The organism is Pseudomonas putida (genome assembly GCF_028682475.1).
GTDB classification, from domain to species: domain Bacteria; phylum Pseudomonadota; class Gammaproteobacteria; order Pseudomonadales; family Pseudomonadaceae; genus Aquipseudomonas; species Aquipseudomonas putida_AG.
Genome location: NZ_JANHLE010000025.1, coordinates 1 through 82,535, shown reverse-complemented (window position 1 = coordinate 82,535; position 82,535 = coordinate 1). Strand labels below are relative to the sequence as shown.

Below are 82,535 nucleotides of genomic sequence, written 5' to 3'. Positions count from 1 at the left end.
CGGCGGGGTAATATCCCGCTCCTGCGGTTCTTCAGCGACAAATCCCACTGGTACTTTCCCCTTGAGCTGCCAGGCAAAGGCGATGATTTCGGCAAGGGTCAGGTACAGTGCCTCGGGAATCTGCTCGCCCAGCTCCATGCGTGCCAGCAGGCGCACCAGCTCGGCATTCTCGTAGATCGGTACTTCGTGTTCGCGGGCGATGGCCAGGATGGCCTCGGCCAGCTCGTCGTCACCTTTGGCGCTGAGGGTCGGTGCCTGTTGGCCGTCGTAGGTCAAGGCAATGGCCTGGCGTGGATTCTTATTGATCATACGGTTTCACCTACCCTGTGGGAGCGGGCTTGCCCCGCGATGCGATGGGGTTGACTGGACGCAATCGCGGGGCAAGCCCGCTCCCACCGACGTCATGCGGTTTCATCCACCCAGCGTTGCTCCAGTCGGGTACGCGGCCCTTGCGGGGGAGTACCGTGATGGCAATGCAGTTCAGTCACGTTAAGGCCACGGGCCAGCAGGCGTTCGCGCAAGTTACCCAGCTGACCTTCGATCAGTTGCGCGGTACGCGGCAGTTCAGCCCACAGCTGGCTGGACAGGGCGCCTTGGCTGATCTGTGCCTGCACCTGTAGCGGCCCCAGTGGATCCAGGTCGAAGGACAGCTCGACACGCCAGAGCATTTCCAGCGGATCGCGACGCTCGCGCTCCGGATCGGCTTGCTGTTCCGGGGTTTCTTCACGCTGCAGCTTGATTTGCAACGGCACGAATTCCTGGCCGTTACGCAGGGGGATTTCCAGTTGCCAGGTGGTCTGCAGGTTGCCGTCAGCGCTGGTGCCGGTTTGCTCCAGGCTGGCCAGTTGATGGCTTTGCAGCCGGGAAATTGCTGCGGCGGCCAGGCGCAGCAGATGTTCCAGGTCGCCTTCACCGTCCTGGCTCTGTAGCAATCGCGAGGGCAGGGGAAAGCCGCCGGGCTGCGGGCGTGGGCTGACCTGGCCAAGCATGCCGAGGGCGTTGCGGACCATGCCGGGCATTACCTGGGCCAGGGTGCTGGCAGCGACGCTTGGATTGAACTGAGCGTTGCCAGGCAACCCCGGCAACAACTGCGCCACCAGTCGCACCACCTGCGCCTTGAGGTCGGGGGCGAGGTTAGCGGGCAGGCCGGCAACCAGCTTGGCCTCCAGGAACACGCCACTGTTGTTCAAGGCCTGGGCCAGACCTTTGGGGTCGCTGAGCTGGCGCACGTCCGGCAGGCTGGCCAGCAGCTTGTCCACCGTGGTGCGCACTTCACTGGACGAGGTGTTGTTGTCGCGCACCTGCTGCAGTGCATTGAGCAAGCCTTGCAGCGACGCCTGGCGACTTTGCTGGGTGCTCAAGTGCTGGGTAATAGCCAACTGCTCCTGACGCCCGCTCAACGGTACGAAGGTCAACGACTGATCGCCCTGTACCCGGGCGCTGAGCAGGCTGCCCACCGGTAGCGGGCGAGGGCTGTCGATGGTCAGGGTGGCGCCTGTCTGTGGACTGAGCAGGCTCACCAGCGAGCGGAACTGGGCGAGCTGGCCGACCACCTGCGGCAGTGCCTGACTGGTCAGGACCTTGCCTTGCAGCAGGCTGCCGACCGGCATCTCGCGGGTATCGATACGGGTCAGGCTGGCAACGTTGCTGGCGATCGCCTGTTGCACGCTGATGGTCAGGTTCGCGCTGCTGCTCTGGCTCACCGCCAGCTGGCTGCCTTGCGCCAGGGGCTGGTTGCTGCTGGCCTGGACGTTGGTCTGCTTGCCATTGTCCTGGGTCAGTTTGAGCAGCATCTGGAAATCCTGGCCAACCTGACGCAGCGCCAGCACTTCGGCCTTGGCGGTTTCGCCGGGGGCCAGCAAGGCTGGTTGCGGTTGCAGCAGGCGCAACAGTTCGCCGGTCATCGCCGAACGCAACTGAGGGGCGGCCGGAATCTGTGCGCCAAGGTTGTTAATTTCGCCTGTCATCAGCTGGCAACCTGTTGAAATAGCCCTCTTTGCAGTAGGACATCACATGTATAATGCCGCCCGATCTTTCGCGATCAGAGCGGCCGGGCTGTATCTGCACTGCCAGTATAACGGCAGGGCCGGGGCCGACTTGAGACAGGCATCCCAAGCATAAGGCGAAACTGTGACCCCTCATCTCGAAGCCGTGGGCCTGGCCTGCGAGCGCGACTGGCGAATGCTGTTCGAAAACCTCGAATTGCACCTGGCTGCAGGCGACATGCTGCAGATCAGCGGCCCCAATGGCAGCGGCAAAACCAGCCTGTTACGCCTGCTGGCCGGGCTCATGAGCCCGACCGCCGGGCAGATTCGCCTCGACGGTAAACCCCTGGTTGAACAGCGCCACGAGCTGGCCAAAATCCTCCTGTGGATCGGCCATGCCGCCGGTATCAAAGACCTGCTCAGCCCCGAAGAGAACCTCGCCTGGCTCTGCGCCCTGCATCGCCCGGCCGAACCTGAAGCCATTTGGAAAGCCCTCGAGGCGGTCGGCCTGCGCGGTTTCGAGGATGTCCCCTGTCATACCCTGTCGGCCGGCCAGCAGCGCCGGGTGGCGCTGGCTCGCCTGTATCTGGACAGTCCACCGTTGTGGATCCTCGACGAACCCTTTACCGCCCTCGACAAACAGGGCGTGGCCCAGCTTGAGGCGCACCTGACGGCCCATTGCGAGCAGGGCGGGATGGTCGTGCTGACCACCCACCACACGCTGGAACGCAAGCCGTCCGGTTACCGTGAACTGAACCTGGGGCAGTGGGCCGCATGAGTGTCTTTGTCCTGTTGTTGCGTCGTGAAGCGCGTCTGTTGTGCCGCCGTCCAGCGGAGCTGGCCAACCCGCTGGTGTTCTTCGCCATCGTCATTGCCCTGTTCCCGTTGGCGGTCGGTCCCGAGACTCAATTGTTGCAAACCTTGTCTCCGGGACTGGTCTGGGTAGCGGCGCTTTTATCGGTTCTGCTCTCGCTGGACGGGCTTTTCCGCAGTGATTTCGAGGATGGATCGCTGGAGCAGTGGGTCCTTTCGTCGCACCCCCTGCCTCTTCTGGTACTGGCAAAAGTACTGGCACACTGGGCCTTTTCCGGCCTGGCACTGGTATTGTTGGCACCCTTGCTGGCACTGATGCTAGGTTTGCCTTCGGCCTGCCTGCCGGTGCTGCTGGCATCGTTGTTGCTCGGTACCCCGGTATTGAGCCTGCTGGGCGCTGTGGGTGCAGCCCTGACAGTCGGTCTGAAACGTGGCGGCCTGCTGCTGGCGCTACTGATTCTGCCGTTATATATCCCGGTGTTGATCCTGGGCAGTGGCGCCTTGCAGGCGGCATTGCAAGCTATGCCGGCGACCGGTTATCTGCTTTGGCTGGGTAGCCTGACCGCCCTGGCAGTAACTCTGGCACCCTTTGCAATAGCGGCTGGCCTGAAGATCAGCGTCGGCGAATAATGAGGTCTGGGCCCTGCCCAGCAAAGACCCTGGATGTACCGTGATGAAAAGCAGCGTTATCAGCTGGACGTGGTTTCATAAACTGGGTTCGCCCAAGTGGTTCTATGCCATCAGCGGGCGCATGCTGCCGTGGCTGACGGTGGCCGCGATCCTGTTGATCGGCATCGGCGTGGTCTGGGGCCTGGCCTTTGCGCCCCAGGATTACCAACAGGGCAACAGCTTTCGGATTATCTACATTCACGTACCGGCCGCCATGCTGGCGCAGTCCTGCTACGTGATGCTGGCCGTGGCCGGGGTGGTCGGGCTGGTGTGGAAGATGAAGATTGCCGACGTCGCCCTGCAGTGTGCCGCGCCCATCGGTGCCTGGATGACCGCAGTAGCGCTGGTCACCGGCGCCATCTGGGGCAAGCCGACCTGGGGCAGCTGGTGGGTCTGGGATGCGCGACTGACGTCGATGCTGATCCTGCTGTTCCTGTATTTCGGCCTCATCGCCCTGGGCCATGCCATCACTAACCGTGAAAGTGCGGCCAAGGCCTGTGCCGTGCTGGCGATTGTCGGCGTGATCAATATCCCGATCATCAAATACTCGGTGGAATGGTGGAACACACTGCACCAGGGCGCCACCTTCACCCTGACCGAAAAACCGGCCATGCCAGCCGAGATGTGGCTGCCGCTATTGCTGACGGTATTGGGTTTCTACTGCTTCTTCGGTGCCGTGCTGTTGCTGCGCATGCGCCTTGAAGTGCTCAAGCGCGAAGCGCGCACCAGTTGGGTCAGGGAGGAGGTCATGAACAGCCTGGGACGGGAGATGGCGCGATGAGTTTCGCCTCTTTCAGTGATTTTCTCGCCATGGGCCATCACGGCCTGTACGTCTGGTCGGCCTACGGCATCTGCCTGCTGGTGCTGGCTGTCAACGTTGCCACGCCGTTACGGGCGCGGCGTCGTTACCTGCAAGAAGAGGCGCGTCGTCTGCGCCGGGAGAACAACCAGTGAATCCGCTACGCAAGAAGCGCCTGTTCATCATCCTCGGCCTGCTGGCCGGGGTTGGCATCGCCGTAGGCCTGGCCTTGAGTGCCCTGCAGCAGAACATCAACCTGTTCTACACCCCGACCCAGATCGCCAACGGCGAAGCACCGCTCGATACCCGTATTCGTGCCGGCGGCATGGTCGAGAAGGGCTCGCTGCAGCGTTCGGGCGACTCGCTCGACGTTCGCTTTGTGGTCACCGACTTCAACAAGTCGGTACCGATCACCTACCGTGGCATCCTTCCCGACCTGTTCCGTGAAGGGCAGGGCATCGTTGCCCTGGGCAAGCTCAATGCCGAGGGCGTGGTGGTGGCCGATGAAGTGCTGGCCAAGCACGACGAGAAGTACATGCCGCCAGAGGTGACCAAAGCCCTCAAGGAAAGCGGCCAGGCGGCCACCGATGCGGGAGTCAAGCCATGAACGCGGCGCTGATCATTCCTGAACTCGGCCAGTTGGCGATGATCCTGGCGATCTGCTTTGCCGCCGTGCAGGCCACCGTGCCACTGCTCGGCGCCTGGCGCGGCGACAGCCTGTGGATGAGCCTGGCGCGGCCTGCGGCCTGGGGCCAGTTTGCCTTCCTGGCGTTTGCCTTTGCCTGCCTGACCCATGCCTTCATGACCGACAACTTCTCGGTCGCCTATGTCGCCAACAACTCCAACAGCGCCTTGCCCTGGTACTTCAAGTTCAGCGCGGTGTGGGGTGCCCACGAGGGCTCGCTGCTGCTTTGGGCGATGATCCTCGGCGGCTGGACCTTCGCCGTATCGGTGTTTTCCCGACAGCTGCCGCAGGTCATGCTGGCCCGCGTGCTGGCGGTGATGGGCATGATCAGCGTCGGCTTCCTGTCGTTCCTGATCGTCACCTCCAACCCGTTCACGCGCCTGTTGCCGCAGGTGCCGACCGACGGCGCCGACCTCAATCCACTGCTGCAAGACATCGGCCTGATCGTTCACCCGCCGATGCTGTACATGGGTTATGTGGGTTTCTCGGTGGCCTTTGCCTTCGCCATCGCCGCCTTGCTCGGCGGTCGTCTGGACGCCGCCTGGGCGCGTTGGTCGCGGCCCTGGACCCTGGTGGCCTGGGCGTTCCTCGGTATCGGTATCACCCTCGGCTCGTGGTGGGCTTACTACGAACTGGGCTGGGGTGGCTGGTGGTTCTGGGACCCGGTGGAAAACGCCTCGTTCATGCCCTGGCTGGTGGGCACCGCACTGATTCACTCGCTGGCGGTCACGGAAAAGCGTGGCGTGTTCAAGAGCTGGACCGTGCTGCTGGCGATCGCGGCGTTCTCGCTGAGCCTGCTCGGTACCTTCCTGGTCCGTTCCGGGGTGCTGACTTCGGTGCACGCCTTCGCTTCCGATCCCGAGCGCGGTGTGTTCATCCTGATCTTCCTGTTGTTTGTCGTCGGTGGCTCGCTGACCCTGTTCGCCCTGCGCGCGCCGGTGGTCAAGAGCCAGGTCGGCTTTGCCCTGTGGTCGCGTGAAACGCTGCTGCTGGCCAACAACATCGTGCTGGTGGTCGCCGCCTCGATGATCCTCCTCGGCACTCTCTATCCGCTGATCCTCGACGCCCTGACCGGGGCCAAGCTGTCGGTCGGTCCGCCGTACTTCAATGCGCTGTTCATTCCGCTGATAGCCTTGCTGATGCTGGTCATGGCCGTTGGAGTGATCGTGCGCTGGAAAGACACGCCGACCCGCTGGCTGCTGAGCATGCTGACCCCGGTGCTGATCGCCAGTGCCGTGCTGGCGCCGATTGGCGGGCTTTTGGTCGAAGACTTCGACTGGCAAGTGCTGACCACCTTCGCCCTGGCTGCGTGGATAGTGTTGGCCGGCGCTCGCGACATCCTCGACAAGACCCGTCACAAAGGTCTGTTCAAGGGGTTGCGCGGCCTGAACCGCAGCTACTGGGGCATGCACCTGGCCCACCTGGGCCTGGCCGTGTGCGCCCTGGGTGTGGTGCTGTCGAGCAACAACAGTGCCGAGCGTGACTTGCGCCTGGAGCCGGGCGAGTCGGTGGAGCTGGGCGGCTATCACTTCATTTTCGAAGGTGCCAAGCACTTCGAGGGGCCTAACTTCACCTCCGACAAGGGCACGGTGCGGGTCGTCGAGAACGGCCGCGAGATCAGCGTGCTGCACCCGGAGAAGCGCCTGTACACCGTGCAGCAATCGATGATGACCGAAGCCGGCATCGATGCCGGTTTCACCCGCGATCTCTACGTCGCTCTCGGCGAGCCGCTGGACAACGGCGCCTGGGCGGTGCGTGTACACGTCAAACCCTTTGTGCGCTGGATCTGGCTGGGCGGTCTGCTGACCGGCCTGGGTGGCCTGCTGGCGGCCATGGACGGGCGTTATCGAGTCAAGGTCAAAGCCCGCGTGCGTGAAGTACTGGGCATGTCTGGAGCAACTGCATGAAGCGTTGGATCATGGTGCTGCCGCTGGCGGTGTTTCTGCTGGTGGCGGTGTTTCTCTACCGCGGTCTGTTCCTCGACCCCACCGAGCTGCCCTCTGCAATGATCGGCAAGACGTTCCCGGCCTTTGCGCTGAAAACGGTGCAGGACGGCAAGCCTTTGACCGAAGCCGACCTGATCGGCAAGCCGGCGCTGGTCAACGTCTGGGCCACTTGGTGCCCGTCGTGCAAGGTCGAGCATCCGTACCTGAACAAGCTGGCCGAGCAGGGCGTGGTCATCCATGGGGTCAACTACAAGGATGACAACGCCGCAGCGATCAAGTGGCTGGCCGAATTCCATAACCCTTACCAGCTCAATATCAGCGACGAGCAAGGCAGCCTGGGCTTGAACCTGGGGGTGTACGGCGCGCCGGAAACCTTCCTGGTCGATGCCAAGGGCATCATCCGTTACAAGCACGTCGGTGTGGTCGATGCCACGGTCTGGCGTGAACAGCTGGCGCCGCTGTATCAGGGCCTGGTCGATGAGGCCAAGCCATGAAGCGCTGGTTTGCAGCCGCTGTGCTCGGCCTGAGCCTGGCCGGGGTGACCCAGGCGGCGATCGATACCTATCAGTTCGCCGATGACGCCGAACGCGCGCGTTACCACGACCTGACCAAGGAACTGCGCTGCCCCAAGTGCCAGAACCAGGACATCGCCGACTCCAACGCGCCGATTGCCGCCGACCTGCGCCGGGAGATCTTCCGCATGCTCGGCGAGGGCAAGAGCAATCAGCAGATCATCGACTTCATGGTCGATCGTTACGGTGATTTCGTGCGCTACAAGCCCGAGCTGACCGCCCGCACCTGGTTGCTGTGGTTCGGCCCCGGCGTGTTGCTGGTGGGCGGCTTCGGCCTGCTCGCGCTGATCGTGCGCAAGCGTCGGGCGCAGAGCACTGGTGGCCCTGTCGACCTTTCCCCCGAGGAGCGTGAGCGCCTCGCCAAATTGCTGGACAAAGAACAGACCCATGACTGATTTCTGGCTTGCTGCAGGCCTGCTGTTGCTGGTGGCCCTGAGCTTTTTGCTGATCCCGGTGTTGCGCGGCCGTCGTGCGCAACTGGAAGAAGACCGCACCGCTCTGAACGTCGCCCTGTACCAGGAGCGCGTTGCCGAGCTGACTGCCCAGCAGGCGGCCGGCGTGCTCGATGAGGCGCAACTGGCCAATGGCCGGGATGAAGCCGCGCGCGAGCTGTTGGCCGACACCGAGAACGCTGAACCCCAGCGCCTGGGCCGTCTGGGCAAGCCGCTGCCGTTGCTGGCAGCGGTGCTGGTGCCGTTGATGGGCCTGGGTCTGTACCTGCATTTCGGTGCCAGCGAGCAGGTTGAACTGACTCAGCAGTTCGCCAAGGCGCCGCAGTCCATGGAAGAGATGACCACGCGCCTTGAGCGTGCCGTCGAGGCGCAACCGGATTCGGCCGAAGGCCTGTACTTCCTTGGCCGTGCCTATATGGCCCAGGAGCGGCCAGCCGATGCCGCCAAGGTCTTCGAGCGTGCTGCCGGCCTGGCTAATCGGCAGCCGGAGCTGCTCGGGCAATGGGCCCAGGCGCTGTACTTCGCCAACGACAAGCAGTGGACTGCGCAATTGCAGGCGCTCACCGACGAAGCGCTCAAGGCTGACCCTAACGAAGTCACCAGCCTGGGCCTGCTCGGTATCGCCGCCTTCGAGAGCGAGCATTACCAGCAAGCCATCGACTACTGGAACCGGCTGTTGGTGCAGTTGCCGGAAGGCGACGCTTCACGGGCTGCCTTGCAGGGCGGTATCGATCGCGCCCAGGACAAGCTCAAGGCGGGCGCAGGCAAAGTCGCTTCTGCACCGGCAGTGGCTGCAGCGGGTGCCCGCCTGAAGGTGCGGGTCGAGCTGGCGCCAGCGCTGAAAGACAAGGTCAAGGCTGACGACACGGTATTCATCTTCGCCCGCGCCAGCTCCGGCCCGCCCATGCCGCTGGCGGCCAAGCGCGTGACCGTGGCGCAGTTGCCGATTGAAGTGGAACTCAGCGACAGCGATGCCATGCTGCCGAACATGAAACTGTCGAGCTTTCCTGAAGTCCAACTGGTTGCGCGCGTCTCGCGCGCTGGCCAGCCGACCCAGGGTGAGTGGATCGGTCACAGCAGCCCGCTGGCCAGCAGCACCACCGCTGCACAGCACCTGACCATCGACAGCCCGGACCAGTAGAGAGTCGCTATGAACAGCATTGCCCGCCTTGCCCTTCTTTCCCTGGCCGTGGGCCTTAGCGCGTGTACTGTTCATCAGCCCTCTGAACCGACCGTGCCACCGATTGAAAGCTTGCCGCCGGGGCCGAGCACCAAACCGGCACCGCGCCCGAGCACGGTGCCGAGCAAGCCACCGGTCGTCACCCCGGCGCCCAAGCCGATGCCGCGTACCTCGGCGAGCTTCGCACCACCGCCCGGCGGTGCCAGCCACTGGGATCCGCGCCTGGGCGTGTATGTGCTCGAAGGCCAGACCAACACCTTCTACCGCCAGCGTACCTACTACCGCTGGAACAACGGCTGGAGCTGGTCGACCAACCTCAACGGCCCGTGGCAGGAAACCGACAGCAGTGGCGTGCCAGGCGGTCTGGGCCGGGCTTTCGCGCAATAGCCCAAGCTGCGCATAATGCCCCCTCGCATTGAGCCGGAGGGTGGCATGAGCAAGACAGTCCTGGTACTGGTGGAAACCGTTGACGATTACCTGCCGCTGCTGGAACAGGCGGGTTATCGCCTGATCCGCGCGCAGACGCCACAACGGCGCGCCGAGGCCATCGCCCACCGCGCCAATGAGATCGACGCGGTGCTGACCCGCGGCCCATTGGGCCTTAGCGCCGATGAAATCGCGGCCTTGCCGAGCTTGCAAATCACCTGTGTGATCGGTGCTGGCTACGAGCAGGTAGACCTGGCGGCCGCGGCAGCGCGCGGCATCACTGTCACCAATGGCGCCGGTGCCAATGCCAATGCGGTGGCTGACCATGCCATGGCGCTGCTGCTGGCGGTGGTCCGTGACATTCCGCGTGCCGATGCCTCGACCCGCCGAGGTGAATGGAACCGGGTTATCAGCCCGTCGGTGAGTGGCAAGCGCCTGGGCATCCTCGGCCTCGGGGCTGTCGGCCTGGCCATCGCTAAACGCGCAGCGCAAGGCTTCGACATGCAGGTTAACTACCACAACCGAAACCCGCGCGAGGATGTGCCCTACCGTTATTGCGACAGTCCGTTGGCGCTGGCACAGGCCTCGGACTTTCTCATCGTCGCTACGCCCGGTGGCGCAAACACCCGTCAATTGATCGACGCGCCGGTGCTTGAAGCGCTGGGCGCGGAAGGCTTTCTGGTCAACATTGCCCGTGCCAGTGTGGTCAGTACTGCTGATATGGTGCAGGCGCTGCGCAGTGGTGTGATTGCCGGGGCAGGGCTGGATGTGTTCGATGACGAGCCGGCCGTGGCGGATGACCTCAAGGCGCTGGGCAATGTGGTTCTGACCCCGCATGTAGCAGGGCAGTCACCGGATGCGGCACAGGATACCGTGCAACTGGTACTGAAGAACCTGCAGGCGTTTTTTTCCGGAGAGCCAGTGTTGACGCCGGTGCGGGCTTAATCGGAAGCAGCATCGCGGGGCTGCTAGACTGATTCCCTCCCTTCCCAGCAAGGAGCCTTGACCATGTCCCTGGAAAAACACGGCAGTTGCCTGTGTGGCGCTGTCCAACTCAGTGTCAGCCTCGAGAAAGCCAGCGTCGATGCCTGTCATTGCAGCATGTGCCGCAAATGGGGCGGAGGGCCTTTGTTATCGGTGATCTGCGCCGAGCCGGTAACGTTCACTGCCGGGCAGCCGGTGTTCTATGAATCATCCGCGTGGGCCGAGCGCGGCTTTTGTGGCAAGTGCGGCACGCATCTGCTGTATCGCCTGAAAAGCGGCAAATTCGACTCGCTATCGGTCGGTGTACTGGAAGGTGACACCGACTGGGTCTTCGACCTGCAGGTGTACATCGACGAGAAACCGACGTACTACTGCTTTGCCAACGAGACGAAAACCATGACCGGTGCCGAAGTCGAAGCGTTGTTCAACTGAACGCCAGCAGATGGGTGGCGACCAACGCCGACACTCTGTAGCGGTTGGCCATGGACAGGCCAACTAGCATTTTTACCAGTTACGCGATAGCCGAACGCCCTGCAGAATACCCAGCAACCTACAAATGCTGCGCTGTTCTTCTGCAGGAGTCATTCATGTCGACGTCCAGTGAATCCCACCCAGACAGCCTCGTCACTCACGCCATCGCCGGCCTCAGCAACCTGATCCTTGATCCGGACGAGGTGCGCAACGGGACCCATGCCAATATCCCTCAATACGCGAACAAGGTCGAAGGCGACGTGATCACCCTCACCTGGCAGGGTGGTTCCGGCTCCACGTTTACCACCAGCGTCAGCGTGAATGCGGGCAACGCCAACGTGCCGATTCCGCTCAGGATCGCTTACCAGCCGTACATCATCGACAACCTCGATAGCACTGTGTCGGTGATCTACGAGGTCAAACGCAACAACGGCCGGACTGCTACGGCAAAGGCGCTGTCGTTCCTGATCAAACGGCAACTGGCGGAAAACCTGGTGGCGCCGACGGTGAGAGAGGCATCAGGCAATACGCTGGAGCCGATCAAGGCGGTTAATGGCGCCACCGTGCGGGTGGCCTACGTCGGTATGTTGAGCACCGATATTCTGACCGTAGCCTGGATCGGTGAGGGCGGAGCGGATTCGCACGAAACGGCACAAAAGAATGGCAGCGCCTTCGGTCAAGTCGATTTCGACATCCCGATCTCGGTGGTGGCGGCCAGTCAGGGCAAAACCATCGAAGTGCGCTATGCCGTCGTCCGCGGCGTTAATCCGGGGGTGCTGTCCAAGCCCCTTGCGCTCGTGGTCGGTGAACTTTCCCTGGGCGATTTACCCACCCCGACGGTGCCCGAAGCCAATGGCAGCACGCTGGATCTGAACACCTTCCAAGGCAACGCCACGGCCGAGGTCACGAGCTGGCCACTGATGGCCAAAGGGCAGCGGTACTGGATCGTGGTGCGCGGCATCTTGGGCAATGGCGGCCCCTACAGCTTTTATGTAGCACAGAGCCAGTTGGTTGATGAAAACCAAGCCGGAAATGGTCTGAGCACGGCCATGCTACGCAGCGAACTTGAAAAGCTGCGATCTGCCAGTTCGCTCAGCCTGGAAGTCAAGGTGGCGTTCGCGGGTGGCGTGAGCGAGGCTGCGGCGCGTGTCTTCCCGATTTTGCCGCTGACGCTGCTGAACATACCTCGAATATTGCCGGCGCCGAGCGTTCCAGAGGCGCAAAACGGTGTGATCTATAGCCCGAATGCCGGCGCCAACATCCGCGTACCGGCCACGGCGCACCTGCGCGCCGGTGAACAGGTGCGCGGGGTGACGGGGGGGCTGTATACCGGTGCTGTCACCGTGACCCAGCCAGGCGCGGCGCTGGACGTCGTTGTGCCAGTAGCACAGCTGAATAGTCTGGTCGACCAAGGGCAGAAAGTCTGGAGCTATGAGGTATTGATCAATGGTCAATGGACGCCATCCGTATCGATCTCTGTCGCTGTCAAGAACAAGCCTTTTGTCAGCGGCAAAGAGGTTTGGAGTGCGCGGGGCGAATTCAATCTTGTCTTGAATGCCCGGTATCCATACCCTTCTGGAGTAGCACTGGAGCTTTTGCAATCAGACCAGGTAGGTGGAGTTGTAACGAAAGTTACAGCACCTGTAGCGCCAAAAACCAGCTGGGCCGTTGATGTAATTAGAGCATCTACCCTCAAGCTCAGTTTCAATGGAAGAATCAAACATATCACTTACAGATATGGCTCAATTGCTAAGAGTCCAGCTCCAACCGTGAGCTATTATGATGAAAATGGCCTAATTCTACAGGAGACGTTACCGGTCACAGGGGATTCGTTTCCTATCCGTACTTTCAATGCCATAGACAGATTCCCTGAATGGATAGTCTTTACGGGATTTAACCAGCCGGGTAACTGGCATGAGGCTAGTTTTCTAATCACTGAAATGGAATGGGGTGATATACCTTAATACAGCTTGCCCACAACGCTAGGCCAACGCCGGGTAAGTCGCTAGTTCGCCCGCTATTCAGACCTGCTTCTTTAGCTCGGTATCTCTGGGCTGATATGTGCTTGGGCGATATCACGTAGCGGCTGGCCTGGGACAGGCCAACTAGCATTTTTACCAGTTACGCGATACCCGAACGCCCTGCAGAATATCCAGCAACCTACTAACGCTGCGCTGTTCTTCTGCAGGAGTCATTCATGTCGACGCCCAGTGAATCCCACCCAGACAGCCTCGTCACTCAAACCATCGCCGGCCTCAGCAATCTGATCCTCGATCCGGACGAGGTGCGTAACGGGACCCATGCCAATATCCCCCAATACGCGGGCAAGGCCGAAGGCGACGTGATCACCCTCACCTGGCAGGGGGGATCCGGCGCCACGTTCAGCACCAGCGTCACGGTTGATGAAGGCAACGCCAAGGTTCCGATTCCGCTCAGGATCGCTTACCAGCCATACATCATCGACAACCTCGATAACACTGTGTCGGTGATCTACGAGGTCAAACGCAACAACGGCCGGACCGCCACGGCAAAGGCGCTGTCGTTTCTGATCAAGCGGCAACTGGTGGAAAACCTGCTGGCGCCGACGGTTCTGGAGGCGTCGGGCAACGTGCTTGAGCCGGTCAATGCGTTAAACGGCGCCACTGTGCTGGTTATCTATCAAGGCATGCGCAAAGGCGATCATGTGACCGTGTACTGCAACGGTGAAAAAGTTCAGCCTGGTAAGCCGGTGGGCGCCGGTGAGCATTTCGTTGCTTTCACTATTCCGGTCTCCGTGGTGGCGGCCAATCTGGGCAAGACCATCAGCGTGGATTATGAGGTTGTCCGTGGAAGCAATCCGGGTGTGCAGTCCAGATCGCGCTCACTGGTTGTCGGAGAACTGCCCGCAGGCGCTTTGCAACCCCCGGTCGTGCCCCAGGCCAGCGGTGAAAGGCTTGATCTCGGTAAATTCCAAGGTGATGCCACTGTCACGGTCAAGCCCTGGCTGTTGATTGCCGAAGGGCAGCGCTATTGGATCGAGGTCAGTGGCACATTGCACAGTGGTGCGCCGTACAGTTTCTACGCCGCGCAGAACCAGAGCGTCAGCGCCAGCGAAGTGGGCACGGGACTCAGCAGAAACGTGCTGCGCTCAGAACTGCAGCAGTTAGCGCATAACTCAGCCTTGACCGTGCAGGTGCAGGTGGCTTTCGCCGGGGCTGTGGACAGGCTGCAGAGTTCGCAAAGCACGTTCGTCTTGCTGGCAAAGCCGTTGGACATCGGAGCGGCGCATGCACAAACCGTGAACGCCTCCTACATCATCGCGGTTGATCGTCCCCCTCTACGTCCGGCCGCTAGTTCGGGCGGGAGTTATCAGCGGCAGGCCACGGGTGGTGTTCCACCTTACGCCTATCAGTCAAGCAACCTGCAAGTAGCCACTGTCGATCAGACTGGTTTTGTGGTCGCAGGCGCCAATGGCGCGTCAGTGATCACGGTGTTCGATGCTAACGGTGATCAGGCGAGTTACACCGTCACGTTTAGCGGGGTGCGCCTGGTTCAGAAGAAAGATGACCGTTGGTGGACCGTGCCGGACAGCGAGGTGCGCCCGGAAGGCAGAGCTTTAAGCCGGGTACAGATGGGTCAGTTCTGGGAACAATACAAGAATGAGGACCAGAGCAAGAGTGTGCCAGCGATACTGAACTGGCCACTGACGTACTACTGGTCGGGGGACAACATTACCAGCAATGATCATGCAAGAGCGGTTGACCTGCAAAACCTTGCGCCCAACTTCGAAGGAATCTCATTCCAGGGCGGCAACCGTTTCCCCGCGTTGTACCGGATAGGCTGGTGACATGACCGGCGCCGAAGCCGAAGCGCTGTTCAACTGAGCGCCAGCAACCAGTCTGCAAACACCTGCGCCGCCGGTGAGCAGGGCGCCTGTTTGTCGTGCACCAGATAGTCGGCTTGCCCAGTGTGCACAACATACGCCGAGACCTGGCGGATCGCCCCCTGCTCGATGCGCTCGCGGGCCATGAATTCCCAGCCAAGTCCGACTCCCATGCCTTGCAAAACTGCCTCGAACACCAGGTTGACCTGGTTGAAGGTCACCGCATCGGCCGGCGCCTGGTAGCGCAGCCCCTGGTGACTGAACCAGTCCTGCCAGTCCAGGCAGTTCCAGGCCGAGGCGTCCAGTTGGATCAGCGGTAAGGTCTGCAGCGCTTCCAGCGAGTCGATCACGGGCAGGGCACGCTTGGCGCTGGCAATCGGGTAGATGGTTTCGTCGAACAGCTTGTCGGCCTTGAGTGAACTCCAGTGGCCATGGCCGTAGAGAATACCGAAATCGTAGTGGGCAATATCGCTTTCACTGATCTCGTTACTGGCGTGGATGTTCACGGTCAGTTCAGGGTGTTGTTCGTTGAAGCGCAGCAGGCGCGGGAACAGCCAGTACTGGGCGACGGCGTGGGTGCAGATGACGCTGACATTGCGACTGCTATGGCCGGCTTTCAAGCGCAGCACATTGGCCAGCAGGCTCTCCAGCATCGGTTCGACAATGGTGTTGAAGCCTTCTCCGGCCGAGGTCAGGGCGATGCCGCGGGCCCGGCGCTCGAACAGCACGGCGCCGAGGTGGTGTTCCAACAGCTTGATTTGTTTGCTCACCGCGCTCTGGGTCAGGTACAGCTCGCTGGCGGCACGGGTGAAACTGCCGGTGCGCACCACCGCTTCAAAAGCGATCAGGGTATCCAGCGGGGGCAGGTGGCGGCTGAAGCGACTCATGCTGGCAATCCGTTCTGGGGAATGGCTACATCATAAAGTCGATGCTTTCAGGTCGAAAGACATTCCCTGCAGGAATGCCTGCATGCCTAATGATCTTTTGTCCGGGCGACGGCCAAACGGTAGCCTGCGCACTTCTTTGAACAGGAGCAGGCAAGTGAAACAGGGTGTGGCCTACGCCGGGGTAGCCGGGGCGATGTGGGGGCTGGTGCTGATGGTGCCGCAGTTGTTGCCAGAGTTCAGTCCGGTGCTGCTCAGTTGCGCGCGCTTTGTGCTGTTCGGGGGGGTGACCCTGGTGCTGGCGCTACCGATGCGCAAGGCCCTGGGTCGTTTGACCCTGGCAGATTTCTGGATGCTCGGACGCCTGGCGTTGATCGGCAACCTGCTGTACTTCATTTGCCTGGTGGCGGCCATCCAGCGCCTTGGGGTGGCGCCGGCTTCGCTGATCGTCGGTGTGTTGCCGCTGACCATCACTCTCTATGGTCGCCACGACAGCGGCGGGGTAGCGCTCAGGCAGCTGTTTGCGCCGCTGTTGCTGATTCTCGCCGGCATGCTGTGTATCAACCTGCAGACCTTTGCCGTTGAACCGGGGGCGGTGGGCGACAAAGTCGCGGGCGTGCTCTACGCCCTGGCAGCCCTGGCCTGCTGGACCTGGTACGCGGTTAACAACAGCCGTTATCTCAAGCAGTGCGGGCATTTTGACAGCCACCAGTGGTCGGTGTTGTGTGGCGTGATGACCGGGGTGTTCAGCCTGGTGTTGGTGGTGGTTATTGCCCTGTGGCAGCCAGCGCAGTTGCAGGTCGAGGCGTCGGCTGAACGCTGGGGGCTGTTCTGGCTCTACAGCCTGGGCTGTGCAATTTTTGGTTCGTGGCTGGCGGCGCTGCTGTGGAATGCCGCGTCCAAACGCATGCCATTGACCTTGAGCGGCCAACTGATCGTCTTCGAAACCCTGTTTGCCTTGCTCTACGCCTTCATCTGGCGGCAAAGCGGGCCGAGCCTGCTGGAGGCGGCGGCAATCCTCCTGGTGATCGGCGGCGTTTGCTGGTCGATGCGTCAGCATGGCACCCCGACAAACCTTGCCAAACCTGTGCATTCCTGAGAAAAGGCTGCCTCGGAACATGCATCAACGAGGTCACGCATGAGCAGCGAACTGCAAATCATCGATATCCAGCTGGGCGAAGGCAAGGAGGCGGTCAAGGGCGCGCTGATCACCACCCAGTACACCGGCTGGCTGGAAGACGGCACGAAATTCGACTCGTCCTACGATCGCGGCAAGCCATTCCAGTGTGTGATCGGCACCGGTCGGGTGATCAAGGGCTGGGATCAGGGCCTGATGGGCATGAAGGTCGGCGGCAAGCGCAAGCTGGTCGTGCCGTCGCACCTGGCTTATGGCGAGCGCAGCATGGGGGCGATCACGCCACATTCGAACCTGACGTTCGAGATCGAGTTGCTGGAAGTCCTGACCCGCGATGAGTGACAAGCACCTGACTTAATTCGGCAACATCAGCGCATTAAAGTCAATCGTGCTCAGGGTTGAGCAATCAGGGATCGAACCAAACGGGATTATCGCACTCTCAGTTAGCCCGCTTCACGGATGGAACAACAGACAGGGATCACCCGCGGCCTCGGCCGCGGCGTGTCACACGCGGGCCAGCGTTATCCCTTTTTGCCGTGAAGAGCCCGCTCGATGAAGCTGTTGACCCTGTTCAAACGCCACCGCCATGCCTTGTGTTCGCTGGCCCTGCTCGGTGGTGTCACGCTACTGGCCGTGGAGGCCGTCGAAAGCCGTGCCGAGCCAGTGGATGGTATCCAGACCCTGGTGTTCCTGCGCCATGCGGAAAAGCCGGGTGAAGGTCTGGGGCAGCTTAATTGCCAAGGCCTGAATCGCGCCCTGGATCTGGCCACCTTGCTGCCGGAGAAATTCGGCAAGGCCGACTACGTGTTTGCCGCCAACCCGTCCCGCCACGTTGAAGAGGGCAGCAAGGACGACGCCTACAGTTACATCCGTCCGTTGATGACCATCAGCCCGAGCGCTATCAAGCTTGGCCTGCCGGTCAACATTGACTTTGGCGCCAACGATACCGATGCACTGGCTGACGAGCTGCTGCAGGATAAGTACCGCAATGCCACCGTCTATACCGCCTGGTCGCATGGTTACCTGCCCGAGCTGATCAATACCGTGGCCGGCAAGGCCCTCGGAGAGAAGCGGGTGATCACCGAGGACTGGGATGGCGGCGATTTTGATTCGCTGTATGTCCTGACCCTGACCTGGCACGACGGCAAGGCCAGTCTGCTTAGCCGCAATTACAAGCAGGGCCTGGACAACGGCGCGCACACCTGCCCAAGCTGACGCTGGTGCCCTCAGCGGGTTTTACGCCATCGGTGGCAAGCGGCGCTTGACCGGGGTCTTTTTGACGATTGCGGTGTTGGTCTCGGCATGGCTGTTGAGTTTGTCCAGCACGGTATCGAGCTCTTCCATCGAGCGCACATGCAAGCGGGCGATAAAGCAGTCGTCACCGGTGACCTTGTCGCACTCGGTGAATTCGGGGATCGCCATGATCTGCCGTTCCACTTCCTGCAACTGCCCCGGCAATGGCCGTACCCGCACGATCGCCTGCAGCTGATAACCAAAGCAGCGCGGGTCAATTTCAACCGTGTAGCCTTTGAGCACACCGCGTTCTTCCAGGCGGCGCAGGCGTTCGCTGACGCTGGGCGCAGACAGACCGCTGAGCTGCGCCAGGGCTTTGAGCGAGCGGCGTGAGTCTTCCATCAGCGCCTTGATCAACAACTGGTCGATATCGTCGGTCATCACAGCCTCGTTAGGCAGATTGCGGAATCTGCCTTGATAGTAAAGGTGTCTTTGCAGTTTAGCCTGTTTAATCCACTGGAGCAGGCAGCACCAGGCTCGCATAATTTAGCCATCTTCAAGGAGGTGAGTGATGGACAGTTCAATACGCCGTGGTTCGCTGGAAATGGTCGCCGCGATGCTGATCTCGGGGACCATTGGCTGGTTTGTACTGGTGTCCGGGCAACCGGTGCTGGATGTGGTGTTCTGGCGCTGCGTGTTTGGTGCGGGCACCTTGTTGCTGATCTGCCTGGCCATGGGCTTTCTCAAACCCGGAATCCTGACCTTGACCACCTTCGCCCTGGCGGTGCTCAGCGGCGTGGCGATCGTCGGCAACTGGGTATTGTTGTTCGCCTCCTACTCACGGGCTTCGATTGCCATCGGTACTGCGGTGTACAACGTCCAGCCGTTCATGCTGGTCGGGCTGGCGGCAGTGTTTCTCGGTGAGAAGATCACCGTGCAGAAGCTGTTCTGGCTGGCGCTGTCGTTTGCCGGGATGCTGGCGATTGTCAGTGCCCACGGCAGCCAGGGCGGCAGCGGCAATGACTACCTGCTGGGGATCGGCCTGGCCCTGGGCGCGGCGTTCCTGTATGCCGTGGCGGCGTTGATCATCAAGCGTCTGAGCGGTACACCACCGCACCTGATCGCGCTGATCCAGGTGTGCACCGGGATCCTGCTGCTGGCGCCGTGGGCCAACACCTCGGGCCTGCCCAGCGAGGCTGGTGCGCTGGCTTCGCTGGTGACCCTGGGGATCGTGCATACCGGGGTGATGTATGTGCTGCTGTACGGTGCGATCCAGAAGCTGCCGACCGCGTTGACCGGGGCGTTGTCGTTCATCTACCCGATCGCGGCGATCTTCGTTGACTGGTTCGCCTTCGACCACCGCCTGGCGCCGCTGCAGTGGCTGGGTGTGGCGACGATCCTGCTGGCCGCCGCCGGTATGCAGCAAGGCTGGTGGTTCAAACCAGCGGTCAAGGTTGCTGCGGTCAAGCCGGACTGAGCGCCGCGCGGTCGATCAGGGCTGCCACTTCGGCAGCCCGCGAGGCCAGCGAGGCGTGGCTGGCGTCCAGGCGCAGCACTTCTTTCGGGTTCATGCGGTTGGACATCATTTCCTGATTGGCCGGGGCGATCATCCGGTCATGGGTGGAGAGCTGATACCAGGTGGGTTTGTGCTTCCACGCCGGGTTGCTGATGGTGTCGCCGAAGGTGCTGGCCAGCGGCGCTTTCTGGGTCACGCTCATGACCAGCCCTTCGTCCTTGCTCAGGTCCTGGCAGAAGCTTTCGTGAAGTTTGTCCGGCTTGATCCATAGGTAGCCGTCGCCATCCGGCTGCAAGTTGGCGGCAGCTTCAGGCACGTTCTGTGCGGTAATTCCCCCCGGACTTTCGCCCTCGTCAGGGGCGAAGGCGGCGATGTAGACCAGGCCGGTGACATTGGGCTGATTGCCCATCTGGGTGATCACTGCGCCGCCATAGGAATGGCCGACCAGCAGCACCTTGCCGGGAATCGACGCAACCATCTTGCGTGTGCGTTCGGCGTCGTCGGCCAACGATGTCAGGGGCATCTCCACGGCGTGCAGGTCGCGGTAGCCCAGGCGCGACAATTCAAGGATGACCTTGCTCCAGTGGGCGGCGCCGCCCCAGAAACCATGGACCAGAACAATGCTAGGTTTTTCGCTCATGGTGGTTTTCCAGCAGATGAGGGTGGGATAGGCAGTGTAGATGCTCCCGGCGGTTTCGGGTGGAGTACCGGTTGCGCGTAGAATAGACGGCTTTCCTGTATTGAATCTGCCCATGACTTCTGTGATCGACACTCTCCAGCACCACCTGCTTGCGGCCTTTGACCCGGCGCCAGCCGAAACCCGTCGGCTGTTTCATGGCCGCGGGCGTTGCTGGCCGGGGCTCGAGCAGATCACGGTGGACTGGTTGCAAGGTGTGCTGCTGGTGTCGCTGTTTCGCGAGCCACCGGCCGGGCAACTGCCGGAGCTGGAGCAGATGCTGTTGGCACTCGCCCAGGCACCGTGCTGGAGTGGGCAGGCGATCCTGATTCAGCATCGTTATCTTCCCGACAGCCCCGGGCAATGGCTGCTGGGCTCGCCGAGTGAGCACTGGCTGATTGATGAAGACGGTTTGCGCTATCAGCTGGATCTCGGTTTGAAGCAGAACACCGGGTTGTTCCTCGATATGCGTTATGGGCGGCGCTGGGTGCGTGCGCAGGCGGCGGGTAAGCGGGTATTGAATCTGTTTGCCTATACCTGCGGGTTTTCGGTGGCGGCGATTGCCGGTGGTGCCGAGCAGGTGGTCAATCTGGATATGGCGCGTTCGGCGTTGAGTCGTGGGCGGGATAATCATCGGCTCAATGGTCATGATCTTGGGCGGGTGAGTTTTCTCGGGCATGAGTTGTTCAAGTCGTGGGGCAAGGTGCGCAAGTCCGGGCCTTATGATCTGATCATCATTGATCCGCCGACTTTCCAGAAAGGCAGCTTTGTGCTGACTCAGGATTACCGCAAGATTTTGCGGCGGTTGCCTGAGTTGTTGACTGAGGGCGGGGTGGTGCTGGCTTGTGTGAATGATCCGGCCATCGGGCCTGAGTTTTTGATCGAGGGTATGGCCGAAGAGGCGCCGGAGCTGGTATTCGCTGAGCGTTTGGCCAACCCGCCGGAGTTTCCCGATAACGATCCGGCGGGTGGGCTCAAGGCGCTGGTGTTCCGCTAGGGTGGGAGCGGGCTTGCCCCGCGATGAGGTCCCCGGGTTTGTGTATTGTGTACATATCCATTGACGAGGGTGGCGCTAAGTCACCTTTCCGCCCTTACGGCGGCTTACTTTGGCAAACGCCCCAAAGTAAGCAAAGGTCTCGCCCCACCAGGGGCCCTACGCTACGCTCCGGGTCCCTTCGCTCCGGTGCCGCTACGGGGCATTGCGAGCTACGAGTTGCAAGCAACTCTACGCTTCGCAACTTCGGCTAACGCCGAAGGCGCTGCGCGCTAGCCCCTCCACGACACCTCCACTCAGCCCTACTGGTTAACGGGGCGGGTGGATCAAGATCAAAAGCAGATCAAGATCAAGAGCACAATTCGCTGCGCTCTTGCTTTGGGTGGATGGCTACGTTTTGTATTGAATCAGCTTTCCCTTTTTAAAGCGTTGGCCACTCCGACGGTCGGTCCACCTGGATCAGCAGGAGCGAAGCGATTTGTGCTCTTGACTGAGCCCCACCGCCGCAAACGGATATATTCAAAAGCCCAAACGCCCCCCAAAAAAGCCCGCACTACTTACGCAATCGCCGCCACCCCAACACCACACCACTGACGCTGAGAATCAGACCGCCAACGCTGAACACAATCATCCCGATATCCCAAAACGGCCGCCGCTGCAGCAACGGCAACCAGTCCCAGCTATGCAACAAGGCAAACAACCATCGCGATGCCCGTTTGGGTTGATCCACAACACCCAGCATTTCACCGGTGTACAGATCCAGATGCAACCAGGTCTGTTGCGGATCCTCAAAGCGCACCCGCAACACCGGTAAGCGCTTCTCCAGATGCCCGAGCATGCTCTGCTCAGCCCGTGCGTAATAGTAAAAATCGTAGTGATCAAGTAGCTCACTGTGCATCCGCCCCTGCGGCACAATCGCCTGCGCAGCGCGTTCCAGCACCTCCCTGGGCAAGCAGCCATGCACCTGCCCGTCAGCCATCGACAGCACCCGGGTACGACCCCCACCGTCATGCCCGATCAGATAACCCTCGCCACCGATCAGGCGCCACTCCAGCTCCCGCGCAACCAGTCCTTCATGGGCAAAGCGCGAAAGCGCCTGGGCCGCAGAAACCGGAAAGGCTTGGGCCTGCAACGGCCCACCCTGGTACGCCGATGTATCCAGTGGTGCTGAACTACTGAAAATCCGCCAGGGATTCATCGACATCAAGCCACTGAAGATCCAGGTAATCGCTAGCACCCCGAACAGTAAACCACCGATGTGATGCCAGCGGGCAAGGCCCCGATAGGGTGAACGCGAACCGCTGCGGTAGGGCTTGCGCAAGCGCCAGCGCAGCACACCGATCACCGCCCCAAGCACCGCCATGACCGTGGCCGTCAGCGACAGGTAGATCACCAGATTGCTCCACCAGCCATCCACACCGATGCCACGCAACGGATACAGCCAGTGCAACCAGGCGCCGACCAGGTTCCAGCCACGTTCCAGCGCGCTGGCATCGCGGACCACTTCGCCGGTTTGCCCCGAGATGTACAACAAAGTGCCGTCGGCATCGGCCAGCTGTACCTGCTGCAAGGGGCGCTCGGCATCCAGCGCGCGGGAATGGCTCCAGAGGTCTTCCTCCACCGGACCCTGATAAACCGCGGTGGCTAACGGGTCGTACTGGCGAGCGGCGGCCAGGGCCCGTTCGCGGTCGGTGAAGCCCACGCGTTGTCCGGTGCGCGCATCCACCGCGACATTGCTGCGGCCCGGATAGCTGAACAGGTAGCGCGGTTCACCGGCTACGGTGCTCAGGCGAATGCTCACAGGGGAACGCTGCGGATCGGCAGCGGCCAGTGCGACGTTCAGGTCGACGCAGCAGTCCTGCAGGCTGAGCAGCGGCAGATGGCTCAGGTGCTCTCGCGGTGTCAGCTTGGGATAGCCGACGTAGAGCATGACCACACCCGAGAAGAACCACAGGGCCATGAACAGGCACAGGCCAATGCCCAGCCAGCGGTGCCACAGGTACAAGTAGCGTTTCATCTTCGGCGTCCTAGAAGCGTGTCTGCACAGCCAGTTCCAGGGTTCGCGGCGCGCCGAGGTAGAGCATGCTCGAACTGGTCCAGCGCGTGTAAACCTCGTCGGTCAGGTTGCGCACCCGCGCGGTGATGCGTGTGTCTTCATCGACCTTGTAGCCAACGAATGCGCCGAAGATCGTGTAGGCCGGCGCATAACGGGTGTTGGCCGCATCGGCGTACACCGACGACACGTAGCGGCTATCGCCGCCCACTTGCCAGCTGGGGTCGATGTCGTAGGTCAGCCACAGGTTGGCAACCCGCTCGGGAATGTTGGTCGGGGTATTGCCCTTGCGCGACACGCTGGTGCCAGCGACGTTTTCGTTGAACGCGTCGTACTGGGCATCGACGTAGGCGAAGTTGCCCTCGGCCAGCAGTTGCGGGGTGACGCGCAGGGAGGCGGCCAGCTCGACGCCGCGTGACGACTGCTTGCCCACCGGCTGGGTGACGCTGGGGTTGGCCGGGTCGGCGGTGGCCAGGTTCTTGCGCTCGATGTGGTAGGCGGCGACAGTGGCGGCACCGCGGCCGTCGAGGAAGCTGAACTTGCTGCCCACTTCGATCTGTTTGCCGGTGCTCAGGTCAAAGTCGCGCACCTGGGCGAAACTGGCGGTGGTGAGGATACCGGCGGGCGGGTCGGCGGCGGTGCTGTATTGCACGTAGACGTTGGCCGCCGGCGTCAGTTCGTAGACCAGGCCGACGCGTCCGGTGGTAGGTTCGTAGATGCGCTTGAAGTCACGCGGATTGTTGGCATCGACAGTGCGGTAGTTGTGCACCTGCAGGTCGATGTGGTCGTGGCGCAGGCCGGTCAGCAGCGACAGTCGATCAGTCAGTTGCAGGCGGTTTTCAAGGAACGCGGCCCAGGTGTCGACGGTGTTCTGGCGGTTCTTCTGGTAGCCCGGAACCATGCCTTTGAGGTCGTAGAAATGACCGGGCTCGAAGTGCGCCGGGTCGACGCTGTCGAACACGCCGGTGACCGAGCGCGGATAGTTCATCTGCACGTTGTGGCTGTAGTCGACGCCACTCGACCACTGGCTGTTCATGCCGAACAACTGGCCCTGGTGCAGCAGTTCGATACGGTTGCCGTTGAGCTCCTGGTCATGGCGCTGCAACAGCGCGTTGGAGCGTTTTACCTGACTGTTGTCGGCGTTGTAGGCGTAGGTTTCGAGGTTGCGGAAATTTCGTTCGGTGTTGTAGTGGTAAAGCGTATTACGCAGCGAGGTATCGTCGTTGAAGCGGTACTCGGTGATCGAGCGCAGCCAGCGCACGCGTTGTTCGTAGCGGCCGTCCTCGACGTTGTAGTTTTCGAAGCGGCGGCTTTCGTCGACTTTCATTTCGCCACCCAGCGGGTTGAGCACCGGGCTGCCCCAGTAGGGGCTGTCGACGCTCTCGTTCTGGTACTCCAGGGCCAGGGTGTGGGACAGCTGGTCGTTGATGTCGGTCAGCAGCGAGAAGGCCACACTCCAGGCATCGCGCTCTTCACGGTCAACGTAACCATTGCTGTGGGTATGGCTGAAGTCGAGGCGGGCATAGTTGCGGATGCCGTCACCGTCATTGAGGGTATGGTTGAAACCGAACGAGGTTTCGCTGCTGTCGTAGGAGCCATACTTGATGCGGCCTTCGTTGAAGTTCTCGTCACGGCTGGCCAGCTTGGTGATGTAGTTGATCGAGCCGCCCACGGCGCCGGCGCCGAACAGAAAGCTGGAAGGCCCGCCGATGGCTTCGACGCGGTCATAGATCCAGCTGTCCACCGGACGTGCGGCGATGGAGTCGTACTGCACGCTGATGCCGTTGAACAGTTGGGTGATCTGCGCTCCGGAAAAGCCGCGGTAGGCCACCGAACCTGCCGAGCCGGGTGGCGAGGCGGCGGTCATGCCCGGCACGCCGGCGAGCATGTCCTGAGTGGTCTGGGCACCGCGTTGTTCAATCTGCTGGCGGTTGACGATGCTTACTGATGCCGGGGTTTCCCGCGGGGTCAGGCCCAGGCGTGAGCCGGTCTGTGAAGGGGTGTCGAGCAGCACGCCGTCGTCGGCATCTGCGCGACCCTCGATGCGCAGGTCTGGCAAGGTCAGCGGCGCTTCGGCCGAGGCGTTCAAGGACAGTGCGCACAGCAGCGCCGCGCATCCGGAAAGGCGATAGGAGTAGGGCATGGAGCAAACTCTGGAAATTGAGCCAGCGGCCGGCGGCGCCTGTCGCGCAGGTGCAGCAAAAAGGCCGGTTACCGGCAGCCGTGCAGGCTGCCGCAGGGATCAAGCCAGAAGCGGGGAGGCGCGAGGGTTGGCGGCCGGCCAGCAATAGCGCGGTGGCGCCTTGCTGCGCAGTTCGCGGTGATAGCGTCGGCTGCGGGCGGCGGCCAGCAGCCAGCCGATGACCAGCGCCAGGCCCAGGCAGACTACCGCTGCGGCGCAGACCGGGCAGGTTTGCATGCTGTCCCAGCCAGACACCGACTGGTCGCTGAAATCACTTTTCAGGCTCGGCCCGGCGCTGCCCATGGCCGAACAATAGGCACCGCCGATGCCGTTGAGTTGCAGGCCTGCCATCTGCCCGTGACCGATACCGCAGGCGAACAGATTGAACAGGACGCAGAAGTACAGGGTCCAGGCAATCAGCGGGCGGTTGGCAGGGGAGGCGTTCATGGCCGCGACTTTATCACCGATGTCAGGGCGCTAGAAAGCCGAATCAGGCGTGCCCGTCACTCACACGCGAGGGCGGTGGATTGTACTGCGCGAAGCTCACGTCATCGGTCTGGTCCACGCGCTTTTTCAGGCGCTCATTGAAGGCGCGATTGACCGCGTATTGCCCGCCCGAGGTGGTACGAAACTGCGCGGTGAGGGTGATGCCATTGAGGTTCATGCTGTCGACCCCGAACACCTGCAATGGCCCTTGCAGGCTGTGGCGCAGCATCGGGTCTTCGCTGATCGAGTGGCCGACTTCGCGGATCAGCTTCAAGGCGCTGTCGATGTCGGTCTCATAGCTGAACTGCACCGAGAAAAACGCATAGGCGAACTGCCGGGACTGGTTGGTGACCGCCTTGATCTGGCCGAACGGCACCGAGTGCACGAAGCCTTTGCCGTCGCGCAGGCGCAAGGTGCGGATGGTCAGGCTTTCGACCGTGCCGGCGTGACCGGAGTCGAGCACTACCCAGTCGCCGATGGCGATGGTGTCTTCGATGAGGATGAACAGCCCGGTGATCACATCCTGCACCAGTTGCTGGGAGCCGAAGCCGATCGCCAGGCCGACCACCCCGGCGCCGGCCAGCAATGGCGCAACGTTGATCCCCAGGTTGGCCATGGTGGTGATGGTGCAGATCACCACCAGGATGATTTTGATCGCGTTGCGCAGCATCGGCAGAATGGTCCGCACCCGGGTGCTCGGCTGGCGGGCGGCGCGGCGGCCGACCGTGGGCTTGAGTGCTTCCTGGATAGCGGTGTCGATTACTACCCAGAGCAGCCAGGTCACCAGCAGGATCAGGCCGATGCTGCTCAACGAGTCGCTGATGGCGCGGCCCAGGCTGTTGCGCAGGGCAAAGTCGAGCACTGAAAAGCCCCAGATGCGCCCCAGCAAGACAATGAAGGCGACCGCGATGGCGATGCGCAGCAGGGCGCGCGCCAGGTTGCGCAACAGCTCCTTGTAGGGGCGCAGGCGCTGTCTGGCATCCTCTTGCTCCTGATGTTTGAACATGTGCTGGAACACGGTACTGAGAAACACCGTACCGATCAGCAGGATCGAGGTCAGCAACGCCTTTTGCAGGGCACGCTGGCTTTCTTCGCCTGCGCCGATCAAGTGGATGGCCGAGACCAGAATCATCATCAGGATCGGCAGGAACCACAGGGCAGAGAAGATTCTCAGGGTTTCCTGCACGGCACGGTGCTGCAGGCGGTCGGGCAAAGCCCGGTTGCGGATCAGGTGCGCCACCGGGCGGCGTAGCCTGAGCACCAGCACGGCAAATGCCAGGGTCGCCAGCAAGCCGGTTACCGCAGCGACGCTGCTGGTGATGTTGCCGCCCAGATACCGGGCGATCTGCGGGCTGGTCAGGGCATCGCTCCAGGCGGCGAGAAAGCCGATCAGAAACAATGGCCGAGGCGCTACCCGGCGAATGATCCGCACCGCCGTGCGTTTGTGCCCGGTGTCGAAGAGGGTGATCAGGCAGAAGATGATCGAGGTCGAGAAAATACCGCTGCTGGTCGCGTAGGCCAGGCTCATGCCCAGGGCACGTCCGGCGGAGAGCACGAGGAAATGACTGACGTAGAGGGTGATGATCAGGCTGGCCAGGGCCGGCAGGGTGTAGACCAGCAGGTATTTGATCACGCGGCTGTAGCGTGGTCGCTCGCGCAGCAGGCGCGAATGGCTGCTCTTGCCTGCCAGCAGGCGGCCGCCGTTGGTGAGCAGGGCAAAGGCGAGTAACCAGGTGATCGTCAGCAGCGCGAAGTCGGTCCACAGTTCCAGCGAGCTGAGCCCCGATGGCTGGCTGACCAGTTGATCGACTTCATCGGCGGCGCGGTCGGCGCGCAGGCGCCAGTTATCGATCAGGTGGTTGTCGACATCCAGTTCCTGGCTGACGTCGTCCAGGCCATCGGCAATTGCGCCGAGCAGGCCGCCTTGAACCACAGGCTCGGCAGGTTCTGTCGATTTGCCGGCAGTGGGCAGCAAGGGGGCGGCGGTTGCCAGCTGAAGGCTCAGCAGGCAACCGAGCAGGAGGGCGAGCAGGGATCGGGTCACTGGATACTCCTTGAACCGTGGATGACGGAAAGAGTAGTCAATGACCGCGTAGGAGCGTTACTGCCCGGTATAGATCTGGTCGAACACGCCACCGTCGTTGAAGTGGGTCTTCTGCACGGTGCGCCAGTCACCGAAGGTCTTCTCCACCGAGAGGAAATCGACTTTCGGGAAACGGTCGGTGTACTTGGCCAGCACCGCCGCATCACGTGGGCGCAGGTAGTTGTTGGCGGCGATTTCCTGGGCCTCTGGCGACCACAGGTACTTCAGGTATTCCTCGGCGGTAGCGCGGCTGCCTTTTTTGTCGACAACCTTGTCGACCACGGTCACCGGTGGCTCGGCTTCGGCGGAGACGCTCGGGTAGATCACCTCGAACTGATCGCGGCCGAACTCGCGGGCGATCATTTCCGCTTCGTTCTCGAAGGTCACCAGCACGTCGCCGATCTGGTTGGTCATGAAGGTGGTGGTCGCGGCACGGCCACCGGTATCGAGCACCGGCGCCTGTTTGAACAGCTTGCCGACAAAATCCTTGGCCTTGTTTTCGTCACCGCCGTTCTTCAGGACATAGCCCCAGGCCGAGAGGTAGGTGTAGCGGCCGTTACCGGAGGTTTTCGGGTTGGGGACGATGACCTGGACGCCGTCTTTGAGCAGGTCAGGCCAGTCTTTGAGGGCCTTGGGGTTGCCCTTGCGGACGATGAACACGGTAGCCGAAGTGAACGGTGCGCTGTTGTTCGGCAGACGGGTGACCCAGTTGTCCGGCACCAGTTTGCCGTTGTCGGCCAGGGCGTTGATGTCAGTGGCCATGTTCATGGTGATGACATCGGCTGGCAGACCATCGATCACCGAGCGTGCCTGTTTGCTCGAACCGCCGAAGGACATCTGCACGGTGATCTTCTCTTTGTGCTCGGCTTCCCAATGTTTCTGGAAGGCGGCGTTGTAGTCCTTGTAGAAGTCGCGCATCACGTCATAGGAGACATTGAGCAGCGGCGCTGGCGCGGCGTGGGCCAGGGAACCCAGAGCGAGGCCGGCGGCCAGAAGCGAGGCACCAAAGAGTTTTTTCACTGCGCATTCCTTGTTCGAATTGGCGTTAACGGCATTATGCCAGCGACTATAACGGCTGGGCCTTAGGCGCTAAAAGATTAAAAAGTACTTTGCTTATTCCATTTTCTTGAACAGTGCATTGCCACACCGCGAGCAGAAGGCCGCGCCGTGTTCATGATGGCCTTTGCGGCACACCGGGCAGTCGTGTTTGAGCTGTTCGCCGCGCATGGCATTGGCCAGCTCGGCGGTGAAGATCCCGGTGGGCACGGCAATGATCGAGTAACCGGTGATCATCACCAGCGAGGAAATCACCTGGCCCAGCGGGGTCTTGGGCACGATGTCGCCGAAGCCGACCGTGGTCAGGGTGACAATCGCCCAGTAGATGCCTTTGGGGATGCTGGTAAAGCCATGCTCGGGGCCTTCGACCACATACATCAGGGTGCCGAACACCGTCACCAGGGTCGAGACGCTGACCAGAAAAACGATGATTTTCTGTTTGCTGCCGCGCAGCGCCTCGAGCAGGTAATGCGCCTGCTTGAGGTAGGGGCTGAGTTTGAGCACGCGAAAGATCCGCAACATACGGATCACGCGGATAATCAGCAGGTACTGGGCGTCGCTGTAGTACAGGGCGATGATCCCCGGCACGATGGCCAGCAGGTCGACCAGGCCGTAGAAGCTGAAGGCATAGCGCAAGGGCTTGGGGGAGCAGTACAGGCGCACCACGTATTCGGCGAGAAAGATCGCGGTAAAGCCCCATTCGATCATCGCCAGCAGCCCGGCGTAGTTCTGGTGAACCTCGTCGATGCTGTCGAGGATGACGATGATCAGGCTGGCGAGGATGATCAGCAGCAGGATGCTGTCAAAGCGTCGGCCAGCGACGGTGTCGGTTTGAAAAACGATGACGTAGAGCCGTTCACGCCAGCTCGAAGGGGTATCCATGCTCAGCTCCATTGGACGATGGAGCTGAGCCTAGGGGCAGCGCCTCAGCTATGCAAGCGACCGGCACGGCGGGCCAGCGGCTGGCGCAGCAGGCGCTGGCCGATCAGCACCAGCCAGCAGGCGCAGATGAACGGCGCGGTCAGGCCGGGTACCGGCAGTTGCGCAACCAAGGGTTGCAGGATGATGGCCAGAATCATCGCCAGCAACGGTAGCCAGGGTTGTTTGCGGGTCTGGCTGAAGGCCAGGGCGGCGAGTGCGGCGTTGAACCCGTAGAGGCCGGCATACGCCGCATTGGCTTCGCCGCCGAGCAGCGCAACGCTGCCGCCCAGCGCCGCGCCGAGCAATGCCCAGGCCGCGGCATAGCGATTGGCAATCAGCAGGCCGATGGCGATCAGCAGCCCGGCCAGCGGGTTGTCCAGCAGGAAGATCTGGCCCAGCCCGCGTGCCAGGGCATAGAGGGCATTGTGCTCGAACGCAGTGGAGGTGCTGGCGCCAGGTTCACTGACTGCCAGCACGGCCCAACCGATCAGTACGAACGGTGCGGTGTAAGCCGGAAGCAGCAGGTTGGAGCTGGCGCGTTTGAGCCACTGGTGCACGAGCATGCTGCTCAGGCCACCGGCGGCGATGATCAGCGGCGGCAGGATCGCCGACCAGGGCAGGGCATAGCTGAGCAGCAGACCGAGCAGCACGCCGTTGTAGCTGTACAGGCCAGCCTGACGGTCGGTGCGGTTGTAGCCGCGGCGCTGGGCGGTGAGCAGACCGGCAAGGGCGCCGAGCAGGGCGCCGCCCACCAGGTCGGGAGCGGTCAGGGTGATGGCCAGCAGGCACAACAGGCCGCACAGCGGATTGCGCTGCAGCAGGACCTGGCTGAAGCCGTTGAGCAAGGCCGTGGCCCAGTCGGGGCACGGGTTGACGAAATTCTTGGTGTACATGGGGGCAGTCTGGGTTGATGTGGAGTGGGGGAGCCTCTATCGGGCCGGGTTTTCCCACGTGAGTGTGTTGGTTGGTCTGGCCTCATCGCCGGCAAGGCCGGCTCCCACAAGGTGCAGTGCATGCAGTACCTGTGGGAGCTGGCCTTGCCAGCGATGGGGTTTACATCAAATCAAGGTTTCAATCCGCAGCGTGTTAGTCGATCCCGGCTTGCCAAAAGGCACACCGGCAGTGATCAACAGGGTATCGCCACGGCTGGCCATGCCTTGGGCCTGGGCGATTTCCAGTGCGGTGGAGCAGATTTCATCGACCTGACGCAGGCGATCGTTGACCACCGAGTGCACACCCCAGGCCACGCTCAGGCGACGAGCGGTGGACAGGTTGGGCGTCAGGTTGAGGATCGGTGCCCGCGGCCGTTCGCGCGCAGCGCGCAGGGTCGAGGCGCCCGACTCGCTGTAGTTGACCAGCACCGCCACCGGCAAAATGCCGCTGATCCGGCGGATCGCACAGCTGATCGCATCGGAGACGGTCGCTTCCGCCTTCGGCCGGCCGACGTCCAGTTGCGCCTGGTAGTCCGGGCCGTTTTCCACCTGACGGATGATCTTGCTCATCATCTGCACGGCTTCCAGCGGGTAGTCACCAGAAGCAGTCTCGGCTGAGAGCATCACCGCATCGGCCCCTTCGGCCACGGCGTTGGCCACGTCGGTGACTTCGGCACGGGTCGGCGCCGGCGAGAAGCGCATCGACTCAAGCATCTGCGTGGCGACCACCACCGGTTTGCCCAGTTCGCGGCAGGTATTGATGATGCTCTTCTGGATCTGCGGCACGCTTTCTGCCGGCACTTCCACGCCCAGGTCGCCACGGGCAACCATGATCGCATCGCTGAGTTCGGCAATCGCCCGCAGTTGGGTAACAGCCGAGGGCTTCTCGATCTTGGCCATCAGGTAGGCACGGTCACCGATCAGCTGGCGCGCTTCGACGATGTCTTCCGGACGCTGCACGAACGACAGCGCCACCCAGTCGACACCCAGCTCCAGACCGAAGGTCAGGTCGCGGCGATCCTTGGCGGTCAGCGGGCTCAAGTCCAGCACTGCTTGTGGGACGTTGACGCCTTTACGGTCGGACAGCTCGCCGCCGTTGAGCACTTCGGTCTCGATTGCGTCGCTGTGCTTGGCGGTCACCCGCAGGCGCAGCTTGCCGTCATCGAGCAGCAGGTCCATGCCCGGCTCCAGCGCGGCGATGATTTCCGGGTGCGGCAGGTTAACCCGCTCGGCCGTGCCGGGAGTGCTGTCCAGATCCAGGCGCAGGGCCTGGCCGCGTTGCAGCTGGACCTTGCCTTCGGCGAAACGGCCGACGCGCAGTTTCGGCCCTTGCAGGTCCATGAGGATGCCCAGCGGGTAGTTGAGCTGGCTCTCTACTTCGCGGATCCACTGATAGCGCAAGGCATGGTCTTCGTGCTCGCCGTGGCTGAAGTTGAGGCGGAAGATGTTCACCCCGGACTCGACCAGCTGGCGGATGTCGTCGATACCCTTGATGGCTGGCCCGAGGGTCGCGAGGATTTTGACTTTTTTATCAGGCGTCATGGTTTGGCACTCTCAAGGATCAGAATGGCGCGAAAATCGTTGACGTTGGTCCGCGTCGGCTCGGTGACGATCAAGGCATCGAGCGCGGCGAAGTAGCCATAGCCATTGTTGTTGTCCAGTTCGTCGCTGGCCGACAGCCCCAGAGCGGCGGCACGGGCGTAGCTGTCCGGGGTCATCAGGGCACCGGCGTTGTCTTCCGAACCGTCGATGCCGTCGGTGTCACCGGCCAGGGCGTAGACCCCGGGTAGGCCCTTGAGGCTTTCGGTCAGGCTCAGGAGGAACTCGGCATTGCGTCCGCCACGGCCATTGCCGCGTACGGTCACGGTGGTCTCGCCACCGGAGAGGATCACGCAGGGCGGCGACAGCGGCTGGCCGTGCAGGACGATCTGCCGGGCGATGCCGGCATGAACCTTGGCCACTTCCCGCGATTCGCCTTCCAGGTCACCGAGAATCAGCGGGCTGAATCCGGCCTGACGGGCTTGGACCGCTGCCGCTTCCAGCGACTGCTGAGGGCGGGCGATCAACTGGAAATGACTGCGGGCCAGTGCCGGGTCGTCGGCCTTGACGGTTTCGGACGCCGGGTTGTTCAGCCAGGCGGTGACCGCAGCAGGCGCTTCAATGTTGTAGCGCTTGAGGATCGCCAGGGCTTCGGCCGAGGTGCTCGGGTCGACCACGGTGGGTCCGGAGGCGATGACCGTGGCGAGGTCGCCCGGCACATCGGAAATCGCATAGGTGTAAACGGTGGCTGGCCAGCAGGCCTTGGCCAGGCGCCCGCCCTTGATCGCCGAGAGGTGCTTGCGCACACAGTTCATCTCGCCGATGGTGGCGCCGGACTTGAGCAGGGCCTTGTTGATCTGTTGCTTGTCGGCCAGCGTCAGGCCTTCAGCAGGAAGGGCCAGCAGCGCAGAGCCGCCGCCGGAAAGCAGGAAGATGACGCGATCGTCTTCATTCAGATCGCTGACCATCTCCAGCACGCGTTTGGCCACGGCCAGGCCGGCGGCGTCGGGAACCGGGTGGGCAGCTTCGACCACTTCGATCTTCGAGCAACTGGCGCCGTGACCGTAGCGGGTCACCACCAGGCCGGAAACCGGGCCTTGCCAGTTGCGTTCGACGACTTCTGCCATGGCGGCCGCGGCCTTGCCGGCGCCGATGACAATCACGCGACCGCTGCGGTCGCTGGGCAGGTGTGCTTCAAGAACCTGGCGAGGGTGCGCGGCATCGATGGCCGTGGCGAACAGCTCGCGCAGAAAGTGTTGCGGATCGAGCGACATGGCAGGCTCCAATCTTATTGTTCTGCAGAATCGAAAACGCCCCTGGTTCTGCCTCCGTGCAGGCCGACCCAGGGGCGGGTGTTGCTCTTCGCTTGCCTTGATTCAGAAGGCAATCAACGGGGCGGCCCTATCGCGGGGCAAGCCCGCTCCTACTCGCCGCGGATCGAGAAATTGGCCATGTGCTCAAGGCCTTTGATCAACGCCGAGTGGTCCCAGTTGGCACCACCGATGGCCGCGCAGGTGCTGAACACTTGCTGGGCGTTGGAGGTATTGGGCAGGTTGATGTTCAGTTCCTTGGCGCCTTGCAGGGCCAGGTTCAGGTCCTTCTGGTGCAGGCTGATGCGGAAGCCTGGATCGAAGGTACCTTTGATCATGCGCTCGCCGTGCACTTCAAGGATCTTCGACGAGGCGAAGCCGCCCATCAGGGCTTCACGGACCTTGGCCGGATCGGCACCGTTCTTGGCAGCAAACAGCAGTGCTTCGGCGACGGCCTGAATGTTCAGGGCGACGATGATCTGGTTGGCGACCTTGGCAGTCTGGCCGTCACCGTTACCACCGACGCGGGTGATGTTCTTGCCCATGGCCTGGAACAGCGGCAGTGCGCGTTCGAAGGCGTTCGGGCAACCACCGACCATGATGCTCAGGGTTGCCGCTTTGGCGCCGACTTCACCGCCGGAAACCGGGGCGTCGAGGTACGCAGCGCCAGTGGCTTTGATCTTCTCGGCAAAGGCTTTGGTCGCGGTAGGGGAGATCGAGCTCATGTCGATCACCACCTTGTTTGGACCGACACCCTGGGCCACGCCGTTCTCACCGAACAGGACCGCATCGACCTGTGGGGTATCCGGCACCATGACGATGATGAATTCAGCTTCCTGGGCCACTTCTTTCGGGTTGGCCAGGGCGACGGCGCCAGCGGCGACCAGGTCGGCAGGCGCTGCATCGTGGTGAGTGGAGAGGAACAGGCTGTGACCGGCTTTTTGCAGGTTCTGCGCCATTGGGCGGCCCATGATGCCGGTGCCGATAAATCCGATTTTAGCCATGAGAGATGCCTCTTGTAATTGTTTTCAGGTCAGATCGCGTTATGGGATTTCAACCAGCCCAGGCCTGCTTCGGTGGTGGTCAGCGGCTTGTATTCACAGCCCACCCAGCCCTGGTAACCGATGCGGTCCAGGTGTTCGAAGAGGAAGCGGTAGTTAATCTCGCCAGTACCCGGCTCGTTGCGGCCCGGGTTGTCGGCCAGCTGGATGTGGTTGATCTTGGCCAGGTTGCTTTCCATGGTGCGGGCCAGATCCCCTTCCATGATCTGCATGTGGTAGATGTCGTATTGCAGGAACAGGTTGCTGCTGCCGACTTCGGCCTGGATTTCCAGGGCCTGTTGGGTGTTGTTCAGGTAGAAGCCTGGAATGTCGCGGGTGTTGATCATTTCCATGACCAGCTTGATCCCGGCAGCCTGCAGTTTGTCGGCGGCATACTTGAGGTTGTCGACGAACGTCTTGCGTACAGTGGCGCAATCCGGACCTTGTGGACGGATACCGGCCAGGCAGTTGACCTGGGTGTTGCCCAGCACCTGGGCGTAGGCGATGGCCAGGTCGACACCGGCGCGGAACTGCTCGACGCGGGCCGGATCGCAAGCAATGCCGCGATCACCTTTGGCCCAGTCGCCGGCTGGCAGGTTGAACAGCACCTGGGTCAGGCCGTGGGCATCGAGCTGCTGCTTGATTTCAGCCGAGCTGTAATCGTACGGGAACAGGTATTCGACACCGCTGAAGCCGGCGTCGGCTGCAGCTTTGAAACGGGCGAGAAAGTCCTGCTCGGTGAACAGCATGGACAGGTTGGCGGCGAAACGTGGCATGGTTGTCTCCTTGCAAAAGTGGGCCCTGCGCGTAATGCAGCAGGGCCGCTCTAGCGATCAGTCGAGCAGGGAAATCGCGGTTGGCGCGTCGTTGCCGACCAGGGCCAGGTCTTCGAATTCGTTGACCGCGTTGATTTCGGTGCCCATGGAAATGTTGGTCACGCGCTCGAGGATAACCTCGACCACCACCGGTACCTTGAACTCTTCAGCCAGTTTTTGCGCTTTGAGCAGGGCCGGGGCGATCTCGCCAGGCTCGGTCACGCGCAGGGCCTTGCAACCCAGGCCTTCGACCACAGCGACGTGATCGACACCATAACCGTTGAGTTCCGGCGCGTTGACGTTCTCGAACGCCAGCTGCACACAGTAGTCCATCTCGAAGCCGCGCTGGGCCTGGCGGATCAGCCCCAGGTAGGAGTTGTTCACCAGGACGTGAACGTACGGCAGGTTGAACTGTGCACCCACCGCCAGTTCTTCGATCATGAATTGGAAGTCATAGTCGCCTGACAGCGCGACAACCTTGCGGCTCGGGTCAGCCTTGACCACACCCAGGGCGGCAGGAATGGTCCAGCCCAGCGGGCCGGCCTGGCCACAGTTGATCCAGTGACGCGGCTTGTAGACGTGCAGGAACTGCGCACCGGCGATCTGCGACAGACCGATGGTGCTGACGTAGCAGGTGTCTTTGCCGAACACCTGGTTCATTTCCTGGTACACGCGCTGCGGCTTGACCGGCACGTTGTCGAAATGGGTCTTGCGCTGCAGGCTCGACTTGCGCTGTTGGCAGTCTTCCAGCCAGGCGCTGCGGTCCTTGAGTTTGCCAGCGGCTTTCCACTCGCGGGCCACTTCCAGGAACACGTCCAGGGCGGCGCCAGCGTCGGAAACGATACCCAGGTCAGGGGTGAACACTCGGCCGATCTGGGTCGGTTCGATATCGACGTGAATGAAGCGGCGGCCTTCGGTGTAGACGTCGACGGAGCCGGTGTGGCGGTTGGCCCAACGGTTACCGATACCCAGCACCACGTCGGACTTGAGCATCGTGGCGTTGCCGTAGCGGTGCGAAGTCTGCAGACCGACCATGCCGACCATCAGCGGGTGATCGTCAGGGATGATGCCCCAGCCCATCAGGGTCGGGATCACCGGAATGCCGGTCAGCTCGGCGAACTCGACCAGTTTGTCGCAGGCGTCGGCGTTGATGATGCCACCACCGGCCACCAGCAGCGGACGCTCGGCGGTGTCGAGCATGGCCAGGGCTTTTTCGACCTGGATACGGTTGGCGGCAGGCTTCTGTACTGGCAGCGGCTGGTAGGCGTCGATGTCGAATTCGATTTCGGCCATCTGCACGTCGAACGGCAGGTCGATCAGTACAGGGCCTGGACGGCCGGAGCGCATTTCATAGAAGGCTTTCTGGAACGCATAAGGCACCTGGCCTGGTTCCAGAACGGTGGTCGCCCACTTGGTCACCGGCTTGACGATGCTGGTGATGTCGACGGCCTGGAAATCTTCCTTGTGCATACGCGCACGCGGCGCTTGGCCGGTGATGCACAGGATCGGGATGGAGTCGGCCGAGGCGCTGTACAGGCCGGTGACCATGTCAGTGCCGGCAGGGCCGGAAGTGCCGATGCACACGCCGATGTTGCCGGCTTTGGTGCGGGTGTAGCCCTCGGCCATGTGCGAGGCGCCTTCAACGTGACGAGCGAGGACGTGATCGATACCGCCGACTTTCTTCAGGGCCGAGTACAACGGGTTGATGGCAGCACCCGGAATACCAAACGCGGTTTCAACACCTTCGCGGCGCATCACCAGAACGGCTGCATCAATTGCTCTCATTTTGCTCATGGTTTTGTGCCTCTTTGATTTTGTAATTGTATACAAATGGCTTTTCGTCAGAGTGTATTCACGCCAGGCGACTCTGGTCAATCCATTTTCATCGGCGATGGGTGCTTTCGTCGGGAACGCCATAAAAAAGGCGTTTCGTCAGAATTGGTTTATCGCGCTTGAATTATTGTATACAAAAATATTCGCCATTGTGTTCTATTTGTTCTATTGCTTTCACACCTGCCCTCAGGGCTTCTAACAACAAGAGGACCTTTCCATGACCACATTGACCCTGAAAGTCGCCGTCAGCCTGGTGAACGCCGCGCTGGCTGCCGGCCGCAAGATCTCCGCCGCGCCCTTGACGGTGGCGGTGCTTGACGCTGGCGGTCACCTGTTGACGCTGCAGCGCGAAGACGGCGCCAGCCTGCTGCGCCCGCAAGTGGCGATGGGCAAGGCCTGGGGGGCGATAGCCCTGGGCAAGGGTTCGCGCCTGATTGCCCTGGATGCGCAACAACGCCCGGCGTTTTTCGCCGCGCTCAATGGGTTGGGGCAGAGCCCGGTGGTGCCGGCGCCAGGTGGCGTGCTGATTCGCAATCAGCAGGGCGTGGTGGTGGGGGCGATCGGTATCAGTGGCGATACCTCGGACATCGATGAGCAGTGTGCGATCAGTGCGATCGAAGAGGCGGGGTTGACGGCGGATGCCGGTGTAGCAGCCTGAGGTCTTTTGCGGCTGCATTGCAGCCCTTCGCTGGCAAGGCCAGCTCCCACAGGTTCAGCATTGACTCGGATACTGTGGGAGCCGGCCTTGCCGGCGATAGCGGCGCTGCGGACTAAGCGTCCGGCTCGCAGCCTTTGAGCACCAGACGAATGATGGTCTGCGTCGCCGCTTCATAGTCGCTGTCTTCCAGCTTGGCCTTGCCGGTAACCACCGAGATCTGCCAGTCGAAATCAGCGTAGGTCTGGGTCGCCGCCCAGATGCTGAACATCAGGTGGTGCGGGTCGACCTTGGCAATCTGGCCACGGTCAATCCAGGCCTGGATGCACTCGATGTTGTGCCGGGCCTGTTCGTTGAGCTGTTCGACCTGACTCGGGCTCAGGTGCGGGGCACCGTGCATGATCTCGCTGGCGAACACCTTGGAGGCGAACGGCAGGTCGCGGGAGATACGCACTTTCGAGCGGATATAGGCGCTCAATACTTCCTTGGGGTCACCGTCGGCATTGAACGGTGTCGACGCCTGCATGATCGGCTCGATGATGCTTTCCAGGACCTCGCGGTAGAGGTTTTCCTTGGACTTGAAGTAGTAGTACACGTTCGGCTTGGGCAACCCGGCCTTGGCCGCGATGTCGCTGGTCTTGGTGGCGGCGAAGCCCTTGTCGGCGAACTCTTCACTGGCCGCGCGCAGGATCAGTTCTTTGTTGCGCTCGCGAATGCTGCTCATGGTTGACGCTAATCCTCGGGCCTGAAAGGGCGGTTGCGCATGGTAGCACCGCGTTTGCAAAGGGCTCAAGGTGGCGACTTTGGGCTAGACTGAGCACCTCTCAACCCGCTGGAATCAGGCAAACATGGCAGGAAGCAGTCTTCTGGTATTGATCGACGATATCGCCACGGTACTCGACGATGTCTCGGTAATGACCAAAGTCGCGGCGAAAAAGACCGCAGGTGTATTGGGCGACGACCTGGCGCTCAATGCCCAGCAGGTCACCGGCGTGCGTGCGGAGCGGGAAATCCCGGTGGTCTGGGCGGTGGCCAAGGGCTCGTTCGTCAACAAGTTGATCCTGGTGCCGGCGGCGCTGTTGATCAGTGCGTTCATCCCCTGGGCGGTCACGCCGTTGTTGATGATCGGCGGTGCTTTTCTGTGTTTCGAAGGCTTCGAAAAACTTGCCCACAAGTTCCTCCACAGCAAGGCAGACGATCAGGCCGAGCATGCGGCCAGAGTCGAGGCAGTGGCTGACCCCGCAGTCGATCTGGTGGCTTACGAACAGGGCAAGATCAAGGGCGCGATCCGCACCGATTTCATCCTCTCGGCAGAGATCATTGCGATCACTCTGGGCACTGTTGCTGCTGCACCGCTCACCCAGCAGATCATCGTGCTCTCGGGCATTGCCATTGTCATGACCATCGGTGTTTACGGTCTGGTGGCCGGTATCGTCAAACTCGATGACCTGGGTTTGTGGCTGACCCAGAAGGCTTCGCGGGCGGCGCAGGCGCTGGGTAACGGCATCCTGCGTGCGGCGCCGTACATGATGAAGAGCCTGTCGGTGATCGGTACCGCGGCGATGTTCCTGGTTGGCGGCGGGATTCTGGTGCATGGCGTGGCGCCGCTGCATCACGCCATCGAAGCCTTCAGTGAAGGGCGGGGCGGGGCGTTGACCGGGGCCTTGCTCAATGGCGGGGTAGGGATTGTTGCGGGAGCGGTGGTGTTGGCGGTGGTGGCCTTGATCGGCAAGCTCTGGCGATTTGCCAGAGCTTGAGTTCGAAGATTGCTCGCGTCAGTTTTTCAACACAGCCTGCTCTGTCGGCTCTGGTAACCAATCGAGTAAATGATGGGTAAAGCCGAAGCTGGCAACCTGGTAGTAAGCAATGGCACGTTGGATCAGGGGATCACTCGTGTCGGCGGCCACCTCGGTGCTTTCACCCAGGGCCTGATTATGCCGGCGCAGGCCGTCACGCGGGCTGAGGATCGCCAGGTCCTGGCCGTCGAACAGGCCCAGGTGCTGATAATTGCCGATCAGCACCCTGGGCGGCAGGCTGTCTTCCTGTAGCAGGTCGCGGCCAAAGAAGGTCGAGGTGTAACGGGTGTTGAGCATGCCGAGCAGGGTCGGCGCAAGATCGATTTGGCTGGCCAGTTTCGACTCCTCGCGTGCTTCGATCAGCTTCGGCGCATAGATGAACAGCGGAATCTGATAATTGCTCACCGGCAAGTCTTCCTTGCCAGCACTGCCAGCCGTATGGTCGGCGACGAAGATGAACAGAGTGTTGTCGAACCAGGGCTTGCTGCGTGCCTGTTCAAGGAAGCGTCCGATGGCATAGTCGGTGTACTTCACGGCACCATCGCGGCCATTACCCGAGGCAATGTCGATGCGGCCTTCGGGGAACGTGTAGGGCCGATGGTTGGAGGTGGTCATCAACTGCAGGAGGAACGGCACTTGATTGGCGTGGTCAGCGTCCGCCAGTTTGATGGCTTGGCTGTAAAGGTCTTCGTCAGACATGCCCCAGGCATTCTTGAAACTGATGTCCGCCTCATTGACGCTGCTCTGGTCGACGATGCGGTAACCGTTGCCGCTGAAAAACGCGTTCATGTTGTCAAAATAGCCACGCCCGCCATACACAAACACGCTGTCATAACCAATGTCTGACAACTGCTGGCCAAGGCTGGCAAAGCCACTTTCACGCCCGATGCGTTTGACGATAGAGCGCCCCGGTGTTGGCGGCATCGACAGGGTGATGGCCTCAAGACCGCGGTCAGTACGGGTGCCAGTGGCATAGAAGTTGTTGAAGTACAGGCTCTGTTTGCGCAGGGCATCGAGGTTCGGCGTCAGGTTGCGTGTGTCACCGTTGCTGCCCATGTACTTGGCGCTCAGGCTTTCGATGGTGACCAGGATGATATTGGGCGTGCGCGCTGGACCGGAGGGGGTGATTTCCCGGCGAATGCTCATCGGATCCTGATCGACGAAGCGGGCGTTGGGTTCTTGCAGTTCGGCGCGGATCAGGCGGGTGGAGTCGCTTTCGGACAGGCTGCCGTAGAACTGCGAGTAGTCCAGTTCATTGTTTCGAAACGCGGCAAAAAACTGGTAAGGCCCGTTGCTGGCCAATTCGCGTGCATACGCATTGCCGCCTTGGCCGCGGGGCATGTCCTGGTTGATCAGCAAGCCCGCTATACCCGCCAGCAACACCAGCGTGCCGAAGGCCAGCAGGCGCTGGCGCCAGGAGGGCAAGGGTGCGTCCAGTGCCTGGCGCAGGGGGTTGCGCACGGCGAGCGTCAATACCAGGGCGGTGATGGCCAGCACACTGAGGATCAGGCCGATGGGGTAGGACTCAAGAATGTTGTTCACAACCTCGTCCGAGTACACCAGGTAGTCCACAGCGATGAAGTTGAAGCGAACGCCGAACTCGTCCCAGAACAGCCATTCGGCAACGGCCACGAACAGCATGATGAACAGGCTGGTGAACAGTACTGTACGCAGCAAGCCTCGATGCAGGCGAGTACGCCAAAGCAGTGCAGGGCACAGTAGCAAATACAGGCCCAATGGCAGGGCGGCATAAAGGAGGAAACTCAGGTCGTAGATCAGCCCGGCAGCGAAGATCGAGAAAAAATGCCCCCCGGCCTCGCTCAGGTGAGCGAAGAGCAGGACGCTTCGTGTCAATAAGAAAGTAATCAGCCAGAGTGTTGTTAAAAGCAATAAATAGCGCACCGGCGCGGAACGTGAAGCGTGCATGGCGTTTGCCTTGTTGTTGGAGGACAGATTGGTGTGCACGCTAACGTTTGAAATGAGAAAAATTTGTCAAATAAATGCAGTGATGAAGTTTGTGCCTGATATATAGTGGTGGCGCTGAGTGCACAGGAGTGCGCGATGGCGAAAGTTGTTGGTCGCCCTTGTTGCTTGTTTAAGGAGCTTGCGTGTGCCTTTCAAAACACTGACTTATGATGTTTTCCACTTGGGATTGTATTTGGCCGCGGCGCTGGCCTGGACAGCGCTGTGTGTCTTGGTCCTGCTCAATGCGCGCAGGCGCATGCCCTATACCTCGGGCGCCGGCAGTCTGTGGACCGGGGCAGTGGGAGCGATTATCTGTCTGGGTTTTCTGCTGGCGGATGTGCTGCGGCTTGTTAGTGAGAGCGTCGTGCTGTTCGGGGTACTTGTATTCGGCGTGATTACGCCAGGGGTAATTGCTACTGTGCTTTGGGTGTATTTATATGTTCGGCGTGGGACGTTACCTGAAAAGAGCCTGTAGGGAATTTTTAGTTATTTGTAGGAAAATTCTGTAATCCATGACGTTCGCGCAAAGACCGCGCCTATTGATGGCGCGGTCTTTTAGTGTCAGCTGATTAGAAGTGCACTTTAACCAGGAAGCTCGCCGTGTTCTGATCGGTATCAAATGCGTCGCTGTCCTTGATCCCGTACTTGTTCTTCCAGTAGTCGTATTCGAAACCGACATACAGCTGCTTCTCGCCCCAGTTCAGCGCCTTGCCCAGGTCATATTTGACCTGCGGGTTGAAGTGCAGGTTGGCGTGGTAGGTGCCACGGCGGCTGGTGGCGTCGTTGTCCACTACCCAGTCCATGAAACCATCGATGAGGATGTCGGATTTGCCCACAGGAATGGTGTACGACCAGACCGGGGTGATCTGCCAGACGTTGTCACCGGCACGGCTGCCTTCGGTGTTGCGCTGGTAGAAGTTCAGCTGGAAGTAGTCGAAGCCCGGGATTGCCAGGTCGAAACCAGGACCGATCAGGTAGGACTCGGTATCGCCCTCACCAAATTCGTAGGTCATGGCCAGCAGCACGTCCTTGATCGGGCCGAACTCCAGCTTCTGGTCGAAGATCTTGCCGAACGACAGGCGTGGGCTGAACTCGCCGTAGTAGGTGTTGGGGCCGTTGTTGAAGTCTTTATCGCCGTTGTAGAAGATCTTGTCGACGAAGAAGAAGTTGTCGCCGTATTTCCAGGCATCGGCGTGCTCGAAGGTCACGGTCTGCTGGATTTGCGGGTTGACCGCAAAGTTCTTGCCCCACAGGTAGGTCAGGCTGTTGTTCTGCCATTGCAGCAGATCACCGGCGGTGGCGGCCGTGCTGGCTGCCAGCAGGCCACCGGCGAGAATCAGGCTATTGGTCATGCGCATCGCTGTGTTACTCCCTTGATTGAATCTGTTGTCGGTGCTCTGAGCGGCACCGTTGGGTTCAAATACTTGTCTTTTGAGTCAGCTTTTTTCGATTGGCCACAACAATTTGGCAAGTGCTGCGCCAACTTTTCCGCAATGGCGCAACAGTCCTGCTCGACGTCTTTCTGAACAGCTGAAAAAGGGGATTTCAGGTTGGCGTGACGCTTGCCAACCGCCCGAATTCATTGACTGAGCGGTCAGCAAACGCAGGCAGGATCCGTCCTGCCCTGAGCGAGGGGGCGCGCAGATTACTGGCTTGCGCGCGGGTCCTCAAGTGCTCCGTCGTGGAGCGGGGGTGGCTAAAACTGTGCGTTTGGTCAGGTTTTAGAAGTGAACCTTAACCAGGGCGCTGGTCACGCTCTGATTGGTGTCCAGGCGTCCACTGTTCTCGATGCCGTATTTGTCTTTCCAGTAGCTGTATTCGATACCCACGTACAACTGCTTGGCGCCCAGGTTCAGGGCCTTGCCCAGGTCGTATTTGACCTGTGGGTTGAACTGCAGGTTGGCGTGGTAGGTGCCGCGCCGGGTCGAGTCGTTGTCGACCACCCAGTCCATGTAGCCATCGACGAGGATGTCGGACCTGCCGACGGGGATGGTGTAGGAAAAGGTCGGGGTAATCTGCCAGACGCCATCACCCGGACGGCTGCCTTCGGTGTTGCGCTGGTAGAAGTTCAAGGTGAAGTAGTTGAAGCCGGGAATCGCCAGGTTGAAGCCGGGGCCGATCAGGTAGGCCTCGTTGTCGCCTTCGCCTGACTCGTAGGTCATGGCCAGCAACACGTCGGTAATCGGACCGAACTCGAGTTTGCGATCGAAGATCTTGCCGAACGACAGGCGCGGGCTGAACTCACCGTAGTAGGTGTTGTTGCCTTTGTTGCGGTCGGTACCGCCGTTGTAGAAGATCTTGTCGATGAACAGGAAGGTGTCGCCGTATTTCCACCGGTTGGCGTGTTCGAAGGTCACTGTCTGCTGGATTGCAGGGTTGACCTGGAAGTCCTTGCCATACAGGTAGGAGAGGCTGTTGGTGTGCCATTGCAGCAGGTCTTCTGCGGCGGCTGGCAAAGTGGCCAGCAGACTGCTACCCAACAGAAGGGAAGTGGTGATGCCTTTCATGTTGTGATTCCCGGCTTTGTTATTGTTGGTTTTTGGGTTTTTTCGGCGCGAAACGCCCCAGTCGACCCGCTCCCACGGGTCGACGGTCCTGCGTAGTGCTCGGGGTGATACCGGGCGGCAAGCGCCGCCCAATGACTCAATGCTGGTGGGCGGCTTCGTTGTGAGCAGCGCGTTCGGCGCCGCCGAGAATGTTGAACAGCAGGTTGAGGATCAACGCGCTGACTGTGGCCATGGCGATACCGCTGTGGGTGATCGGTTCCATCCACTGCGGCATCTGTGCGAAGAACTCCGGACGCACCACAGGGATCAGGCCCATGCCGACACTGACGGCAACCAGCAACTGGTTGCGGCGATCGGCGATGTCGGCTTCCTGGAGGATCTTGATCCCGGTGGCGGCGACCATGCCGAACATGGCGATGGAGGCACCGCCCAGTACCGCAGGCGGAATCGAGGCAATCAGGAAGGCCGCCTTGGGCAGCAGGCTGAGCAGGATCAGGAAACCACCGGCCACCACGGTGACATAGCGGCAACGCACGCCAGTCATCTGCACCAGGCCGATGTTCTGGGCGAACGAGGAGTGGGTGAAGGTGTTGAAGAAACCGGCGACAAACGATGCACCGGCGTCGCACATCAGGCCGCGGCGCAGCATGCCCGGAGTGACTTCGCGGTCGGTGACCTTGCCCAGGGCGAGGAACATGCCGGTGGACTCGACAAAGATGATCACCACCACCAGGCACATGGACAGGATCGGTGCCAGGCTGAAGGTCGGCATGCCAAAGTGCAGCGGCGTTACCACTTGCACCCAGGGTGCCTCGTCGAGGCCGGAGAGGTCGACCATGCCGATGGAGCCGGCCAGGATGTAGCCCAGGCCCATGCCGATCAGCACCGAGACATTGACCCAGAAACCGCGCATGAAGCGGTTGACCAGGAGGATGGTGGCCAGCACCAGGCCAGCGACGATCAGGTAGATAGGGGAACCGAAGGTTTCGGCACTGGCGCCGCCACCGGCCCAGTTAACGGCAACCGGAAACAGCGAAAGACCAATCGAGGTGATGACCGTACCGGTCACCAGCGGTGGGAAGAAACGCACCACCTTGGACATGAACGGGGCGATCAGCATGCCGAAGAAACCGGCGGCGATGGTCGCACCGAAAATACCTTGCAGGCCGACACCGGGCATCCCGGCCATGGCCACCATGCTGCCGACTGCAGCAAAGCTTGCACCCATCATCACCGGCATGCGGATGCCGACTGCGCCAATGCCGAACGACTGGACGATGGTGGCGACACCAGCGACCAGCAGGTCGGCATTGATCAGGAAAGCGACTTCTTCACGAGAAAGGCCGGCGGCCTGGCCGATGATCAAGGGCACGGCAATCGCGCCTCCGTACATCAGCAAGACATGTTGTAGACCCACCAGGAACAGTTGGAGCATGGGCAGTGGCTGTCGTGGGGGCGCAACGGGGATGTACGCCTTGCGTGACTCGGACATGCAACACCTCGGTTTTGTTTTTATTCTTTAGAGCTGCAAGCTCAAGCGCCACGCCTCGAGGAGAAGCAGGTGGTGGCGCTTGGCTTGCGGCTTGCAGCTTGTCGCTTGAAGCGTGTTACTTAGTTTGTTGGAGCACCTTTGGCGATCCAGGCACCGATCAGTTCACGTTCCTGCTGGGTCATCTGGGTGATGTTGCCCAGTGGCATGATCTGTGTGGTTACAGCTTGTGCCTGAATGCGTGCGGCTTGCTGCTGGATCTGTTGCGGGGTGTCGAGCATTACCCCGGCAGGCGCAGCGCTGAACAGCGGGCTGCTCGGCTTGGCCGAATGGCACACCGCGCAACGTTCCTGGATGACGCTGTGGATCTTGTCGAAACCGGCATCGTCGAGTTTGGCGACGCTGGCCGCTGGTGCTTCGGCAGGGGCGGCAGCCTGGGCAGGTGCGGCGGCTTGCTCTGCAGCTTTCTCGGCAGCGGTCTTGCCACCCAGCGCGGTTTCCGGCAGCGGTTGGTACTCGACCTTGGCGGCGGCCTGCTCTGGCGCGCTCGGCATTGGCGCAGGGCCAGTGACGTAAGCCAGGCAGATCATCGACAGAGCGCCGACCGGCAGGGTCCAGGCGTACTTGTTGCTGTCGTGGCGGGTGTTGAAGTAGTGACGTACCAACACGGCAGCCACCGCGATACCGGCCAGGATCAGCCAGTTGTACTGGCTACCGTAGGTGCTCGGGAAGTGGTTGCTGATCATGATGAACAGCACCGGCAGGGTGAAGTAGTTGTTGTGCCGCGAGCGCAGCAGGCCCTTGGCCGGCAGGAGCGGGTCCGGGGTCTGGTTGGCTTCGATGGCGGCGACCAGCTGACGCTGGGCCGGCATGATGATGCGGAACACGTTACCGACCATGATGGTGCCGATGATCGCGCCGGTGTGCAGGTACGCACCACGACCGCTGAACACCTGGCTGAAACCGTAGCAGGCGGCAATCACCAGAACGAACAGCACCAGGCCGAGCAGGCCGGGGCGCTTGCCCAGTGGCGAGTCGCAGAGGAAGTCGTAGATGAACCAGCCGGCGATCAGCGAACCAACGCCGATGGCGATCCCTTCACCACCGCTCAGGGTGCTGCCAGGGGCCAGCAGGTACAGGGTCGGGTTCCAGTAGAACACCAGGCACAGCAGGGCGATACCCGACATCCAGGTGAAGTAGGCTTCCCATTTGAACCAGTGCAGGTTCTCCGGCATTTTCGGCGGAGCCAGCTTGTACTTCTCCAGGTGGTAGATCCCGCCACCGTGAATCGCCCAGAGATCGCCGGACAGCCCGTCGCGCGGGTTGGCGCGGTTGAGGTTGTTTTCCAGCCAGACAAAGTAGAACGACGCGCCAATCCAGGCGACGCCAGTGATCATGTGAACCCAACGCACGCTCAGGTTCAGCCATTCCAACAGATGTGCTTCCACAGTCTTTACCTCTACCCTGGCACCCTGTAGCCGGGTGCTCAGGTCTTCTCTTATTGGTGGGGGGCGAGGATCAATTGCTCATCCTCATTGAAAAAATGCTCATCGCAGTTATTGCCAGTGCCACTGCGATCAACCACCAGGAAGTCATCCCGCTTTTCGATCGTCAGCACCGGGTGGTGCCAGACGCCGCGATGGTAATTGATGCCCTGCCTTCCATTACTGCGGAAGGCACGGACCAGGCCCGATACAGGTGCATCGCCAAGGGGCGCGACCACGATCAGAAAGGGATTGCCGAGCAGCGGAATGAACGCCTGGCTGCCCAGCGGATGGCGCTCCAGCATGCGAACGGTCAGCGGCATGTCCAGCGCGTCGGCGCGGAAGATGCTGATGATCGCGTTGTCCTCGGGCTGGGCGGTTTGAACCGTCGCCAGCTTGTGGAAGCGCATGGTCGAACCGTTGTTGATCATGAAGTGGTCGCTGCCGTCGGTTTCGATCACGTCACCGAAAGGGGCGAAGGCTTCTTTGGTCAAGGGCTCAATCACTAAAGTGCGCATGCGGATTCTCTTTATTCTGTGTTGTGGTGGGTAAGGCCGGGCCTACCCTTAAAGTTGCAGCAGGCGGAACAGGGCAATCAGGTTGATCTGCGCCAACGCTTCCTTGAACTCGGCCTCGACCGAGTTGTGGATACGCTTCTCGAACGAGGCGAGGATCTGGTGCCGATTGCTGCCTTTGACCGCCATGATGAACGGAAACTTGAACTTCTCTTTGTAAGCGTCGTTGAGTTCGGTGAAACGCTCGAACTCTTCGGCGGTGCACTGGTGGATACCGGCACCGGCCTGCTCATTGGTGCTCGACTCGGTCAGTTCGCCCTGGATCGCGGCTTTGCCGGCGAGGTCCGGGTGCGCATTGATCAGGGCCAGCTGGGCGGCGTGGTCGGCGCTCAGCAGAATGTCGCTCATGCGCTGATGCAGGGCTTCGATCTGGTCGATTTCCTGCAGCTGGCCCAGGTCGTAGGCCTTCTCGGCAACCCAGGGCGAGTGCTCGTAGATGTCGGCAAAGGCTTCGACGAACGCGCTGCGCTCCAGGGACGAAGGCTTGAGGGTTTTGAAAGCGGTCATTGGGCGTTCTCGGCTTTGTAAGGGTGGGTGGCATGCCAGTGACGGGCGATGTCCACACGCCGGGTGAACCAGACCTGTTCATGGCTCTTGGCGTATTCAATGAAACGCTTGAGCGCGGCCAGGCGCGCCGGACGGCCGACCAGGCGGCAGTGCAGGCCGATCGAGAGCATCTTCGGGGCTTCGGCGCCTTCTTCGTAGAGAACGTCGAAGGCGTCCTTGAGGTACTGGAAGAACTGCTCGCCGCAGTTGAAGCCCTGCACCTGGGTGAAGCGCATGTCGTTGGTGTCCAGGGTGTACGGGATCACCAGATGCGGCTTGCCGGTCGGGTTGTTCGGTTCCCAGTAGGGCAGGTCGTCGTCGTAGGTGTCGCTGTCGTAGAGGAAGCCGCCTTCCTCCATCACCAGGCGCCGGGTGTTGATTCCGGTACGGCCGGTGTACCAGCCCAGCGGACGCTCGCCGGTCAGTTCGGTGAGGATGCGGATGGCTTCGAGCATGTGCTCGCGTTCCTGGGCCTCATCCATGTTCTGGTAGTCGATCCAGCGGTAGCCGTGGCTGCAGATCTCGTGGCCGGCTTCGACCATGGCGCGGATCACGTCGGGGTGACGCTGGGCGGCCATGGCGACGGCGAAGATGGTCAGCGGCACGCCGGTGTCCTTGAACAGCTTGAGCAGGCGCCAGACGCCAGCGCGGCTGCCGTACTCGTAGAGCGATTCCATGCTCATGTTACGCGCGCCCTGCAGGGGCTGGGCGGCAACCATTTCCGAGAGGAAGGCTTCCGATTCCTTGTCCCCGTGAAGAATGTTGCGTTCACCGCCTTCTTCGTAATTGAGCACGAAAGACAAAGCGATGCGGGCATTCCCCGGCCAGCGCGGATGGGGTGGGGTATTGCCGTAACCGATCAGGTCGCGAGGATAATCAGCGCTCACTGCAGTCTTCCTTCTTATTCGTGTAAACGGAGGGCGTGGCGCCCGGGTAGGGTATCGGCCACGACGATGAGGTGATTGTATACAACTTTGTTTGCGGTTTGTAAGCCTGTTTTTTCCTATTTCTTCCTGTTTTTGACCTCTAAAACCCTCTGCAAGAAACCTGCCCAATTGGTCAGTTAATGACGCGTTCGTCGGCCAGTGCCGTGGTTTTGCGACTGATGGCGTATTTACAGAAGGGGGTGGGCGTGTCAGGTAAGAATACCGAATTATTGTGTACAATTTTACAGAAAAATGTCTTAATAATCCGACAGTCGTACGCTGCCGGCTCTTCTGGCGGCGCCGTACGGGATTTTTTGCCCACAGATAGAACAGAGGCGAGCAAGCAATGGGACGTTTGACCACGCATGTACTGGATGCCGCTCACGGCTGCCCTGGCAGCTCGATCAAGGTCGAGCTGTACCGCGTCGAAGGCCAGCAGCTTGAGCTGGTGCACACCACCCTGACCAACAGCGATGGCCGTTGCGATGCGCCGCTGCTGCAAGGTGACGATTACCGCAGCGGCGTCTACCAGCTGCAGTTCAATGCGGGCGACTACTACCGCGCCCGTGGCGTGCAGCTGCCGGAGCATGCCTTCCTTGATGTGGTGGTCCTGCGCTTTGGCATCAGCGCCGAGCAGGATCACTACCACGTGCCGCTGTTGATCTCGCCGTACAGTTACTCGACCTATCGTGGAAGCTAGTTGGTCGCTAGAAGAATCTTCGTAGGTCCTTGCCCGCTCACACTGCGGGCTTTTTTTTGCCTGCATCGCGGGGCAAGCCCGCTCCCACCGGGGATCACCTTCGGTGGGAGCGGGCTTGCCCCGCGATAAGGCCCACAAAAAAGCCCCACCCGAAGGTGAGGCTCTGTTTCCCCGAGGTTGTGTTTACAGGAACACAAACTTGGCAATGAAGATCGCCGTCAGCACCCACAGGCTCGCCGAGATCTCGCTGAAACGACCGGTACCGGCCTTGAGCACCACATAAGTGATAAAGCCCAGGGCAATACCGTCGGCGACCGAGAAGGTCAGCGGCATCATGATCGCGGTGACAATCGCCGGGATGCTGTCGGTGGCTTCATCCCAGTTGATGTGCGCCATGCTGCCCATCATCAGCATGGCGACATAGATCAACGCACCGGCGGTGGCGTAGGCGGGGATCATCCCGGCCAGTGGCGCGAAGAACATCGCAGCGATGAAGAACAGCCCGACCACCACCGCCGTCAGGCCCGTGCGGCCACCGGCGGCAACACCCGCAGCACTCTCCACATAGCTGGTAACCGGCGGAACGCCGACCACGGCACCGAACACGCTCGAGGCACTGTCTGCCTTCAATGCACGCGAGAGGTTTTCGATGCGTCCGTCGGCATTCACCAGGTTGGCACGCTGGGCTACGCCCATCAGGGTGCCGGCGGTGTCGAACATGTGCACGAAGAGGAAGGCGAACACAACGGCAATCATGCTGACGTTGAACACGCCGGCGACATCCATGGCCATCCAGGTCGGTGCCAGGCTCGGTGGCAGCGAGAACAGGCCGCCGTACTCGACCAGGCCCAGACCCCAGCCGGCGAGGGTGACGCTGATGATGCTGATCAGGATCGCGCCGAACACCCGGTGATAGCTGAGCACCGCAATCATCAAAAAGCAGATCGCCGCCAGCAGCGGGCCTGGCTCGTGCAGGGAGCCGAGCTTGATCAGGGTGGCCGGACTGTCGACGACAATTCCGGCAGTTTTAAGACCGATCAGTCCGAGAAACAATCCGACGCCGGCACCCATTGCATGACGCAGGCTCACGGGAATGCTGTTGAGCAGCCATTCACGCACCCGCGACAGCGTCAGCAGCATGAACAGCACCCCGGAGACGAATACCGCGCCCAGCGCCGCCTCCCAGGTGTAGCCCATGGTCCCGACCACGGTATAGGTAAAGAAGGCGTTGAGCCCCATGCCCGGTGCCAGGCCTACCGGCCAGTTGGCATACAGACCCATCAACAGACAGCCCAGGGCGGCGGCGATACAGGTGGCGACAAAGGCCGCGCCGTGATCGATGCCGGCATCGGCCATGATGTTGGGGTTGACGAAGATGATGTAGGCCATGGTGATAAAGGTGGTCAGCCCGGCGATCATTTCGGTTTTGACGGTGGTGCCATGTAGCTTGAGTTTGAAAATCCGCTCCAGCCAGCTCGTTTCGAGCGGTGGGGCAAGATCCAGCGTAGGGGCTTCGGATTTGCGGCTTTCCACAGCATGTACTCCTCAAGTCTTTTCTTGTTTTTCAGAGCCGGTCCTGCGCACGCACTGGGGAGCTCTGTGAGGCGGTTGGGATGGCAGGCCACCGGACCGTTTGTTGACTTCTGGGTCAGGAAGTTGCACGGATGGATTATGCGTTTGTATACAAAGAATGCAAATAATGTTTTCGTTGCTGTGCGCAAATAATTTCGCCGCATTGCTATAAAGGCCATCAACCCCTGCAGAAATCGCTGCGGCTGTGTACAATGTGCCCATACCTTAATCGTTTAATTTTCTTACCAAGACTTGCCTCCGCCCCACTGGCTGGTATTACAGTCAGGGTCCGACAGGCCGATCCCCGTGCTCGAGTGCCCATGAACGAACAGCTGCAACCTCTCAAGAAACCAGTGCGTACCGGCAAGGCCGGGCGCAGCGGAACCCAGGACGATATCGTCTATGCGCACATTTTCGAGGCCATTCTCGAACAGCGTCTGGCGCCGGGTACCAAGTTGAGCGAGGAAGCCCTGGGCGAAATCTTTGGCGTCAGCCGCACTATCATCCGCCGCGCACTGTCGCGCCTGGCGCATGAAAGCGTGGTGCTGCTGCGGCCCAATCGTGGTGCCGTGGTCGCCAGCCCGACGGTTGAAGAGGCCCGCCAGGTGTTCTTCTCGCGGCGTATGGTTGAACGTGCCATTACCGAACTTGCGGTCGAGCACGCCACTGCTGAGCAGCTCAACGAGTTGCGTCAGATGGTTCGTGACGAACGTGACAGTTTTTCCCGTGGCGATCGTGGTGCCGGTATTCGCCTGTCTGGCGAGTTCCACCTGAAGCTGGCCGAAGCCGCCGGCAATGCCCCGCTGATCAGCTTCCAACGCAGCCTGGTGTCGCAGACGTCGTTGATCATTGCCCAGTACGAAAGCGGCAACCGCTCGCACTGCTCCTACGATGAGCACATGCAACTGATCGACGCTATCGAGGCACGTGACGTCAATCAGGCAGTCAGCCTGATGATGCACCACATGGACCACATCGACAGCAAGCTCAACCTCGACGAGGACAGTGCTTCGGATGATCTGCATGCGGTGTTCTCGCATCTGCTGCAGACCAAGAAGCGTGGCAGTTCGGTACCGATCAAGGGCTGATAACCGGCTCACAACAATCGCGGGGCAAGCCCGCTCCCACAGGCTTTCACAGGCGTGTGGGAGCGGGCTTGCCCCGCGATGTTTTTGCTGCTTAGCGCTGGTGCACGCAACGCCCGGCGGCGAAGGTCTGTTTGACGGTACGGTCGTCGCCCAGGGTCATCAGCACGAACAGGGTCTCGTCGATGCTCTTCGACTGCTGGATGCGGTAATCCATCAACGGCGTCGCCTTGTAGTCGAGCACCACGAAGTCGGCATCGTTGCCAGGCTTGAGGCTGCCGATGCGGTCATCCAGGCTCAGTGCCTGAGCACCACCGAGGGTGGCCAGGTACAGTGACTTGAACGGGCTCAGGCGTGCGCCCTGCAGTTGCATGACCTTGTAGGCCTCGTTAAGCGTATTGAGCAGCGAGAAGCTGGTGCCGGCACCAACGTCGGTACCCAGGCCCACCTTGACCTTGAACTTCTCCGCCTGCGGCAGGTTGAACAGGCCGCTGCCAAGGAACAGGTTGGAGGTCGGGCAGAAGGCCACAGCCGAACCGGTTTCGGCCAGGCGCTGGCACTCTTCGTCGCACAGGTGCACGCCGTGGGCGAACACCGAGCGCTCGCCGAGCAGCTTGAAGTGATCGTAGACGTCCAGGTAGCCCTTGCGCTCAGGGAACAGTTCCTTGACCCAGTCGATCTCCTTGAGGTTCTCGCTCAGGTGCGTGTGCATGTACAGATCGGGGAATTCGCTCAGCAGTTGCCCGGCCAGCGCCAGTTGCTCCGGGGTGCTGGTCGGCGCGAAGCGCGGGGTGACGGCATAATGCAGGCGGGCCTTGCCGTGCCAGCGCTCGATCAGCGCCTTGCTTTCGCTGTAGCCGGACTCGGCCGTATCGGTCAGGTAGTCCGGGGCGTTGCGGTCCATCATCACCTTGCCGGCGATCATCCGCAGGTCCAGGCGTTCGGCCTCTTCAAAGAAGGCATCGACCGACTCCGGGTGCACGCTGCCAAACACCAGGGCAGTGGTGGTGCCATTGCGCAGCAGTTCTTCGATGAAGATCTTCGCTACTTTGTCAGCGTGCGCCTTGTCGGCAAACTGCTTCTCGCACGGGAAGGTGTAGGTATTGAGCCAGTCCAGTAACTGCTCGCCGTAGGAGCCGATCATGCCGGTCTGCGGGAAGTGGATATGGGTGTCGATAAAGCCGGGAGTGATCAGGGCATCCTGATAATGCTGCACTTCGACGTCCGCAGGCAGTGTCGGCAGCAGTTCGCGGGCGTGGCCCAGGGCGCTGATCTTGCCGTTGTCGATCAGCAGCAGGCCGTCTTCGAAATACTGGTAGGAAGCTTCAATGCCTACCTCGGCAGGATCGGCGATGCTGTGCAAAATGGCGGCACGGTAGGCTTTGCGGGTTACGCTCATAGGGCTCTCGTCATATGGCTTGGCTGCGCCGCGAGGGCGGCAGCAATTGGGCAATGGGGCCGGCATTGGTGGCACTGTCGTGCTGGCCGAAGCTGGCGTTGTAGGTGGCAATGATTTCGGCGGCGATGGACACGGCGATCTCGATCGGCAACTTGCCCTTGACCTCGGCCAGGCCCATCGGGCAGCGCATGCGTTGCAGGCGCTCTTCGCTGTAGCCGCGTTCACGCAGGCGGTGTTCGAATTTGACCCGTTTGGTTTTCGAACCGATCAGGCCGAACCAGGTGAAGTCATTGCGTTTAAGGATTGCAGCGGTCAGTTCCAGGTCCAGCTGATGGTTGTGGGTCATGACGATGCAGTAGCTGCCCGCGGGCAGGTCGTCGACTTCATCGACCGGCTCTTCGCTGACGATCTTGCTGACCCCGGCCGGAATCTGCTCGGGAAATTCCTGCTCGCGCGAATCGATCCAGCGCACCCGGCAGGGCAACGCGGCGAGCAAGGGTACCAGAGCGCGGCCGACATGGCCTGCACCGAACACGGCGATTTGCGCCTGCACCTGGCCCATGGGCTCGAACAGCAGCACGGTTGCGCCGCCGCAGCACTGGCCAAGGCTGGCGCCGAGGCTGAAACGCTCCAGATGCGGTGATTCGCGCCGTTCGGCGAGCATTTCGCGGGCGATTTTCATCGCCTTGTATTCAAGGTGGCCGCCGCCAATGGTGTCGAACAGCTGTTCGGCGCTGACCACCATCTTCGAGCCGGCATTGCGTGGCGTCGAGCCGCGCTCCTCGATGATGGTCACCAGTACGCAGGCTTCACCACGGGCTTGCAGGTCGGCGAGGGCGTTGATCCAGGTGTGCATATTCACTTGCCTCTTTGATCGCGGGGCAAGCCCGCTCCCACAGCAGTCTCCCGGTGGGAGCGGGCTTGCCCCGCGATGAGCACACTACGGTGCTACGGTCTCAACCTCGGCAGCCGGCTGTTGCGCCGCCACCGCCTTGCGCATCTGCTCGCAGCCCCACAGCACCCGCTCCGGGGTCGCCGGCGCATCGATCTTCGGCTGTACGCGGTAATCAGCAAGACTGGCCACGGCATCCTTGATCGCGCACCAGGCGGCGATACCCAGCATGAACGGCGGTTCCCCCACGGCTTTGGAATGGAACACCGTGTCTTCCGGGTTCTTGCGGTTTTCCACCAGCTTCACGCGAAAGTCGATCGGCATGTCTGCCACCGCCGGGATCTTGTAGCTGGCCGGGCCGTTGGTTATCAGCTTGCCCTTGGCGTTCCACACCAGTTCTTCGGTAGTCAGCCAGCCCATGCCTTGAACGTAGCCGCCTTCCACCTGGCCGATGTCGATGGCCGGGTTCAGCGAGGCGCCGACGTCGTGCAGGATGTCGGTGCGCAGCATCTTGTATTCGCCGGTCAGGGTGTCGACGATCACCTCGGCACACGCCGCACCGAACGCGAAGTAGTAGAACGGACGGCCGCGGGCCTGGCTGCGGTCGTAATAGATTTTCGGGGTCTTGTAGAAACCGGTGCTCGACAGCGACACCTGAGCGAAGTAGGCCTGCTGGATCAGTGCATCGAAGCTGATGATCTCGTCGCGGATACGCACATGGTTGTTGCGAAACTCGACGTCTTCTTCGGTCACCTTGTATTGCCGCGCGGCGAACTCCACCAGACGTTTCTTGATGGTCTCTGCCGCGTTCTGCGCCGCCTTGCCGTTCAGGTCGGCACCGGAGGAGGCCGCTGTCGGCGAGGTGTTGGGCACTTTCTCGGTGTTGGCCGCGGTGATCTGCACGCGCTGGAAGTCGACCTGGAACACCTCGGCCACCACCTGCGCCACTTTGGTATTCAGGCCCTGGCCCATTTCGGTGCCGCCATGGTTGAGGTGAATGCTGCCATCGGTGTAGACGTGCACCAGGGCACCGGCCTGGTTGAGGAAACTGGCGGTGAAGGAGATGCCGAATTTCACCGGGGTCAGCGCCAGGCCTTTCTTGAGGATCGGGCTATGGGCATTGAAGAGGCGGATCGACTCACGACGCTCATGGTAGTCGGCACTGGCTTCCAGCTCGGCGGTCATTTCTTCGAGCATGTTGTGCTCGACGGTCTGGTAGTAGTGGGTGACGTTACGTTCGGTCTTGCCGTAGTAGTTGGCCTTGCGCACCGCCAGCGGGTCGAGCGCCAGGCTGCGGGCGATATGGTCCATGACCTCTTCGATGGCGACCATCCCCTGCGGGCCGCCGAAGCCCCGGTAGGCAGTGTTCGATGCGGTGTTGGTCTTGCAGCGATGACCGTTGACCGTGGCGTCACCGAGGTAATAGGCGTTGTCGGAGTGGAACATGGCGCGGTCGACGATCGACGCCGAGAGGTCCGGCGAGTAGCCGCAGTTGCCGGCCAGCTCCAGGTTGATCCCGTGCAGGCGGCCGCTGTCCTCGAAGCCGACGTCGTATTCGACATAGAACGGATGGCGCTTGCCGGTCATCAGCATGTCTTCGACCCGCGGCAGGCGCATCTTGGTCGGCTGGCCGGTCAGACGGGCGATCACTGCGCACAGGCACGCGGGGCTTGCGGCCTGGGTTTCCTTGCCGCCGAAGCCGCCGCCCATGCGGCGCATGTCGACCTGGATTTTGTTCATTGGCACGTCGAGTACTTCGGCGACCAGTTTCTGCACCTCGGTGGGGTTCTGGGTCGAGCAGTAGACGATCATCCCGTTGTCTTCGGTCGGCATCACCGAAGAGATCTGGGTTTCCAGGTAGAAGTGTTCCTGGCCGCCGATGTGCAGGGTGCCTTGCAGGCGATGCGGCGCGCTGGCCAGGGCCGTGGCCGAGTCGCCGCGTTTGTGGGTGTGGCTGTCCAGCACGAAGTGGCGTTTGCGCAGGGCCTCGACCACGTCGAGCACTGGTTCCAGGTCTTCGTATTCAACGATCGCAGCCATCGCCGCGCGGCGTGCGGTGTCCAGGTCGCGGGCGGCGACGGCAAGCACCGGCTGGCCGACGAACTCGACCTTGTCGATGGCCAGCAACGGGTCGCCGGGCATGATCGCGCCAATGTCCTTGAGGCCTGGAATGTCTTCGTGGGTGATGGCGATGCGCACACCTTCGAAGGCGTAGCAGGGGCTGGTATCGATCTTCAGTACCCGCGCGTGGGCGCGGTCGGACATGCGCGCATACACGTGCAGCTGGTTGGGGAACTCCAGGCGGTCATCGATGTACTGCGCTTCACCGCTGACCTGCTTGTCGGCGCTGTCGTGCTTGATGCTGCGCCCGACTCCGGTGGTCAGGTCCTGGCTGAACAGCTCGGCCATTTGCGCCTGGCTTTTGGCGACGTGATGGTTAGACATAAGCGGTCACCCGGGTCTCGATGTGCGGCGTTTGCAGTTCGATGAAGTATTTGCGCAGCAGGTTCTGCGCGCTGAGCAGGCGGTATTCCTTGCTGGCGCGGAAGTCCGACAGCGGGGTGAAGTCTTCACTCAGGGCCTGGCAGGCACGTTCGATGCTGGCCAGGTTCCAGGCTTTACCGACCAATGCGGCTTCGCAGGCGCGGGCGCGTTTGGGGATTGCAGCCATGCCGCCGAAGGCAATCCGTGCAGCTTCAACCACGCCGTTTTCGATGCGCAGGTTGAAGGCGGCGCAGACCGCGGAAATATCGTCGTCCAGACGCTTGGACACCTTGTAGGCGCGGAACGTCCAGGCACTGCGGGCACGCGGCACGATGATCTTCTCGATGAACTCGCTTTCCTGGCGGGCCGTGATGCGGTAATCGATGAAATAGTCTTCCAGCGCGAGCGTGCGGGTGCTCGTGCCTTTGCGCAGAACAATTTGCGCATCCAGGGCAATCAGCAGGGGTGGCGAGTCACCGATCGGCGAGGCGTTGCCGATATTGCCGCCGAGGGTGCCCTGGTTGCGGATCTGCAGGGAGGCAAAGCGGTGCAGCAGTTCGCCGAAGTCCGGGTATTCGTGGCTCAAGGCGTCGTAGCAGTCGGTCAGCGGGGTGGCCGCGCCAATTTCCAGATGCTCGTCATGGCTGTCGATGCGCTTGAGTTCGGCGACGTTGCCGACATAGATCATCACCGGCAGGGTTTTGTGGAACTGGGTGACTTCCAGCGCCAGGTCGGTGCCGCCGGCAAGCAGGCGAGCTTCGGGGTGCGAGCCGTAGAGGTCGGCCAGATCGGCAACGGTCAGCGGTACCAGGCAGCGCTTGTCACCGCTGTTGAGTTCACCGGTTTCACTGGGCGCGATGGCTTTGAGGCGGGCGATGGTCTGCGCCTTGTTGCTGTCGAACTGGTCGGGTTTGGCCTGGCAGCAGGACTGTTCGGCGGCGGCAAGGATCGGGCGATAGCCGGTGCAGCGGCAGAGGTTGCCGGCCAGTGCTTCCTGGGCCTTGTGCAGGTCCGGGGCATCGCTGTTCTTTTGCAGGGCAAACAGCGACATGACAAAACCGGGGGTGCAGAAGCCGCACTGCGAGCCGTGGCAGTCGGCCATGGCTTGCTGCACGCTGTGCAGCTGGCCTTGATGTTTGAGCCCTTCGACGCTGATCAATTGCTTGCCGTGCAGCGACGAAACAAAGGTCAGGCACGAGTTCAGGCTGCGGTAGCGGATCTGTTCGCGACCGTTGTCGTCCTCGGCCAGTTCGCCGACCACTACGGTGCAGGCACCACAATCGCCGCTGGCGCAGCCTTCCTTGGTACCGGACTTGCCCAAGTGCTCGCGCAGGTATTGCAGCACTGTCAAGTTGGGATCCAGGGCATGCTCACTGCGCAGCTCCTGGTTTAATAGAAACTGGATCACGGAAGGCCTCACACGCGGTTTATTGTTGTTGAGCGGACTGTAAGCAGACTTGATTTTTAGGTCAACAATTTTCTGACTTCTGAGTCAGGAAAAGATGCACGCCATTACCCGCCTGCCACAGGCGCTTCTCTATAGAGCATAGTCCGCTGTGGCCATGACCGATTTTTTTGCGTCTTTGCTGGCAACTTCTGCCTCCAGGCCCCTGCGCGGCGCCGGGGCAAGTGCGCTACAATTGCGCCCTTTGCACAGTTCAATGATTTTGAAGGAAAACCATGACGTTCAAGGCGCCGGACAGCCTCTCCGAGCAAATTGCCCACTACCTGGCCGAGCGGATCATCCGCGGCGAGCTCAAACCTGCTGAGCGTATCCAGGAGCAGAAGGTCACCCAGGCATTGAACGTCAGTCGCGGCTCGGTGCGTGAAGCCTTGCTGATCCTCGAGCGTCGACACCTGGTGACCATCCTGCCGCGCCGTGGCGCCCACGTGACCGAGCTCGACGAACATGGCGTGCGCAGCCTGTGCACCCTGATGGGCGAGCTCTACATCCTGCTGGGCAATGCAGTTGCGCAGAACTGGCGCAAGGAAAGCGACCTGCTGGCATTCCTGAACATCCAGCAAAGCCTGACCAGTGCCCTGAAGCGCCAGGACATCAAGGTATTCGTCGAAGAAAGCTTTGCGGTAATGCGCGCGGCTTACCCGTTCGCCAACAACCCTTACCTGCAGGAAACCGTTGAGAACCTGCAACCGGCCATGAGCCGCGCCTATTACCTGGCGCTGGATCAACGCAAGGCCGAAATGAGCGACTTCCTGGCGTTGTTCGCCAACTTGCTGGAGGCCGTGGTTGCCCGCGATCAGGCGCGCATCCGCACGGTGCTGGTCGAATACTGCCAGCGCAGCTGCGAGCTGGTGCTGGCGGCACTGGCGACTGCCTGAGCATGCGCCTCAAGTGCATTCGCCTGGCCGGGTTCAAGTCGTTCGTCGATCCGACCACGGTCAACTTCCCCAGCAACATGGCGGCGGTGGTCGGGCCCAATGGCTGCGGCAAGTCCAACATCATCGACGCGGTGCGCTGGGTGATGGGCGAAAGCTCGGCGAAAAACCTGCGTGGCGAGTCGATGACCGACGTCATCTTCAACGGCTCGACCAGCCGCAAGCCGGTGAGCCAGGCCAGTATCGAGCTGGTGTTCGATAACTCCGACAGCACCCTGGTCGGTGAGTACGCCGCCTACGCGGAAATCTCCATCCGCCGCAAAGTCACCCGCGACGGGCAGAACACTTATTACCTCAACGGCACCAAGTGCCGGCGCCGTGATATCACCGATATCTTCCTCGGTACCGGCCTGGGGCCGCGCAGCTATTCGATCATCGAACAGGGAATGATCTCCAAGCTGATCGAGGCCAAGCCGGAAGACCTGCGCAACTTCATCGAAGAAGCGGCCGGGATCTCCAAGTACAAGGAGCGTCGGCGCGAGACTGAAAATCGTATCCGTCGCACCCATGAAAACCTCGAGCGCCTGACCGACCTGCGCGAGGAGCTGGAGCGCCAGCTCGAACGCTTGCATCGCCAGGCCCAGGCCGCCGAGAAGTACAAGGAATACAAGGCCGAGGAACGCCAGCTCAAGGCGCAACTGGCGGCCTTGCGCTGGCAGGCGCTGGATCAGCAGGTCACTCAGCGCGAAGCGGTGATCGGAGATCAGGAGGTTTCCTTCGAAGCGCTGGTGGCCGAGCAGCGCAATGCCGATGCCAGCATCGAGCGCTTGCGTGATGGCCATCATGAGCTGTCCGAGCGCTTCGGGCAGGTACAGGGGCGCTTCTATTCGGTCGGCGGCGATATCGCCCGCGTCGAGCAGAGCATCCAGCATGGCCAGCAGCGCCTGCGCCAACTTCAGGACGACTTCAAGGAGGCCGAGCGCTCGCGCCTGGAGACCGAGTCGCACCTGGGGCATGACCGTACTTTGCTGGCGACCCTCGGCGAAGAGCTGGCAATGCTTGAGCCCGAGCAGGAAATGACCCTGGCCGCTGCCGAAGAGTCGGCGGCCACCCTGGAAGAAGCCGAAGGCACCATGCACGGCTGGCAGGAGCAGTGGGACACCTTCAACACCCGCTCGGCCGAACCACGACGTCAGGCCGAAGTGCAGCAGGCGCGTATCCAGCAACTCGAACAGGCCCTTGAGCGTCTGGCCGAGCGCCAGCGCAAGCTGGCGGAAGAGCGCGACCAGCTCAGCGCCGACCCTGAAGATGCGGCGATTCTTGAGCTGGGTGAGCAATTGGCTGCCAGCGAACTGCTGCTCGAAGACCTGCAGGTGCAGGAACAGCAAGTGGTCGAGCAGCTGGAAACCCTGCGCGAGCAACTGCAGCAGGCCGTCCAGGCGCAGCAGCAGACCCAGGGCGAGTTGCAGCGTCTGGGTGGGCGCTTGGCTTCGCTTGAAGCGTTGCAGCAGGCCGCGCTGGATCCGGGCACCGGCACCGCGCAATGGTTGCGCGAGCAGGGCCTGGAGCAGCGTCCGCGCCTGGCTGAGGGCCTGCGGGTCGAGCCGGGGTGGGAGTTGGCAGTGGAAACCGTGCTCGGCGCCGATTTGCAGGCCGTGCTGGTGGATGATTTCAGCAGCCTTGATCTGGCGGCGTTCAGTCAGGGCGATCTGCGCTTGCTTGATTCAACGACCGAAAGCACACGTATTCCGGGCAGCTTGCTCGACAAGGTTGAAGGCCGGGTCGATCTGGCGCCCTGGTTGGGGCAGGTTTTGCCGGTGGAAAACCTTGAGCAGGCGCTGGCCCGGCGCAGCCGCTTGAGTGACGGTCAGAGCCTGGTCAGTCGTGATGGCTACTGGGTCGGGCGGCATTTTCTGCGGGTCAATCGCGCCAGCGATGCTCAAGGTGGGCTGCTGGCCCGTGGCCAGGAACTGGAGCGCCTGGGGCTTGAGCATCAGGAGCTGGAGGCTGCGCTTGAATTGCTTGAAGCCCGGCTGCAAGAGCAGCGCGAACACCAGCAGGGCCTTGAAGAGCACCGCGAGCAAGTGCGCCGTCGTGCTCAGGATGAAGCCCGCCAGCAGAGTGAGCTGAATGCACGGCTGTCGGCCGGCAAGGCACGCGCCGAGCAATTGAGCCTGCGGCGTCGGCGTCTGGAAGAAGAACTGGCCGAACTGGTGGAGCAACGCGCCCTCGAAAGCGAGAATCTCGGTGAATCGCGCCTGCAATTGCAGGAGGCCCTCGATCTGATGGCCCAGGATACCGAACAACGCGAATTGCTTCTGGCTCAGCGCGACAGCTTGCGTGAGCGCCTCGACCGGGTGCGTCAGGAAGCCCGTCAGCACAAGGATCACGCTCATCAACTGGCCGTGCGCCTGGGCTCGTTGCGCGCCCAGCACGATTCCACTCGCCAGGCCCTTGAACGTCTGGAGCTGCAAGCGGAGCGCCTGACGGAAAAGCGCGAGCAACTCAATCTCAACCTGGAGGAGGGCGAAGCACCGCTGGAAGAGCTGCGCCTGAAACTTGAAGAGTTGCTGGAAAAGCGCATGAGCGTCGATGACGAAATGCGTCAGGCGCGCCTGCATATGGACGAGGCCGACCGCGAGTTGCGTGATGCGGAAAAACGCCGGACTCAAGCCGAGCAGCAAGCGCAATTGCTGCGCGGCCAGCTGGAACAGCACCGTCTGGAGTGGCAAGGGTTGAGCGTACGGCGCAAAACCCTCCAGGAACAGCTGCAGGCCGATGGTTATGACCTGCAAGGCGTTATTGGCACCCTGAGCGAGGCGGCCAGTGAGCAAGAAGCCGAACAGGAACTGGAGCGCATCGACGCCCGCATCCAGCGCCTGGGTGCGATCAACCTGGCGGCCATCGATGAGTATCAGCAGCAGTCAGAGCGCAAGCGCTATCTGGATGCTCAGGACGCTGATCTGGTCGAAGCCCTGGACACCCTGGAAAACGTCATTCGCAAGATCGACAAGGAAACCCGCAACCGCTTCAAAGATACCTTTGATCAGATAAATGCCGGATTACAGGCACTTTTCCCAAAAGTTTTCGGGGGCGGCAGTGCTTACCTGGAACTGACGGGCGAAGATTTACTCGATACAGGGGTGACAATCATGGCGCGGCCACCGGGCAAGAAGAACAGCACCATTCACCTGCTCTCGGGCGGGGAGAAAGCGCTGACCGCCCTGGCCCTGGTGTTTGCCATTTTCAAATTGAACCCGGCACCGTTCTGCATGCTCGATGAAGTCGATGCGCCACTGGACGATGCCAACGTCGGACGCTACGCCCGGTTGGTCAAGGAGATGAGTCAGACAGTGCAGTTCATCTATATCACCCACAACAAGATTGCCATGGAGATGGCCGATCAGTTGATGGGGGTTACCATGCATGAACCGGGATGCTCACGTCTGGTTGCAGTCGATGTGGAGGAGGCGATGGCCATGGTCGACGCCTGATTGGAGGCGATAAGGCGTGAACCTGCGCTAAATGGCCCTGTCAGTTGCGACAGACGGTGTAAAGTTATCTTTGGTCGTGCTAGCTTAATGTCACTTATTTTTTGCGTGGGTAAAAACGCCTGTCAGAACATAGAGTTGGCGCCACGTTTTAAAGGGGTTTAAACCCTTTATTTTTCAGCATTTTTTACAGAGGCACAGGATTACATGGAAATCGGTCTGCGCGAGTGGCTGATCGTCATCGGCATCATTGTCATCGCCGGTATTCTTTTTGACGGCTGGCGTCGTATGCGCGGCGGCAAGGGCAAGCTGAAGTTTCGTCTGGATCGCAGCTTCTCCAATGCCCCCGATGACGACAACAGTCCCGAATTGATCGGCCCGCCGCGGGTATTGGACACCCACAAGGAGCCTGAGCTGGACGAGCATGACCTGCCGTCCATGAGTGCTGCGCGCGAGCGTGACAGCAACAGCAAGCCGAAATCCGCCAAGCGCAAGCGTGGCAACGAGCCGCAACAGGGCGACCTGAACCTGGCTGCCGAGCCGCGCGAGCGTGAGCCGGACCTGTTCGCCAGTGTTGACGACGATTACCCGGATGAAACCCGTAGCAATGGCAGCAGCTTTGCTACTACCGAAACCCGTGAACTGCCACCGGTTGAAGAAGTGCTGGTGATCAGCGTGATTTCCCGCGACGAAGGCGGCTTCAAGGGCCCGGCCTTGCTGCAGAACATTCTGGAAAGCGGTTTGCGTTTCGGTGAAATGGATATTTTCCACCGTCACGAAAGCATGGCCGGTAATGGCGAAGTGCTGTTCTCGATGGCCAACGCGGTCAAGCCGGGCGTGTTCGACCTGGACGATATCGATCACTTCAGCACCCGCGCGGTGAGCTTCTTCCTCGGCTTGCCGGGGCCGCGTCATCCCAAACAGGCCTTCGATGTCATGGTCGCGGCTGCGCGCAAGCTGGCCCATGAACTCAACGGTGAGCTCAAGGACGACCAGCGCAGCGTCATGACAGCCCAGACCATCGAGCATTACCGTCAGCGCATCGTCGAGTTCGAGCGCCGTGCCCTGACTCAGAAACGCTAACAGCATCGCGGGGCAAGCCCGCTCCCACAACAGCCTCCCGGTGGGAGCGGGCTTGCCCCGCGATGAGGCCCTCAAGGTCTCGCCGAAAAAAATGCAAGAGCAGCCCAGGCTGCTCTTTTGCTTTGCAAGAGAATACGAAAATGACCGCCGAATCCCGAATCCTCGAACTGCGCGCCGAACTCGACCAGCACAACTATCGCTACTACGTGCTCGACGAACCCAGCGTTCCGGACGCCGAATACGACCGCCTGTTCAACGAGCTCAAAGCCCTGGAGGCCGAGCATCCTGAGCTGGTGACCGCTGATTCGCCGACCCAGCGTGTCGGTGGTGCAGCCTTGTCGGCTTTCAGTCAGGTGCGTCACGAAGTGCCGATGCTGAGCTTGGGCAATGCTTTCGAGGAAAACGACCTGCGCGAGTTCGACCGGCGAGTGGTCGAAGGCCTGGACCTGCCGGCAGGCGACCTGTTCGGTGACGGCGCGGCGGTGGACTACAGCTGCGAGCCCAAGCTCGATGGTTTGGCGGTCAGCTTGCTGTACCGCGACGGACAACTGGTTCAGGGCGCCACTCGTGGCGACGGCACCACCGGTGAAGACATCAGCGTCAACGTGCGCACTGTGCGTAATATTCCGCTGAAGCTGCAAGGCGAGGGCTGGCCAGCCGTGCTCGAAGTGCGCGGCGAGGTGTACATGTCCAAGGCCGGCTTCGAGCGTCTGAACCAGGCGCAGATCGAAGCGGGCGGCAAGACCTTCGCCAACCCGCGCAACGCTGCAGCGGGCAGCCTGCGCCAGCTGGACTCGAAAATCACCGCCAGCCGCCCGCTGGAGTTCTGCTGCTATGGCTTGGGCCAGGTCTCGGCACCGCTGGCCGACACCCATATCGGCACCCTGGAACAGCTAAAAGCCTGGGGCATGCCGATCAGTCGCGAACTGCGCCATGCCGCGGGCGTTGCCGAATGCCTGGAGTACTACCGCGATATCGGCGAGCGCCGTAACGACCTGCCTTACGAAATCGATGGTGTGGTGTTCAAGGTCAACAGCCTGGCTTCCCAACGCGAGTTGGGCTTCCGTGCTCGCGAGCCGCGCTGGGCCATTGCCCACAAGTTCCCGGCCATGGAAGAGCTGACCGAAGTGCTGGACGTGGAGTTTCAGGTCGGGCGTACCGGTGCGGTCACGCCGGTGGCACGCCTCAAGCCAGTGAAGGTGGCTGGAGTGACCGTGTCCAATGCCACGTTGCACAACATGGACGAAGTGGCGCGCCTGGGGCTGATGATCGGCGATACAGTGATCATCCGTCGCGCTGGCGATGTGATTCCACAGGTGATGCAGGTAGTGACCGAGCGTCGCCCTGACGATGCCCGGCCGGTGCACATTCCCACGCAATGCCCGGTGTGTGGCTCGCAGGTTGAGCGGACGCAGCTGATCAAACGCAGCAAGGGCAAGGAAACCGTCAGTGAGGGCGCGGTGTACCGTTGCGTCGGCCGTCTGGCCTGCGCTGCGCAACTCAAACAGGCGATTATTCACTACGTCTCGCGGCGCGCCATGGACATCGAAGGGCTCGGTGAAAAGAGCGTCGAGCAACTGGTGGATGAAGGCCTGATCCGCTCGCCGGCCGACCTCTATCAGCTGACGTTCGAGCAGATTGTCGACCTGGAAGGCTTTGCCGAACTGTCGAGCAAGAACCTGCTGGCGGCCATTGCTGCCAGCAAGCAGCCAGGCCTTGCGCGCTTCATCTACGCCTTGGGCATTCCCGACGTGGGTGAAGAGACGGCCAAGGTCCTGGCGCGCTCGCTGGGGTCGCTGCAGCGGGTCATGGCGGCATTGCCGCAGGTGCTGACCTACCTGCCGGACATCGGTCTGGAAGTGGCTCACGAGATCCATAGCTTCTTTGAAGATGAACACAACCGAACGGTCATCAGTCAGTTGCTCGAGCGTGGCCTGCAGTTGCAGGACGAGGGTGAGCTGGGCGCCGAATTTGCGGCCAGCACCACGCTGGCCGGGCTGATCGCCAAGCTGGATATTCCCTCGGTAGGGCCGACGGGGGCGGAAAAGCTGGTGGCCAAACTCGACAGCCTGGAAAAGATCATCGCCGCCGACGGCATCGATCTGCGCCAGGCCCTGGCGGCCAAGCAGGCCGATGCCGTGCGCAGCTATTTCCAGGAGCCGGCTAATGCTGCGTTGGCCTTGGCCATTGAGGCGCAGCTGCGTGAATTCGGCATGCACTGGACGAGCGAGAAAAAAGTCGCTGCCGGCTTGCCGCTGGCCGGTCAGACCTGGGTGCTGACCGGCTCCCTGGAGCGCATGAGCCGCGATGTCGCCAAAGACAAGCTGGAAAGCCTGGGTGCCAAGGTCGCAGGCTCGGTGTCGGCCAAGACCCATTGCGTGGTGGCCGGACCTGGCGCGGGTTCCAAGCTGGCCAAGGCCAACGAACTGGGGCTCAAGGTGCTGGATGAAGATGCATTCGTGACCTTTCTGGGTGATCACGGCATTGCCATCTAAGCTCTGGAAAACAGCCAAGTCATTGAGTGCTGATGGTTTTTTTTGAATTAGAGGTTGTATCTTCACTTGATGCCGGTACAATGGCGCGGCTCGTCGCCAGATGAGCTGCGTTATGGTGACCCCATCGGTCCCCCCGCATTGATTACCCGTTAACCTGGTCAGGCCCGGAAGGGAGCAGCCATAGCGGGAACATCGAGTGCCGGGGTGTGGCTGGTGGGGTCGCCACCTATCTTTAAGTCCTTGGTTTTACAAGGATTTATCGCTCAAAAATGTCGAAGTGGAACAGCGTTTAGGTACACCTAAGTGGTGCGCCATAAGCTGCATGCTAGCTTCTTCGAATTGATTGATCCAGTCCCTTTCTGTTTGTGGATGATCGAGCTGCAACAGCCTTCGACCCCTTCATCCTGCCTCATTGTCTGCATTGCCTCCCGTACCTCACTCCATCATTTGACCCTTAACTACCTCCGCATTTACACGGTTCTTCACTGGCTGCTTGACCGATAAATAATTCAGAGCTACGATCTTCTCTAAATGGAGAAGATGATTGCCAGGAAGGTAACGCAGGGGTACGGGGAAGAGATGAAGGTGATCAAATGAGACTTACACCCTTTGGTGAAGCTGCCAGATTGCTTCGGATGAGGTTTGACGTGTCTCTAAAAGCAATGGCAGAAGCTATGGCTATCAGTTCAGCGCATCTCAGCGGTATTGAGTACGGCGAGAAGCGACTATCTGATAGGCACATTGAAGCGGCGCTAGCGTTCTTTGCTGAGCATGCAGATTCGGAACAGCTGCATCAGCTTAGGCTGGCTGCTGAGCGATCTAAAGACGTGGTAAATACAGCTGAGTTGGACTCTGATGCCAGGGGTCTCGTTGCAGCGTTCGCCCGCAGGCTTCAAGAGGGTAGTGCTCCAACTGAGGAGATTCGCCAGTGGCTTCAGGCTCAGCCGAAGAAGGGAGATTAAAGATTGACAACGCTTTACTCGAACGGGGACGTGAGAACGCCGCAGGGGCTAAAGGTAAGGGCTCAAAGTTATGCGTCGCTTGAGGAGATCGCTGAGGGTATCCGAGCAGCGCTCCCTCTTCGGTCGGGTGAGCGATACATGTTGGATTGCGCCAAAATCTTGGAGCACACCCTCCCGAACGCTGGGTTTAACTACAAGGTTGTGGAGGTGGACCAGCTTGACGAATGTGCTGCCTTCACTATCCCTGAAAAGAATTTGGTGGTGCTGAGAGAGGACGTCTACGACATGCTCCATGCAGATAACGTCTTTGGACGCAGTACTGTTGTGCATGAGATGGGTCACATTGTATTGGAGCACGCAGTTACCCTTCATCGGGGGGCTGTCCTGGGGCAGCATCGGTTCTATGAAGATTCTGAGTGGCAGGCAAAGGCAATCACGGCAGCAATCATGATGCCTATTGCAGCTTGTGCTGACGCCGGTACCCCTGAGCGGTTGGCTGAGATGTGCGGCACTAGCATCACGAGCTCAAGGTTTCGGTTGGACAATCTCAGGAAGCACGGGAAGTTGACGGGACAGCGCAGCTTGTTCTGGTAGGTGTCAATTTGAAGGCATAAAGAAGCCCAGGAGTGCTACCAACACTTCTGAGCTTCAGGTGAGGTGAACGAGGGTCTACCAAACCACCCGCAACCTGCAATATGTCTATGGGAAGACGTGGAGCAGTGTAGTCCTAGCGACTGTGTGGGGCAAGCCAAAACCCTTCCATCCGTCGTAGGAGGGCCACATATGGCTCGTTCTAGTATCAAGGTTGTGTTTGTGCGCAGCTACCCCCGGTTTAGGTTTGGCCGCTGGGAGAGCGTGTGTCAGCACTGGCGGTCTCATCCGGGTCAGTTGACCCTCTTCTAAATCGGCTAGTCGGCCTTCGTGGCTGCATGAGTAGCGCGGGTGATTGCGATGTAGTCTCTTTGAGACTAGCTCGTAGTTACCCGCTCAGCCTATCAGATGATCGTTGCCACTGTCTGGGCTAGGGGTTGCACCCCTCGTGTCCCTAGGCTTCAGGCGTGTCAGCTCAACTAATTAATGAGATGAGCATCATGAGCACAAACACAAAGAAGTCCTCTCCAAAGATCGCCAGGCTCGCCTCCGAGACGCTTCGTGATTCTGCCGCCTCCGCCATAGCCAAGAGCTTTGCTGCCTCTGCTCTGGCTCAGACCAATACTGGTAAGCAAACGAGTGCTGAGATGGAAGCCAAAGCGGGCAAAGCTTTGCAAAGCAGCAAGTTCAGTGCTGACACCAAGAAGCTCGCGGCGTCGGTAGCATCTCAAAACAACAAGCAGAGGGGGAGTAAGTAATGACCATTCATGCGATTCTCACTGTGGATTTGAACGGTTCTGTCTCCACTGCTGCGCGGGCGAAGTTTTACGAAGTGTTGAAAAGCCATCATTACGTGAAACACAAGCTGACTACTCTTTGGGCTGTGCAATTTACGCCAGATACGACCCCGGCTGGTGCTGATAGGGTTGTACGAGAGCATGTGGCACTTGCTGCAAGGACTGCAGGTATAAGTGACTATGAGGCTCTGCTCATGCAGGGAACGCAGCCGGCGACTGAGTGGAAAGCAAATCCCAATAGTATTCTGGCTGATGCCTTGCGGCGGTTATAACAGGAGGTAGGGCCCCGCTACGGCGGGGCTTCTTCTAGTCAACGTTTGCCAGCACGGGTTAGGCACTCAATTGTGTTAATGATGCCGGTGTTTGAAGGGGTACTCTTAAGGAGGGGAAGTGATGGAGTGTGTGCTTTGTGATAGTCCTCTCTCGGATGCTAATGACTCCGAAGAGCACATTGTAATTAACGCTATTGGTGGGCGTTATAAAGTATCTGGTGTGCTTTGTGTGAAGTGCAACAATGGTGCTGGGCAAGCTTGGGATAGTGCCTTGGCCAAGGATCTTCAGTCACTGGGACTATTGATTGGAGTTAAGAGGGAGCGCGGAGTATTGCCCTCTCTCGCGGTTGAAAATCTTGATGGCGACCAACTAGTGCTACATGCGGATGGTAGCATGAGCCCGGCTAGAGCTAGTTTTAGCCAAACTCCCGAAGGTTCTGGGGCGATGAAGATTGAACTCGTTGCTCGTAGTCCTGAAGAGGCACGTAAGATACTTAAGGGTGTTAAACGGAAGTACCCTAACTTTGACTTGGAATCGACAATTGCCAATTCTGGCGTGCAGTCAAGGTATTCGAGGAGTCCGCTGAACTTCTCAATGGAGTTTGGTGGTGCTCTCTCGGGGCGCTCCCTCGTTAAGTCTGTACTCTGCTTTGCTGTGGTTAACGGCGTAGTAGCCAAAGATTGTACCAATGCCAGGCAATACTTGTTGGAGGACGGAGCAGAGGCATGCTTCGGGTATTGGTATGAAAGTGATTTAATGCTGCGTAGACCGGAAGGGGTTCCACTTCACTGTGTGGCAGTGAGTAACCGAGGAACGGATGGCCAATTGCTTGGATATATAGAGTTCTTCGGCGTCAGACGCATGGTTGTCTGTTTGGCGGAGAATTATTCGGGTGCGCCTGTACACGCTAGCTACTGCATAGATCCAAGAAACTCCCAGAGAATAGTTGCAGAATTTGACCTGGGTCTTGATAGAGCCGATATCCAGGCTTCATATAGCTACGAGCGTATTCCGGAAGGCAGCATTGAGCGTGCGTTTGACTCTATTCTACGTCAAGCGGTGAAGCGCTCAGCCGTAAGAGCAAGAGATCAAGCTGTTGATAGGGCAGTACAATATGCATTTAGCAACCTTGGCGTGGATGAGGGTTCCATTCTTACTGAGCAGGATGTGGAGAAGCTTTCCGGCTTGATCATGCGTGAGTTGACACCTTACCTTATGCATATTATTGGGGATAAGCGGCGACGGGATGAGCGCTAATCTCGGTTTGACTGCATGCTCTCTACTCCAAAGTTATTAAACTAGAATAGTGCCGATAGTCAATTTGAGCTGTATGGTGTCGGCAATTATTCGATACTGCCGATCAGTCTGGGTCGAGGTTAGACCCGGTAGCTAATGGCAAGCGGGGCACACAAACCTCTCTTTGAAATATGGCATAGCGCCGTCACGATCGAAGCCGTTCTATCGCTGAGGTGATGGAATCAGCATTGGTGTCCAGTGTCTGAAGGGCTCCCATTACATTGTCGTGTATGTTAACGCTGCCCCTCTGCCTCACCCATGTACTCAGCTCTTCCACTGAAGCTCGGATGGCTATCTGGTTAAGATGAAGCCCCTCAAGGGCGTTCGCTATCGCAGCTGCCTTATCGTCGTCCATACACCTCGCCCACCTAGTGATCGCTATTATCTGGGTACAGCCAGATTATGCACTGGCCTTCATGGCACGTTGCACGGTGCTCAGGCTTACGCCAAGGCTCTCAGCGGCCTTGCGAAATGATAGCCCACCACGCACGGCGGATTGTATGGCTACGTCATCAACGGTCTTAATGCGACCTTTGTAGACACCTCTCTGTTTGGCCTTGGCTATTCCCTCTCGCTGACGCTCCTTGATCATGGCTCGCTCAAACTGAGCTACAGCTCCCATCATCGAGAGCATCAGGTGCTGGGTCGGGTTGTCTTCGCCAGTGAACTCCAACTGCTCTTTATCGAAGCGGATATGGACGCCCCGCTTGGTTAGGTCTTCCACTAGCTTCAGTAGATCCGCCAGGGAGCGAGCAAGCCTGTCAATGCTGTGTACCAGAATGGTGTCGCCCTCACGCACGTACTCCAGCATGGCCTGAAGCTGGGGACGGTCAGTGGTAACTCCGCTGAGCTTCTCGGTGAAGACCTTATCTAAGGCAACACCATCAAGCTGGCGGTCTACGTTCTGATCTACCGAACTAACGCGGATGTACCCAACTCGTGCCATATCCCTGCCTCTGTATTCATTTAACTTTAGATGCTTGGAGTGTGGCTGTATTCATTGCCAAAATCAAGCCTAGTGAATACGGGTTGCAGGCGTTATGTGTATTCATCTGCTTGTGGTCGGTTAGGTAGAGGTTAAAGAATACGCGGATCATGCGCGCCATCAGCTCTTCTAGCTTGTACGCCAAATGTCTATTATTTTCCGTTAGTGGGCGCAGGCAGATCCCTGTTCCTTGCGGATCAGCTTTTCAGGACTGCCCGAATGCTTACCAAGCCAGGTCGTAACGCTCCATGCCCTTGCGGGAGTGGGTTAAAGTTCAAGCGCTGCCATGGCACTGCTGATGGCCCAGGCTGGGGGCAGCAGGTAGCGGGACCACATATGCGGAACGCATTAGAAGTAATGATCTCGCGCCATCAGGCTCAAGAGTTTCAGCGACGTGAACAGCAGGGGTTTGGCAAGCCGATCATCTCCTCAACATTCCATGATCATAGGCTCGTCGCCGTTGGTAAGAAGATTCACTACTCAACCAAGTGGCGGACTTTCCATGACTTCCTTTATGACTACCCTAAGGTGGTCCTAGGTCGTGAATGGTGGAATGCCGAGATTAATAAGCCAGTGGAACAGCGCCATAAAATCCTCCACTGGGCGACCCGTAGCTATGAGCAATCCAGAGCCCACGTTGAAGCCGTAGGGCCGGGTGCTGCTCAGCCGATGACTGGGGCCATCGAGTCATACATGCGATTGGCTTACGATCTCTATAGCTTGGAGCACGCCGTAGAGATTCAACGATTACTGATCGACCGCATCAAGTGCTCTGACAATTTCCCTGGGGCGCTCTATGAGGTGCGAGTGGCCGCTGCTCTGCTTCGAGCGGGTTTTAGCTTGGATCACCAAGATGAAACTGACAGGCGAAGTACCCACGTTGAGTTCATTGCAGCTCATACGTCATCTGGGGCGATTTACGCTGTTGAAGCAAAGCGGCGAGAAGGCAAGCGGATGAATATCAATAGGCAGATGAGTCGAGCCTTGAGCAAGCATTCGGATCATCCCCGATTAGTCTTCATCGACACGAATGACGCGCGCCTAGAGGAGGGGAGGAAGCGGTCCGCTCCTGTTGTTCTGGTAGAGGCTGAAGTTCTGCTCAAAAAGTTTGAGTTGGACCCCTTGGCGAAGGCGCTCCCTGAAGCTTACATCATCGTAACGTATGACCCGCACGAGCATCATCTTGATGCTGTTGACCTACCTTCTGGGCTGCTGCTGTGGGGATTCCATATTGCGGATCTGCATCCCGGGGCTAAAACCCTACTTCAGCAGGTTGAGATCAAGCGGCGACACGCTCCAGTCTTTGCATTAATAGAGTCGATACAGAAGCACAGGCGCATTCCCGTCACGTTCGATGGAGAGCCTGACGCATTCATTGGCGGTTCCTCTGAAGCTAGGCTTCAAGTAGGTCAGCTGCTACAGGTCCCGGGCCCAGATGGAGCTTTGATGGAGGCGATGCTGGAGAGTGGCGTCGTCATGGCCGAGCGGAGAGAAGCATGGTGTGTTGTATGTAGCAATGAACAGCGTTTCATTACCAGGATTCCGCTGTCCGATGAAGAGCTACATGCCTACACCCAGCACCCTGCAACCTTCTTTGGAGCCATTGACAGGAATGCAGCTCGCTCGGTTCCGAGAACTGAATTGGACTGGTTCAACTTCCTATGGGAATCCTATTCGAGCACCGCTAAAGATTCCTTAATTGAGTTCATGGGGCAGTCGCCCGATATCGAGTACTTGAAGACGCTGACTCAGGTGGAGTTGGCCACTGAATACTGTGCCCGCATGGCAGGCGTGATGCTAAACCAGATGGGCGATAGCACAGGCGAGGGTCTGGCTTAGTCTCTCCGCCTTCAATCCCAGCAATTCCGTGAAATGTGCTGCGAGTAACCCCCGCCAAGGAGGCGTTCAGGAGGGGTCGTCAATTAGCTATCAATTAGCATCAGGCATAGTTCTTCAGTGCGTTGTGCTGCTCACATGCCTTCGAAGAGGTCTGCGATTCTGACGCCTAAGGCGTCGGCCAACACCTTGATGGCGTTTATAGACGGGTTAGCACCGCCTGTCTCTATGCGGGACGTGTAAGTCCTGGCGAACCCGCACTTGTCTGCAAACGCTTCTTGATTCATACCAATAGCCACACGCAGCTCCCTGACTCGGGGACCGAACTGGTGTTGAAGCGCTGGGGAAGGAGGTAGTGCAGGCATTCCTCAATGCTGGGTTTATGTGCTTTAATCGTGAGCACACCAATCGTGACATTCAAGGTTGATGAGCTACCGAAGGCTTTGAATGATTGAGTGACGGGGCGGAGACTGTTCCAGCTAGCCGCTCCACGAGTAGGCGAGTGGCTCGGTAGAAGTTAACTTCGCCCCGTAGCTCGCATGCTGCGTGAGAAGTAAGTCAGTAAGTCAGTAAGTCAGTAAGGGCGAAAGCCAAACGAACTTTTAACTGAACTGAAGAGCCTTACTATGACTGAAAAACTCGATTTGAATAATGGCGCAGCAGATAATGGTCTGGGCTTCCTACGCATGGAACGAACTCTCTTCGCGGAGGTGTCTGATCTGATCCGGACCAATCCCAAGGCTGCCACGGTCATGCTGACCCTTTTGGCAAATGTGTATAGCAACGGTGTTGTGGAGACTACCCAGGTCTTGGTGGCTGATCAGTGTGATATGACGCTGAAGGACGTAGGAGTGGCGATTGCTCACCTCTCAACCGTGGGCTTAATCTGCTCGGTAGAGGCTTCCATTGAGCCAGGAGGACCACTCACTTGTGTAGTGAACCCAGGCTTGGCTACGGCAGAGAAGCCTGAAGAATACGTGTAGCCCCTAGTCTTCTTATGTTGGTCTGTCTTGGCTGATCCTCGCCTTTGAAGCAAGGCAGACAGGGCAGGCCATACCAACATCATCAATTTATCACCTAGCTGATTAACGCTACCATCCTCTGTTCTGACCTTTAAACTCAATGCTTCTAGGCAGGTAACAAAGACGTTGATACGTTGCTGCGATGACCTCCTAGCCCCACAAAGCTGTATTGCAGTACTGCTGCTGTATGCGCGGTAACGTAGCTGTCACAGTGAGATTGTTATTAGTGAAATCCAGAGGAAGAGCAGGGGCTGCACTACTCCACCCCTGGCTTGGAGAGATTACCTGCGCCTGCCGGATTGGTCCCTGTAGTGGGCAGGGGAGCAACAGCCCACTATGCCGTAGGCTTACATCTCATTTTAAATTGTGACGCACCGTCACAAGATAATACACCTATGCCGTTCGGCATGATTGAGGTCAAGAGCTAGAACGGGAGGGGCAGCGCAGCCCCTTCTCTCTTTCTGCTGATAGAATTGCTATCTTGCCTAACGGCATGTTTGTAGCAGGGGGCAGAGTGGAAAGCCCCCTAAGCTTTTGATCTTAACCTTGCAGATATTATTGTGACGTTTCGTCACGCAGTAATAGTTTCTAAGGTTCCCGTTAAGGTTCAAGCAAGATCAAGATCAAGATCAAGATCAAGATCAAGAGCAAGAGCAAGAGCAAGAGCAAGAGCAAGAGCAAGAGCAGGAGGGGCTGTCTTGCCCCCTCTCTTCTCTGGTACATAGAGGTGTTATTCGTGCTTCAGGCACAGTTGATCCTGCTGTGGCGTTACGCCACGATAATAATGCATAGAGGTAAATAATCTCAAAGCTGCGCTTTGGCGAGACGCTCCAAATTCTGCCTCGCGGCAGAAGTGACCACTTCTTTTTATAATAGGATTCTGTCGACCTCCTTGTGCTGCGGGGCCTGCACGCCGATTCTTACGTAACTTTTTGAAATTACCTACGCAGCTTTGGTGAGAGAGTCTGACTCCTGAGATAACTCAGTCGTTCCTGTATTAAAGTAGCCAGTGGGGTGATACCAGTTCTTGATATATCTGTCACGGGTGTAGTCATCGCCCCTGAAAACTAGTCGTGGGTTCACGCTTAGCTTTATCTCGCCCTTACGCATACTGCCATCTCGTGATGTCAAGACCCGCAATATGTGGCTGTCAGTCAGTACCCTTAACTTCTTCATTAAGTTTGATTCGGCAGTTCCTAGCGACTTCGCTAGGTCGGCCTGGGTGGTGATGATAATGTTGCGATAAAGAGTAAGTCCGTGGAGTTGTTCAAGTAGTCGCAGTTGCGGAATGGTGATGCGACAATCGATGCCAGTACGGCGCCATTCTCCGTGAGCATCGTCCACTTCACTTCGTAGTGAGTGCAGTGCGTGGGGTGGTAGTTTACGTCGATCAACAAAGCTTAGGTGATCCTCGAAGTCATCAACGCTTCGGCACTTACCAAGTTCGCATTTGTATTTGGCAGGGCCAGCAAGTGCTGATGGCGTGTCATCGTGCCCAAGGATTTCGCCAGTGCATGTATCGATGATTAGGCCATCAATGCTGAGAGGTTTGGGTGTGTCGGCGGTGATTGGTGTGGTGGCGTCAAGTTTCAATTATTACATCCTTGTAGTTACTGGGCTATACGCGCATAGGTGCGTATTAGTTGTTGCTAGGTTTGTTGGCCCATATCGCAGACAGCACGAAACCCGCTCTGCTCAGTGGCCTGTTGGCTTGAGCAAGCGAGGTAGTGATTTGATAGGGGGTTGTTGCAGATGTCAGTTGCGCTGACAGGGTGGATATTATACAGATTTGCTTTGAAAAGTCAAGTGTGGACTATGGTTGGAAGTTTATCTTGGTGCTAGTTTTCGTGTGCTTCAGTAGTTGTCATGCTGCAACTACCTAACATGTTCTAGTACACGCGGCGTCGTAAAATCGTTAAGAGGCTTTGAACTGATTAGCGTACTTGTCAATCCTGCGGTCATCTCCAGCGGACACTGAAGCCCTAGCGGTGCAGGGGAGCTCTGCTTCCAGCTCTCGCCATAGGGGGATGAACTGGCTCGGAGTAGTACGTAGCCATCTCTTTCAGGTCACCCGACAGGCTATAGACTGATCTGGCAGATCGCTTCTGCCATCGCCCTCAGTGGGCTGCGGCTGCCATAAATGCTGAACGTCACAGCACCGTCCTCATGACCTGCTATTCGCTTGATGAGTGAGTCTTGCACCCCGGCATCCCGAAGGTCGTCAATCAGCGTGTGGCGAAAGCTATGAAAGGTTTTCCGGGGGTCAGTGACACCCATCTTCGTTTTGTATCGACCGAACCACTTCGATGGCGCGTGGCCCAGTTTCCCCCGAACGGCTTCCAGTTCAGGGAACAGGCGATCTGCTCCAGTTGCTCTGACTGACTCAACGTGCTGTAACAAACCCAGTTCGATCAGGGAAGGATGCAGAGGAAGAACACGACGGCTGCTGGTGTTCTTGAGGTTCTGGCCTTCACGGCTGTCATCAATGCGAATGCACTGGATGCCTTGCTGTTCGATGAAGTCATCGACTCGCAATTGGCATAGTTCTTCAAGCCTGCAGCCAGTGGCTCGCCCTAGGAGCGGTAGCCAGTATCGCCATGGGTGCTTGCGGGCTTCCTTTCTCAATGCTGCGTGGTTCAGCAGGGCAACCAGATCGTGGTGGTCAAAGGAAAGGCGTGCTTCCTTCGCTGATCCTGTCATCACTTTCATACCCACGAGTGGATTGTCCGCAACATATCCGTTTGTCTTGCACCAGTTCAGGAAGGCAGAAAGCTTGCGTAGGCGATTGTTCACAGTGACGGCGGTGATGGTCTTGTAAGTGGCGCCTGATTCAACAACCTGTCTCAGGGTCTTGCCTTCATACTCGGGGCGTAAGCCGAAGTACTGAGGGCACCGGCTCAATCGTTCTTTCAGCAACCTGGCTTGGTGAACGTCGAACGCTTCAGCGGGCATGTCGCCCATCAGCTCGAACAGATCACGCAGGGCACGTTCAACCTCGAAGGTGCTGACCGTTCGCCAAGTGCCGCCACGTTTCCCTTCTTCTATATAGAGCTTGGACAATGTGGCGAGGGTAGGGCTGTCATTACTCGGCTTCGCTGTAGCCGCTTGTGTCTTCCGTGGGGCGGTCCGGATGGTCGTTTTTGGGGCAGCGTCCCGCCACTGCAAACACAGCGTACGAAGCGCCTGAGGCTCTGTTAGGGGGTGTTTGCTCAGGTATTGATGCACCTGTTGAGCCAGTGAGCTGGCGAGGAATAGTGCCGCCTGACGCTCTCGCAGGTGCAGGCATACACGCAAGGTGTGACGGTTCGGGAACAGGTGCTGGGGTAGTCGCAGGTTTAGGTAGTAAACCGATTGGCGGCGGACGATGTAAGCCATATGAGGAACACCAAAGTGGACCAATGAAGTGGACCAATTGAGTGGAACAATTCTGGTCGCACCCCTGACTTTGAACGTCCGTGAAACGAGCTCACATGGTAGATGATCGGCAAACCTAACAAGCCTGAAACCCTTACCCCGTAAGGCCCGCAACGATTACCGAGCATGCTGGCATGCCACCTGGTCAGGCCCGGAAGGGAGCAGCCATAGCGGGAACATCGAGTGCCGGGGTGTGGCTGGTGGGGTCGCCACCTATCTTCAAGCCATGTGCTTGCTTCTGTTTTACCTCCCTTGTTTACCAATCGTCTCTTGTTGCATGCGCTATTTTGTCTGCCAGTACCTGGCTGTGACGCGCGGTCGTATGGCGCTTGATCATCTGCTCGATCTCTCCGGATTTTTTCATGGTCTCAAGGCTGCGCAGAATGGCTTGCGTGGGTACGCCGGGATCATTTCGCACATAGCAGCTCAGTGCCTGCTCCTCCAGTAATTTCACCGCCTTGAAACGTTGAGCTTCGGGTAGCGAGCGATTAAACCAGTCCAGGCTCCACTGGCTGCTTACGGCGTAGCGGTAGCGTCCAGCCTGCAACTTCTGCAGCACCTGCAACTGATTGCGCGCGTCGTCACGCTTGAGCTGGCCGCTGTCGAATTGCGCCTGCAGAGCAGGGTAGTGAAAGCCCAGCACAGTACCAATGGCCTGGCTGGACAGCTGCGCGAGGTTTTCCGGTGCTGCTTCGCGGGGAGCAGCCACCAGCCAGTCGCGCTGCAGGAACAGCGGCGGGCTCCAGACGAAGTTGCCCGACTGATCGCCACTCCAGGACGGCATCACGAAACAACGTACATCGACGCTGCCGCGCTCCATCGCCGCCTGCAGGCGCAAGCGCGGCATTACGTGAAATTCAGGATGACGCTGCACGCGGCTGGCGAGGGTGTTCATCAGGTCGAACATGATGCCTTCGACCGGCTGGTTGTTTTTCAGCTGAACCAGCGGCATGGTCCAGCTATCGGCGACGGCAAAGCGCAAAGGAGGTAACTCATTGGCCGAAAGTTGGCCGAAATACACCATCAACAGGCTCAAAACCCAACGCATCCACTTCTTCCTGTGTGCTAACAACGTCCTGGCGAGCAAAGCTTAATGCGTTAGGCCGCATAGCGGATGCAATTTCAGGCCTGCTCCGCTAGGATTAGCGGTCTTTGGTCTATCTATTTGACGGTTTTCGATGAGTTATCAGGTTCTTGCACGTAAATGGCGTCCGCGCTCGTTCCGCGAAATGGTCGGCCAGACCCATGTGCTCAAGGCTTTGATCAACGCACTGGATAACCAGCGCCTGCACCATGCCTACCTGTTTACCGGTACCCGCGGCGTCGGCAAGACTACCATTGCGCGAATCATCGCCAAATGCCTGAACTGCGAAACCGGCATCACCTCCACTCCCTGCGGCACCTGTTCGGTGTGCCGGGAGATCGACGAGGGGCGTTTCGTTGACCTGATCGAGATCGACGCCGCCAGCCGCACCAAAGTCGAAGACACCCGCGAGCTGCTCGACAACGTGCAGTACGCGCCGAGCCGTGGGCGCTTCAAGGTCTACTTGATCGACGAAGTGCACATGCTCTCCAGCCACTCGTTCAACGCCTTGCTCAAGACGTTGGAAGAGCCGCCGCCCTACGTCAAGTTCATCCTCGCCACCACCGATCCGCAGAAGCTGCCGGCGACCATTCTGTCGCGTTGCCTGCAGTTTTCCCTGAAGAACATGACCCCCGAGCGGGTGGTCGAGCACCTGAGCCATGTGCTGGGCGCCGAGAACGTTCCGTTCGAAGACGACGCGCTGTGGTTGCTGGGTCGCGCCGCTGACGGCTCGATGCGCGACGCCATGAGCCTGACCGATCAGGCCATCGCCTTCGGTGAAGGCAAGGTATTGGCCGCCGATGTGCGGGCCATGCTGGGCACGCTCGACCATGGCCAGGTCTATGGCGTCCTGCAGGCGCTGCTTGAAGGTGATGCGCGGGCCTTGCTCGAAGCGGTGCGCCATCTCGCCGAGCAGGGGCCGGACTGGAGCGGTGTGCTGGCCGAGATGCTCAATGTGCTGCATCGCGTCGCCATTGCCCAGGCGCTGCCTGAGGCTGTGGACAACGGCCAGGGCGATCGTGACCGGGTTTTGGCCCTGGCCCAGGCGCTACCGGCCGAAGATGTACAGTTCTACTACCAGATGGGCTTGATCGGTCGTCGTGACCTGCCGCTGGCGCCGGATCCGCGCGGCGGCTTCGAGATGGTGCTGTTGCGCATGCTGGCGTTCCGTCCCGCCGATACCGATGACGCACCGACGCCGGTACTAAAGCCGTTGGGGATCAGCCAGGCCACAGCTGATTCGGCAAGTGCGGTGGCAGCAGCGAGTGCCGCTGCGCCTGCGGTGGTTGCGGCGCCAGTTGTCGAGCCTGCACCTGTTGCTGCGCCTGAGCCGATAGCTGTTGCCCAACCCGAGCCTGAGCCTGAACCCGCGCCGGTCGAGGTCAAGGCGCAAGCGCCTGAGCCGGTTGTCGACCTGCCGTGGAACGATCCAGCCCCGGTCCAGCCTGTTGGCGAGTCTGAGACTGCCTCTGCTGCAGCCGAACCTGTAGTCGATTCGTCGGTGCCAGCCCCGGCACCGGTTCAGGCTGTAGTGCGCCAGGACGAGCCGCCTCACGACGAGAGCATTGGCTACAGTCCTGCCGGCATGGAGCGTGACGACGAGCCGCCGCTGGACGAAGATTACTACGAGCCGGAGATGGATCCGGCCAGCTACAGTTACCTGGATGAGCTGGCGATCGAGCATGTGCACGAAGAAACGCCGGCCGTTGCTCCCGAGCCGTTGCCAGCGGCCATGCCGGCCACCGGCCTGGCTTTGCAATGGCTGGAATTATTCCCGCAGTTGCCGATTTCCGGGATGACCGGCAGTATCGCCGCCAACTGTACGCTGATTGCCGCCGAAGGCGATGACTGGCTGCTGCACCTGGATCCGGCGCACAGTGCGCTGTTCAACGCCACCCAGCAGCGACGCCTGAACGATGCCCTGAACCAGCATTTCGGACGCACGTTGAAGCTGTCCATCGAGCTGATTCGCCCGGAACAGGAAACCCCGGCCCAGGCGGCAGCGCGCAAGCGTGCCGAGCGCCAGGGTGAGGCAGAGGCTTCGATTGAAGCCGACCCGCTCATCCAGCAGATGATCAAGCAGTTTGGCGCTATGGTGCGACACGATACCATTGAGCCTGTAGACGCTCCGGTAACCCAGAGCGAGTGACCGAATGACACAAGCGGCCCGGGCCTGACCCGCGCCGCACCCCGTAAGACTAAATTTGAGGTGATCCCCATGATGAAAGGTGGCATGGCCGGCCTGATGAAGCAGGCCCAGCAGATGCAGGAAAAAATGGCCAAGATGCAGGAAGAGCTGGCCAACGCCGAAGTGACCGGCCAATCCGGCGCCGGTCTGGTCAGCGTGGTGATGACCGGTCGTCACGACGTCAAGCGCATCAGCCTGGACGACAGCCTGATGCAGGAAGACAAGGAAGTGCTGGAAGACCTGATCGCCGCCGCCGTCAACGACGCTGTGCGCAAGGTCGAGCAGAACAGCCAGGAAAAAATGGGTGGCATGACCGCTGGCATGCAGTTGCCACCTGGTTTCAAGATGCCGTTCTGAGTCATTGTTTCAGGTAGTACCTACGGTGGGAGCACGGCTGTGAGGTCGTTGCTCCCATCGTCGTTTTTTCTCGCGCTTATTGAATATCCAGGTTAATGCCCATGAGCTTCAGTCCCCTGATTCGCCAACTGATCGATGCCTTGCGCATCTTGCCCGGCGTCGGCCAGAAAACCGCTCAGCGCATGGCACTGCAGTTGCTCGAGCGTGACCGCAGTGGCGGCACACGCCTGGCTCAGGCCCTGAGCCAGGCCATGGAAGGGGTTGGTCATTGCCATCAGTGCCGCACCCTGACCGAGCAGGAGTTGTGCCCGCAGTGCGCTGACACGCGCCGTGACGACACATTGCTGTGCGTGGTCGAAGGGCCGATGGATGTCTATGCGGTGGAGCAGACCGGCTATCGCGGCCGTTACTTTGTGCTCAAAGGGCATCTGTCGCCGCTGGACGGGCTGGGGCCTGAGGCGATCGGTATTCCGCAATTGATGGCGCGTATCGAAGAGCAGGGCACCTTTACCGAGGTGATCCTGGCGACCAATCCGACGGTGGAAGGCGAGGCGACGGCGCATTACATTGCGCAGTTGCTGGCTGACAAGGGCCTGGTGGCTTCGCGGATCGCGCATGGTGTGCCGTTGGGCGGGGAGCTGGAGCTGGTCGACGGCGGGACGCTGGCGCACTCCTTTGCGGGGCGCAAGCCGATTTCGTTGTAGGTCTGGAGGTTGT

Annotated in this window: 74 protein-coding genes and 1 other RNA gene; 39 read left to right on the top strand and 36 right to left on the bottom strand. The window is 60.1% G+C overall.

Translation table 11 applies throughout. The annotated features are described in order from the left end of the window. Together NPS47_RS19600 and NPS47_RS19595 are read right to left on the bottom strand one after the other, a co-directional pair. Positions 1-309 (bottom strand): EscU/YscU/HrcU family type III secretion system export apparatus switch protein (locus NPS47_RS19600; protein WP_274296439.1); only part of this gene is annotated, 309 nt, incomplete at its 3' end. 92 nt (positions 310-401) lie between these two features. Continuing rightward, entirely contained in the window at positions 402-1,967 is a 1,566-nt protein-coding gene (locus NPS47_RS19595) for a flagellar hook-length control protein FliK (RefSeq protein WP_274296438.1), read from the bottom strand. 163 nt (positions 1,968-2,130) lie between these two features. On the opposite strand from NPS47_RS19595, the gene ccmA reads away from it, so the two are divergent. The 14 genes from ccmA to NPS47_RS19525 all read left to right on the top strand — a co-directional run bounded on the left by ccmA (position 2,131) and on the right by NPS47_RS19525 (position 14,808). Next, positions 2,131-2,763 carry a cytochrome c biogenesis heme-transporting ATPase CcmA gene (ccmA, locus tag NPS47_RS19590; protein WP_274296437.1) on the top strand — a complete coding sequence of 211 codons (633 nt, stop codon included), beginning with the start codon at positions 2,131-2,133 and terminating at the stop codon, positions 2,761-2,763. After that, positions 2,760-3,428 (top strand): heme exporter protein CcmB, encoded by a 669-nt coding sequence (gene ccmB, locus NPS47_RS19585; protein WP_038616869.1) that lies wholly within the window; start codon positions 2,760-2,762, stop codon positions 3,426-3,428. The genes ccmA and ccmB overlap by 4 nt, the downstream gene beginning before the upstream one ends. Positions 3,429-3,471: 43 nt before the next feature. Continuing rightward, positions 3,472-4,248: a heme ABC transporter permease gene (locus NPS47_RS19580; protein WP_274296436.1), complete on the top strand. Its 777-nt coding sequence runs from the start codon at positions 3,472-3,474 to the stop codon at positions 4,246-4,248. Next, a complete protein-coding gene (ccmD, locus tag NPS47_RS19575; protein WP_274296435.1) occupies positions 4,245-4,421 on the top strand; it encodes a heme exporter protein CcmD in 177 nt (58 codons plus the stop codon). Before NPS47_RS19580 ends, ccmD begins: the two co-directional genes overlap by 4 nt. Continuing rightward, complete coding sequence (gene ccmE, locus NPS47_RS19570; protein ID WP_274296434.1) at positions 4,418-4,873, top strand: cytochrome c maturation protein CcmE; 456 nt, start codon at positions 4,418-4,420, stop codon at positions 4,871-4,873. Before ccmD ends, ccmE begins: the two co-directional genes overlap by 4 nt. 11 nt (positions 4,874-4,884) lie before the next feature. Further along, positions 4,885-6,858, top strand: a complete 1,974-nt coding sequence (locus NPS47_RS19565; RefSeq protein WP_274296440.1) for a heme lyase CcmF/NrfE family subunit — start codon at positions 4,885-4,887, stop codon at positions 6,856-6,858. Beyond that, entirely contained in the window at positions 6,855-7,391 is a 537-nt protein-coding gene (locus NPS47_RS19560; protein WP_274296433.1) for a DsbE family thiol:disulfide interchange protein, read from the top strand. The genes NPS47_RS19565 and NPS47_RS19560 overlap by 4 nt, the downstream gene beginning before the upstream one ends. Next, the gene (locus NPS47_RS19555) at positions 7,388-7,864 is read left to right on the top strand and encodes a cytochrome c-type biogenesis protein (RefSeq protein WP_274296432.1); all 477 of its coding nucleotides are present in this window, start codon (positions 7,388-7,390) and stop codon (positions 7,862-7,864) included. Before NPS47_RS19560 ends, NPS47_RS19555 begins: the two co-directional genes overlap by 4 nt. After that, positions 7,857-9,062, top strand: a complete 1,206-nt coding sequence (ccmI, locus tag NPS47_RS19550) for a c-type cytochrome biogenesis protein CcmI (RefSeq protein WP_274296431.1) — start codon at positions 7,857-7,859, stop codon at positions 9,060-9,062. Before NPS47_RS19555 ends, ccmI begins: the two co-directional genes overlap by 8 nt. 9 nt (positions 9,063-9,071) lie before the next feature. Continuing rightward, entirely contained in the window at positions 9,072-9,488 is a 417-nt protein-coding gene (locus NPS47_RS19545) for a hypothetical protein (protein WP_274296430.1), read from the top strand. 45 nt (positions 9,489-9,533) lie between these two features. After that, positions 9,534-10,472 (top strand): 2-hydroxyacid dehydrogenase, encoded by a 939-nt coding sequence (locus NPS47_RS19540; protein WP_274296429.1) that lies wholly within the window; start codon positions 9,534-9,536, stop codon positions 10,470-10,472. Between the two features lie 63 nt (positions 10,473-10,535). Beyond that, on the top strand, positions 10,536-10,943 hold the full coding sequence (locus NPS47_RS19535; RefSeq protein ID WP_274296428.1) for a GFA family protein: 408 nt from the start codon (positions 10,536-10,538) through the stop codon (positions 10,941-10,943). Positions 10,944-11,098: 155 nt separating this feature from the next. After that, entirely contained in the window at positions 11,099-12,946 is a 1,848-nt protein-coding gene (locus NPS47_RS19530) for a hypothetical protein (protein ID WP_274296427.1), read from the top strand. A gap of 233 nt (positions 12,947-13,179) precedes the next feature. Further along, positions 13,180-14,808, top strand: coding sequence for an Ig-like domain-containing protein (locus tag NPS47_RS19525; protein ID WP_274296426.1), 1,629 nt, complete (start codon positions 13,180-13,182; stop codon positions 14,806-14,808). Between the two features lie 29 nt (positions 14,809-14,837). Here the strand turns inward: NPS47_RS19525 and NPS47_RS19520 are convergent, their stop codons facing one another. Then, positions 14,838-15,731 carry a LysR substrate-binding domain-containing protein gene (locus NPS47_RS19520; protein ID WP_274296425.1) on the bottom strand — a complete coding sequence of 298 codons (894 nt, stop codon included), beginning with the start codon at positions 15,729-15,731 and terminating at the stop codon, positions 14,838-14,840. Positions 15,732-15,885: 154 nt separating this feature from the next. Between NPS47_RS19520 and NPS47_RS19515 the strand changes: the two genes are divergently transcribed. The 3 genes from NPS47_RS19515 (at position 15,886) to NPS47_RS19505 (ending at position 18,078) form a co-directional block, all read left to right on the top strand. Then, positions 15,886-16,827 (top strand): DMT family transporter, encoded by a 942-nt coding sequence (locus NPS47_RS19515; protein WP_274296424.1) that lies wholly within the window; start codon positions 15,886-15,888, stop codon positions 16,825-16,827. Positions 16,828-16,866: 39 nt separating this feature from the next. Then, positions 16,867-17,205 carry an FKBP-type peptidyl-prolyl cis-trans isomerase gene (locus NPS47_RS19510; RefSeq protein WP_038613288.1) on the top strand — a complete coding sequence of 113 codons (339 nt, stop codon included), beginning with the start codon at positions 16,867-16,869 and terminating at the stop codon, positions 17,203-17,205. Between the two features lie 210 nt (positions 17,206-17,415). Continuing rightward, the gene (locus tag NPS47_RS19505; protein ID WP_274296423.1) at positions 17,416-18,078 is read left to right on the top strand and encodes a histidine phosphatase family protein; all 663 of its coding nucleotides are present in this window, start codon (positions 17,416-17,418) and stop codon (positions 18,076-18,078) included. 21 nt (positions 18,079-18,099) lie between these two features. Here the strand turns inward: NPS47_RS19505 and NPS47_RS19500 are convergent, their stop codons facing one another. Beyond that, on the bottom strand, positions 18,100-18,537 hold the full coding sequence (locus tag NPS47_RS19500; protein WP_045200368.1) for an Lrp/AsnC family transcriptional regulator: 438 nt from the start codon (positions 18,535-18,537) through the stop codon (positions 18,100-18,102). A 130-nt stretch (positions 18,538-18,667) separates the two neighbouring features. Between NPS47_RS19500 and NPS47_RS19495 the strand changes: the two genes are divergently transcribed. Then, positions 18,668-19,573: a DMT family transporter gene (locus NPS47_RS19495; protein ID WP_274296422.1), complete on the top strand. Its 906-nt coding sequence runs from the start codon at positions 18,668-18,670 to the stop codon at positions 19,571-19,573. Here NPS47_RS19495 and NPS47_RS19490 read toward each other — a convergent pair. Further along, on the bottom strand, positions 19,560-20,252 hold the full coding sequence (locus tag NPS47_RS19490) for an alpha/beta hydrolase (RefSeq protein ID WP_274296421.1): 693 nt from the start codon (positions 20,250-20,252) through the stop codon (positions 19,560-19,562). The genes NPS47_RS19495 and NPS47_RS19490 overlap by 14 nt on opposite strands. Positions 20,253-20,364: 112 nt before the next feature. Between NPS47_RS19490 and NPS47_RS19485 the strand changes: the two genes are divergently transcribed. Then, positions 20,365-21,285 (top strand): class I SAM-dependent methyltransferase, encoded by a 921-nt coding sequence (locus NPS47_RS19485; protein WP_274296420.1) that lies wholly within the window; start codon positions 20,365-20,367, stop codon positions 21,283-21,285. 550 nt (positions 21,286-21,835) lie between these two features. Here the strand turns inward: NPS47_RS19485 and NPS47_RS19480 are convergent. From NPS47_RS19480 to gcl, 12 genes are all read right to left on the bottom strand, one after another. Next, positions 21,836-23,299 carry a PepSY domain-containing protein gene (locus NPS47_RS19480; protein WP_274296419.1) on the bottom strand — a complete coding sequence of 488 codons (1,464 nt, stop codon included), beginning with the start codon at positions 23,297-23,299 and terminating at the stop codon, positions 21,836-21,838. A 10-nt stretch (positions 23,300-23,309) separates the two neighbouring features. Beyond that, positions 23,310-25,478 (bottom strand): TonB-dependent receptor, encoded by a 2,169-nt coding sequence (locus NPS47_RS19475; protein WP_274296418.1) that lies wholly within the window; start codon positions 25,476-25,478, stop codon positions 23,310-23,312. A gap of 99 nt (positions 25,479-25,577) precedes the next feature. Then, positions 25,578-25,964, bottom strand: a complete 387-nt coding sequence (locus NPS47_RS19470) for a DUF2946 domain-containing protein (protein ID WP_274296417.1) — start codon at positions 25,962-25,964, stop codon at positions 25,578-25,580. 43 nt (positions 25,965-26,007) lie between these two features. Beyond that, positions 26,008-28,047 carry a mechanosensitive ion channel family protein gene (locus NPS47_RS19465; protein WP_274296416.1) on the bottom strand — a complete coding sequence of 680 codons (2,040 nt, stop codon included), beginning with the start codon at positions 28,045-28,047 and terminating at the stop codon, positions 26,008-26,010. 57 nt (positions 28,048-28,104) lie between these two features. Continuing rightward, positions 28,105-29,106, bottom strand: coding sequence for a sulfate ABC transporter substrate-binding protein (locus NPS47_RS19460; protein ID WP_274296415.1), 1,002 nt, complete (start codon positions 29,104-29,106; stop codon positions 28,105-28,107). Positions 29,107-29,199: 93 nt separating this feature from the next. Further along, a complete protein-coding gene (locus NPS47_RS19455) occupies positions 29,200-30,024 on the bottom strand; it encodes an ion transporter (RefSeq protein WP_274296414.1) in 825 nt (274 codons plus the stop codon). Positions 30,025-30,068: 44 nt separating this feature from the next. After that, positions 30,069-30,956 (bottom strand): urea transporter, encoded by an 888-nt coding sequence (locus NPS47_RS19450; protein ID WP_274296413.1) that lies wholly within the window; start codon positions 30,954-30,956, stop codon positions 30,069-30,071. Between the two features lie 165 nt (positions 30,957-31,121). Next, positions 31,122-32,537 (bottom strand): pyruvate kinase, encoded by a 1,416-nt coding sequence (gene pyk, locus NPS47_RS19445; protein ID WP_274296412.1) that lies wholly within the window; start codon positions 32,535-32,537, stop codon positions 31,122-31,124. Next, the gene (locus NPS47_RS19440; protein WP_274296411.1) at positions 32,534-33,808 is read right to left on the bottom strand and encodes a glycerate kinase type-2 family protein; all 1,275 of its coding nucleotides are present in this window, start codon (positions 33,806-33,808) and stop codon (positions 32,534-32,536) included. The genes pyk and NPS47_RS19440 overlap by 4 nt, the downstream gene beginning before the upstream one ends. A 149-nt stretch (positions 33,809-33,957) precedes the next feature. Continuing rightward, positions 33,958-34,848 carry a 2-hydroxy-3-oxopropionate reductase gene (locus tag NPS47_RS19435; protein ID WP_274296410.1) on the bottom strand — a complete coding sequence of 297 codons (891 nt, stop codon included), beginning with the start codon at positions 34,846-34,848 and terminating at the stop codon, positions 33,958-33,960. 29 nt (positions 34,849-34,877) lie between these two features. Further along, positions 34,878-35,660 carry a hydroxypyruvate isomerase gene (gene hyi / locus NPS47_RS19430; RefSeq protein WP_274296409.1) on the bottom strand — a complete coding sequence of 261 codons (783 nt, stop codon included), beginning with the start codon at positions 35,658-35,660 and terminating at the stop codon, positions 34,878-34,880. Between the two features lie 57 nt (positions 35,661-35,717). Continuing rightward, complete coding sequence (gene gcl, locus NPS47_RS19425; RefSeq protein ID WP_274296408.1) at positions 35,718-37,493, bottom strand: glyoxylate carboligase; 1,776 nt, start codon at positions 37,491-37,493, stop codon at positions 35,718-35,720. A 256-nt stretch (positions 37,494-37,749) separates the two neighbouring features. Between gcl and NPS47_RS19420 the strand changes: the two genes are divergently transcribed. Beyond that, positions 37,750-38,190: a GlcG/HbpS family heme-binding protein gene (locus tag NPS47_RS19420; protein WP_157193438.1), complete on the top strand. Its 441-nt coding sequence runs from the start codon at positions 37,750-37,752 to the stop codon at positions 38,188-38,190. Between the two features lie 112 nt (positions 38,191-38,302). On the opposite strand, the gene NPS47_RS19415 is transcribed toward NPS47_RS19420, so the two are convergent. Beyond that, positions 38,303-38,911, bottom strand: coding sequence for a TetR/AcrR family transcriptional regulator (locus tag NPS47_RS19415; RefSeq protein ID WP_038613246.1), 609 nt, complete (start codon positions 38,909-38,911; stop codon positions 38,303-38,305). Positions 38,912-39,035: 124 nt separating this feature from the next. On the opposite strand from NPS47_RS19415, the gene NPS47_RS19410 reads away from it, so the two are divergent. Next, positions 39,036-39,944: a DUF808 domain-containing protein gene (locus NPS47_RS19410; protein WP_274296407.1), complete on the top strand. Its 909-nt coding sequence runs from the start codon at positions 39,036-39,038 to the stop codon at positions 39,942-39,944. Positions 39,945-39,962: 18 nt separating this feature from the next. Here NPS47_RS19410 and NPS47_RS19405 read toward each other — a convergent pair whose 3' ends face one another. Then, entirely contained in the window at positions 39,963-41,909 is a 1,947-nt protein-coding gene (locus tag NPS47_RS19405; protein ID WP_274296406.1) for an LTA synthase family protein, read from the bottom strand. A 184-nt stretch (positions 41,910-42,093) separates the two neighbouring features. Between NPS47_RS19405 and NPS47_RS19400 the strand changes: the two genes are divergently transcribed. Further along, entirely contained in the window at positions 42,094-42,423 is a 330-nt protein-coding gene (locus NPS47_RS19400) for a hypothetical protein (RefSeq protein WP_274296405.1), read from the top strand. Between the two features lie 94 nt (positions 42,424-42,517). Here NPS47_RS19400 and NPS47_RS19395 read toward each other — a convergent pair whose 3' ends face one another. The 7 genes from NPS47_RS19395 to puuE all read right to left on the bottom strand — a co-directional run bounded on the left by NPS47_RS19395 (position 42,518) and on the right by puuE (position 49,436). Further along, on the bottom strand, positions 42,518-43,306 hold the full coding sequence (locus tag NPS47_RS19395) for an outer membrane protein OmpK (RefSeq protein ID WP_274296404.1): 789 nt from the start codon (positions 43,304-43,306) through the stop codon (positions 42,518-42,520). Between the two features lie 363 nt (positions 43,307-43,669). After that, a complete protein-coding gene (locus NPS47_RS19390) occupies positions 43,670-44,455 on the bottom strand; it encodes an outer membrane protein OmpK (protein ID WP_274296403.1) in 786 nt (261 codons plus the stop codon). A gap of 136 nt (positions 44,456-44,591) precedes the next feature. After that, positions 44,592-45,947, bottom strand: a complete 1,356-nt coding sequence (locus NPS47_RS19385; protein WP_128324412.1) for a nucleobase:cation symporter-2 family protein — start codon at positions 45,945-45,947, stop codon at positions 44,592-44,594. 119 nt (positions 45,948-46,066) lie between these two features. Beyond that, a complete protein-coding gene (locus NPS47_RS19380) occupies positions 46,067-47,392 on the bottom strand; it encodes a urate hydroxylase PuuD (protein WP_274296402.1) in 1,326 nt (441 codons plus the stop codon). 50 nt (positions 47,393-47,442) lie between these two features. Beyond that, positions 47,443-47,946, bottom strand: a complete 504-nt coding sequence (locus NPS47_RS19375) for an ureidoglycolate lyase (protein ID WP_274296401.1) — start codon at positions 47,944-47,946, stop codon at positions 47,443-47,445. A gap of 48 nt (positions 47,947-47,994) precedes the next feature. Next, positions 47,995-48,510, bottom strand: coding sequence for a 2-oxo-4-hydroxy-4-carboxy-5-ureidoimidazoline decarboxylase (gene uraD / locus NPS47_RS19370; RefSeq protein WP_274296400.1), 516 nt, complete (start codon positions 48,508-48,510; stop codon positions 47,995-47,997). After that, positions 48,507-49,436: an allantoinase PuuE gene (puuE, locus tag NPS47_RS19365; RefSeq protein ID WP_038613232.1), complete on the bottom strand. Its 930-nt coding sequence runs from the start codon at positions 49,434-49,436 to the stop codon at positions 48,507-48,509. Before puuE ends, uraD begins: the two co-directional genes overlap by 4 nt. A 385-nt stretch (positions 49,437-49,821) precedes the next feature. Here puuE and uraH point away from each other — a divergent pair, with 385 nt between their 5' ends. Next, positions 49,822-50,175 carry a hydroxyisourate hydrolase gene (gene uraH / locus NPS47_RS19360; RefSeq protein WP_038613230.1) on the top strand — a complete coding sequence of 118 codons (354 nt, stop codon included), beginning with the start codon at positions 49,822-49,824 and terminating at the stop codon, positions 50,173-50,175. A gap of 183 nt (positions 50,176-50,358) precedes the next feature. Here the strand turns inward: uraH and NPS47_RS19355 are convergent, their stop codons facing one another. Continuing rightward, a complete protein-coding gene (locus tag NPS47_RS19355; RefSeq protein ID WP_038613228.1) occupies positions 50,359-51,708 on the bottom strand; it encodes an NCS2 family permease in 1,350 nt (449 codons plus the stop codon). Positions 51,709-52,067: 359 nt separating this feature from the next. Here NPS47_RS19355 and NPS47_RS19350 point away from each other — a divergent pair, with 359 nt between their 5' ends. Then, complete coding sequence (locus NPS47_RS19350) at positions 52,068-52,835, top strand: GntR family transcriptional regulator (protein WP_274296399.1); 768 nt, start codon at positions 52,068-52,070, stop codon at positions 52,833-52,835. Positions 52,836-52,926: 91 nt separating this feature from the next. Here the strand turns inward: NPS47_RS19350 and guaD are convergent, their stop codons facing one another. The 4 genes from guaD to xdhA all read right to left on the bottom strand — a co-directional run bounded on the left by guaD (position 52,927) and on the right by xdhA (position 59,015). After that, the gene (guaD, locus tag NPS47_RS19345) at positions 52,927-54,231 is read right to left on the bottom strand and encodes a guanine deaminase (RefSeq protein ID WP_274296398.1); all 1,305 of its coding nucleotides are present in this window, start codon (positions 54,229-54,231) and stop codon (positions 52,927-52,929) included. Between the two features lie 10 nt (positions 54,232-54,241). Continuing rightward, on the bottom strand, positions 54,242-55,087 hold the full coding sequence (gene xdhC, locus NPS47_RS19340) for a xanthine dehydrogenase accessory protein XdhC (RefSeq protein WP_191832673.1): 846 nt from the start codon (positions 55,085-55,087) through the stop codon (positions 54,242-54,244). An 84-nt stretch (positions 55,088-55,171) separates the two neighbouring features. After that, positions 55,172-57,568, bottom strand: coding sequence for a xanthine dehydrogenase molybdopterin binding subunit (gene xdhB / locus NPS47_RS19335; RefSeq protein ID WP_274296397.1), 2,397 nt, complete (start codon positions 57,566-57,568; stop codon positions 55,172-55,174). Then, positions 57,561-59,015, bottom strand: coding sequence for a xanthine dehydrogenase small subunit (gene xdhA / locus NPS47_RS19330; protein ID WP_274296396.1), 1,455 nt, complete (start codon positions 59,013-59,015; stop codon positions 57,561-57,563). Before xdhA ends, xdhB begins: the two co-directional genes overlap by 8 nt. A gap of 272 nt (positions 59,016-59,287) precedes the next feature. Between xdhA and NPS47_RS19325 the strand changes: the two genes are divergently transcribed. The 10 genes from NPS47_RS19325 (at position 59,288) to NPS47_RS19280 (ending at position 70,893) form a co-directional block, all read left to right on the top strand. Continuing rightward, positions 59,288-59,947 carry a GntR family transcriptional regulator gene (locus NPS47_RS19325; RefSeq protein ID WP_274296395.1) on the top strand — a complete coding sequence of 220 codons (660 nt, stop codon included), beginning with the start codon at positions 59,288-59,290 and terminating at the stop codon, positions 59,945-59,947. A 2-nt stretch (positions 59,948-59,949) separates the two neighbouring features. After that, positions 59,950-63,438: a chromosome segregation protein SMC gene (gene smc / locus NPS47_RS19320; RefSeq protein ID WP_274296394.1), complete on the top strand. Its 3,489-nt coding sequence runs from the start codon at positions 59,950-59,952 to the stop codon at positions 63,436-63,438. A 204-nt stretch (positions 63,439-63,642) separates the two neighbouring features. Then, a complete protein-coding gene (zipA, locus tag NPS47_RS19315; RefSeq protein ID WP_274296393.1) occupies positions 63,643-64,518 on the top strand; it encodes a cell division protein ZipA in 876 nt (291 codons plus the stop codon). A gap of 140 nt (positions 64,519-64,658) precedes the next feature. Further along, on the top strand, positions 64,659-67,013 hold the full coding sequence (gene ligA / locus NPS47_RS19310; protein ID WP_274296392.1) for an NAD-dependent DNA ligase LigA: 2,355 nt from the start codon (positions 64,659-64,661) through the stop codon (positions 67,011-67,013). 122 nt (positions 67,014-67,135) lie between these two features. Beyond that, positions 67,136-67,232: signal recognition particle sRNA small type (gene ffs / locus NPS47_RS19305), an RNA gene on the top strand. Positions 67,233-67,606: 374 nt separating this feature from the next. Next, positions 67,607-67,975 (top strand): helix-turn-helix domain-containing protein, encoded by a 369-nt coding sequence (locus NPS47_RS19300; protein ID WP_274296391.1) that lies wholly within the window; start codon positions 67,607-67,609, stop codon positions 67,973-67,975. A 3-nt stretch (positions 67,976-67,978) separates the two neighbouring features. Further along, complete coding sequence (locus NPS47_RS19295) at positions 67,979-68,569, top strand: ImmA/IrrE family metallo-endopeptidase (protein WP_274296390.1); 591 nt, start codon at positions 67,979-67,981, stop codon at positions 68,567-68,569. A 497-nt stretch (positions 68,570-69,066) separates the two neighbouring features. Next, a complete protein-coding gene (locus tag NPS47_RS19290; protein WP_274296389.1) occupies positions 69,067-69,324 on the top strand; it encodes a hypothetical protein in 258 nt (85 codons plus the stop codon). After that, positions 69,324-69,635: a hypothetical protein gene (locus NPS47_RS19285; protein ID WP_274296388.1), complete on the top strand. Its 312-nt coding sequence runs from the start codon at positions 69,324-69,326 to the stop codon at positions 69,633-69,635. The genes NPS47_RS19290 and NPS47_RS19285 overlap by 1 nt, the downstream gene beginning before the upstream one ends. Before the next feature lie 121 nt (positions 69,636-69,756). Further along, on the top strand, positions 69,757-70,893 hold the full coding sequence (locus tag NPS47_RS19280; RefSeq protein ID WP_274296387.1) for an HNH endonuclease: 1,137 nt from the start codon (positions 69,757-69,759) through the stop codon (positions 70,891-70,893). A gap of 439 nt (positions 70,894-71,332) precedes the next feature. On the opposite strand, the gene NPS47_RS19270 is transcribed toward NPS47_RS19280, so the two are convergent. Then, positions 71,333-71,878, bottom strand: coding sequence for a recombinase family protein (locus NPS47_RS19270; protein ID WP_274296386.1), 546 nt, complete (start codon positions 71,876-71,878; stop codon positions 71,333-71,335). Between the two features lie 258 nt (positions 71,879-72,136). Between NPS47_RS19270 and NPS47_RS19265 the strand changes: the two genes are divergently transcribed. Further along, on the top strand, positions 72,137-73,756 hold the full coding sequence (locus NPS47_RS19265) for a YecA family protein (RefSeq protein ID WP_274296385.1): 1,620 nt from the start codon (positions 72,137-72,139) through the stop codon (positions 73,754-73,756). A gap of 131 nt (positions 73,757-73,887) precedes the next feature. On the opposite strand, the gene NPS47_RS19260 is transcribed toward NPS47_RS19265, so the two are convergent. Beyond that, positions 73,888-74,118, bottom strand: coding sequence for a helix-turn-helix domain-containing protein (locus tag NPS47_RS19260; RefSeq protein ID WP_274296384.1), 231 nt, complete (start codon positions 74,116-74,118; stop codon positions 73,888-73,890). 261 nt (positions 74,119-74,379) lie between these two features. Between NPS47_RS19260 and NPS47_RS19255 the strand changes: the two genes are divergently transcribed. Next, positions 74,380-74,736, top strand: coding sequence for a hypothetical protein (locus tag NPS47_RS19255; RefSeq protein WP_274296383.1), 357 nt, complete (start codon positions 74,380-74,382; stop codon positions 74,734-74,736). A 981-nt stretch (positions 74,737-75,717) separates the two neighbouring features. Here NPS47_RS19255 and NPS47_RS19250 read toward each other — a convergent pair. From NPS47_RS19250 to NPS47_RS19240, 3 genes are all read right to left on the bottom strand, one after another. Beyond that, positions 75,718-76,368, bottom strand: a complete 651-nt coding sequence (locus NPS47_RS19250) for a replication/maintenance protein RepL (RefSeq protein ID WP_274296382.1) — start codon at positions 76,366-76,368, stop codon at positions 75,718-75,720. A 486-nt stretch (positions 76,369-76,854) separates the two neighbouring features. Then, on the bottom strand, positions 76,855-78,150 hold the full coding sequence (locus NPS47_RS19245; protein WP_274296381.1) for a site-specific integrase: 1,296 nt from the start codon (positions 78,148-78,150) through the stop codon (positions 76,855-76,857). 295 nt (positions 78,151-78,445) lie between these two features. After that, the gene (locus tag NPS47_RS19240; protein WP_274296380.1) at positions 78,446-79,237 is read right to left on the bottom strand and encodes a substrate-binding periplasmic protein; all 792 of its coding nucleotides are present in this window, start codon (positions 79,235-79,237) and stop codon (positions 78,446-78,448) included. A gap of 130 nt (positions 79,238-79,367) precedes the next feature. Here NPS47_RS19240 and dnaX point away from each other — a divergent pair, with 130 nt between their 5' ends. From dnaX to recR, 3 genes are all read left to right on the top strand, one after another. Beyond that, positions 79,368-81,422 carry a DNA polymerase III subunit gamma/tau gene (gene dnaX / locus NPS47_RS19235; RefSeq protein ID WP_274296379.1) on the top strand — a complete coding sequence of 685 codons (2,055 nt, stop codon included), beginning with the start codon at positions 79,368-79,370 and terminating at the stop codon, positions 81,420-81,422. A 69-nt stretch (positions 81,423-81,491) separates the two neighbouring features. Further along, positions 81,492-81,818 carry a YbaB/EbfC family nucleoid-associated protein gene (locus tag NPS47_RS19230; protein WP_028945400.1) on the top strand — a complete coding sequence of 109 codons (327 nt, stop codon included), beginning with the start codon at positions 81,492-81,494 and terminating at the stop codon, positions 81,816-81,818. Between the two features lie 101 nt (positions 81,819-81,919). Next, positions 81,920-82,522 carry a recombination mediator RecR gene (gene recR / locus NPS47_RS19225; RefSeq protein WP_274296378.1) on the top strand — a complete coding sequence of 201 codons (603 nt, stop codon included), beginning with the start codon at positions 81,920-81,922 and terminating at the stop codon, positions 82,520-82,522. The last annotated feature ends 13 nt before the right edge of the window (positions 82,523-82,535 follow it).

Coding starts and splice junctions, on each gene's coding strand:
- NPS47_RS19405 (WP_274296406.1), bottom strand. CDS start 41,909: ATGCACGCTTCACGTTCCGCGCCGGTGCGCTATTTATTGCTTTTAACA.
- NPS47_RS19540 (WP_274296429.1), top strand. CDS start 9,534: ATGAGCAAGACAGTCCTGGTACTGGTGGAAACCGTTGACGATTACCTG.
- NPS47_RS19230 (WP_028945400.1), top strand. CDS start 81,492: ATGATGAAAGGTGGCATGGCCGGCCTGATGAAGCAGGCCCAGCAGATG.
- NPS47_RS19255 (WP_274296383.1), top strand. CDS start 74,380: ATGACTGAAAAACTCGATTTGAATAATGGCGCAGCAGATAATGGTCTG.
- zipA (WP_274296393.1), top strand. CDS start 63,643: ATGGAAATCGGTCTGCGCGAGTGGCTGATCGTCATCGGCATCATTGTC.
- NPS47_RS19390 (WP_274296403.1), bottom strand. CDS start 44,455: ATGAAAGGCATCACCACTTCCCTTCTGTTGGGTAGCAGTCTGCTGGCC.
- NPS47_RS19470 (WP_274296417.1), bottom strand. CDS start 25,964: ATGAACGCCTCCCCTGCCAACCGCCCGCTGATTGCCTGGACCCTGTAC.
- recR (WP_274296378.1), top strand. CDS start 81,920: ATGAGCTTCAGTCCCCTGATTCGCCAACTGATCGATGCCTTGCGCATC.
- NPS47_RS19285 (WP_274296388.1), top strand. CDS start 69,324: ATGACCATTCATGCGATTCTCACTGTGGATTTGAACGGTTCTGTCTCC.
- ccmI (WP_274296431.1), top strand. CDS start 7,857: ATGACTGATTTCTGGCTTGCTGCAGGCCTGCTGTTGCTGGTGGCCCTG.
- NPS47_RS19525 (WP_274296426.1), top strand. CDS start 13,180: ATGTCGACGCCCAGTGAATCCCACCCAGACAGCCTCGTCACTCAAACC.
- NPS47_RS19325 (WP_274296395.1), top strand. CDS start 59,288: ATGACGTTCAAGGCGCCGGACAGCCTCTCCGAGCAAATTGCCCACTAC.
- NPS47_RS19410 (WP_274296407.1), top strand. CDS start 39,036: ATGGCAGGAAGCAGTCTTCTGGTATTGATCGACGATATCGCCACGGTA.
- guaD (WP_274296398.1), bottom strand. CDS start 54,231: ATGAGCGTAACCCGCAAAGCCTACCGTGCCGCCATTTTGCACAGCATC.
- NPS47_RS19260 (WP_274296384.1), bottom strand. CDS start 74,118: ATGCCTGCACTACCTCCTTCCCCAGCGCTTCAACACCAGTTCGGTCCC.
- uraH (WP_038613230.1), top strand. CDS start 49,822: ATGGGACGTTTGACCACGCATGTACTGGATGCCGCTCACGGCTGCCCT.
- NPS47_RS19280 (WP_274296387.1), top strand. CDS start 69,757: ATGGAGTGTGTGCTTTGTGATAGTCCTCTCTCGGATGCTAATGACTCC.
- NPS47_RS19545 (WP_274296430.1), top strand. CDS start 9,072: ATGAACAGCATTGCCCGCCTTGCCCTTCTTTCCCTGGCCGTGGGCCTT.
- NPS47_RS19375 (WP_274296401.1), bottom strand. CDS start 47,946: ATGCGCACTTTAGTGATTGAGCCCTTGACCAAAGAAGCCTTCGCCCCT.
- ccmD (WP_274296435.1), top strand. CDS start 4,245: ATGAGTTTCGCCTCTTTCAGTGATTTTCTCGCCATGGGCCATCACGGC.
- NPS47_RS19265 (WP_274296385.1), top strand. CDS start 72,137: ATGCTTACCAAGCCAGGTCGTAACGCTCCATGCCCTTGCGGGAGTGGG.
- NPS47_RS19420 (WP_157193438.1), top strand. CDS start 37,750: ATGACCACATTGACCCTGAAAGTCGCCGTCAGCCTGGTGAACGCCGCG.
- NPS47_RS19475 (WP_274296418.1), bottom strand. CDS start 25,478: ATGCCCTACTCCTATCGCCTTTCCGGATGCGCGGCGCTGCTGTGCGCA.
- NPS47_RS19440 (WP_274296411.1), bottom strand. CDS start 33,808: ATGTCGCTCGATCCGCAACACTTTCTGCGCGAGCTGTTCGCCACGGCC.
- NPS47_RS19395 (WP_274296404.1), bottom strand. CDS start 43,306: ATGCGCATGACCAATAGCCTGATTCTCGCCGGTGGCCTGCTGGCAGCC.
- NPS47_RS19535 (WP_274296428.1), top strand. CDS start 10,536: ATGTCCCTGGAAAAACACGGCAGTTGCCTGTGTGGCGCTGTCCAACTC.
- NPS47_RS19450 (WP_274296413.1), bottom strand. CDS start 30,956: ATGTACACCAAGAATTTCGTCAACCCGTGCCCCGACTGGGCCACGGCC.
- NPS47_RS19555 (WP_274296432.1), top strand. CDS start 7,388: ATGAAGCGCTGGTTTGCAGCCGCTGTGCTCGGCCTGAGCCTGGCCGGG.
- NPS47_RS19270 (WP_274296386.1), bottom strand. CDS start 71,878: ATGGCACGAGTTGGGTACATCCGCGTTAGTTCGGTAGATCAGAACGTA.
- hyi (WP_274296409.1), bottom strand. CDS start 35,660: ATGCCACGTTTCGCCGCCAACCTGTCCATGCTGTTCACCGAGCAGGAC.
- NPS47_RS19580 (WP_274296436.1), top strand. CDS start 3,472: ATGAAAAGCAGCGTTATCAGCTGGACGTGGTTTCATAAACTGGGTTCG.
- NPS47_RS19530 (WP_274296427.1), top strand. CDS start 11,099: ATGTCGACGTCCAGTGAATCCCACCCAGACAGCCTCGTCACTCACGCC.
- NPS47_RS19485 (WP_274296420.1), top strand. CDS start 20,365: ATGACTTCTGTGATCGACACTCTCCAGCACCACCTGCTTGCGGCCTTT.
- smc (WP_274296394.1), top strand. CDS start 59,950: ATGCGCCTCAAGTGCATTCGCCTGGCCGGGTTCAAGTCGTTCGTCGAT.
- NPS47_RS19290 (WP_274296389.1), top strand. CDS start 69,067: ATGAGCACAAACACAAAGAAGTCCTCTCCAAAGATCGCCAGGCTCGCC.
- NPS47_RS19435 (WP_274296410.1), bottom strand. CDS start 34,848: ATGGCTAAAATCGGATTTATCGGCACCGGCATCATGGGCCGCCCAATG.
- NPS47_RS19520 (WP_274296425.1), bottom strand. CDS start 15,731: ATGAGTCGCTTCAGCCGCCACCTGCCCCCGCTGGATACCCTGATCGCT.
- NPS47_RS19245 (WP_274296381.1), bottom strand. CDS start 78,150: ATGGCTTACATCGTCCGCCGCCAATCGGTTTACTACCTAAACCTGCGA.
- NPS47_RS19510 (WP_038613288.1), top strand. CDS start 16,867: ATGAGCAGCGAACTGCAAATCATCGATATCCAGCTGGGCGAAGGCAAG.
- NPS47_RS19415 (WP_038613246.1), bottom strand. CDS start 38,911: ATGAGCAGCATTCGCGAGCGCAACAAAGAACTGATCCTGCGCGCGGCC.
- NPS47_RS19385 (WP_128324412.1), bottom strand. CDS start 45,947: ATGTCCGAGTCACGCAAGGCGTACATCCCCGTTGCGCCCCCACGACAG.
- gcl (WP_274296408.1), bottom strand. CDS start 37,493: ATGAGCAAAATGAGAGCAATTGATGCAGCCGTTCTGGTGATGCGCCGC.
- NPS47_RS19490 (WP_274296421.1), bottom strand. CDS start 20,252: ATGAGCGAAAAACCTAGCATTGTTCTGGTCCATGGTTTCTGGGGCGGC.
- NPS47_RS19595 (WP_274296438.1), bottom strand. CDS start 1,967: ATGACAGGCGAAATTAACAACCTTGGCGCACAGATTCCGGCCGCCCCT.
- NPS47_RS19350 (WP_274296399.1), top strand. CDS start 52,068: ATGAACGAACAGCTGCAACCTCTCAAGAAACCAGTGCGTACCGGCAAG.
- NPS47_RS19480 (WP_274296419.1), bottom strand. CDS start 23,299: ATGAAACGCTACTTGTACCTGTGGCACCGCTGGCTGGGCATTGGCCTG.
- NPS47_RS19455 (WP_274296414.1), bottom strand. CDS start 30,024: ATGGATACCCCTTCGAGCTGGCGTGAACGGCTCTACGTCATCGTTTTT.
- NPS47_RS19300 (WP_274296391.1), top strand. CDS start 67,607: ATGAGACTTACACCCTTTGGTGAAGCTGCCAGATTGCTTCGGATGAGG.
- xdhB (WP_274296397.1), bottom strand. CDS start 57,568: ATGTCTAACCATCACGTCGCCAAAAGCCAGGCGCAAATGGCCGAGCTG.
- NPS47_RS19240 (WP_274296380.1), bottom strand. CDS start 79,237: ATGCGTTGGGTTTTGAGCCTGTTGATGGTGTATTTCGGCCAACTTTCG.
- NPS47_RS19505 (WP_274296423.1), top strand. CDS start 17,416: ATGAAGCTGTTGACCCTGTTCAAACGCCACCGCCATGCCTTGTGTTCG.
- NPS47_RS19500 (WP_045200368.1), bottom strand. CDS start 18,537: ATGACCGACGATATCGACCAGTTGTTGATCAAGGCGCTGATGGAAGAC.
- xdhC (WP_191832673.1), bottom strand. CDS start 55,087: ATGCACACCTGGATCAACGCCCTCGCCGACCTGCAAGCCCGTGGTGAA.
- dnaX (WP_274296379.1), top strand. CDS start 79,368: ATGAGTTATCAGGTTCTTGCACGTAAATGGCGTCCGCGCTCGTTCCGC.
- pyk (WP_274296412.1), bottom strand. CDS start 32,537: ATGACGCCTGATAAAAAAGTCAAAATCCTCGCGACCCTCGGGCCAGCC.
- uraD (WP_274296400.1), bottom strand. CDS start 48,510: ATGACCGCTTTCAAAACCCTCAAGCCTTCGTCCCTGGAGCGCAGCGCG.
- NPS47_RS19495 (WP_274296422.1), top strand. CDS start 18,668: ATGGACAGTTCAATACGCCGTGGTTCGCTGGAAATGGTCGCCGCGATG.
- NPS47_RS19560 (WP_274296433.1), top strand. CDS start 6,855: ATGAAGCGTTGGATCATGGTGCTGCCGCTGGCGGTGTTTCTGCTGGTG.
- ccmB (WP_038616869.1), top strand. CDS start 2,760: ATGAGTGTCTTTGTCCTGTTGTTGCGTCGTGAAGCGCGTCTGTTGTGC.
- ligA (WP_274296392.1), top strand. CDS start 64,659: ATGACCGCCGAATCCCGAATCCTCGAACTGCGCGCCGAACTCGACCAG.